This is a genomic window from Bartonella sp. MR90HLJMH, from assembly GCF_042194115.1.
GTDB classification, from domain to species: Bacteria; Pseudomonadota; Alphaproteobacteria; order Rhizobiales; family Rhizobiaceae; genus Bartonella; species Bartonella grahamii.
This window is the reverse complement of sequence record NZ_JBHIMM010000004.1, coordinates 1-115,343: the sequence shown is the minus strand read 5'-3', so window position 1 is coordinate 115,343 and position 115,343 is coordinate 1. Positions and strand designations below refer to the sequence as shown.

The window sequence follows — 115,343 nt, the reverse complement described above, 5'->3', positions numbered from 1 at the left end:
GGTCTCAAGAGCATTTTCTCCCCCTTGAGGCATGGAAAAAGGATTATGTGCAAAATCAATCTTTTTCTCATCTTCATTCCATTCAAAAAATGGAAAATCAACAATCCAAGCCAAAGAGAAACTCTCTCTATCGAGAAGATCTAATTCTTCCCCTACCCGTGTACGGGCTGCTCCAGCAAAAGATGCGAATTTTTTTGGATCTCCAGCCACAAAAAAACAAGCATCACCACTTTCAAGTCCAAGCTGTATACGGAGCGCTTCAGCTCGCTGTTGACCAATATTTTTGGCGATAGGCCCTGCTCCTTCAAAATTTCCTTTTTCTTCACGCCAAAAAATATAACCGAGCCCTGGTTGCCCCTCGCCTTGTGCCCATACATTCATACGATCACAAAAAGCACGACTTCCACCCGTTTTAGCCGGAATAGCCCACACTTGTGCATTCTCATCATTCGCTAAAATTTGAGAAAAGACTTTGAAACCAGAATTATAAAAATGTTGAGAAACATCTTCCATAATGATCGGATTACGTAGATCAGGCTTATCAGAACCATATTTTTGCATTGCTTCATCATAGGAAATGCGAGGAAAGCTCTGTGTCACAGTTTTTCCATCTGCAAATTCTTCAAAAATAGAACGCATAATAGGTTCCATAGTTGCTAAAACATCTTCTTGCTCAACAAAACTCATTTCAACATCTAATTGATAAAATTCACCAGGAAGACGGTCGGCCCTTGGATCTTCATCTCTAAAACATGGAGCAATCTGAAAATAACGATCAAAACCTGACATCATCAACAACTGTTTATATTGCTGTGGTGCTTGCGGTAGCGCATAAAATTTTCCCTGATGAACACGACTTGGAACCAAAAAATCACGTGCTCCTTCCGGCGATGAAGCTGTCAAAAGTGGCGTCGTAAATTCCGTAAAACCATTATTTTGCATAGCCCGTCTCATAGCCGCAATAATTTCAGTCCGACGCATGATATTTTTGTGCATAGTCTCCCGACGCAAATCAAGAAAACGATATTTTAATCGAATATCTTCTGGATAATCAGGCTCACCAAAAACCGGTAAAGGAAGTTCATCAGATTTTGAAAGAATTTCTACCTCTTGTGCAAAAATTTCAATCTCACCTGTTGGAAGCGTTGCATTAATAACCTCATCAGAACGTGCACATACCTCTCCATCCACACGAATAACCCATTCAGAACGCACTTTTTCAATAACTTTAAAAGCCGGCGAAGCAGGGTCAGCAACAATTTGTGTAATTCCAAAATGATCACGTAAATCCACAAAAAGAATTCCTCCATGATCACGAACACGATGAACCCATCCCGAAAGACGGACTTGTGCTCCTACATCACATCTACGAAGAGCCGCACAATGATGACTGCGATAACGGTGCATGTTTTTTGCCTTTGATTATAATATTCATATGCGCTACAAACGCTTTTTAATAACCATTTGTCAAGATATGAGAATAAAAACTCAAAAATAAAGTCAATAAAGGACAAATTTAATTTATCGAATTATAATAAAATGATGAATCTTATTACACAAACAACAGATCTTGAAATTGCACTTAACGCTCTACGTACCTCTGATTTTGTAACAGTCGATACTGAATTTATCCGCGAGACAACTTTTTGGCCTCAACTGTGTTTAATCCAGCTCGCATCACCAGATGTCACAGTTTTGATTGATCCCATAGCACCAGATATTGATTTACAACCTTTTTTTGACCTTATGATCGATAAAAAAGTTGTAAAAGTTTTTCATGCTGCGCGCCAAGATATTGAAACAATTTATCATCTTGGAGGTGTTATTCCTTCCCCTCTCTTTGATACGCAAATAGCAGGATCAATTTGTGGGTTTGGTGATTCTATCTCCTATGATCAAATTGTACAACGTTGCACGGGGCATCATCTTGATAAATCCTCCCGCTTTACAGACTGGAGTTGCCGACCTTTGTCTGAAAAACAACTGCTCTATGCACTTGCCGATGTAACCTATTTAAGAGATGTTTACCTGTTATTGAAAAAAAGGTTAGAAAAAAATCAACGTGCTCACTGGATGGATGATGAACTAACAATCCTTTTAAATCCTAAAACCTATGATATGCCAGAAGATGAAGCATGGAAAAAAGTGAAAGGACAAATTAAAAAGCCTCGTGAACTTGCTGTATTACAAAAGATAGCAGCTTGGCGTGAACGTGAAGCACGAAGATACAATATGCCACGTCGTCATATCATAAAAGATGAATGTCTTATAGAAATAGCAACCCAACAACCAAAAGATGAATCTGCATTAAAACGATTGCGCAGTCTTAATAAGAATTGGGATAAACTCTCAATTGCTCAATCATTAATCAAAGCTGTCCACGAAGGTTTAGAGGTGGATCTTTCTACTTTACCCCCCATTCCTAAACATAATTCACTCAATGATACGACGGTCGCTGTTATCGATCTGCTCAAAGTGTTATTAAAAATTGTTGCAAGCGAAAACAGCATTGCCCCTAAAATTATTGCAACATCTAATGATTTAGAAAAAATTGCCAATGGAGGAATAAAGAAAAATATTCCCGCTATGAATGGCTGGCGCTATGAAATTTTTGGTAAAAAAGCCGAACAACTGCTAAAGGGGCAGATAGGGTTTTACTTTAACGATGGAAAAATAAGCACAAAACAGCTTTAATTTACATTTTCATTTTTAAAAATCCATTACGCTACTTATTATCTACATAAATTGGTATGCCCTATGGACCAACGCAAATAGGATAACTAAAGCCTACTTCTGACAAAGTTAAAAACTTAAATAGTAAACTCTTATTAAAAATGACAGCTAAATCTTTATCAGGTCAATCAAATAGCAATCTTATTACAAAAATCTAAAAACACAGACAGCTCCTCATTTAAAAGTTTTAAAAAGAAAAAGTTCTTATAATAAAAGCGCATTCGTTACAAAAATAGCAGCCTAGCAATAGGAACAAACAAAGATATAATGCCTCACGTCACCATATCGTATTAAAAAAACTACCGAGATTACAATCTAACAATCAAAACCATTCTCTTGCACGTCATAAGCGGGGCTGGCGTGTGGGTAAAAACTGTACAAGAAAGGACTAAAATGGCTCTTATGAATCGTCTCAAGTGCCAAGGACTGTCGCAACATTGGGAGCTAGCAAATATAATGATGGTGCCGGCTTGCTTCTTCACAAACGTAAAGATAGTGGTGCTCAATGGCTTTATCGTTATACAATTCATGGACGCCGCCGTGAAATGGGCTTGGGTGCCTTGAGAGATGTCTCTTTAAAAAAGCTCGTGAATGTGCAACCGAATGGCGTTCTATTTTACGTGAAGGTCGTGACCCTATTAAAGAACGCAACAAACAAAAACGTGAGGCAATGCATAATCTCCGTTACTTCAAATACATTGCTCTAGATGCCTTTGAAAGCCGTAAAGCTAAATTCAAAAATGATGGAAAAGCTGGGGATTGGTCTTATCTTTACGCCTTCATATTCTCCCCAAATTAGGCTGTCTGCCTGTTTCAGAGAGTATACAAACAGAGATACGCAATACCCTTGCCCCAATTTGGTATACAAAAGATGGAACAGCAAAGAAAGCACTTGAACCGTCTTAATCTTTATCTCAAACATACTGCGCCTTAGATTTGAATGTTGATTTACAAATAACAGAAAAAGCACACTCTCTCTTAAGAAAACAACGCCATAAAACACAAAATTTACCAGCAATGGATTGAAGAGATGTACCATCTTTTTATAAAAAACACTTTGCCAAACAACAACCCTAACACTATTGGCTTTGCGTCTACTCATCCTTACAGGGATTCGCACTTTTCCTTTGTGTCATATTCATAAAATCAAGTGGATGGGGGTATATGGACTATCCCTGCTGAAAATATGAACGGTTTGCATGACGCTACAACAGAATTTCGCGTGCCCTTATCAACAAAGACATCAGAAATTTTAAAACAAGCGCGCTTGCTTTCTCGCAATGTTTTCTTTTTTTCTGCAACCAGTCGTAGTCCCCTTGCTCAGAATTGTATGTCAAAGTATATGAGAAAAAATAAACTTGATGTCTGCCCCTATGGGTTTCGTTCTAGTTTACGCGATTGGCTTACTGAAACAACCGCTCCCCCTTATAAAATCGCAGAAACCATCCTAGGTCATACAGTCGGAAGACAAGTAGAGCGGTGCCCTATCGTCGAACAGACTATCTAGAACAGCGCCGTGTCTATATGGATAAATGGACGGCTTATGTTACAGATCAAAGCTAAGATATGGGATACATAACCCCATTATTTGTGGATGACTTTCTCTCCCTTTTCTCTCATATCGTCTCAATAAGAAGCATAAATAATCACATCAGAAATTATATAATAAAATATTGTTTTTTATAAATTAAATACCTTTCAAAGGATTCGAAAATATGGTTAATAAATGCTTATGATTTGTTTCTATTTTTTATAGTGAAAGAATTTTATAATGACAGAAAATGATATTCTTTTAGCGGGCCGTGAAAGTGCAAAACTGTTTCATATGAGTGTTTCAACATTCCGGCGTCATATTACCAATGGATCTTTACCAAAACCTTTCAAATTTAGTTTTTTATCGCGTTTATTACAATCGAATCTTTTGAATGTCATCGAGCAAGCTAAATAGCAACGTCAAAATGACACAGCATAAAAAGAAAACCTTGTCACGTAAGGATGGACAAGGCTTTTCATTTTCACACGAAGCTTATGACATGCAAAATCCATTCTGTGATGCAAGTAACTGGATAAAAAAATTATATTTTCTTTTATGAATGCTCAGGGCATTACAAATGCCTTACGTGGGGGATGACACGGGCGTTATGGAACAAAAAGCCCCCCCGTTGTCCAGCTCATGATGATAGGTTGCCTAATTTATCCCTTGTCAATGGCACTATTATAAGACATAAAGCCCGAATAAATTAGAAAAAAATCAAAAAATTTCAAAAGCAAAAGGTTTTTTTATTATTTTTGATAACTTCTTTAATCGTCCAAGAGGACGTTCTCCTAATAACCCAGCGTAATTCTTTGGGATCTGCAAAATAATATGATCTGCTTTTTTACGCCACAATAGATGAGGTAAAATACCTGCAACAGAAGCACTAAAAAGATGAGCAATCCGCATAGTTTCGCCAAGAATACGTGCTTTTTCAATTATATTTTGAGTTGCTAATTGAAAAATGGGGAGAGATTCTTTATCAACCAGTAAACTTGTATTGCGAAAAAAAACAGCAAGCGCCGCATAAAGGCGCCCTTCATGAGAAATTCCTGGATAAGATCCTAAAGCTATTTGATTTGCTGCTTCATTGCCTCGATAATCTGGATGTATACGCCAACCAATATCCGCAAGAAGACAAGCGGCTTGACGATAACGGCATTCATTTTCAGTTTCTGAAATTCCAAAAACTTCAAAAGCATTCGTCGTAAAATCAATGAGTTCTTCTGCTTGTTTTGGTGAACGTGCCCGTAAAATAGCCATTTCTGTGCATGCTGCAATGAGAGGATCTGAAAGTCGAAGCGCCTGCGGCAATCGTGAATAAAGAAAACCTTCACGAACGCCAGCACCAGAAAAAATTATCTTTTCAAACTCCATACACTGAATGAGTTCAATAAGAACTATTGCCCCATAAGATAAAAGTTTCCGACGATTCTGAGAAACCGCTGCAATCCCTCTCATATTATCAATATTGCCACGTGCTACAAGACGTAAAAAGTTCTCCATTTCAACGGCATCAACTTCATAGCCATGCATAACAGGGAGCCGATAGTGTTTCATTGCCATATGGAGTTTTGCCAAATTACGCCATGTCCCCCCTACTGCATAAAAATAACGTGCTATACCTTTACGAGTCCGAATAACAGACGATTTATAAAGTTGCTCATGTACAATTTTTGTAGCTACAGCACTATCATTATTTGACATATACTGTAGCCTTAAACCACCCAATGGGAGAGTTATCCCTTCACCAACATCAGAATGATTAATATCAATCAGCTCAAGACTTCCACCACCAAGATCCCCAGAAATACCTTTTGGTTGATAAAAAGTAGACACAACTCCATATGCTGAATACATAGCTTCTTCACTTCCTGAAAGAAGATATATTTTACTTTGCAAAATATCTTCAGCATGCTGAATAAATGCTACGCCATTCTTTGCATCTCGTGCTGCTGCTGTTGCTAAAGTATAGACCTCATCTGCCCCAATCTGTCGACAAAGCGTACGAAACCGTTTCAGTGTTTGCAACGCCATTTTCATCGATTTTTCTTCTAAAAATCCTGTTTTTGCCACACCATGACCGAGACCACAAAGAATCTTTTCATTAAACAAAACCGTTGGTGAGCGAACAAGCCCCTCATAAATAACCAACCGAACAGAATTTGAGCCAATGTCAACAACAGCAACAGGCTTACGCCCTTTTAACCGACCTTGAGCATCTATATATGTCATTGGATTTTAATCTTTATGTATTTCGGCTTGTTGCCGACGCAACGCAATCAAGCGCGAAACAGAAGATTCAAAGGACTCTTTTCTCCCCGCAAAACTTGTATTAGCCATAAAATACTCCTGCGCATTAAACAGACTTTCACCTATCTGCGGTGTGATACGTTTTGATGTTCCATCCTTAAGTATATCAAAGCTTTGTTGATTATCAATGATATTAGCCAACATAATTTGTAAAAGAATTTTTTGACGCACTATTTTATTAAAAACTGGAACCAATATTTCAATACGATAGTCTAGATTACGAGGCATCATATCAGCAGAACCTAAGTAAACAAGTGCATTTTCATTAGGCAAATCTTGACCATTCCCAAAACAAAAAATGCGACTATGTTCAAGAAAACGCCCGACAATTGATTTTACACGAATATTATCTGAAATTCCTAGAATACGAGGACGTAAACAACATATCCCCCGCACAACCAAATCAATTTGCACCCCTGCTTGACTGGCACGATATAAAGCATCAATAATTTCAGGATCAACCAATGCATTAACTTTCATCCAAATAGCAGCAAACCTTCCCTGTTGTGCATGAGCAATTTCTCCCTCAATATGCTCTAAGATACGACCACGCAATGTTAAGGGTGAAAAAGCAATCTTCATTGTTTCATTCGGACGCTCATATTGCGCAATATAATTGAACAATAACGCAACATCATGAGCGATATCATCATCCTTGGAAAAAAAAGAAAGATCCGTATAAGTTTTAGCGTTAATGGGATGATAATTCCCTGTTCCAAGATGAACATAAGAGCAAAGACGTTTTCCCTCACGTCTCACAACCAATGACATCTTGGCATGAGTTTTTAATGCAATAAAACCAAAAATAACTTGAACCCCAGCACATTCAAGATCCCGTGCCCAACGAATATTTGCTTCCTCATCAAAACGTGCTTTAAGTTCTACCAAAGCAGTCACAGACTTTCCCTGTTCAGCTGCTTCAATCAAAGCTCCAACAATTGGACTATCGTTTGATGTACGATAAAGTGTTTGTTTGATTTCCACAACATCAGGATCGCAAGCAGCTTGACGTAAAAATTGGACAACAACATCAAATGTCTCATAAGGGTGATGAATCACAATGTCATTTTCACGAATAGCCGCAAAACAATCCCCTTTATGTTCACGAATACATTCTGGAATACGGGGAATATAAGGAATAAATTTGAGATCATTACGGGGGATAGAAACAATTTCTGATACCATATTAAGCGCTAAAAATCCATCAAGAACATTAATACAATTATCAGGAACAGCAAGACTATTCGCTATAAACTGGCGTAAACTCTCTGGCATTTTTGCGTCAAATTCAACTCGAATAACCTGCCCACGGCGCCGCCTTTTGAGAGCAGTTTCAAAAAAATGAACAAGATCCTCAGCTTCTTCTTCGACTTCAATATCACTATCTCGGATTACTCTAAATGTACCAATTCCTTTAACCTCATAATTAGGAAATACATGTTTAATAAAAAAGCAAATAACATCTTCAGCTGCAATAAAACGAAAATGATTGCCCTCTTGAGGAAGAAGAATAAAACGCCTCAAAAGCATTGAAATAGACAACAGCACTGTGTGTGAGTTATGATCAGTTTCTCCAGACAATTGAAGCGCAATAGAAAGCCCTAAATTAGGAATAAATGGAAAAGAATGGGTAGAATCAACAGGCAAAGGTTTTAAAACAGGAAAAATTGTCTCAAGAAAATACTTTTCAAGCCATGATTTTTCAATTTCTGAAAGATCATCAGAACAAATAATTTCAATATTATTCTTTTTTAATTCATCACGTAAAACATTCAATTCTCGTAGTTGGTGAGCCTGCAGCTTTGAAATCTCAGCTAATACAATATCAAGTTGTTCCTGTGGAGTGTGCCCATCTGCACTGCACGCTGTAACGCGAGCACGAATTTGAGTTGCTAGCCCAGCAACACGAACCATAAAAAACTCATCAAGATTTGCAGCTGAAATAGAAAGAAATTGTAGGCGTTCTAATAAAGGATGTTTCGAATTAGCCGCTTCCATCAAAACACGATTATTAAATTGTAGCCATGAAAACTCTCGATTAATAAACCGTACCGGATTTTTCATTGTTATATTCGATATAGAAATTTTATCTACCACCCTCTGTTCCATATATCCTAAATAATTTTCTTTTATATTTTCTAAAATCCTTGATGAAATATCTCATATAACATTTTATAATATGTTATCATCATAGTAATATATCAATGCCTAACTTTTCTCATCGTGTTTTCATTTAATATTTAAAAATACTTGAAACTATTTCTATGCGCAAAGCGCTAAAAACACGACAATTATTCTAATATAGCATAAAGGAGGAGAAATTTGTCTTAAAAAGCAGCTTGCATTATTATAAGCTTTATTACAAACTCACGCCTATAAAATAGAAGAGCCTAATTATAGCTGATGAGACAATTTATTCTGGAGTTTGTACGCCATGGCTGATCACAATATTCCCCATTTCCAAAATGACCTTGGATATAAAATAATCGAAATTGGTGTGAAAGAATTTATGTGTGTAGGCGCTACACAACCATTCGATCATCCCCATATCTTTATCGACATGGGAGAAGCAGATGAGAAAATTTGCCCTTATTGCTCAACCCTTTATCGTTATGTTCCCTCGCTATCATACGATCAAACAAACCCAACAGGATGTTTATATCATCCAGAAAAGCTATTATAATCGCGTTTTTGGGCTTTCTTAATAACCACTCTTTTAATTCTGCTTGTTTAATATGGAATCATTTGTGAACCGATCGCCCTTCATTGTTGGAGGAGGAATTGCTGGTTTAAGCACCGCTTTAGCACTCGCTCATAAAGGAATTGCAAGCACCATTATCGAAAAGTGTAAGCAACTTGAAACAATAGGCGCTGGTATTCAGCTGACACCAAATGCAACATCTATTCTTGCTCGCTGGGAACTTCTTAACAAACTCACTGAAGTCGCTACAATCCCACATTTTCTTGAGTTAAAAGATGGATTGTCTTTAAAAATACATCTACGGGCTCATCTTATCAATCTAACAGAAAAATATTGGAAAGCCCCTTATATGACGATCCACCGCGCAGCTTTACAACAAATTTTATATGATGCAGTGATTGAAAATCCTTTGATCAAATACAAAGCAGGTGAAACGATTGTATCTTCTACCCAATCTGCAACCAACATTAAAATAAAGACAATAAAAACAGATACAACAACAGAACAGCTTCATTCAACGCCCCTTCAGATCGGATGTGATGGAGTTTGGTCAACATTACGGCAACAATCTCCCTTTCATGAAAGAGCAAATTTTAGTGGCTTTATTGCTTGGCGTGCAACAACAACATTTGATAATCTTCCTCAAAAATTTCGTTCTTCATTGCAAAATATGAAGACAATTACAGCTTGGATGGGACCCAAAAATCATCTTGTTGTCTATCCCATTCAATCGTCAGAAAAAATTTTTAATTTTGTCGCCATTACGCATGGAGAAAATTCAAAAGAAGGATGGGCTCATAAAGGAGATAAAGAAAAACTCAAATCTCTTTTTAAAGGTTGGAATTCAAAAATCTTACAAATCTTTGATCATATCGATGAATGGAGCTATTGGCCACTCTTTCAAATGAAACAAAATCGTTTTATCGGCTTAGAGAGACAAGTATTTGTTGGCGATTGTGCACATGCAGCCTTACCTTTTGCAGCGCAAGGTGCCGCTATGGCAATCGAAGATGCTGCCACATTAGCAGAAGCACTTTCATTGAAAGATTTTTCATTAACGAAAGCACTTTCGCTTTACGAAACAACACGCACCCCCCGTATTGTAGCAGTAAAAAAACGCGGAGATTTCAATAGATTGGTCTATCACGCAACCGGTCCTATAGCAATTGCACGCAATCTCATGATGAAAATTCGTACACCAGAGAGCATTATGTCAGATCTCGATTGGCTTTACATGTATGATGCGATGAATTCCATAAAAAATAATGATAAAAACTTATAAAATTCTTCCAGTATTTTGAATATTACGAAAGAAAGAGATTTTTTGACACTATGACACTATGACACTATGACACTATGACACTATGACACTAAAAAACATCATAATTTACTCAAATAAAAGCAATATTTTTCGAAACCTACAATCCGATTTTAAAAGCTCAATTTTTAGCTCTCCTAAAAGCAAAAACACCACTCAAAATCAGCTCCCATCTTTAATCTTTCTGTTAACTCAATTCTACATCAACAACACCCTGAATTAATTTCATAGCATTTGCGACATGTGAATTTACCTTATATCGCTTAGGAAGCGCAATTTCGACTTCTCGCAATCCATCCTCTTGTATTAAAATAAGCCCAACCTCTCCATTCCCCCCAAGATTTAAATTTTGTTCAATTTGTGGAAGCATATCAACTGTTTTTATAAAAAGACGCATCATTTTATGCTGTTTTAATGATTCCTGTTCCAACGACTGAATTGTTTCAATTCGCAAACTAACTCCTTCAGAACGATTTTCTGCGCTCACCGTAATAATAAAAGATTTCCCGGGTTCTAGCATCTCTTCATAATCCGAGAGTGCCTCAGAAAAGAGAACAGCTTCATATTGTCCACTTGTATCAGAAAAATGAATAATTCCCATTTTTTTACCAGATTTTGTTTTGCGCACGTTTTTTGCCACAACAGTTCCAGCAAGCCGTGCAGCCGTTGCTCCTCCTTTAACGGCATTGGCAAAATTAACCCAAGTCTGAATGCGTTTTTTGTCTAGAATAGCTTGATACTCCTCCAATGGATGCGCAGAAAAGTAAAAACCTATAGCTTGAAATTCTCGATAAAGTTTCTCAGCCAGCAACCAAGGGGTTGTTTGCGATAAGATCAATGGTTCTTTTAATCCGCCTGCCATTCCAAATATATCAACCTGCCCGCTAGAATTGTCATCGAGAATACGAAGTGCACGCGCATGAAGGGTTCCAAGATTGGCTAATAAAACCTCACGTGCAATGTTAAAACAATCAAAAGCACCAGCACAAACTAAACTTTCCATCGCACGCTTGTTAACAATACGAGGATCAACACGCGCACAAAAATCTTCCAGATCCTTAAAAATCTTATCCCCTCGACAAGTAACAATATGATCCACAACAGTTTCTCCCACTCCTTTAATGGCAGCAAGAGAATAATAAATACAGTTATCACCAACCTCAAAAACACGATGAGATGTTTGTATAGAAGGTGCAATAACTTCAATACCCAGCCTTAATGCTTCACGCCGAAAATCATTAAGTTTATCTGTATTCGTCATATCATACGTCATTGAAGCTGCTAAAAACTCAACGGGATAATTTGCTTTCATATAAGCTGTTTGGTAAGAAACAATTGCATAAGCAGCAGCGTGCGATTTATTAAAACCATAATCAGCGAATTTTGCTAAAAGATCAAAGATAATATCAGCTTGATCTTTATCAACACCACCTGCAACAGCTCCATTGACAAAACGCGTACGCTGTTTTTGCATTTCAGCATGAATTTTTTTCCCCATAGCACGACGTAATAAATCGGCTTCTCCAAGCGAATAGCCAGCAAGCACCTGAGCAATCTGCATCACCTGTTCTTGATAGACAATAACACCTTGTGTTTCTTTGATCAGATGATCTATTTTAGGATGAATAGAAGCAATTTCCTCTTCCCCATGTTTGCGTGCATTATAGGTTGGAATATTCTCCATTGGACCTGGACGATAAAGTGCGACCAGCGCAATAATATCTTCAATACGGTCTGGCTTCATTCCAATCAACGCCTTGCGCATACCAGAACTTTCCACCTGAAACACGCCAACCGTTTCACCACGTGCCATCATAGCGTAGGTTGCTTCATCATTCAGAGGGATATTTGATAAATCTATTTTAATCCCCTTTCTGGCAACAAAATCGACTGCCATTTTCAAAACAGTAAGCGTTTTTAATCCAAGAAAATCAAATTTTACCAGCCCTGCCTGTTCAACATATTTCATGTTAAATTGTGTAACAGGCATATCAGAACGAGGATCACGATACATCGGGACAAGCTCCCAAAGCGGACGATCTCCGATAACAATCCCAGCAGCATGAGTCGAAGCATGACGATAAAGTCCCTCCAACTGGAGTGCGATATCTAATGCGCGTCCAACAACGGGATCTTTTTTCTTTTCCTCTTCAAATTTAGGTTCATCCTTAATAGCATCAGCCAATTCTACCTGACTTCCTGGTGTGGCAGGAATTAATTTTGTAAGATAATCCACCTGACGATAAGGAACTTCTAAAACACGCCCCACATCACGCAAAACTGCACGTGCCTGTAACTTACCAAAGGTAATAATTTGAGCAACTTGATCACGTCCATATTTTTTTTGAACATATTGAATAACTTCTTCGCGCCGCTCTTGACAAAAGTCGATATCAAAATCTGGCATCGAAACACGATCTGGATTGAGAAAACGTTCAAAGAGAAGAGAAAACCGCAATGGATCAACATCAGTAATCGTCAATGCATAAGCAACAAGTGAACCAGCACCAGAACCCCGCCCTGGTCCAACGGGAATATCATGAACCTTTGCCCATTTTATGAAATCTGAAACGATAAGAAAATATCCAGAAAATTGCATACGCGTAATAACTGAAATTTCATAATCAAGCCGCTGCTCATAATCTGCAATCGTATACCCTTCAGCTAATCCAATTGTTTCAAGCCGCATCTTCAAACCAGCTTTAGCCTGATTTAACAACTCACTATCTTCTACTTCTAAAGTATTTTCTGAATTAGCAGATTGTTCTATAAAACGAGGCAATATCGGTTTTCGAAGAGGCGTGGCAATATGACAACGCAATGCAATTTCAACACTATTTTCTAAAGCTTCTGGAAGATCAGAAAACAGTGTAACCATTTCATCTTGTGACTTCAAATAATGATCTGGCGTCACACGTTTACGATCTGGATTAGAGACTATTTGTCCTTCTGAAACAGCCATCAGCGCATCATGCGCTTCATACCCTTCTCTCTTCAGAAAAAAGGCTTCATTTGTTGCAACAAGAGGAATTTCATGCGCATAAGCCAATTCAATAAGATCAGCTTCTACTCTCCGATCATAAGAGCCATGCCGTTGTAATTCCACATAAAGACGATCAGCAAAAGATTTTTTCAAATAAATTAAGCGTTCAACAGCATGTTCTTTTTTCTCTTCTGCTAAAGAAAGATTAATAGGCCCTCCCTTGCCTCCCGTTAAAACAATTATTCCTTCACTGTGTGCCGACAACCAATGAGCTTTAATATAAGGAGGATCAGTATCACATTTATCAAGATAAGCACGGCTCACAAGACGAACCAAATGAGCATAACCGGTTTCACTAGCAGCCAACAGAACAATAGAGCAAAAATCAGAAGGATTACGCCATTTAGCCAAACGTGAATGATCATTTTCATCACAAAAATCAACAGTAAGCTGACAACCAATAATAGGTTGTACCCCATGAGAAAGACAGTGCTGTGAAAATTCCAAAGCACCAAATAAATTATTGGTATCGGTAATAGCAACCGCTGGTGCATGATCTGAAATCGTCTGTTGAATAATTTGGGGGATTTTTAAAGCCCCTTCGAGCAAGGAATAAGCTGAATGCACTCTCAAATGAATAAAGCGAGGAAGAGAATTTTTGTTCTCTTGCATTTTATTTTTATTTTTTACCACTCTCACAATTTCCCACTACAAAATAAATGCCAAACAGCACCCCTTATAAAAGAAAAAAACTTCTGTTTATCATAACTTTAAAGCTATAAATTCATCATCCTACATAGGAGCAATATCCCAATTTTATTAATATTTATAAGAGAATTATATCAAGAAAATGCTTCTATTCACAGCAAATAAACAGCTAAAATAAAAAGAAAAATAATATAGCTCATCTAAGCACTTTAATTTTAGCTCCCTTTTATTGTATTTATCTTTAAATATTAATTTTCTTCCTAAAATTCAATGTGTAAGTAAAGCGACCTCCTCTTTATAACTTTATCCCCAAAAAGCTCTTCTAAAGGTCTAGAAAAAACAAAAAGAGCAGGTTAAATTTGCTCATGCCTCCAAGTCTTCTTACCCCTCTTTTTAATTCTATTCGAACTCTTTCTGGTATTACACCTAAAGTCTATGGTTTACTGAGCAAACTCTTAAATGTTAATCCTACACAACGCGAAGCAACTCTTATTGATCTTCTTCAATTAATGCCTCATTCCGTCATAGACCGCAGAATGCGTCCCAACATTGCTTGTGTAACAGAAGGAGACACTGTTACACTCGAAATTATCATCGATCAACATCAACCACCGCCCCGTGGTCACAACAAAATCCCCTATCGTGTTATTGCCCATGATCAAACAGGAAAAATAAATTTAGTCTTTTTTCACGCTCAGCCTCTTTGGCTAAAAAAACAACTCCCTGAAGGAAAAAAAGTCACTGTATCAGGAAAAGTTGAATGGTTTAATGGACAATTTTCAATGGCGCATCCCGACTATATTGCTCCAAGCGAACAATCAAATCAGATTCCTCTCATCGAACCTGTCTATCCCTCTACTGCAGGACTAACTGCAAAGACACTAAGACGCGCCATACAAAACGCTCTTGATTTTATTCCTCTCCTCCCAGAATGGATAGATGAAAATGTGAAAAAACAGCAAAATTTTTCTTCTTTTTCTGTTGCTTTACGCCGTATCCATGCGCCCATTAATACCAACGATCTATCCTTAGAAAGTACAGCACGCAAACGTCTTGCCTATGATGAATTGCTCGCTTGTCAATTGGCGCTAGGACTCGTGCGTTTGAAAACCAAATCTCTTGTTGGCACTTCTCGACCATCAACAGGAATTTATACTAAAAAATTGCTTAATGTCCTCCCCTTTCAACTCACAACCGGACAAAAAAAAGCAGTAGAAGATATCGCGAAGGATCTTGCTTCGCCAGAACCGATGCTAAGACTGCTTCAAGGTGATGTAGGCGCAGGAAAAACTGTTGTTGCATTGATGGCAATGGCACAAATTGCTGAAAATTCAGGACAATCAGCTTTAATGGCACCAACCGAAGTGCTTGCCAGGCAACATTTTTCCACCATTGCTCCTCTTGCCGAAAAAGTCGGATTACAAACAACTCTTTTAACAGGACGAGAAAAAGGGAAATTGCGGACAAATATCTTGAATGATATTCAATTAGGTCAAGTTTCTATTATCATCGGAACCCATGCTCTCATACAAAACAGCATTACTTATAACAATCTTGCCTTAACCATTATCGATGAACAACACCGTTTTGGTGTCCATCAACGTATCGCTCTTACAGAAAAAGGCAATAAACCTGATATGCTGGTTATGACCGCCACGCCCATTCCGCGCACACTTGTCTTAACAGCTTTTGGTGATATGGATGTATCTAAAATTACAGAAAAACCAATGGGACGACAACCCATTACAACAGCAATGCTTTCTTTGAAACGTCTTCATGAGCTTATAGAGCGAATCGCAATTGCATTAGAAAAAGGAGAAAAGCTCTATTGGATTTGTCCTTTAGTGGAGGAATCGACAGCTCTTGATCTCACTTCAATTGAAAACCGCTTTGCATTTCTCCATGAACGCTTTGGTGCACACGTTGGTATGATCCATGGAAAAATGTCTACAGCAGAAAAAGAAGCCGCTATGGCATCTTTTAAATGTGGAAATACACGTATTTTAGTTGCAACCACCGTCATTGAAGTGGGAGTAGATATTCCAGATGCTTCGATCATTATCATCGAACACGCGGAACATTTTGGCCTTTCACAATTGCACCAATTACGTGGACGTGTAGGACGAGGCAATAAAAAATCTTCCTGCATTTTGCTCTATAAAGATCCTCTGACTAAAACAGCAGCAACACGCCTTAATATTATCCGCAATACAGAAGATGGTTTTGAAATCGCTGAAGAAGATTGGCGCCTGCGAGGCGAAGGAGAGCTTTTAGGTACCAAACAATCCGGAGTCCCTGAATTTCATATAGCAAACCTTGCAGTTCATAGCGATCTTTTGTCAATGGCAAGAAAAGATGCTCGTTTATTTTTACAACGCGATCCTCATCTTTCTTCTCAGCAAGGACAAGCTTTACAGTTGCTGCTTTATCTTTTCGGACACGATGATGCTACACGCCTCTTGCGAGCAGGATAACAAAGCCCCTCTAATAAAAAATTAAAATACCTCTCTGTTCAAATACGATTTTCTCTCTTAGAATAAACCATAAATGATCTATACAATCCCTTACCATCTTTATGCTTCATGAAAGAGTGACAAACCAACAACAGCATCTTTTCTTTCAATCTAAATTATTCTTGCATTAAAACAGTAGAAGAAATATTGCGCCTTTTTCTATCATTATATTCACATAGCTGATCTATTTTTTGACAGGTCAGAAAATATTTTTTATTTTATCGTAAAGAATTTAGAAAGAAAAATCCCGTCTCCGATATTCTCGTTCAACAGAGAAAAGTGAAAAAAATAAGCTATCATTATAAATCAATTTCTTACACTTGATTATTCTCCCAAAGATTCAGAAATATACTTTTATTCAACCGTGACTGATTTTGCTAAATTACGGGGTTGATCGACATCTGTTCCTAATAAAACAGCCGTATGATAAGCGATTAACTGAACAGGGAGTGCATAAATAATAGGAGAAATAAATTCTGGAACTTCTGGCAAAGTGATCGTTGATAAAGTCTTAAGACAAGCTACTTCTGCTCCTTTTTTATCGGTTATTAAAATAATACGACCATTACGTGCTACCACTTCTTGCATATTAGAAAAAGTTTTTTCAAACCACCGATCATAAGGTGCAACAACAATAACAGGTATTGTCTCATCCACCAAAGCAATTGGTCCATGCTTCAACTCACCCGCCGCATAACCTTCAGCATGAATATAAGAAAGCTCTTTCAATTTAAGGGCTCCCTCCAAAGCAATCGGATAAGAAGTCCCACGTCCCAGATAAAGAACACTTTTTGCATTCACTAAATCACGACAAATACATTCAATTTTGCTCTCTAATTTTAAGACCTCATTTAAAATACGTGGAACTTCTGCCAATTGTTGAACCAATTGCTGTTCCATTTGAACCGAGAGATAGCCACGTTGTTTAGCAGCACTAAGTGCTAGTGAAGCAAGCGTTGCCAATTGACAGGTAAAAGCTTTTGTTGACGCAACACCAATTTCCGGTCCGGCAAGTGTTGGGAGAATAAAATCAGCCTCCCTTGCCATTGTTGATTGCTCTACATTCACAATTGTTGCTGTTTTTACACCCCGCTCACGACAATAACGCAAAGAAGCCAATGTATCAGCTGTCTCACCAGATTGAGAAACAAACAGCGACAACACATCAGACGTTATAGGAGGTTCACGATAACGAAACTCCGAAGCAACATCATTATCAACACTTAAAGCGGCAAATTTCTCAAACCAATAGCGCGCAACTAAGGTTGAATAATAAGCCGTTCCACAACTCGCAAAAAGGAGACGATGAATATTTTTCCAATCAATCAAATTCTCAAATGATCGAACGGCATAATTTCCAAGATCAAGATAATGCGCCAAATTATGAGAAATCACTTCAGGTTGTTCAAACATTTCCTTGTGCATAAAATGACGATGATTACCCTTAGAAATCAATAAAGCCTCTTCAAGTAATGTTGTCACAGGACGTTTTACCGGTTGATTATATACATCATAAATTTTGACGCCTTCCCGTGTGAGAACAGCCCAATCCCCATCTTCCATATAGCTAATATGATCAACGAATGGTGCCAAAGCAATCGCATCTGACCCCACAAAAAATTCATCTTTTCCATAACCAATTGCCAGAGGTGGACCAGAACGAGCCGCAATCATAAGGTTATCTTCACCTTCGAAAATAAGAACAATAGCAAAAGCCCCCTGCAGCCTTTTCCAACTGGTACGTACAGCTTCTTGCGGAGAAAGACCTTCTTTTAATGCACGCGTTATTAAATGTGCAATAACTTCCGTATCCGTCTCTGTTTCAAAGATATAACCATCTTCTATGAGTTCCTTTTGCAATTCTACAAAATTTTCAATAATACCATTATGAACAATCGCAAGCTTTTCAGTCACATGGGGATGCGCATTGCGTTCAACAGCAATTCCATGCGTAGCCCAACGGGTATGACCAATCCCTAAACTTCCCTCAAGAGGTGTTTTTTTTAATTTTTCTTCTAAATAAACAAGCTTCCCCTCAGCACGTACACGATAAAGATGCCCATTATGGACTGTTGCCACCCCAGATGAATCATACCCTCTATATTCAAGACGTTTTAACCCCTCAACCAAAGAGGACGTAACACACCTCTTTCCAATAATTCCAATAATTCCACACATTAAAAAGCTCCAACCCACATCTTAAGATTTAAATCTTATAAAACAATCCAACAGCCTTTATTTAAAACTATAAATAATAAAATAATTCAAACATGGAGTACGGCAATCTTTAAGAATAAACATCCTATCCATCGTTAGATTCACACGAAACAAAGGAATAGACTGAAAATAATCATTTTTTCTGTTTGTTTTCTAACAAGCGCTCTCGAAATTTTGTCGCATAGCCCTCTTTTATAACCTGTCGTGCACGCCCAAAAGCCATACTGTTCATAGGAATATTTTCAGTAATAACACTTCCTGAAGCAACATAAGAGCCATCCCCTATTACTAATGGGGAAACAAGTGCCGTATTAGACCCAACAAAAGCATAATCACCAATCATGGTTTTATATTTGTTAAATCCATCATAATTGCAAGTAATCGTACCGGCTCCAATATTGGTATGTGCACCAATTTCGGCATCACCAATATAACTTAAATGATTGATTTTAGAAGATTCTCCTACCTTAGCTTGTTTGACTTCACAAAAATTTCCAATCTTTACGGACTTCGCCAACTCTGTTCCAGGACGCAAACGTGCATAGGGACCAATCTGTGCATCCTTACCAACCACAGCACCCTCGAGATAACTAAATGCATGAATAACAGCACCAGATTGTACTTTCACGCTTAATCCAAAATAAACATTTGGTTCTATCACCACCCCTGGTTCAATTTCTGTATCATAAGAAAAATAGAGTGTCTCTGGTTTTAAGAGTGTAACACCCGATAACATTAAATCGCGCGCTTTACGTTTTTGCCACAAAGAATCAGCCTCAGAAAGCTCAAGACTGTTATTAATTCCTACAATATCTTCAAAAGGAACTTCAACAACACGCACATCTAATCCTTCGCGTGTTGCAAGAGCAGCAATATCTGTTAAATAATATTCTTTTTTCACATTGTTATTACCAACCTTCTCTAAAAGAGAAAGTGCATGTTTTCCACGCATAGCGAGTATTCCACCGTTACAAAAAGAAATCTTTTTTTCTTCATCGCTAGCGTCTTTTTCTTCTACAATTGCGATCAATTGACCATTTTTCTCGAGAAGACGCCCATAACCTGTTGGATTTTGGGTATGAAAACCTGCAAAAACAACATCTGCTCCATCAGCAAGCTGTGCACGCATTTGGTGCAATGAATCTTGCTGAATGAGAGGCGTATCCCCCAAAACAATGAGAATATCATCCACTTCCTTTTGCAAAGCTAAACGAGCAGATAAAACAGCATGAGCTGTTCCTAAACGCGCTTTTTGTTCAAAAATCATCGCATCTTTTACAAATGACTGAACAACGTGCGTAACCTCCTTAGCACCAAATCCCACAACGACTGCTAATTGTGAAGAGCCTGCCAATTCTATTTGTTTTAGAACATGGCATATAAGAGGCAATCCAGCAATTTTATGAAGTACCTTAGGCAGAGACGATTTCATGCGTGTCCCTTCACCTGCAGCAAGAACAATAGAAAGACAACTTCTAACCATAAAAACACATAAGACTAACGAGAAAATCCAAAAAAATTCATAATATCGTGCCAACGAATATCTTCAATATAACTCAACGAAGGATAATGTTCTAAAAGCCAAAATGAAAGATCCTGCATAGAGCCTGTTAAAAACAAAATCCCTGTAAGAATAAGAAAAACACCAATAATTTTTTCAACTTTTCCTAAATGAATACGAAAAGCTCCTAAAAATCGCATAAAACTGCTCGAAAATAAAGCTGCCAACATAAAAGGAATAGCAAGACCTAATGCATAAACCGCTAATAGAACAGCTCCCTCTCCCACAGTTTCTTTTGTTCCAGCAAGCGTTATAATAGGGCCTAAAATGGGGCCAATACACGGTGTCCAACCAAAAGCGAAAGCTAACCCAATAATATACGCGCCTAAAGGACCAGCAGGTGTTTTTTTGGTCTGAAAACGCGCTTCACGAAATAAAAAAGCGATCTTGAAAATCCCCAAAAAATTTAAACCAAAAATAATAATGACAATTCCAGCAGCAAGGGCGAACCAATCACGATAATAACCAATGAATTTCCCAATTGTGCTAGCACTGGCACCTAAAGCAACAAAAACAGTCGTAAACCCGAGAACAAAAGCAATAACAGAAGACAATAAAGCCCACCGTATAAAGACTTTCTCATCACGATTTTCTGAACGAAAATCATCAATACCAACACCTGCCATATAGCACAAATAAGGAGGAACTAATGGCAAAACACAGGGCGACAAAAAAGAGAGTGCCCCAGCAAAAAACACACCAACTGTTGAAATTTCAATCAAAACTCATACCCCGTCTCTCATCATAGTTTACCCCCATGAACAACGATCAATCCACATCTTCATCAATTCGTTGCATATTTTGCTCATTCGCCACCACACTTATATCTTCATCATGACCAGAAACGACTGAAAAAACTTTTTGATAGATTTTATCTTTATTTTTAGCAATTGCAATATACTCTCCCTCCGCTAACACGAGTGAAACATAAGCACCAACTGTTTCATAAACGATATCACCAGAATCATTGGCAAGAGACCAACTTGTATCTGCAAGCGCTTCCCCTCCTTCTTGTCGTACCAGCTTTAAGACAATCTGAGCAGCCTGATGTTCAAGGGTAACTTCTGTCATTTTACCAGCATCCACTTGAATATCGGAACGAGCCGTCGCATTAATAGAACCATAATGGGAAGCAACATGGTAGCGTCCAGCTTTTAAACGTACAACTGATTGGGGTTTAACATTTGATAAAATCACCCCCGTATCATCATTTTCTTTTTCATCCTCATAAATGGTAAAACGTAATTCCTTTTCATTCATTACACCATTAAGCAGTGTTGCATTTAAAATGACACCACCAGCCTCAAGATTAAAGTTTTTTACAAGACTCTGTCCATTTTCTAGGCGAATATGGCGCACAGCACTCATATGACCAAATGAGACATGAACAAGATAACTTCCTGGTTCGAGATCAAAACGTGCACTTCCCCCCTTATGGATTGCCACTAATGGTAATTTATTATCAATCCCTAAAATAGGGGCATAAACCCGCCAGACAAGCCCTTTTTCAATACCCGGATGACTATTTGTTAATCGAGCATTCAAAATGAGTTGTGTTTGAGATGCTAAATTTTCTTTTCCCTGCTCTTGAGACTTTACAATAAAACTCCTTGATTGTCCCTGCTGCTGATCTTGCCCTTCTTCTTCAGAAAAAGCACAGTGACTCCAGATCAATAAAGTAAGCACCACGCACAACCATACACATCGGTGCACTATTTTTATAAGAATACCCATTTTCACATTGTTGACCAACATGATATTTTTTTCAAGAAACAATATCACAAAGCCATCATTTTAGATTGAAAAACTTACACCACAACCACATGATGAAACAGCATTGGGATTGTGGATTTGAAAAGACTGCCCCATAAGATCATCAACAAAATCAATCTCAGCTCCTTCCATGAAAGGAAGTGATAGTAAATCAATAAACACAACTGCCCCATTTTTTTTGAGAACGAGGTCATCTTTACACATGTCAGAAACCAAGTCATATTTATAAGAAAAACCAGAACACCCACCACCTTCAACAGAAATACGTAATGCTATTTTATCGGGTTCACGCAAAAGTATCTGTGCAATTTTTTGGGCAGCAACATCTGAAATTTTCACATTCATTTTATATATCCTTGCATTAAACCATCAAGAAAGAGTATCCCATACTCAAAGAGAAGTTTATTTGTCATAAACCACTCTCAATTTTAAAATGATAATGGGCAGCTTGCAATGGATATAGGCAATATCAACTTCAATTACCAATCTCGAGCAGTGTACAGTGCTCATCCGCAAACAAGCCGTGGTAGATTATTCCATGAAACGATGAGCACCACACGCTCACCTTTTCAACGAGATAGAGATCGTATTATCCATTCTAATGCATTTCGACGTCTTAAACATAAAACGCAAGTGTTTATTGCTGATGAAAGCGATCATTATCGTACTCGCCTAACCCATTCCATAGAGGTCTCTCAAATTGCAAGAACATTAGCCCGTGCCCTGTGCCTTGATGAAGACCTTGCCGAAGCCATTGCCCTTGTTCACGACTTTGGACACACGCCCTTTGGCCATGCTGGAGAAGATGCACTTAATGAAGCCATGGTACATTATGGCGGCTTTGATCATAATGCACAAGCATTACGCATTGTCACAAAACTAGAACAGCGCTATGCAAATTTTGATGGACTTAACCTTACATGGGAAACCCTCGAAGGACTTGTAAAGCATAATGGTCCCCTTTTAGGTCCTCACGCGAAGAATAAGGAGGTTCCTATCGATATTTTACAATACAATGCAGAGCAAGACCTTGCACTCGATTGTTTTGCAGGACTAGAAGCGCAATGTGCTGCTATTGCAGATGATATCGCATACAATGCGCATGATATTGATGATGGTCTACGTTCGCAATTTTTAACACTCGATCAATTTGAACATGTTTCACTAACAGCAGCAATATTAAAAGATATAACAGATGAGCATCCCCACCTCGACCAAGCGCGTCGCGGTTACACACTTGTACGAAGACAAATAACAACCATGGTTGAAGATGTTATCAAACAATCACAAGAAAATTTAGCACGCATCAAACCAACAAGCATAAACGATATTCACCAAGCAAAACAAACTATTGTTACCTTTTCACCAACAATGACCGTTTATGAAAAAGAACTAAAAAACTTTTTATTTAAAAATCTTTACTACCATGAACAAGTTCTTAGTCGTCGCAATGCAGCAAAATGCATTGTACAAAAATTATTCAATTGTTATTATGAAAATCCAAATACAATGCCTGAAAGTTGGCAGAGCAAAACAGTGCACTTAAAAAATCAAGAGTTAGCACGTTTGATTGCTGACTTTCTTTCAGGCATGACAGATCACTACGCTCTACGTGAATATCACCGTTTATTTGACCATACAGATAATTTCGTCTAATGGCTTTTGGCATCATCATGGAAGCTAAATATGAATATCTTTAAAAACTTCGAAAAAAAAATTAAGAGATCAATTGAATTATCTGATATAAAAGGAAAAAATGGAGAAGATCTAGATTTATCAAAAATCACTGTTGATCCTCCGCGTGATTCCTCCCATGGTCATTTATCAACCAATGCTGCTATGGTGCTTGCAAAATCTATTGGAATCAATCCACGTGCACTTGCAGATAAAATCATAGAACTTCTTAAAAATGATTCCTCTATCGAAAATATAGATGTTGCCGGTCCTGGTTTTATAAACATAAAGCTTACAAAATTATTTTGGCAAGATGCTATAAAATCCATGCTTGAATCAGGCACTTCTTATGGTCGTATCCCAATGGGACAAGGAAAACGCGTCAATGTTGAATATGTCTCAGCAAATCCGACAGGACCAATGCACGTAGGACACTGCCGCGGAGCGGTTGTTGGAGATGTTCTCTCCAATTTGCTGCAATTTACGGGCTATAACATTACAAAAGAATATTATATCAATGATGCTGGTCAACAAATCGAAGTCCTCGCCCACTCTGTACTATTGCGCTATCGTGAGGCTCTTGGGCAAGAAATTAATGAAATTCCAGAAGGGCTCTATCCTGGAGAATACTTGATACCATTGGGACAATCGCTTGCTCAAGAGTTTGGTGATCAACTCCTCACGATGGATAAAGATGAAGCCTTATCTCTTGTAAAAGAACGTGCAATTCATGCAATGATGACCATGATTCGCGAAGATTTGGCTGCTCTTAATATTTATCATGATATCTTTTTTTCTGAGCGAATGCTTTATGCAGATAATGCACGCGCCATTCGTAACACCATCAACGACCTCACTTTAAATGGTTATATCTACAAAGGAAAACTCCCCCCTCCCAAGGGACAAAATACAGAAGATTGGGAACCAAGTGAACAAACTTTGTTCCGTTCAACAAATGTTGGTGATGACCAAGACCGTGTTTTAGTTAAATCTGATGGTTCTTACACTTATTTTGCTGCTGATGTTGCTTATTTTCGGGATAAATTTAATCGTCATTTTGATGAAATGATTTATATTCTAGGCGCAGACCATGCTGGCTATGTAAAGCGGCTAGAGGCAATGGCAAAAGCAATTTCTGGGGATAAAGCTAAATTAAGCGTCTTCTTATGTCAATTGGTAAAACTTTTTCGCAACGGTCATCCTGTACGCATGTCAAAAAGAGCAGGATCTTTTGTCACTCTACGCGATGTTGTCGAAGAGGTTGGGCGTGATCCTGTGCGTTTTATGATGCTATACCGTAAGTGTGAAGCACCTCTTGATTTTGATTTTGCAAAAGTAACAGAACAATCAAAAGATAACCCCATCTTTTACGTACAATATGCAAGTGCACGTTGTCACTCAGTCTTTCGTCAAGCACAAGAAGCGCTTCATATTAAAAGCTTTTCAAATGATACATTAATCGCCCATCTTCATCGATTAACAGATGACCATGAAATATTGTTAATACGCAAACTTTCTGAATATCCACGTATCATTGAACAGGCCGTCGTTCATAAGGAACCGCATCGATTAGCGTTTTATCTTTATGACCTTGCTTCCAGCTTTCACACCCATTGGAATAAAGGGAGTGAAAATCTCAATTTACGCTTTATTCAACCTGATGATAAAGAGTTATCCTTTGCAAGATTGGGGTTGATACAAGCTGTTATCAATATTTTATCATCAGGACTTACCATCATAGGAGTCGAAGCACCAATAGAAATGCGTTGAAAAAGTTCTATAAATACATACAATAGGTACTCTATTGATAAACTTTTTCATGTATCCTTGCATGAGAGGGGGAAAATTTATAATTTTAATCTAACAAATCAAAATCAACCATTGATTGCACGCAGATGCAAATCACCATGTGAGAAAAGCTATGAGCGATAACGATCGCAAAAATCTACACGAAACAAAACACGATCATGAACACCATGATCCTTTGGAAAGGCTTACGCGCATTTTTAATCCGCACAAACAAAGCGGAAACCAAAATGAGCAATCTTCTTTACAGACAGATCGATCAACATCTCACCCCGAAACATCATCCCATGATGATGATTTTGATTTGTCCTTTCTAGAAGAGGAACTTGAAAATAATTTAGCACATGACTTACCGTTTGATGATCAAAAAAAACAATGGGACTTGCATGCAACCAGCAACGCAACAGCCTCAGATATTGCACAAACTGTTTCTTTCAACCATTCAAAACAAAATAATTTATCTGAAGAGAAATATTCTTCACCTAGCAGTCATGATGAAGAACAAATTTTAGATGAGCTTTCTCCATTACCAATCCCAAAGAATCAATCCCCTCAACAGAAAACAACAGCAACCAGTGCTGATCCGTTTCTTAAAAAAAATAATCTTATTTCACGATCAGAATCAGAAAATTTCTTTTTTGATAAATCTGAAAGGCGCGAAAATAAGAAAGAGATTCCAGAATCTGTTGAACAAACCAATCGGTTTTCACAAACAAATTCACAACAGCCTAAAACTACGAATATACAACAAACTTATGATGACAATCAAAACCTCTATGACACTCCTGTAAACCATCCCTATAAAATTTCAGCTGATCAAGAAAATTGGATCAAAAAAGATTATTCTGATGTCTCCTCTTCTTATCCTGATATCTCCTCTTCTACAGAGGCAAATGAGTTTTTCTCATCTTCTAACCTTATGTCAGAAAGACAAAACACTGCAAGAAATCAAACAAAAAGTACATTCTCCTCACCTTTGGATTCTCCACCAGTTGATAGACAATCTTATTTAAAGGGGGCTTCACAAGAGGATCATACAACCAATTATCCCCATTTTTTTGAAGAAAACCCTTCACAACAAGAAACTTATAGCGAAAAAGTTCCAATATATAATGAGGCTCAAGCCCAATACATCAATAACACCGAAGGTACCTCTAACCCAAATAGAGAAATTTCATATAATGAAAATAATTCAGATGAGTTTCTTTCCTCATCAGCCTCTTTGAATACAAAACAAACGGATGGCTTTTTTGCCCATAACTATACGCACAGAGATACTCCCCCTCCCAATGTTGATACTTATAAATTTTCAGAGGAAATCGTAGAAAAAACTGGCCCTATTATGGTTCCAGAAGTCCCGTATGAAGCGCCAGAATATGATGTGCCAACTAGTGGTGGTTTAGAAGAAGAATTTGCTGATGTACTTAATGTAGGAAATGTCCCAACGGATAATTTTTCTCAAAAACAACAGAAAAATGAGGTTTTTAGTGAGGTTTTTCATCAGTCTATGCAAAATTCAAAAGAAAGTGTTTATATAAACTCTAAAGAACAAAATTCCGACTATTTTTCTTCTGCCAATATGGAATATAATTTTCCCCCTTTTAGCGAGAATTCATCATACACAAGCTCAAATGAAGTTCCCACGCATCCACCAGCTCCTCCTCCCTTAAAAAGTTTTATTTTTGGTAAAACTTTCATTAAAGGTATTTTTATACTTATTTTAATAGGAATTGGATTTGCTGGTTATTCGCACTTTTTTATGCCATCACAAAAAAATGAAGAAACGATCATTATCCACGCTGATAATGCGCCTTTTAAATTCAAACCAGAAACAACTGAACCGAAAAATGATGTTGCACATAATTTAGATATCTATAAACAAACAACTGAACAAAATGAAAAACAAGAAAACACACAACAATTTCTTATTGATAACTCTGAACAACCTGAAAATTTAAAAGAATTAAATTCTGAAGAATCTTCAAACGCTTCATCTTCTTCTTTAAATGAATCTGATGTTGAAGATGCAGTCACAGAAGCCATAAACCATACTATTCCCACGCAAGAAGTACAAACTGTTATTGTAAATCAAGATGGTACAGTTACACTAGCTCCCGTACATCAAACAAAGAGCAAAACTGCTGCTCAATCTGAAGAAAACATTGATCAAACTCCTAATGAACTTCAAGATTCGTCCCTTGTTTCGTCGCATGATTCGGATATAAACAATCAAGAAATAGACCTTGATCTCAAAAATAATATTGATAAAATAATCGCAGAAAATACTTCTAGCTCAAATATTGAAGAAAAATTTATCCCTATTCCTTCTCATGCAGAAAGAAATACACAAGTTGAAACACCCGCCGCATCTCGCCCCACATCACCAAACAGAGTCGCAGCACAAAATTCAGAAAGTTATTACGTACAACTTGCATCTCAGCCAACGCATGAGCTAGCTAGAAGTTCTTTAAAAAATATGAAATCTAAATTTGGATTCCTTATCGGTGCCCGTTCTTTAAATATTCAACCCGCTTTTATACCAGGAAAAGGTACTTATTACCGTGTTCGGATTCAAACACAAGACCGTAATGAAGCCATAATCCTTTGTGAATCCATTAAAAGTTCTGGAGGAAGTTGCTTCATCACACGCTAAACCAATAATGCAACGGTTGTTAAAACCGTTGCATTATTTATTTCCATACCATTTAATTACTTATCAAAAACTTCAGAAATTAAAATCGTCTAATCTTTTTTATGTCTTTGTTCTGACTTTATTCTTTAATCTACGTCGATTTGCGTCCTATCTAAAAGATTATATTTATGAAAAAATCACTACGTACCCTTATAAGTATAAGGTACAGAAGGAAGCGAATTTAAATCTTTTTTGGGCGTTGTTACGCTTTGGCTTGTTTCTGGAGTATTATAACGCGAACTATGTTCAGGAGATTTTGCAAAAAAAGATCCTAAAAAACCAAAAACAAACCAGATAATAACGACCGCAAGAAGAATAGCAAAAATACCCTTAGCAATTGAAACACGTTGTTCACTATCTCTTCTTTCTGCTGCCATACGTTCTTCATATGTGTGATAATTTTTATCAATCATAGTAGATTCCTTTTCTCAATTCCCTTACCTTTTAATTTCTAGACAATATGCATATATGAAATTATTCAGATACCTATTTTGAGAAAACGATAATTATAGAAAAAAGTTCCAGCTTACTTTATAAAGTTGAGAAAAAGAGGTGAGAGTAGAATTAAAATATCTATAATAGCCTTTGAATTCTATAATAAACCTCTTTGTGTTTTATAATAAAACATTGACACAAAGGTTTTGTTAATAATAGAGTTGTGATCAAAATATCTCATTATTTTTATTAATAAAAATGAAACATACTCAAAAGGTTTTTTATGAAATCTCCTATATCGTCGCTTCCCTTTAAAATAGAAAAACACCCATCTCCTCTGTCAGAAGAAAAATGTGAAGAAATTTTAAAAAATCCCGGTTTTGGTCAATTTTTTACAGACCACATGTGTACTATTCAATGGACTGAAGACAAAGGCTGGCATAATGCCATCATTTCTCAATACAAAGCTTTAGAAATTAACCCTGCAAGTACCGTTTTACATTACGGACAGGAAATTTTTGAGGGTTTAAAAGCATATCGAGCAAAAGATGGGCGCATCTTGCTCTTCCGTCCTGATGCCAATGCACAACGCTTTATAGAATCAGCGAGGCGTTTAGCTATGCCAGAATTGCCAAAAGATATTTTTCTGGATGCCGTTCATCAATTAGTAAAAATTGATCAAAAATGGGTTTCTGATCATCCCAACGCTAGCCTCTATATCCGTCCATTTATGTTTGGCAATGAAAACTTTTTGGGAGTCCGCCCTTCTCAAGAATATCTTTTTTGTATCATAGCCTCTCCAGTTGAATCCTATTTCAAAGGAGAAGAAAAATCTGTCAGTGTATGGATTGAAACAGATTATAGCCGCGCTGGTCCAGGGGGCACAGGCGCTGCAAAATGTGGCGGAAACTATGCAGCAAGCTTACTGGCACAAAAGTGTGCAACGCAAAATAATTGTAGCCAAGTACTCTTTCTTGATATGATTGAACATAAATGGATTGAAGAACTTGGTGGTATGAATGTCTGCTTTATTATGGCAGATAGTACACTTGTAACCCCTGCGCTTAACGGCACTATTCTTCCAGGGATAACTCGTGATTCAATCTTAAGATTAGCTCAACAAATGGGATTAAAAATAGAAGAGCGTCCTTATTCTTTTGCAGCGCTTCAAGAAGATGCAAAGAGTGGACACCTTAAAGAAGTCTTTGCTTGTGGTACAGCTGCCGTTGTCACATCAATTGGTCGTTTTAAATATAAAGGGGGAGAATTTATTATTGGAAATGAAACAGTTGGAGAAGTTACAAAGCAGCTTCGTACACAATTGGTTGGCCTTCAAAAAGGGAACATAGAAGATAAAAATGGCTGGGTTCATTCTGTCCAGCTCTCATAATAATAAGATATTCTCATATCTATAAATGCTTCCATGAAAATAGATTCATGGAAGCGTATTTCCTAAAAAACTCCCTCTATTTTTAATGACGAAAAAAGAAAACATTAATCAAATTTTGAATGATCTCTATGCTGCGCTTTAATATTACGGACTGTACCCGTATGGGAGCGCATTACGAGAGTTTCCGTTTGAATGTAACGAGATGTAAATTTAACACCAGAAAGCATATTGCCATCTGTCACCCCTGTTGCTGCAAACAAAACATCACCCTTTGCCATTTCTTCCATTGTATAAGCTTTATTGGGATCACTAATCCCCATTTTAGCTGCACGAGCAATTTTCTCTTCTGTATCTAGCAGCAAACGACCTTGCATCTGTCCTCCAATGCAGCGCAAAGCAGCAGAAGCTAAAACACCTTCAGGTGCTCCCCCAATCCCCATATAGATATCAATACCTGTTTCTTCTGGATCAGTTGTATCAATAACAGCAGCAACATCTCCATCCCCAATCAAGCGAATCGATGCCCCTGTCGCTCGTACTTCATTAATTAATTTTTCATGACGAGGCCTATCCATAATACAAACAACAATCTGATTAACAGCCACTCCTTTAGCCTTCGCAAGAGCATGGATATTATCGGTAGGACAAGCATCTATATCTACTACTCCCTTTGGATAACCAGGACCAATAGCAATTTTTTTCATATAAACATCAGGAGCGTAAAGGAGATTACCTTTTTCAGCAATTGCAACTACTGCCAAAGAATTGGCAATATTTTTAGCACAAAGTGTTGTTCCCTCTAATGGATCAAGTGCAATATCGATCGCCAATCCACTTTGAAGACCTACTTTTTCTCCAATATAAAGCATAGGCGCTTCATCCCGCTCACCTTCACCAATCACCACTGTACCATCAATAGGCAATCGATTAAGTTCCTGCCGCATTGCATCTACAGCAGCCTGATCCGCAGCTTTTTCATCGCCACGCCCGCGCCAGCGTGCAGCAGCAACAGCAGCACGTTCAGTAACACGTACCAATTCAAGCGTCAAAATACGATCAAGTCCATTTAAAATCTTCTGAGTTGTGGGCATATGAAAAAATCCTACCGAATGAATACCAGAAAAAATATGAGTCCTTATTAAATACTAAGAATAAAGTTTTTGGCAAAGATGAAAATTTTCCACAAGAGACAAAAGAACTCAAGCTTGCCTTTTTGTCATTATCAAGAAAGTTATCAATTCTCTGCCATAGGCTCAATACGAATAAATTGAGATTTTGCAACAAGATGTCCATCTTTTTCAATTTCTGCAAGTGCCTGTCGTACATTCACCTCTGTTGTTTCATGCGTAATTAAAATAATTGTTTTTTCAATTTGATCTTCTACAAAAGATCTTTGAACAATCGACTCCAATGAGATGTGATTATCAGCCATATGCCTTGCAACCGCGGCAAAAACACCAGTACGATCATGAACATTTAAACGAATAAAATAACCCCCTGCATGATGAGAAATACGTGCTTTTTTATGAGGAGTAAGTTCTAATGCTGGACGTCTTAAAACAGGTGCATACTGAAAACCAGAACGCGCTTTTGCTATATCAGCCAAATCACCAATAACGGCTGATGCTGTTGCCATTCCTCCGGCGCCAGGACCAGAAAACAGTAATTCACCTAATAAATCACTTTGAATAGAAAGAGCATTGGTTACGCCATTTATCTGTGCAATCATTGAAGATGTTGGTACCATTGTCGGATGAACGCGTTGCTCTATTCCAGAATCCGTTTTTAATGCAACCCCTAAAAGCTTAATCCGATACCCTAATTCATCAGCTGCTCGAATATCAATTTGCGAAATATTATGAATTCCTTCAACATAAACATCATCTAACGAAACAGCTGTTCCAAATGCCAAGCTTGTCAACAAAGCTAATTTATGAGCAGTATCATTTCCCTCAATATCAAAACTTGGATCTGCTTCAGCATACCCAAGTCTCTGTGCATCTGCTAAACAATCTTTAAATGAAAGACCTTCCGTAAACATGCGTGTTAATATATAATTACAGGTTCCATTGAGAATACCATAAATTCGAGATATGTGATTACTGACAAGTGATTCTCTCATCGCTTTGATAACAGGAATTCCCCCTGCAACAGCTGCTTCAAAATGAAGAAAAATACCTTTTTTTTCTGCAATTATAGCCAGCTCTACTCCATGTCGAGCAAGAAGGGCTTTATTGGCTGTTACAACATGATGTCCCGCCTCAAGCGCTCTCTTAACAGCGGTGTACACCACATCCAATTCACCACCAATTAACTCTACAAAAACATCAATCTCATTAGAAGCAGCCAACTCCACAGCTGAATCAAACCATTTTATATCACTGAGATCAATTCCACGATTACGGTTTTTATCGCGCGCACTAACAGCAACGACTTTGATAAATCGCCCACATTGACAAGCTAAACTATTCGCTTTTTCACATAGAGCTCGAACAACTGAAGTACCAACCGTACCAAGTCCCGCAACACCAACTTTTAAAGCTTCTGCCATTATTAACCACTGATCCCTATCTTCACTGAAAAATCGTTTAAATGATGTGCCAATCAACACAAAGAGTACTTACATCCATAAGAACAAAAGAAATACTCCGCTCTATTCACTTCATGTTCTCCAATAGAATTATCCCCGCTTGTTCAATCAACATTCCTAAAAATATAATATTTATTGTCTTCAAAGATTTCAGAATCTTTATAAAATATCTAATTCAGAATAAAAATCTGTAAAACTGATAAATGCAAGTTGCCATAAAGAAAAGTTCTAAAAAATAATCAATAACAAGTTAAAGAATATTAAGGACTTAGTAAGAAAGAATAAAAACATCTCTTCTAAATTAACAAATACGGAACAAAAAACATTCTTTCATATGATAAATTAAGAGAATGGATAAAACAAAGTAGATCAGTAAATAATAACACATTTCTTCCTACCATTCCATAGTTTGAAATATAAATCTTTAATGCAAAAATCTTAATGCACTTATATATCAAAATAGAACCTTACATTAAAGTAAAAAACAAGACTTAATATGTGCACACCATAATTCTGAAATGTTATAAATATGGAGAATAAATTTGCAAAACTCAAATATTTTACCTAAACTTACTGCCACCCCTTTGAAAAACTAGCGAATTGAAATGACAAAAACCTCAATCTACCCTTTACCCATGCTAATTCATTTTCAAATAAATAACCTTCTCAACATTTGAGGGAACAAATGAAGGGGTTTTAATTTTAATTTCCTTATAAACATGTAAAAGTAAAGATAAGAAAAATATTTTTAATATATTCTGTAAAAATTGCTTTAATATTTTCATTTTCATCATACAGAATCTATTTATATTTTTAAAACTGAAACTAAGCTATGGCTTATGCCTCAAAAAACTTTTGTATGATTGGTATTATTTGTTTATTTGGTAATAAATATTGTCTTTTTACTTCACAAATTATACAGTTTTTTGCTTTATGATAAGTTCAAATGAGAAATCTTCTGTATAAAGGCTCTTTCAGGCAAGTTAAATAATATTCTCATGTGCAAGCAAAGATAACAAACGATAAAATATGCAAAAAATAAACACATTTAAAATAATATTTTGATCATTTTTGCCTACTACTCAAACTGAAAAGAAACAATCCAAACAGGAATTGCTCAAAAATTATTCAATAAAACACACTTTTTTCAAAAAAAATGACACAGAGGGCTTGCGAAGTAAAAAGATCCTCTCTATAAGCCTCATCAATGGTTTGCGCCCATCGTCTAGCGGTTAGGACATCGCCCTTTCACGGCGGAAACAGGGGTTCGATTCCCCTTGGGCGTACCATCATCTTTTTTTCTATGTGTAATACATTCATTTTATTCGTATTTTAAAAAATGAGGAATGCATAAATAAAAACCAGGGAATAAGATTTTTAAAGGGATCTCTTCGTAAAAAAGATACAAGAATCATTAGATAACTGATTTCTTTGTTGCATTTCGAGGATAGTGTTTTACTGCGCACAGTTAATAACAATAAAAATCGATAAAATATAAAAATTAGAGGGTTCTAGCTCGTGATCCGGTGAGTTTATAAGCCATATTCTTGCGTATACCGTTAATTTTTAAATTAAAACCAGCCACATCATTTATACGTTTCTTCCAACCTTCAAAACTGAAATTTACCCCAAAACGCATTTTATATGAAGCATTTCTAATTACAGTGCCTGTGCATCACATTAAACTTTTCTATAAACAAGCAGACCGTAATCTTAGAATTGAAATGCGATATAAAAATAGATTCTTATTCACCTAACACAACAAATCAAGAAACTATAATTTAGAATACGATCAACTTATTAAATGGAAACTCTGATAATAAAAATGCATAATCCCTGCCCCCAGTGATCTAACTACCTTATCTATTAAACAGATTCTTCATCAATCATAGAATAATTATAGATTTGCAAACACATCACTTCTTTTCAAAAAACTTCTATTCAAAAATTAAACCCTCCAACAAAATTTACACTCTATTGATAATATATTCTAAAAATTGATAATATATTCTAAAAGCTCATATTTGAATGCTTTTTTCCCTTGTTTTTACTTTTCATTATAAACTTGAAAGTGCTATAAAGTAGTATCGCTTAAAAAAAAAGGACTTCTAATGGCAAAGATCAAAATAGAAAACCCCGTTGTTGAACTTGATGGGGATGAGATGACCCGTATCATCTGGAAATATATCAAAGATAAATTAATCCATCCCTATCTCGACATTGATCTCAAATATTATGATCTTTCCGTCGAAAATCGTGATGCAACCAATGATCAGGTAACAATCGATTCTGCCAATGCTATCAAAAAATATGGGGTTGGTATAAAATGTGCAACCATCACACCTGATGAGGCACGCGTTAAAGAATTTAACCTAAAAAAAATGTGGAAATCACCTAATGGCACAATTCGCAATATTTTAGGAGGAGTCATTTTTCGCGAACCCATTATCTGTAAAAACGTCCCTCGCCTTGTTCCTAACTGGACAAAGCCAATTATTATCGGACGTCACGCTTTTGGTGATCAGTACAAGGCAACAGATTTTAAATTTCCAGGAAAAGGGAAATTAAGTATTAAATTTGTAGGTGATGACAATCAAGTTATTGAACATGATGTTTTTGATGCCCCAAGCGCAGGGGTTGCTATGGCTATGTATAACCTTGACGAGTCAATTCGTGATTTTGCCCGCGCATCCTTTAATTATGGACTACAACGGAATGTTCCAGTTTATCTTTCAACAAAAAATACCATTCTAAAAACTTACGATGGTCGTTTTAAAGATATCTTTCAAGAAATATTTGATACGGAATTTAAAACTGAATTTGAAAACCGTAAATTATATTACGAACACCGCCTCATTGATGATATGGTTGCTTCTGCACTTAAATGGTCAGGGGGCTATGTATGGGCATGTAAAAACTATGATGGTGATGTTCAATCTGATATTGTTGCTCAAGGCTTTGGTTCCCTTGGTCTCATGACCTCTGTTCTTATGACACCAGATGGTAAAATTGTTGAAGCAGAAGCAGCACACGGCACAGTAACACGCCATTACCGTCAGCATCAAAGAGGCGAAGAAACATCAACAAATTCTATCGCATCTATTTTCGCATGGACACGTGGACTGGCGCACCGTGCTAAACTAGATAACAACGAGAAATTAAAAAACTTCGCCAAAACATTAGAAGAAGTTTGTATTAAGACCGTTGAAGAAGGTTTTATGACCAAAGATCTCGCGCTTTTGATTGGACCTAAACAAAAATGGCTTTCTACAACAGGTTTTCTTGATAAAATTGATGAAAATCTTAAAAAAGCTGTGAACAATTAAGTTATCACTTCATTTAAATTCCAAAGCTCTGCGAAAGGAGGGCTTTGAATCTTTTCTTGGCAAATTCAGATAACTGCCTTATAAATAAAAAAGGTCAACTCTTTACTGAATAGCAAAAACAGTGAAAAAAAAAAGCTGGTCTGCACTTTTATTAGGTAAAAATGGTATTCGCTTTTTAACGTTTATAGGCGGTGTAGTGTTGCACGCTACTAACGTTTATGTGGTTATTACTATTTTACCCTCTCTTATGAGTGATCTTGGCGATGGACTGTATTATTCTTGGGTGGCAACTGTTTTTATTACAGCGTCGCTCCTTGGGACTTCGCTTGCAACAAAAATATTAGAGAAAACAGGTCCTCGCAAAGCTTATGTGATCTCTGGTTTTATTTTTACTTTTGGTACCTTCATATGTGCTACAGCTTCGGCTATGCCATTATTTTTAATAGGGCGCTTTATTCAAGGATTTGGAAGCGGCTCTTTACTATCCCTATCCTATTCTATGGTGCGTCTTGTTTTTAGTCCATCTGTATGGTCACATGCATTGAGTATCATCTCTGGAATGTGGGGAATATCAACCTTGTTAGGACCAGCTATCGGTGGCATTTCTGTACATTATGGCGTATGGAGAGCATCCTTTTGGGTTATCGGCATATTAGCGATAATCTTCTTGCTCATAGCTCTTAAAGTTTTACCAAAAGAAAATGAAAGAGAGATTCCAACATCCCCTTTTCCTCTCCTACAACTCTCCATACTCATCTTATTAATTTTTATTATTTCTGCTGGTAGTGCTATAAATACCACAATTGCGCAAATTTGCGGATTAGTTATTGGATTAACCCTTTTCTTTGTTCTAGCAAAGATCGAATCATCCACACTTCATCCCATGTTACCGCATAAATCCTTTTCCTTCTCTTCTGAGTTTTTTTCTATTTATGCATTGATACTCGTTATGACGACAGTCGTGTATAGCGTAGAGCTTTATTTTCCACTTTTTCTTCAAGAGCTTCATGGACAAGCCCCACTTATTGCTGGTTATATAGCGTCACTCATGAGCTTAGGCTGGACATGCGGTTCTCTATCAAGTGCTGGTATATCCGCAAAAAAAGTTCGCAGCATTATTGTGTATTCCCCCATATTAAGCCTTTTCGGTATAAGCAGTCTTTTATGGCTCATTCCAATAAAAGATTCTACATCTGAACATATTTTTATCATTTGCTTAGCATTGTTTTCTATCGGGATTAGCGCAGGCATAGCGTGGCCGCATTTGTTAACACGGATCTTACAATGTGCAAACAATGAAGATACTCTACGTGCTAGCGAATCCCTTACCTCTGTACAGCTATTTTCAGCCGCGTTAAGTGCAACACTTGCAGGAACAATCACCAATTTTGCTGGTCTCTTTAATCCTGGAGGAATAGTAGGAATGATTTCAGCCGCCAAGACTCTTCTTGTCGTACTCATCGGTCTTTTATTTTGTCTTGGTATTCCATTTGCTCTACGCGTTTCCTATCGCATATTAAAAAACCCAACAGGACAATCAAATAACTAAATAAATAAAAAAATATTTTTTCTCTTAATAGTTAAAAGAAATGTTAAGTATGCTTCTCCATATACCATGAGACGCAAAAAATCATTAATCCACACAAAGTCAGAACACTTCCTAAAATAGCTGTATATTCATAACTATAGCCCAATTTTAAAACTAATGCTCCAGATTCTGCACCAAGAGCGTTGGCAATATTAAAAGCAGACTGCATTAATGCTCCTGCCAAAATCTGTCCCTGTAGTGCAACATCCATAATTTTTGTTTGTATAGAAGGCATAGCAGCAAAAGAAGTCCCAACAAAAAAGCATCCTACTGCCGCTGTTAACGGAGCATAGGATAAAAAGAAAAAAAGAAAAAAAACAAATACGCTCCAAAGCATAGAAAAAAATATCATCGGCGAAATACCAATTTTAACAGCTAATTTAGGCCCCAAGAGATTTCCTACCACCATTCCCAATCCAACTAGCGGCATGATAAATGGTACCCACTCAAGTGAAACACCAGAAATATGCATTAATGTTGACTTGATATAAGTGAAAACAGAAAATAATCCTGACGCTCCCACCGAAACCATAAACAAAAGAAGCCATACCTGCTTTTGCTTTAATGCACCCATTTCGTGCAAAGGATTCGTTTTTGGAAAACTTAAATCACAAGGCAAAAAATTCCAAATAAGCAAACAACATAATAAAGCAATCATACCAACAAGGACAAAAGCAATCTGCCAACCAATAAGTTGACCAATCCAAGTAGCACTGGGTGCTCCCAAAACGGTTGCAATTGTTAAGCCAAGCATAACATATCCAACAGCTTTAGAACGTTCTTTCATTTCTACCATTGAAGAGGCAACCATAGCCGCAAGTCCAAAATAGATTCCATGGGGAAGTCCACTGAGAAAGCGTAATACTACTAATATGCTAAAATCAGAAACAAAGGCACTAGCAATATTTGCTAAAGCATAAAAAAGCATCAATCCTATCAAAACAGTTTTGCGTGATACCTGAGCTGTTGCCACAGCTAAAAGAGGTGCTCCAATCACAACTCCTAATGCATAAGCAGAAATATATTGACCAGCGGTAGGAATATCAACATATGAACTTCGTGCCATCTCTGGCAGTAGCCCCATTGCAACAAACTCTGCAGTACCAATAGCAAAACTCCCCACGGCAAGAGCTAAAATTATTAAACGCCGTATTCTCGAATCAATTCCCAATGCAAGAACTTTTTGTTTATAAGAATCCCTCATATCATCACTTCTGGATAAGAGTTTTAACTGTAGATATCTGTAATATACACAAACAAAAATTCAAAACATTGTTATACGCATGCCCAATAGTCCCCAATAAAGTTTTAGAAATATTTTGATATATAAAGCATTTTATGGAGTTTTAAGTAAGTTCTTTAACGGAAAATCTTTGAAAACCTCAAAGTTATAGATGTATTCACCTATTTTTATCGAATCTGCCAGATAATAAAATTTGTCTCCTCTTTTCAGCAGTTCCGATTTTACAGTAAAACCTTTATTTTGCAACGATATCCTATACCCTATAAATAATTCTAAAATTTGTCGAATAATGCACTTCAAACAAGTGAACCACATCTCATCATTATCTTGATACAAAAATAAAACTTCTCACAAAATTATTGTTGCATTATTTTTGTTATCTAAATGCAGATCATCCAAATTGATAAGCTATAATTTCAACTTTACGCCATTCTTATAAATTATTATAGAATCCTTTAAAAACTCTCATGATAATAGTGCTTGGTTTCTAGATTTATTAAATATCCTCTTTTAGGCAGCTTTACCCCTCCCTCCTCTAACAGAGGAATCGCATCAGATATCTAACTCATTATCTTTAAATTAAAATATTCACGTAAATATATATGCTTATTTTCAGATAAATTCTATAAACAGAGCAGAAAACAAATATAATAAGTTTTATTTTAATATATTTATCTATATTTTATAAATATGGTAATTATCGTGATTAATGTTTACATTTTTATGATATAACAAATTTTTTTATTTTATATATTAATAATATTATATAAATCTATTGTAAGTAATACTTATATTAAGATATTAAAATAATGAAAACTTAAAATATACAATTATAATATTTAAAATGTTATAATCTTAGCTTAGTTTTCTTTTAATTTTCTAAAATTTATCTATACGGTTGTATATAACCCATTCTTTACCTTTAGTAATAAAAAACACAAATTAGCTCATAAAAATACAATTTTCATACTTCTTTAAGAGTTCGCTAACGCCTCATTAACATTGTTGCTTTAAAAAGTCATCAGAAACAGAAATAAACTGTTTTTCTCCGGATCAGGTAGCGCGTACCGGAGTAACAGTTTCTGTTTTATATAGTAATTAGAAAAAGAATATATGCCCTATAAAACCGCACTGCTATATCTTAGGATAGTGGAATTTATAATTTTGGAAGGTGTTTCTAATTTCATATTTTTAGCTAAATTTGTAAGTGCAAGAATAAATTCAATAAAAAAATGAAACGTTATATTACGATTAATATTTTAGCGTCCTTGTGCCCATAGCGCACGAGTTTCAGCGCAAAAATCAGCATAACAGCCTTCTTCAATGGCATCACGAATTCCCTGCATCAGTTGTTGATAATAAAAAAGATTATTCCAAGTCAACAACATACCCCCAAGAGATTCACCAGATTTGATCAAATGATGCAAATAAGCACAACTATAATCATGTGCTGCTGGACAAAGTGACTGCGAATCAAGAGGATGTGGATCTTCTGCATAACGCGCATTACGCAAATTAATTCTACCAAAGCGGGTAAAAGCTAAACCATGACGTCCTGCACGCGTCGGCATAACACAATCAAACATATCAACACCACGAGCAACACTTTGTAAAATATCATCAGGTGTTCCTACTCCCATAAGATAGCGTGGTTTATCCTCTGGTAAAATCGGACAAGTAGTATCCAATACTGCTGTCATAACACTCTGCGGCTCACCAACAGCAAGCCCTCCAATAGCGTAACCTTTTAAATCCATTTCTTTTAATGCTTGAGCAGAACGTTCACGCAGTTTCATATTATCACCACCTTGAACAATCCCAAACAATGCTTTATCTGGCTGATCTCCAAAAGCTGTTTTACAACGCTGCGCCCACCGCAATGAAAGTTCCATAGCTTCTTCCATTTCTTTTTCAGTTGCAGGTAATGCAATACATTGATCTAACTGCATCTGGATATCCGCACCAAGAAGTTCTTGAATTTCGATAGAACGCTCTGGACTCATTTCATAGTAAGCTCCATTAATGTAAGAGCGAAAAATCACACCTTGTTCAGTAATTTTACGGATTCCCGCCAATGACATAACCTGAAAGCCACCAGAATCGGTTAAAATAGGTCCACTCCAGCGTGAAAATTCATGTAATCCTCCCAAACGCGCAACACGTTCAGCTCCTGGACGTAACATTAAATGATAAGTATTCCCTAAAATGATATCTGCACCAAGATCACGTATCTGATCCATATACATAGCCTTAACGGTTCCCGCCGTTCCAACAGGCATAAATGCGGGTGTACGAACACATCCTCGCCCCGTTATAATTTCGCCTCGACGTGCATACCCATCTTGAGCAATTTTTCTATAATGAAATGTCTTTATCATAACTCTCGTCTTTTTGATTCCATCAATGCATATCTCTATAGAAAGAAAAAAGGTATCCCCTTACGAGCATTGTCATAAGCTTTATGAATTAATTTTTGATTCGCTCAATATTGTAACCAGCATAAAAAATTAAACGAGATAAAAGAACATTTCTTGTTAAGAAATCACCATAATAAAGTGATAATCTAGCTCCAGAAAAATAGTAAAATCTTTATAATATCATACCTCAAAATACCTACGCTTAACGCACTAAATCCTTAATAGAACTGCAAAATTATTATCACAATAATCTCATCTTCACATACTTCCATAAGCAGTAACTTTGTACGCATAGAAGAAAAATCTGAACGCATTGTACAGCTTACAATATTCTTTACTTTTACAGATAAAAATTTTTCATCTACTGGGCACGGCGATCCTCACGCTTAATAAAAGCGCAAATGAGCATAATCATTTATCCCCTCACAATATTGAGATAATTCACAAAAAAAATTAACGTGTAATAAAAACACTTAAAAAAACTAAAAATGCTTTTTGTAAAGATTCTCAAATACCAAAAACTCTATCGTAACATTAGAGGCTGAAAAAGCGTATGATGGTACCCGCTCTTGCTCCTTCACAAGCTTTAAAGATGGTAGTGCATAATAGATTTATACTATTATAGCTTTAAAACTATAAACGCCATAAACGTCATTGTGGAAGTGAATGTTGATATGCACTGAGAAATGCTTCTTAAAAAACACGTAAATATGCAACATAAGTATATTCCGTTTGGAACGTTCCTCTATTAAAAAGCGAGAAAAATAAAAGCGTAAGGCTATGCATAACCTTCATTATTTAAATGATATTGCTTTAGATACTTTTTAAAAAAGTAAAGCTGAATTAAAAAGGAGATGGCAAGACTAGCCATTTGTTTCACCTCTGCGCCTTTATATTCTTCTAAGATTAAACTGTCTTCTTGTTTTAAAGATTACACCAATGATATATAATATAAAAGCTGTTTTCCTACCTTGCTAGGAAAACTGGAGCAGCTAGTAAGGCTCTTATCCGTATTAATATGTGTTTCAAACATGCTGCTACATTAGGATTGGATGTTGATTTACAAGCAGCAACAAAAGCACACGCTCTCTCAGGAAAGTAACATCATAAAACCATTAATAGACCGACAATGAATTGAAGAGAAATGCCGAATTTTTTATAAAACACTTTTCCAAACAACAACCATAACACAACAGACTTTGCGTTTTCTTATTCTGACAGGTGTTTGTACAAATCCTTTGCATTATACTCTTCAGGAAGATCCGATTGAAGGAAATATATGGACAATTCTTAGCTCGAAATTATAAAAGGTAAGCGTGATACTACAAAAAAGTTTTGTGTGCCTTTATTGATCAGAAAAGAGTATTTTTTCTTAGAAACTTACAATTGAAATCAGTATAATTTACACTATTTTGCATCCGCAGCAATAACGGCTTTGGTAATTGAATCTGGATCTGCAACAGGTTCACCACGTTTAATTTTATCAACATTTTCCATACCTTCAACAACCTGCCCCCATATGGAATATTGACGATCAAGCCACGGAGCATCTGCAAAACAAATAAAAAACTGAGAATTAGCAGAATTTGGATTCTGACTACGTGCCATAGAAACTGTACCACGCTTATGAGAAAGATTTGAAAACTCTGCTGTTAAATTTGGTTTTTCTGCCCCCCCCATACCCGCACGTGATAAATTGAATTTTTCACTATCCTTCTTTCCAAATTGCACATCCCCAGTTTGCGCCATAAAACCATCAATAACGCGATGGAAAATAACATTATCATAAGCACCTTCACGTACCAGTTCTTTAATACGTGCAACATGACAAGGCGCTAAATCAGCCAAAAGATCAATAACAACTCTACCCTTTGTTGTTTCAAGAATTAAAGTATTCTCTGGATTTTTATTCTCAGCCATATGGAAAGCTCCTTTGATTCATTTCTCAACTTGTAAAGTAGCAGCATTAATAACATCAGGATTTTTTACAGATCCATTATTGCTTGTCGTACCTTTTTTTATTTTATCAACAACATCCATCCCCTTTATAACCTCTCCAACAACCGTATACTGACCATTTAAAAAAGCAGCATCATCAAAACAAATGAAGAATTGAGAATTCGCGGAATCCGGATCTTGTGACCGTGCCATCCCAACAGTACCACGCTTAAACGGCTGCTTTGAAAACTCTGCCGGTATATTGGGATAATTTGAGCCACCCATACCAACGCGTTTCAGATCAAAATCTCTACTGCCTTTTTTTCCAAACTTTACATCACCAGTTTGTGCCATGAAATTAGGAATAACGCGATGAAATACAACATTATTATAGGCCCCCTCTTCTGTTAATCTTTTAATTTGCGCAACATGTTTTGGCGCCAAATCAGGACGCAGACGAATAATGACATCACCATCTTTGAGAGATAAAACAAGAAGGCTTGCATCACTCGCTGGACTAGAATTACCGGCGACAGCGGACAATGAAAAAAAACAAAACACACATAACAAAACAGCAAAAATTCTACGAGACACAATTATTCTCCCCTAAAAGATTGGAATTTCGAGCTCAAAGCTTGTGCAATATTGGGCGGTACAAATGGTGTTACATCACCTCCCATAGAGGCAATTTGGCGTACCAATGTAGAAGTTATTGCACGCCCAGAAACGCTTGCCGGCAAAAAAACAGTTTGCAATTCAGGAGCCATAACGCCATTCATCCCTGCCATTTGCATTTCATAATCAAGATCAGTACCATCACGCAATCCACGAATGAGAAATGAAGCACCAACTTCACGCGCCTTCTCAATTAGAAGGTTGCTAAAGGAAAGAACCTGCAATCGATTAGAATCCGCACCAAAAAAGTCTTTCCCTACCTGCGTAATGAAATCAACACGCTCTTCAAAGCTAAAGAGTGTTTTTTTGTCAGCCTGTATCCCTATAGCGACGACCACCTTATCAGCTAACACAAAACACCCTTTCAAAACATCAAGATGACCATTTGTAAGAGGATCAAAAGAACCTGCGTAAAGAGCAATTTTCATGATTTTACTCCATCCTCTTCAAAATTATTTTTCTTCGCTCATATCAACTGTATCAGAATGCTTCTCACCTTCATCATCTAATGAACTCGTATCATCTTCAGGTTCAGAAATACGTTCAACCGATACGACTCTTTCACCTTTGGCTGTATTAAAAATTGTGACTCCCTTAGTTGAGCGCCCAGCAGTACGAATTCCCTCAACAGGAACACGAATAAGCTGTCCTCCATCTGATACCAACATAATTTGATCTTGCGCCTTCACCGGAAAAGCCGCTACTAATTTACCAATTTCAGCTGTTTTAGATGGATCCGTTGCACGAATCCCTTTTCCGCCACGTCCGGAAATCCGGAACTCATAGGACGAAGAGCGTTTACCATAACCAAACTCACTCACCGTCAAAAGCATTTGTTCACGTGCATGAAGTTCTGTATAACGTTCATCTGTTAACTCTGTTTCAGCACCCCCATCTTCCTCATCAAGAGTTACAATATCTTCAACATCAGCATCTGCACCAGAAGCACGCCGTTCATTCATTACACGTTTAATATAAGCAGAACGCTCAATGGACGTCGCCTCGACATGCTCCAAAATTGTCATCGAAATGACTTTATCGCCTTTAGCTAAATTGATACCACGAACTCCCACAGAATTACGCCCAGCAAAGACACGAACATCAACAACTGGAAAACGGATACATTGTCCATTAGCTGTTGTTAGAACAACATCATCATGTTCTGTACAGGTTTCAACAGAAAGAATTTCATCTTCTTCATCAAGTTTCATTGCAATTTTACCATTACGATTAACTTGAATGAAATCTGATAATTTATTACGACGCACAGTTCCACGTGTCGTCGCAAACATAACATCCAATGCACTCCAGCTCGCTTCATCTTCAGGCAAAGGCATAATCGTTGTAATACGCTCACCTTGTTGTAAGGGAAGCATATTGATCAAAGCCCGCCCACGCGATTGGGGTGTCCCCAGCGGCAATCGCCAAACTTTTTCCTTATAAACAATCCCACGTGATGAAAAGAAAAGAACCGGAGTATGCGTATTGGCAACAAACAATCGCGTTACAAAATCCTCATCCTTCGTGGACATACCAGAACGCCCCTTACCACCACGTCGCTGTGCACGATAGGTATTAAGAGGCACACGTTTAATATAGCCACTATGACTCACCGTTACCACCATATCCTCTGGTGCGATCAGATCTTCACTCTCCATCTCAGCGCTACCAAAACCAAATACGGTACGTCGCGGCGTTGCAAATTCCTCACGAAGAGCACTCAACTCATTCTTAACAATACACATAATGCGTACGCGTGATGCCAAGATATCAAGATAGTCAGCGATATCCACGCCAATTTTATTCAATTCATCAGCGATTTCATCACGCCCAAGGGCTGTCAATCGTTGCAAACGCAATTCTAAAATAGCACGCGCCTGTTCTTCAGAGAGATTATAAGTACCATCCTCATGAATAATATGACGAGGATCATCAATAAGTTTAATCAAAGGCGCGACATCCATTGCTGGCCAGCGTCGCTCCATTAACTGTGCACGTGCTGTCTGCGGATCAGGAGCTTTGCGAATAAGTGCTATAATTTCATCAATATTGGCAACAGCAAGGGCAAGACCAACCAAAACATGTGCTCGCTCACGCGCTTTACGCAAAAGATATTTTGTTCGCCGACTGACAACTTCTTCCCGAAATGAAACAAATGCACGAAGCATATCAAGCAACGTCATCTGTTCGGGTTTTCCCCCATTCAAAGCAACCATATTACAACCAAAGGAAGTTTGTAGCGGCGTATACCGATATAATTGGTTTAAAACAACTTCCGCAACGACATCTTTCTTTAGCTCAATAACAACCCGATACCCATCACGATCAGATTCGTCACGCAAATCAGAGATTCCCTCAATGCGTTTATCGCGCACCAATTCGGCCATTTTCTCAATCATCGTTGCCTTATTAACTTGATAAGGGATCTCACTCACAATAATTGCTTGTCGACCACTGCGAATTTCTTCGATCTCAACTTTAGCACGCATAATGATTGAGCCACGCCCTGTTTCATAAGCTGCACGAACACCAGAATGGCCGAGGATAATGCCTCCTGTAGGAAAATCCGGACCAGGAATAATTTCAATTATTTTATCGAGTGTGATATCGGGATTGTCAATCAAAGCGATACAACCATCAACGATTTCACCAAGATTATGGGGAGGAATATTGGTCGCCATTCCCACAGCAATCCCCCCTGACCCATTAACCAAAAGATTGGGAAAACGCGCTGGTAAGACAACCGGTTCACGCTCACGCCCATCGTAATTATCCTGAAAATCAACAGTATCTTTATCGATATCAGCTAAAAGTTCTTCTGAAACTTTTTCTAAACGACACTCAGTATAGCGCATGGCCGCGGGTGGATCACCATCAACGGAACCAAAATTTCCTTGACCATCAATCAATGGATTTCTTAAAGAAAAGTCCTGCGCCATACGCACTAAAGCATCATAAATTGAAGCATCACCATGGGGATGGAATTTCCCCATAACCTCACCAACAACACCAGCAGATTTACGATATGACTTATTGAAAGAAAGCCCCATCTCATTCATAGCATGAAGGATACGTCGATGAACAGGCTTAAGACCATCACGAACATCAGGGAGTGCACGTGAAACAATCACGCTCATCGCATAATCGAGATAGGAGCGTTGCATTTCATCAATAATACTGATTGGTTCAATACCGGTTAGCACATCACGTTCTGGGTGTGGAGTAAGATCGGTCACAATTTTAAAACTTTCAAAAAAGAATCATTTCACTTTATTTATATCGAAAAATACACCAAAATGCTAATTTCTCCCCCATGACAAAAAAGAAATTTAACAATATTTTTCAATATGTTATTAATTTATGTTAAAATTACCAATAATAATCAACAATTTTCACTTCGCTAAACTTCAAAAATCTGAAACAAACAAATCATAAAGTAATCATAATACGACAAATAAAGACTCTTAAAAAGGTACGTCATCATCTAATTTGTGTGAAAAATTTTCTCCCAATTGATTATTATTTTGACCAAACGTATTTCTCTGATTTGAGTTACTATCGGCAAAGCCACCACTATAACTCCCCCCTTGACTTGCTCCTTGCTCCCCGCCCGCGGCTCCCCGCCCATCAAGCATTTGTAATTCGCCACGGTACTTTTGCAAAACAACCTCTGTTGTATAACGGTCATTTCCATTTTGATCTTGCCATTTTCGTGTCTGTAACTGCCCCTCAATGTAAATTTTGCTGCCTTTTTTTAAATATTGCTCTGCAACTTTGACAAGGTTTTCATTAAAAATAACAATATTATGCCACTCAGTGCGTTCTTTTCGCTCATTTGTATTCCGATCACGCCAACTTTCTGAAGTAGCAATACGCAAATTTGCCACTTGGTCACCAGAATTCAAACGGCGGATTTCAGGATCCGCACCAAGATTACCAATCAAAATAACTTTATTAAGGCTACCAGCCATCGCATAAACTCCAAAATTTTAATTCGTAAAATACTCTGTTTTATAACAGTTATAACCATCTCGACCTTCAATTTACATGTCTGCAATTGACCTTCAATATGGATATTGCTATCCTTTCCCAATATTGTATCCGTGTAATTATAACAAAAGATGATAAAGACGCATAGTTTATTCCACCACGAGAGAATAAAAAGCTGCTTATTTGTATTTTTCTTTTCACAAAACTTATACCTTCCTTTAACATTAAAGCAGTTAAACACATTGTAATTCTAAAAAACAGTTTTATTCCATTTTAGGCGCTCAGTTTTTGTCACATATGCCAAGGATAAAATATGACTTATCAAAAATATATCTCCATTCGCGGTGCACGTGAGCATAACCTTAAAAATATTGATCTCGATCTGCCTCGTGACAAACTTATTGTTATAACAGGACTTTCCGGATCAGGAAAATCATCCTTAGCTTTTGATACAATTTACGCTGAAGGACAACGCCGCTATGTCGAAAGCCTTTCAGCCTATGCACGCCAATTTTTGGAAGTCATGCAAAAACCCGATGTAGACCGCATAGACGGTCTCTCTCCAGCTATCTCCATTGAACAAAAAACAACCAGTCGCAATCCTCGTTCAACGGTAGGTACCGTTACTGAAATCCACGACTACATGCGTCTTCTCTTTGCACGTATTGGTATTCCTCATTCTCCAGCGACAGGACTTCCTATTGAAAGCCAGACCGTAAGCCAAATGGTGGATCAAATTATGTCCTTACCAGAAGGAACACGAATTTTTATTATGGCACCCTTGGTGCGAGGACGAAAGGGAGAATATAAAAAAGAGCTAATAGAACTTTTAAAAAGAGGATTTCAACGAGCTAAAGTTGATGGCGAATTTTATGAAATCCCTGACATTCCACCTCTTGATAAAAAGTATAAACATGACATAGATGTCGTGGTAGACCGCATTGTTGTACAAAAGGATATCACCTCTCGCTTGGCTGATAGTATAGAAACCTGTTTACAACTAGCAAATGGACTTGCCATAGCTGAAATGGCAGACCAACCTTTGACACAAAAAGAAACGACAAAAGAATCTGCTCATAAATCAAAAAATGATACACACAAACGGCTCATTTTCTCAGAAAAGTTTTCCTGCCCTATATCTGGTTTTTCTATTCCTGAAATTGAACCTCGCCTTTTTTCGTTCAATAATCCTTTTGGGGCCTGTCCTCTCTGCGATGGATTGGGTATCAAAAAGGCAGTGGATCCACTAAAAATTGTGCCAAATAAAAATCTTACCCTAAAGAATGGAGCTATTGCTCCTTGGGCTAAATCGGATTCACTTTATTATAGACAAACCTTAGAAGCATTAGGAAAAGCTTACGGTTTCAAACTCACAGATCAATGGTGTGAACTCTCTAATGAAGCACAACAGGCTATTCTCTACGGTACAAAAAAAGATGAAATTTCTTTTATCTATAAAAATAATTCTGGTTCGCATAAAACGACCCAACCTTTTGAAGGAATCATCCCCAATATGGAGAGACGCTGGAAAGAAACCGATTCTGCTTGGTCTCGAGAAGAAATCGAACGTTATATGTCTTCTTCGCCTTGCCCAGCTTGTCATGGTTATCGTTTAAAACCAGAGGCACTTGCTGTAAAAATCCACGGAATGCATATTGGGCAAATATCAGATCTTTCTATTCTAAAGGCAGATGATTGGTTTGCCAATATTCATCAATATCTCACAGAAAAACAACGTAATATCGCCATACGTATTTTAAAAGAAATTCGCGAACGCTTAGCTTTTTTAAATCATGTAGGATTGGAATATCTTACCTTGTCTCGAAATTCAGGAACGCTTTCAGGTGGAGAAAGCCAACGCATTCGGTTAGCATCCCAAATTGGTTCTGGTCTTACAGGCGTTCTTTATATTTTAGATGAACCATCTATCGGTTTACACCAACGCGATAATGAACGCCTTTTGGAAATGCTGCGTCATTTACGCAATCTTGGCAATACAGTTATTGTTGTTGAACATGATGAAGATGCTATTCTCACAGCAGATTATGTTGTCGATATGGGCCCTGCCGCGGGCGTTCATGGTGGAGAAATCATAGCGCAAGGGACACCACAGGAAATTATAGAAAATTCAGCCTCTCTCACAGGGCAATACCTTTCAGGAAAAATGGCTGTTAAAATACCCGCTGAGCGACGCAAAATATCAAAAATGAAAACACTTAAAATCATCGGCGCCAAGGGAAATAACCTCAAAAATATCAATGCGAACATCCCTCTTGGAACCTTCACATGCGTAACCGGTGTTTCTGGAGGAGGAAAATCAACATTTCTTATTGAAACGCTTTTCAAAGCAGCTTCACATCATATCATGGGCTCTCATCACAGCCCTGCCAGCTATGACAAAATTGAAGGATTAGAATTTCTTGATAAAGTCATTGATATCAACCAGTCCCCCATTGGACGCACCCCACGCTCTAATCCCGCAACCTATACAGGCGCTTTTACACCGATTCGTGAGTGGTTTGCCGATCTTCCAGAATCAAAAGCCCGTGGTTATAAAGCTGGGCGTTTTTCATTTAATGTTAAAGGAGGACGTTGCGAAGCATGTCAAGGTGATGGAGTCATAAAAATTGAAATGCACTTTTTACCCGATGTCTATGTTACTTGCGATGTCTGTAAAGGAAAACGCTATAATCGAGAAACACTAGAAATAAAATTCAAAGGACAGTCTATAGCCGATATTTTGGATATGACAATTGAAAAGGCAGAGGAATTTTTCCAAGCTATTCCCGCTATTCATAATAAAATGGAAACTCTCATTAAAGTAGGATTAGGTTACATAAAAGTAGGACAGCAAGCAACCACACTTTCTGGTGGGGAAGCACAACGTGTGAAACTTGCGAAAGAACTTTCACGTAAAACAACAGGACGTACACTCTATATTTTGGATGAACCAACAACAGGTTTACATTTTCACGATATTTCCAAACTTCTTGAAGTGCTGCATGAACTAGTCGAGCAAGGCAACACAGTTATAGTCATTGAACATAACCTTGATGTTATAAAGACAGCCGACTGGATTATTGATTTAGGACCAGAAGGTGGAGATCGTGGTGGCGAAATTGTTGCAATTGGACGCCCTGAAGACATCATTAAGGTTCCCGCTTCCTATACTGGAAAATTTCTAAAAGATGTTTTACTGCGCCCCTCTCTCTATAATTCCAATTCTTAAAAACGCTTTCCATTGTAAATACAGCATACGAACAAAGCCTGTGCTTTTATTGTTACCTGTAAACACCAACACCTAAATTCCAGTGGTGCAACATGTTTAAAGCAAAGACTGAAACAAGTTAGCGCTTTATAAGCTGTTTCAGTTTTCGTATTGCCCATAGGAACGCGCGCATAATTGCGTATTTATTCTCTGTTTTTTTATATCTGAAACGGCCAAACAGCCCAATTTGGAAAGAATACGAAGTTTTAAGGGGATAAATTAAGTTCCTATCTTTACATCTCCTTTTAATTTATCTTTACGATTTTCAAAGGCATCCGCAGCAGTATCTTATAATAAAGAGTGCCCATTGCTTCACGCTTTTGTTTATCGCGTTCCTTAATGGAATCACATTCCTCACGAAGAGACAAAACGCCCCAAACAAAATATATTTGCGTTGCCAATTCACACATCTGTTTTAAAGAAATATTTCTCAACGCTCTCAAGCCCATTTCACGACGGCACCTAATGCTATAATGAGAAATCCATTATTGTACACCACCATCTTTTCCAATATTTGTCTTCCCCTACTCCCTAATATTGTAAAACCTTTAGTTATCGAAAGCTTTCATAAAAAGCATTTTATTTTTTTCAAATATTTTTATCCACACACTCGTACTATTCATGATATACAAAGGCATCGTTTTGATTGATTGACGATAAAAAGATCTAAAATGAGAAAATCTTACGCTATTAGAGTTTCTCATTCAGTGTAGAAAACGTCGAATTATCATTATAAGTCAACGTATTATCTAACAAAAAAGAAACAAAACTTTTTTATTATATTATTTTAATTCTTGTACAAGAATTGTAAGATTTTTTCCAAAAAAACAGTATTTGACTTTATTCTACAAAAGAAACTCTCCTAAAAGAGTATAGAGTGTCATTATTTTCGACTTTTTGTGCACAAAGTATCTGTTGGACATCTTACAGTTGTCAATATAATGTGATGCAGTCTAAAAAGACAAAATAACGTTGGAGATAATTTCAGCATGAAAAAAATTGAAGCCATTATAAAACCTTTCAAACTTGATGAAGTGAAAGAAGCGCTTCAAAAAATTGGGTTACATGGTATTACAGTAACAGAAGCGAAAGGTTTTGGTCGTCAAAGGGAACATACAGAACTTTATCGTGGCACGAAATATGTTGTTGACTTTCTACCTAAAGTAAAGATTGAAATTGTTGTGTCCGATGAAAAACTAGAACAAACTGTTGATGCAATACGTAAAGCAGCTCAAACAAAACATATAGGAGATGGAAAGATATTTGTCTTTTCCATTGATGATGCCATTCGTATAGGCACGGACGAAACCGGTATCGATGCCCTTTAATAAATAACGAGAAAATTCACTTTTTTATCTATCTCAACGCCATATTAAGGAAATTGAATATGACAACCGCATCAGATATTATCAAACAGATTACAGACAACGAAATCCGTTTTGTTGATTTACGTTTTACTGATCCACGAGGAAAATTGCATCACATTACAATGGATATCGCAGAGATCAGCGAAGATACTTTTAGTGATGGTGTCATGTTTGATGGTTCTTCAATTGCTGGTTGGAAAACAATTAATGAATCTGACATGGTTTTAATGCCAGATCCAGAAACAGCACATATTGATCCTTTTTTTGCTCAATCTACTTTGGTCATATTTTGTAATGTACTTGATCCTGTCTCTGGTGAATTTTATCGTAGAGATCCTCGTTCTATTGCCAAAAGGGCTGAGGTTTATATGAAATCTTTAGGCATTGGAGATACAATCAATGTAGGTCCAGAAGCAGAGTTTTTTATCTTTGATGATGTGCGCTATAAAACGGATCCTTACAATACAGGGTTTAAACTCGATTCAAGTGAACTTCCCTCCAATGATGATACGGAATATGAAACAGGCAATCTAGGACATCGCCCACGAATAAAGGGGGGCTACCTTCCTGTTCCGCCGATTGATTCCTGCCAAGATATGCGTTCTGAAATGCTCACAGCACTCAAAGATATGGGCGTACAGGTCGAAAAACACCATCACGAAGTAGCAGCAGGCCAACATGAATTGGGTATTCGTTTTGATACACTCGTTCGCGAGGCTGACAAGATGCAAATTTTTAAATATGTTGTACATCAAATAGCAAACAGTTATGGGAAAACAGCAACCTTCATGCCAAAACCAGTTTTTGGTGATAACGGCTCTGGAATGCATGTTCACATCTCCATTTGGAAAGATGGCAAACCCATTTTTGCAGGAAATGAATATGCCGGACTATCAGAAACCTGTTTATTTTTTATCGGTGGTGTTATTAAGCACGCAAAAGCAATCAATGCTTTTACCAACCCATCCACAAACTCCTATAAACGTTTGGTTCCTGGTTATGAAGCCCCTGTTCTTCTTGCCTATTCAGCACGTAATCGTTCTGCATCTTGCCGTATCCCAATGAGCTCCTCACCAAATTCAAAACGCGTAGAAGTTCGTTTTCCAGACCCAACAGCAAATCCCTATTTGGCATTTGCAGCACTTTTAATGGCTGGTCTTGATGGCATCAAAAACAAAATTCATCCCGGACATGCTATGGATAAAGATCTTTATGATCTTCCCTTAAAAGAACTCAAAGAAATCCCTACTGTTTCAGGAAGTCTGCGTGAAGCGCTTGAAGCACTTGACAAAGATCGTGGCTTTCTTAAAGCTGGCGACGTTTTTGATGATGATCAGATTAATTCCTTCATTCAAGTAAAGATGCAAGAAGTCTTGCGCTACGAAACAACACCCCATCCTGTTGAATTTGACATGTACTATTCTGTTTAAACAATCAATACGCATTCTTTTGATTTTTAAAATGGAGGCAAAAGCCTCCATTTTTGTGGATATTCTTCTCATGCAAAAGCGCAAGAGGCTTTTTGCTCATCTGCTTTTCCTTTATAATGTGTTGAATCTCTTCAAATGAATTAACAAGGTTTCTAATGCCGCGAATTTGTTTTCTCGTTCCCCTTCTTTTATGCATTGTCTTTATCACATCAACAACTCAAGCATATACAATAACCAATCAAAAACTCACTGCCCTTGAAAAAGCGACATCCGCTTATAGTAAAGCACTTAAAAATGCCGATGCAAATGCCATCTTAAATGCTATTCCTCCCCAAATCATCAACCGTTTAACCGCCAAAAAAAATCTTAGTCAATCACAATTTCGACAAATCATGAAAAGCCAAATAGAACGGTTGGCAGAAAGTTACAAGATTGAAACGATCAACATTGACCAAAAACAAAAACGTGAAGGTACACTTGATAATGGCACCCCTTATTTTGTTATACCCGTGGAACTTGTAACCACAACAAATGCTGGAAAAAAGTGCTCTATTCACACTGAAATTATTGCCCTACTTCACGATAACCAATGGTATTTTATCCGCGGTAATGACGAAACGCTCTTAAACATAACCAATGAACTATTTCCTGGACTTGAAAAAGTAAAAATCAATCCTCAAAAAGTCACAAAAATACTCTGAGCGAAAAGAATGCACGTAAATAAAAGATTTACCCCTATAAGCAAGTTGTAACAATTGTAGCCGCAGCCTTAAATTCAACTTTTTTATGAGCACGACGCACCATTGTTTCTTTATCTATTCCCCATTGTTCCATCATCCAATCTTCATCTAAATGAGCAATAGACCAAGCATGATCAGCATCAATATTTCCCGCAGCAACAGCAAGAGCAATGAGAGCAGATCCCGTTAAGGTTGTCATCATATGAAGTGCAGCAAGCATATAAGGAGACTCAACGCTACGTAAATAATAACTCACAGCTTGAAGTGCTTCTGGTGATTGTTCCACATGCATCAGCCCTTCTGTCAAATAAAACCTTGAACCCAGTTTTTTTTCTGCCCAATCTAATAAAGGATCCCATTGTTCAGATTGTTTTTGCACCAGCTCTTTAGGTGTCTGTGCACGATAAAAGATCATATCACACGCAACGAAACGCAATAAATCTTCAAAAACAACCTGCATATCATCAGCAATACCATCAATAACAGTATTAACCAAACGCGTCATCGGCATTTTTACAGGATCAACAACGTGCTTTTGGCTCTCAAATTCTTGAGCAACGTATTCAGCAAACACTTCTGTTGGCACATGAAAACGACGCCTTGCAGGCGTTTTAACGGGACGTTCATCTAATAAGATAGTAAAACTCCCTTCCTCACAAGCAATCTTCACTTGTCTATAAAATCGTTTTGGGTGCGGCTGACATGAAAGATTTTGAATCTTTTGAACAGAACTCTTTTTATTCTTATTCAATGGCATATCAAAATGATCCAAAATCTCACGCATATTTGTTTACCTCTGATCTTTTCAAGAAAACGAATGTTTTATATACTTTAATAAAATTTAATCCGACCTTCCCATGCCTCAAAGAAGGAAAAAGACCTTGCCAATCCCAATCTGATTTAAGAGTTATATTTCATGTTTCTTTTACAAACAAGACAATGATAATATCTTTTCATATATTCAATACAGTCATGACTATAGAATAATTTTTAAAATATTATCTTAATTAAAAAGCTGAATATACTGAATTTGATGGTGAAGGTAATCATGATTTACCATTTTGCTTATTATCCACCTACAATAATGTTATCGATACGGACAGCTTCAAAAACAATTTTTGCAAAATATTAAAACAAAAAAGTTCATCATCAAAAAAATGATAGAGCAGTACGGTTTACGTGTCATTCACCTTCGCTTAACCATTCCAATAATTCTCTAACATATCCAATAAATACCCTGCATAGAATTTTTCCTGCTCAATTACTATCCTAAACGACGATGTTTTATGGCATAATAGGATAATGATAAGGCTAAATTATATCACAATTTTCTTTCATATATACATATATTTTGTAAATCACTAAATTATTTAACTTATTTTTATTGATATACTTCACATATTGCACTATATTAAATATATTCTTATACTTAAAAAGTATATAAGTCATACAATCTGAAAATAATACTTTTATCTATACACTTGTCCTTGCAGATACTAACTGCACAGCTGCAGCACAATAGTGGCTTGACAATCACAATCAAAATATTTCTTCCGCTGATTTAGAATCACGTATTATCTTATACGCAACTCTTAAAAGAGCCTTTAATGAACTTGCTCAGAAAAAGGATGGATATCTCTTAAGCTGTGCTGCTTACCCTGATTTGCATACACTCATATTTACCCGTTTAAGTAATATGCAATTATTTGACAGCTTTATCATGCCTACTCACTCTATGGTTTTAGCTAAACGCAATAACATTGATGAAATTAAAACCGTAGCGACTCATCCTGCCCCGCAATCTCTGGTAGCTCATCAATATGACAAAGTATTTGCCAACAGCAATGCTGATGCAGCCGTTCTTTGTAAGGCTGAAAAAGCCGATTCTTGTATCACAACATCGGTTGCGGCAAATCGCTATAGGCTGAGTATTGTCGAAAATTTTGGACAAGTGCCAATGGCCTTTTTGCTCCACTCACTAAAGTCAACTAATCATGAAAAAATCTGAAGCGCTTCTTTCCATTGTTAACTTGGTTGACAAATTCCGTATGCGCCAAGAACGAGATGGGAGCATTAAGGAACCAACTTCGGTAGATAGTAATATGATCAATGAATTGATTACTCTGCTGAACCACCATGCCAATATTCTTGACGGATTATCTCCAAAACTTTTAGCGACCATTTCTGATGATCTTCATCAGTGGATGATCAGCGGTTTAACGACCCCTCCTAAATTTGATAACACTTTGGCTGCTTTCAAAGCCCCATTACCAGATGCTCCCTTGTTTTTCTTGGCTCCAATGCGTGCAACAAATGGACCTGATCCAGAAGGATTCCGGCTGGAATTAGTTACAGGATATCGTCATGAAACGGACTATCTTGCTGACGCCTCAAAATATACAAATAATTATGTATCACCATTTCAATGTATAAAAATGGGAATAGCGTCAAGAGGTTTTTTAGAAGGCAATTGCATTGTTCTATTCCCAGAATCTGTAGCGACTGCTAAGAAAATTGATAAGCAAGCATTTGCTTTGTTTTTTTTCAGTAAATTCTTTGATATTTACAACAAGCAAACAATTGTGGAAGCTGAACGTTTACTCGGTCGAGATAGTAAATTTCTGTTCGGTCAATTGCATAGTCGTAACTTATCTAAAGAAGACATTTACGATGCTCGCTGTTTGTGGGGCTATTACCATGACTATGCACATCATACTGGACCGCGGCCATTAGATAAAAATCTGTATATAAAATTAAATTGGTTCACAGGTCTTCTAGAAGAAACTAAAGTTGATTTAATTACAGTGCGTATTATGCTACAAAATCATCCAAAATTTTGGAAAGAAATAACTGAATTTATCCTATTAGAACGCATATTCCGTTATCCAAAAGATTCTGATCAGCATATGACATTCGATGCTGGTACAGGGATCTTGCTTTTTGAAATGTTAACGCGGAACAAAGCATTGATTGAAACAAATCAAGGTTATCTTCAATTTGATTTGGAGCGTCTTGAAAAAGTAATAATATTGATGATAGCAGATATAGAAGCACTTGAAACATTAGATGATGACGCTTATTTGGCAGGAGCTAAGGATTATATCCAAAATAATCTTGGTAAGCCGCAAACTTCACAGTCACGATTTAATTTTTCAACATCATATTATGCACAGCGAGTGATTAGGGGATTAAATCATTGAGTTTTATAAAAGGACGGTTACTATTATTTACTTTTGCCATTCTAGCATTGTTTTCCATAAGTTGGTTATTATCTAAGAATTTGGTTAGCAATATACCCGTCATGCATGCGGTTGGACTTAGGTTGTTTGCCACCGCTGCCACCTTATGGCTGATTGCAGTATTTCGTGAGAAAGCTGTTTTCAGATCCCTACCATTGCTTTCCATGATACCTTCTTTTTTAATTCTATCAGTGTTAGGATTCTCGTTATATTTTGTATGCAGCTTTGGTGCATTAAAATCGCTCAAAGCCAGTGATTTAACTATGGCTCTCGCTACTATTCCAGGTATTACCTACATATTGGGTGCACTGACGAATAGCCTTACGTTCTCATGGTTAAAACTTATCGGTATGATAATTGTCAGTGTAGCAGCTATAGCATTTAATATAAACAGTGCAGAGGGTGGATATTACAGCCTAATAGGAATAGCTCTTGCCTTAACAGCAGCACTTTCTTACTCTGCTTATGGCTTATTGTCTAAACGTTATCTTGAAAATCTACCTTTGCTCACCTCACTGGCTTGGATCACGACAATTTCTGCAGCATCATTTATGCCATTATTTATTTTTGATCCTGCCCCACTCTTATATCTTAAGTTAGAAGACATACTTAGGATATTGATTTTAGGAGCTTTTTTATCATCACTAGGTTACGTATTGTACCAAAAAGTTTTAGCCGAAAGAGACGTATTATACACCAATACTATCGGCGTATTAGCTCCTTTTGCAGTCGTAGCATGTGAACGGATAATCGGTTCGAGCACTTCTCTAAGTGCTCTCAAAATAATTGCTATGATTGTAGTTGTTATAGGGATAATACTCTTAATTTATAGACGCGTCAAAAGTATCTGGATAGCAACTAAAACACCGTTCCAAAAATTCTAAATTATAAGGAAAAAATAAAATGAAAAAACTGGCGTTAGTATGTCAGCGTAATACAAAAATACCCTTTATATTTGAAGCTGCAAAAGCAGCTAACATCGAATTAATAATGATTTATGATATTGCTGAAAGTGCACCTATTCAGCTACCAGCGGCAGTAACCTCAACTTGGCAACTTCCTGTTTTTGATAATCCAGAGTTAGCCCTAGACGCTTTTGCAGCCGGAGTGAAAGAACGCAATATTGGTGGAGTTATGACCCTTTTCGAAAAAGCCATCCTATGGACAGCTTTAGCTGCAAAAAAAATCAATACTCCCAGTATTGAGCCAGAAGTAGCGGCATTAACCCGAAACAAATATCTAATGCGTCAAGCTTTTGCTAAAGCAGGGCTGAGAACACCAAGATTTTTTTATATAGATAATCCAGAAGATCTATCACAAGCTCATACTTTAGGCTGGCCGCTAGTCATTAAACCCGTTTCTGGAGCCGGTAGTATAGGCGTAATGTTAGCTAAAAATTCTGAAGAATTTCCTGATCTCATCAAAGCGGTATGGAATGTTCAGCATAAAGATATGGCACGTTTCAACGATAACAATAAATCTTTAGGTTTAGTAGTAGAACAGTATTTACCAGGAAAAGAGTTTGTTGTGGAATGCTTTGTCGATGCAGCAGGTGTGCATGTTCTAGCTATTGGAGACAAGGGACAGCCTGAAGGACCGTGGTTCGAAGAAACAATTTATCGTCAACGCCGTGATATAGATGATCCTTTAATTATTGCTTTATGTGAGGCTGCATGCTCTGGAGTTAAAGCTCTTGGTATAAACATGGGAGCTGCCCATGTAGAGCTACGCTTAGATGCTAATAACTTACCTTATGTAATTGAGATCGGCGCTCGTATAGGTGGGTCAGGTGTTTCCCATTTTATTGTGGAGCAAGGTACAGGGATTTCATTTGCAAAACTATGTATGAATGCCGCTTTAGCTGAACAAAACTTAGACCTTCCCGATATACTCCCAGCTGAAAAAGTGGCGGCAAATTACATTATTCCTCTTCGTGGTCATGGAAGGTTTTCCGGATTTTCAGGTCTAGATAAGGTTGCACAGCATCCACTAACTGCTAGAACTATCATTTTCTTTGAAACCGATCATATTTCACCACCTCCACCAGCATTCGGTGGATATCCTGGTTTTATTTTCTCTGTTCATGACTCAAACGAAGAAGCACGCAATTACCACAAATGGCTCGATGACACCTTAAGCATCATATGGAAACACCATGTTTATCAATAGTCCGATAAAGATATTTCTACTGACGCTCAACTTTGATATAAATCTTATCGATACAAATGAAGTCACAATGCGAATGCGATTGCCTAAAACTTTGCAAACATTTTCCCATTAAAGATGCATATTTCAAAAACCAAGAATTGAGGAAGATATGACCTACTTTTACACCCCATTTTAATAAAAGCTCTTCAATATTTCTATATTTGAAACAATAATGAAAACTTATAAACGACTTTTTTGATACGACCAATTTCTTCTCCCCATATCTCAAAGAAGAAAAGAAAGATCTTACCGCCTCCACTCTAATTTAAAAGTTATATTTCATATCTATTTCACAAATAAGACATGATCTTGTTCATATATTCAATACAGTCATTAGAACATTTTTTTTAAGGATTTATCCTTATAAGAACTAAAGATGTTGCATTTGATTTTAAAAGTATTCACGCTTTACCACTTTTCTCATTATCCACCTACAATAATGCGATTGATACAAACAGCTTCAAAAACGCTTTTTACAAAATTTTAAAGCATAAAAACACGAAACGATAGAGCTCTATATTTTTCAAATCCCCTCCTTTCCTTAACAGCAAAAGCTCTTAATCAGCAGGCCAATACTCCCTGCCTTTCATGATTGATATCAGCGACCTCAAATGACAGTACTTTACAGCATGATAGGATAATAATGCTACTATTTTAAAAAGCTGATGACGAATACATCCCCAATATTTATAGCCCAAATAACACAAATAGATTTACAGTCTCATTGTCAATTTTTTTTGAAGCATTTAAGCACCTTTATCAATCGGATAAAAAACACATCAACGTGATCCTTTGATACTTATTAAAACACATGATACCATTATTAAAAGAAGGGACTAAAATTCTGCACCATCAATGGTTTTAATCTCGACAATAAAACAAAACTTTAAAAATCACATTTATTATTTTTAAAACGATTTATTAAAAATGATAGCGCAAACCACCAGAAAAATGAACTCCAGAAAAACCAGCCTTGGTTAACCTATGCTGATAGCTAAGATCACTGTGAAGTGTAACTTTAGAAGAAAACTGCGCATTAATACCCAAACCTGTTTCTAAAGAAGAACCAAAAGAACCCAACTGGAAAACATCTTTAAAATGAACAAATTGTTTTTTACCAAAACGATTAGAAAGATGAATATTACCATAAAAACAAATGGTACGATCCTTTTCAGATGCTGAAAATGTTTTATTTAAACGCCCCCCAATACGCACCAACCATTGACCTATTTTTTTCATCTCAACATCAAATCCATCAATATCACGAAACTTATCAAATTGAAGATGTTGATAAATAAGCTGGAGTTGCGGATCAAAAATAAGATCTTCATATCCTGTCATAAACACTTTACCAGCAGAAAACGAAACGTTCAAAGGATTTGCTTTTAATGTCGCCGTTTTACCCCAAGCATGGGTAAGCACATCCCCTTTAAACAAACCATAAGATAAAAGACCATCTACATAAAAACCAGTGTTGTGTTTCACACTACCGTATGTCGTAAATGACCATTTATTAAACGTACTCTTTTGGCTTTGTTCCACGTTACGAGGTTGTAAGGAAAGCTTTCCATAGGTTCCCATAATCCCAAAAGATGTCATACTATATGCGCTCTCTATTGTTTTGAGCAAAATGTCTGTTTTTATAGCGTTATAATCAACATTACCATCGTACCCATATTTAAGTGTAGAAAGATCTGAGACATAACGATAACTCCCACCATAACCGTGGACAGATAAAGCAAAATTCCCTTCAACTTTTAATAATTTGCGAGGAATAGACTGCGTAACTTGCAATTCCTTTTGTTGATTACTGATATCCATGAGTCCAATATGAAACAAAGCATTTGGTAACAAAAGATAGGTTGGAACTTGTGGAACAACCTCTCTGACCTTTAACTCAGAATGAGGGATAACAGACACTCCCAAAGAAGGCTGAATATACTTACTTTCAAGGCGAAAATCCCAAAAATCTCCATTTCCTTCAACCAATCTTTGAGAAATTTGTGCATTTCCAAGCGTAGAATTTGGACCATAAGCATGAAGATAATATTGATAAGGCAACCCCTCTAATGCAATATAAGCACGATTTAACTGAAAAGAATCTTCTGCCGCTTTTCCAGAAACCTGAATAAGTGAAATACTATGAGCATTTTCACCGGTTGCTATCTCCCCCTGATTTCCTGCAACAAATTGCACATAAACTGTCGTTTTTCCAGAAACATCGCCATGTATCAAAAGCCGATCAGTCTTTTTATTATCGAGCAAACCCTCACTACTGAAATGTGTATTGAGATAAATATCTGCCCTATCTTGCGCACTATAAACTTCTTTTTCTCCCTTCCCAATATGAAGTGTCTGATACTCCTGAAACATTGGAGTCTCAAAAGCAATAAAACTATCAGAAATTTTTACAAATGAAATAAATGAATTTGTGCGGTTTGCAACTTGCGAATCTATCTCTCTTCTTTTTGTCAAAAACCATTTTGATCCCCCTGTCAAATAAAGCTCAGCAATAGAATTATCGGCAACACGAGTCCCTCCTATCAATGAAGAAGAATCAGCCAAAATCGCTACAGCCCCCCCCTTTTCAACTGTTAATAATAAGTCACCAAAAATTTTTGTACCTTCTGTTACTCCAATATAACTACGACTGTTATTACTATGAACAGCTGTCCCATCTGGAACCTCAAAAATCGTCCTTTTCAAAAAGACAAACCCCTGTTCATACGCATTATTTTCCCCATCCCTCTCAAAATACATACCATGTTTGTTACCTATTGCTTTAATTGTTGAATCTTCAATATTAACCCGCGAAATTAAAATATTTCCTTCCCTGCCATTATTGGACAGTGTATTAGAATCTTGTCCAACTGTTAAAACATGAACATCCGTAGAAATAATATTAGTATTTTTTAAATAAACAGAGCCCTGATGTTTTACATTGAAAACTGTATGTGCAATCTTTTTATTTGTATTTTCATTGTCTTCTGTTTTTTGATATTTTGAAGTAATGGTAACACCATCTAAAGTCGCACTCCCCCCTCTCCCCACATAAAGCGCAGCAGCATCATTCACATCAATAAATCCGCTTTTCATCTGAATACCCGCATCAGCCCTAACGAAAAGAGCACTCTCTTGACCGATACCCAAACCTTCCACTTTAATTTTTGTATTCGTTAACGTAACAGATGCTCCTCGCTTCTCTGCATAAGCTGCAATCTGAGAAGCCTCAATTGTTCCACGATTAACCTCAATCATTCCACTATCAGCTTTAAGACCTATTGACACATTTTTAAAAGCTGAATCACTCAAAACAATTCTTCCCCCTTGTGATACAGAAACACCATAAATATCTTCTATACCCGCAGTAGCTTCAACCTCTACACGCATTGCCTGAATAACTGTATTTGGCTCCTGCACTACTATAGCAGCAGGCAACATGAGAGAACTACCCTCCCCATTCTTTTCTTTAACAGGTACCGTGAACTTATATACTTTATCACTAATTGTATGCTTTACACCATCACTGCATTTATAAGGCAATTTGTTTTCGTCACATAACAGTGATACAAATGCATGAGAATGCGCCTCAATATTTATATTTAATAAAAAAGAAAAAATAGCTGCTGTAAAAACACACAAATACAAGTGATTGTTAGATACCTTGGTTATCATTGTTTTTCAAAACTTTCTTTTTTTCAACAAAACAAAAAATGCTGGCAAAAAATAAAACCACGAATTAAGCACAATAAGAATAAAACAAACAAAATTATTTTATTTTTTCTGATAAATTATAGCGTTTCATAATATGTTTTGTATTTTATGTAAAGAAAGAACAAAAAGTTTAAAAATACCATTTAGGATGACAATCTTTTTAAAGAGTACATCCCAAGAACCACTGAGAACTGCAATACGAAATGCAAAAAAACTAATCTCAAAAAAACGCGAAAAAATGCAAATTTTTAAGAGATATAATATTCAATTTATCTCACCACCGAAAAATAAAAATATAACAAAATGAGAATAATTTTTAAGATCTAAACAATCAAAACGTTTTAATAAAAACACGACATAATGAGATATAGTATATGAAAGCTATAACAGCATCATTTCTTCAACTACAACAAAAAAATAAAAAATCGCACACTAATGTATAAGCTAATGTACACAGTTTCTGTATTAAAAATGCTAGATATCTAATAAAAAATTTGAATAAATAAATGTAATACTTTATAAATATATTATCTCAAAAAAATATCATAAAATGAAAAGATCTTTATATCAAAATTACTTGTATAATACTTTAGATCTTTTGATAAAATCTAAAATACAGTAAAACACTCACCATCTTGAAATTAAAAAACACCAAAATAAAATTTCATCAAAATCAGTTTTATGAAAGCTATCTGTTTATTATCGTTAAAGAAGATATTTTAGAAAAGCTATTATTTACCATTCTTTATATTGAATAAATTTCTCTAAACAACAACTCACTATCCTCCGCTATCATCATCTGACAACAACACTATTGCTAATCTCGTAGCTGCTGAATATAATTATATTGGAGACAAAAGAGCCGTATTTCTCTCTTCTTCCGTTTAATATTTTCATTCAATTATTGCTTTAAAATGAATATTCTACTGTTGATAATCACTTGTGCAAAGCTTTTTTTATTTACTAGCGTTTTTTATTATTCATCAAGACGTAACATCTTTTTCGTCTAATTGGTTACACCAAAAATATCATTATCTATAGCCTGCTGATACCTTACTACCATTAAATTGGCTAAAAATGAATCACTTTGTGATACTGATAAAAAATAAATTCTCTTTGAATGTTACGATTTGTATCGATAACCTTCTTTAGTCATGCATTCATAAATTGCTGCAAACTCACTTGCACACAAATCCATATTTTCAGGAAAAGCGTAGATCGGCTGCCTGCCACATTTGAACAGTGCTTGTGAGATCGTAGATTTATTGACATTGGACTTTTCTCATAATGCCAAGATCGATTGGGGGAGATTTGCTAACACATCCAGCAGCGCTTAATAAAATTATAACACTCAATAATTTCAATATTTTTCATTTCCCCTCCTTCAATATTTACGATAGAAAGGCTGAAAAGCTTGCTAGTATTTTTTCGCATGCAATATGGCTAGTACATTAAAAAAGCAACCTCGCCCCCCCATGCGAGAAAAAGAACACGAGAATTATTGATTACAGAAACATCAACACCTAAGGTTGACATTCAGGTTGTTCTTTATGCTCTTTACAATGAGGACTATTCAAACGCCTCTCTACACTTCGCTGAGGAATAACTGCATCAGGCTGACAAATTGGAAGATGTTCATATTTCTCACACCACTTCACCCTTCCCAATTTATCTCGGAAACCTGCTTGGATCATACATGCATTCTCTGCCTCCTCAGCATTGAATTTCTCATCCATACTTGTTTCTGTATCAAGACGACCATCAAAATGCTGCACTCCGCATTCCAACAGAGCTTTTTTGATCTCAAGCTGATCTGCGCCGGGCTTTTCCCATGCATCTACGGCTGTTCGAGAAGGCTGCTCTTCGTAACATCCAGCCATAACAAATAAAGTTATCCCGCTTAATAATTTTAAAATATGCTTCATTTTCCTATCCTTGAGTAATTTTGATATTACGAAACAATCTATAAATTATTTTACATGCTGTTTTTTTATTTCCAAAACAATGATGGATATTATCAACCTTTATTATTTTTACCTTTCCGAAGATTATACCATTATTGTTATATCAAAAATACGGTAAAATTATTACTAAAATCATATTCTATCAACAGCATACCTATAATTATTATCAATATTTTGATTACAACAAAAATAGATATTTTTATATTATTGCGCCTACAGTTGTAGTACCCATAAATAAATAGCATTGAAATGGTGAATTAAGTCCCCCCCCCGCACAGGCATGAGAAACATGAAGGTAGTGATTGTTGATCATCACCAGCAAAAATTAAGGCTGGCATTCAGGTGCGGTTTTATATTTTTTACAAAACGAGCTGTTCAAACGCTTCTTGACACTTCGTTGCGGGATAACAGCACTAGGACGACAAATGGGGAGGTTTTCATCTTTATTAAGTATAACACCAATATAGTCCTCCCCATTTGTAGTGGAATTTTGCTTGGATCATGCAAGAATCAATGGAAGCCTCTGCATTGAGGCTTAACTTTTTATTTTCTGGAAAGACATCATACGAGGTTGGCATGCCACATTCTAACAGTGCTTTTCCTACCTCAGTAAAGTCTGCTCCAAGCTTCTCCCAAGCACTCAAAACTCCTAGTGGGGCTTGTAGATGTTATATCCAGCGACCTTTAACAGAATGAGACCACTTAATAATTTTAAGTTTTGTTTCATTTTTTTCTCCATAAATAACCTAAACCTAAATTATCTAAAATCGAATAAATTGGCATAATATGAAGCGTTCCATACTACCTTGCACACGTATAAGGCGCATGACTATAACAATTCTAGGATCATAGCCCGCCTAGCGCTCTCCCCTCCTTTCGCATGGGAATTGCTGGTGGAAATAATACATAAGGGAACTCCGAGGGTACCTTATAAAAAGTAGGTGGATTGTGACCAAATCCTATACCAATGGGGTTAAGTAAATGATTTTGTAGGTAGACATGATCTTTTTCGCCATCATTTACGACATATAATGGATTCGCTATCGGTAGAGCCTTATCAGCTGTTCCAAAAAGATAGATATCTGTTTTCTTTGCTATATTGTGAATGCCACGCTTTTTAAAGTCACGCAATCCTTTACCTACTGTTATGGCACCTGGAGCTATGTGCACGAACAATCGCTGCTCTATTGCCATTTAGTCCGCCAATCAAACCATTGCCGATTTTGTGTTTCACATCCCCATGAGCAAAACGTTTTGCTACATCTCTTGTATCTTTTATGGTACCAAGAATGCCCACATTGACAGATCCTGTCACACCAGCAAAGGACTTTTCAGGCATCTCTTGTGTCTTAGAGATATCATAGTTTTCCGAAAGCGTGATATTATTGCCAGCATCGACGTTGACATCACACTCTGCCGAAACATTTGTCGGCTTTCATGTTTACATCATGATCAGCAGTAATCCGCACATCTCCGCGCACTTTGAAATAGGATTGAACGGAGGTATTTTCCTATTGATCGCCATTGTCTTTCACACTCGTAACCCCAAACACCAATAGAAGCACCGTTGCTCTTTTCAAACTGAAAGCCAAAGCCTGTGCGCTCTTCCTGTGTACTCGAACTATGATTATTGTGACCCACAAACACATTGACATCATGCGCTGCCGAAAGGTTAATACCCTTCCCTGCAAGATCAGAGTCTACTACGCTCACATCTTTTTTCTTGAGCGTAATGTTGATATTACAGTTAACATTGAGAGAAGAGCCTTGATGTTCAAAACTCTCTTTATTTTTTGTCTTTGTTTCGCTCCCGTATATCGAAACAAAATTTTTGCCTGAACCCACATCAAAACCTGTTGCATGCGTCTGTAAATGGCTGCTATGATGGTCTATCATGCCAACAATCGTCACACTTTCTCCCATTACATTGATATCTTGACCGGAAATCAGATGAGAAACAATAATCATAGCATCTCCGTGTAAATCCGTATCAATTTTGCCCGTTGCCTCAAGGATAGAGGAAATCGTTGTGATATGCGTTTCAGAGCTATTGGAAGATTTCTCGTGTAAAAAGCCACTTTCCGATGATTTTTTTGCTGATCGTAGTGTTCTTGAGCACCTTTTATAATAATATTGAATAATTTTGCACCACAATACAGTTGCGGAGTGCATTTTGTCCTTCTCCACTTGTGATAAAAATTACTCCCGTATCAATTTTATAAAAAATAAGTTTGATCCTTGCTCTTTTGCTCGCAATAACAACAAGAATCGTAAAACTATCACACGTTCATTGTTCTCTTTAATTTACTCTTCTTAATTTACTCTTCTATGAAATTTTATTGTGATACCTTGCTGCTCTTTATTGAAGTTTTTGCAAACACAATGATACAATGCCTCCAATGACTTTATTATCCACTATTTTCTACCAACGCCAATCCTCTTTGAGAAAAAAATAATAGAAATAAAAAACTTCTCCCCTTTACCCCATAACAACCAAAATATCCTTTTAAAGGACACAGAAGACTCCAACCCTTTTTTTCAAGAGAATACATCAAGAACTTTATCTTCGCTTCTAAAAGCAATAGTAGTTCCTTAAACAACAAAATTTAAACAACCAATTTTTTAAAGAGCTTATAAAACAATAAAAATAATTCTTACAATAACTTATCTTGTAAAACAGAAATCCATTAATGCGTTTGAAAAAAGATATCTGCCTATAATCTTGTCTCTAGTAAAATCCATTTGCGTTGTTAGGCATTTTAACATGAAAGACTTATATTGATTGCAGAGCTCACCATCAAAAAACGCCTAATATTTATATGATTTGGTCATTACCATAAGCAATGGCTCACAAAAACTCCCAAAGTAAAATAATAACGAGCAGATTTTCTTCAATCTAGATTATACTAATCTTTAGAGAATAACAATCAAACAACTCTTCTCCTGATAACATCAGCTATTTGTTTTGAGTTTAATCTCTATTCACATTTTATTGCAGTTTCTTTTGCTTAAAATTATAAAGTTTAAGTGCATAAAAACAAATAACAAGCCAAGCAATCCAACTAAAACCTATAATTAAAACTGGTCGTGTCTCATCAAAATACCATAAGAGAATAAAAATAAAAACCATAAATAAAATAGAAAAAATCGATCCTATTGGCCAAAATGGAATTGGAAATTTTAAACTATTCTGTGCTTCTTTAGGCATCTTAATTCGCATAAAAACTTGTGAAAGTAGAATCATCATCCACACAAAAACTGTCGCGAATGTTGCCATTGCAGCAATAAGAAAAAAAAGCTTTTCATGGTAAAAATAATTAAGGACAGCACCAAGAAGAAAAATACCGAAGATCATCAAAATAACAAAAATTGGTATACCATTTTTTGATAAATATTGAAACTTCTTTAAAGCATAACCTTCCTGCGATAAACCATGTATCATGCGACAAGCACCATACATTCCACTATTCATTGCAGAAATAGCCGCTGTAACAACAACAATATTTAAGATATTTGCCGCATATGAAATCCCAAGATTTTCAAAAATGGATACAAAAGGGCTGTCCATAAGACCAATCTCATTCCAAGGATAAAGTGACATTAAAATAGCTAACGTCATGATATAAAAAAGCAAAATACGAACTGGAGTAGAATTAATTGCCTTTGAAATTGTTTGATGAGGGTTTTGAACTTCCATGACTGCCATCCCAATGATTTCTATACCACCAAAAGCAAAGACAACAACACTAAAGCAAGCTAAAAAACCAAACCAACCATTAGGAAAAATACCACCATTCTTCCATAAATTATGAACAGTAACAGTAGAAGAAACTGCACTTTCACCCCAACCACAAAAAATAATTACTATTCCTAAAATAATCATTGCAATGATAGCAATAACTTTAATAGAAGACAGCCAAAACTCTAGTTCACCATATACTTCTACGGCAGCTAAATTAATACCCGTGATAATTAACGTAATACTAAATGCCCATACCCAAGGAGCAACATCAGGATACCAAAAACCCATATAAGTCGCAAAAGCTGTAATATCAGCCAAACCAACAAGAATCATTTCAAATACATATGTCCATCCCGTTAAAAAACCTGCTAATGGCGATATGTAATTTGCTGCATAACGTGCAAAAGAACCAGGCAATGGATTATGAATAATCATCTCTCCTAAAGCCCGCATAACCATAAAAATAGCTAAACCAGCAATACAATAGGCAATCAAAACACTTGGACCCGCAAGCTTAATTGCCTGTGCAGACCCATAAAAAAGACCTGTTCCAATAGCAGAGCCAAGAGCTAAAAAAATAACTTGGCGCTTACTCATACCTCGTTTCAGTTCATTTCGTGCCATTACTTTCCTTCTTTATTGAAATGTTGACGAAAATCCACACCACAATAACAGCTTTATGATAAATAAAGCCTCATGTTTCTCTTTCGAAGATATACTTTAAAAGCATTCAACAATAGCCTTCCAGGTGCTTTATCCTAGGCAATGAAAAATACTTTTATTGCGAATGATTCAGCTTTTTATAGCCTAAGTTTTGTATCATTTTATTGAAATTACGTGATAATAAAATTTTTTATAATTGTCATTTAACTCATTTTTATATTTTCTATTTTTCTGCAGAAAATGTGGGATTGAATGCAAGATAATGTAAACATTTTTATTCATAAGGATAATTTATTGTTTTATATATTGAATTGGCTCCTCAATATCATAAGATTTTCTCTTTTCCAAACCTGTTCATATTGAAGCAATCAAAACTTTTCGTTTACACATTCTAAGCGAGATTGACGTGTGAATAAAAAACACATAAAGAAAGAAATAAAAATGCCTTTTAATAAACTGTCTCAAGTACAAAAAGCTGTCGAAACTCGGAAAATAGATTATCTGATAGTATCAACTCGTATCTTCGTAACATAAAAAATAATGATGCACTATTAATCTTATACTTTTCACGAGAGTTTTTAGATTATACCAGTCACGGATGCAACCCTGACATGTAAGCTTAAGTATTGAGGAAATATTTTCTTAAAACAAACCCGTGTACGCAAAAAACAACACTGTTTTACATGAGAGGCATAAGCTTCCATTCATCATATGTGTTTTTCAAGGCTATAAATAAAAACCTTAAATTGATATCATCGTATTCAAGAGAAACATGCGTTAAACTTTCTATTAATACCGTATAAACCTTCTATACTTTTTAGTTTGTCACATCATCATAAATTGCATTCAACACCACGTGCACTCATTTTTAAAACCAATTGATATAGCTTAATCAATGATAAAGTGAATCTCGCCATTCCTCAAAGGCGTGAGAAATTTTAGCCCCAGCCCATCTTTTAAAAACTCCAGCCGCTTTAAATACAAGCTTTCCAAGCAAAAGAGCAACTGCGGCAAATATCATCTTTTCAACCTTTGGTCCAACAAGAGAGCGACTATTATTTCCACTTCTTTGATCTGAAACATTCATGATAGCTCCTCTTGTTACCTGAACAAAAATATCTTTCTCCTGTACCCATATAGCAATAAAACCACCCTGTTGAGATCTTCCTCTCCAAAAATTCGCGTGAGCCTCCACAATTTGCGAAAAACAAACAATGATTGCCATTAAAATACATAATAGACGATTTTTAGACATTTATTTTCCCTTTCTCGTGATTTAAAAGTACAAAAATTATAAACTATCTTTTAAAAAGAGAAATACTCAATAGAAATATTAATTTTAGTAAGTAATAATAAATATAATACACTCATTCATAAACTTATCTAAATTAGTTTATATCAAAAGATAAGCGTATTAAAGAGATAATTGTGAATAAACACAATACATAACAGCCAATAAATGGAAAAATATTTATTAATTATTATAAAGATATATTCATCATCTCTCCAATTTTTGTATAAAGAAATCTCATAATTAGGTCTCTCCTTCTCTTTTGAACTCAAAAATAAATATTATTTGGGTTCTAGTGAAGGAAAAATTGTTTCTGGTAAAATAGATAATAAGTGCCCTTCACGCACAAGTATATGTGCTTGATGAAGATCTGGAGCCAGATAGCGATCTTCCTTAAGAGAAGCAACATTTCTGCGTAAACATTCCATAACAGATTGCAAAAAAGCACTTGTTTTTAAAGGTGCACGATATTCAATTCCCTGTGCTGCAACAAGCGTTTCAATGCCAATAAGTGTAAAAAGATTTTCGCTCATTACCAATAACCGACGAGCTCCATGGCAAGCCATTGAAACATGATCTTCTTGATTAGCTGAAGTTGGTGTTGAATCAACGGAAGCAGGATGAGCCATTTGCTTATTTTCAGACATTAAAGCTGCTGCTGTTACTTCAGCAATCATAAAACCTGAATTAAGACCTGCATTATACGCTAAAAAAGCTGGAAGTCCATAAGAAACTGCTGGATCAACCATCAAAGCAATACGCCGTTGAGAAATAGATCCTATTTCACATAAAGCAAGAGCAATCTGATCAGCAGCAAACGCTACAGGCTCAGCATGAAAATTCCCACCTGATACAACTTCACCATTCCTTAAAATCAATGGATTATCTGTAACAGCATTTGCTTCAATAATCAGTGTTTTTGCTGCTGCTAGCAAAATATCAAAACATGCCCCCATGACCTGTGGCTGGCAACGTATACAATAAGGATCTTGTACACGCTCATCACCACGTAAATGTGCTGCACGAATTTCTGAATCCTCTACAAGCTTTTCTAATGTTTTCGATACAGCAATCTGCCCATGATGTCCTCGTAAAATATGGATATCAGGATGAAATGGCGCCGTTGATCCCATAATGGCATCTGTCGTCAAAGCTCCTGCCAGCAATCCACCACACAATGCCCGATAAGCTCGAAAAAGACCGGCAAGTGCAAGAGCTGTTGATGTTTGCGTCCCATTAATAAGAGCTAGACCTTCCTTTGCCTCTAAAATAATAGGGGACAATCCCGCTTTCTCTAATGCAACCGCTCCACTCATACGAATATTTTGAAAAAATGCTTCTCCTTCTCCCATCATAACAGCCGCCATGTGAGCAAGTGGAGCTAGATCACCTGAAGCACCAACAGACCCTTTTTCAGGAATGATAGGAATGACACCCTTTGCAAGCATATTTTCCAGCAAATTTACCAATTCTAGACGAACTCCTGAAGCCCCTCTTCCTAAAGAGATAAGCTTTAAGCTCATTATCAAACGCACAATATTTTCAGCTAAAGGCTCTCCTACCCCACAACAATGGGACAAAATAAGATTTCTCTGTAAAACAGCGACATCGTCCGCATCAATTTTAATAGAAGCCAACTTCCCAAAACCAGTATTAATACCGTACACAGGCTCACTTCCAGCAGCAATTTCAGCAATGCGCTGAGCCCCTTTCTCGATAGCTAAATGCGTGTCATTATGAAGTTTACTCACTTCACCATTAAAATAAATAGCTTCAAGTTCACTAAGCGTCACCTCGCTCGGTTTTAGTATAATAGTCATAATTTACTTTCTTTTTTAATCAAAGTATAATGTTTAGCATTATTGATCCTCCTATAAAACAAAAAAACTATAACGACTCTTTAAAACAAGAATGCTTTCTTAAAGGCATTCCTTACAATGGAGCCATTATCCAAAAGTAGAATAGTTGACGATAAATGAAAATGAAATATTGACAAGCACAACCAAGGTCATGGATTTCAAAAATAGATAACGCATTAATTTATAATCATAATCTAGCATTATTCATATTGAATGAGAAAGCCGAACATCTTAAGATTCTCCCATTCTAAATCCGTGTACGTTGAATCAGTCAAAACCATTCGCTTGCACGTCATAAGCGAGATTGGCGTATGGATAAGACTGTACAAAAAAGAACTAAAAACTCCTCTTATGAACCGTCTCAAAGGCTGTCGCAACATTGGGAGATGATAAAGTGTGTGATGGTGCAGGCTTATTCTTGTGTATGAAGCGTAAAGGGAGGACTCAATGAATTTATCATATGGATATATCATTAAGCTATTCCTACTAAACTTATAAAAATCTTAGATAGATAGCTGCCACAATCTATCATGATTGCAAAAATTAAACTCTATAGAAAATTAAAAAACTTATTTACACATCACAACATAGAAGAAATTAAGCTTATTTACCACTTCTTTGCCACTTCTAAAATTGTATTTAAAGCGCCATATTGAAACCTGAAAAGCACATCTTCAATAAAACCACACAAGGCTCGAGCTAACCCGTTATTTAAAATAAAAATAAGATGTAAGATGTAATAAGATGTCAATTTGAATGCTGAAGAAGAAAAAACTCTCCCTCCTCAAAATCTGCCTTAATAATGCGTTAATCTCCTGAATACCGCCTACTCTGATGTGCTAAAAGAGCAAAAGTAATCATCGATATCGGATTATCCTGCATACATATAGAGCTCACTTCGATACAAAAGCTCCAAATTACCTTGCACTTCATATTTCTTTATCAATGCAACCAATTGCCGCAAATATTCTTCCCCATAGCAAGCAATAGCGCGTTGCGCTTGCGTTGAAGAGCGGCTCATTCCAATAAAAGCTTCAGATGGGATCATCATCATCCAATTGTGCGTATGGAAAAAAATCTTTTCTGGATCTACCCCAAAGCCATCACTCATTTCCTGTAAAAAATCAAAATTACGATAATACCGAGAATAGTTCGGACTCATTTTCTCTAACAATGTCTCATAAGCCTCTAGAAATTCACTATGCTTGAAATCACGATTATTTTGAATAACAGCCATGACACCATTGACTCGAAGTTGATCTGAAACAGAACAAAGCAACTTAGGACGATCCGTCCACTGAAACGCTTGCGCTGCAATGACAAAATCGACCTCACCAATTTGAGGCAATAGGTCTTCGGCACGGCCCTGATACCACTGCACCGTAGGAAATTTTCTTCGCCCCTTCTTAATCATATCTGCCGATACATCGATAGCATGATATTGGTGCTCATTTCCTAAAAATTTAACAATTCCCTCTAATGCGATACCTGTCCCAGCCCCCACATCCACAATGGACAAATGCTTTTTGTTCTTAAAAGGATGGAGCATGGTTTTAAATAAAGTGAGAGGATAGCGAGGACGATAACGATCATAATCATTAGCCAATCCATCAAACTTTTCACTTTGCCGTTGAACACTTTCTATCACAGGATTTTCCCCTCTTTCACAATTACTACCATACATAATTAAAAACCCTTTTTTATCCGATGTATTAAGCATAACTTCTAAAGGAGGGAAAATAAGAACTGCCCTACCTTCTATCTTTCCATAAGATTGATGCTTAAATTTTTCCCTTTTTCAATTGTTATCTGCACGTTGTGAAACACAAAAAATACTACAAAAATATATAATTTTCTGTAATAATAATTGATATGAATATCATTGATCTTTTATAAGATGATCTCTATATTACCATTATTATTTTAATATCAACAAATCACTTAAGCGTGCCTAAAATGCATAGAGATGTCGGTTTATTGATAAATATACCTGTTTATAAAATTTAAAATACTTTCCACCAAAAAGATAAACCCTATATATTACATAAAATATCTGTGGAGGCATCTTTATGTTAAACGTACAAACTTCTTCAATGTTTAAAATATTAAAACAATTTTCAATCGTGATTTTTTTGGCATGGTTAGTCCCATTTTTAAGTGGGTGCGGATTTAATACGATACCAACAAATGAAGAAAAAGCACACGCAGCATGGAGTGAAGTGCTCAATCAATATCAACGTCGTACAGATCTCATCCCCAATCTTGTAGAAACAGTTAAAGCTTACGCAGCTCATGAACAAAGCGTTTTCACAAATGTAATTGAAGCACGTGCAAAAGCAACGCAAGTCAACATTAATGCAGATATGTTGAATAATCCAGAAGTTATGCAGCAATATCTCAAAAATCAAGCAAATTTATCAAGTGCACTTTCGCGGCTTATGGCTGTTGTCGAAAACTATCCGGATCTTAAAGCAAACCAGAACTTTCTTGCTCTTCAATCACAATTAGAAGGAACAGAAAACCGAATTTCCGTTGCACGCCGCGATTATATTGAAACAGTACGTGCCTACAATACTGCACTCAAAACAATGCCGACGATGATTTGGGCAAAGCTATGGTTTCGTGATGCTAAACCTATGCCTACTTTTACCATCGATACTGATAGCCAACAAACACCAAAGGTTAATTTTAATTAATGAAAATATTTCAACACTCTATACAACGTCGTACTTTTCTACGTTTATGGGTTCCTTTGAGTATTCTATATTTGATCATTGCATTGGGGAATGTCACTTACGCACACACTAAGTTTCCTCCCTTAACCGGCCATATCAACGATATGGCTCATTTACTTGATCATGCAACACAAAGAAATTTAACGGAAAAGCTAGCTACACTCGAAGAGAAAACAGGAGATCAAATCGTTCTTGTGACGCTCCCTACTCTTTCGGGCAATGATATAGAAACATACAGCAATTCTCTTTTTCGTACATGGAGATTAGGTCAAAAACAAATCAATAACGGCATATTAATCGTCATTGCACCAAATGAACGCAAAGCACGTATTGAGGTAGGCTACGGTCTGGAAGGAGAACTAACAGATGCCATTTCCTCTGTCATTATTAATAGCTTCATGATTCCTAATTTTAGTGAAGGAAATTATCAAAAAGGAATTGTCGAATCCGTTCACGCAATTATCAAAGTGATCACACAAAGTGATGCTGATTTTTCTTTTCGAATCAATCAAAAAGCTAAAGCTGTTGAAGAACAACGCAAACAAGCTGAAAAAGAAGAAATGATTATAAATACAATCACGTTTCTCATTCTCTTTATAGTCGTTGGTTTGCCCATTCTTGCTATGATTTTTGGTAAAAAAATAGGTCCACGAAAGTATCTTTGGCTGGGTATTGTCTTCACACCTTGGTTTTTAAACTTAAATGCGAGCGGTAGAGGTTCTGGTAGAATCTTTGGCGGACCTTCAGGGGGAGGAGGATTCAGAGGTGGTGGTGGATCATCAGGTGGTGGCGGTGCAACAGGAAGATGGTAAAACGAGCATAATGATTTTTTTAATAAAATTCATTGCACTTCTTATAAACTATCTCTTAATCCTGTTCTTTTTTTATTTTTCTGATTACAATACAAACTCAAACATCAAGATAAATATTACCAATGACATTTGAATTAAAACATACGGATCGTAATCACTTATCACATCATTTTAATGCAATTCTAGGAAATCCACCCGTTGAATGGAAGATAAGTAATCATCTAGTTGAGTATCCTGAAGCTCTGCGTTATATGCAAGAACGTGTAGAAAAAATTCTTGCAAAAACCGCGCATGAACAAGTTTGGCTTCTTGAACACCCTTCCCTTTATACAGCAGGGACGAGTGCAAATAAAAAAGATCTTTTGGCGCCTAATTTATTTCCTGTTTATGAAGCAGGACGTGGAGGTGAATTTACATATCACGGTCCAGGACAGCGTATTGCTTATATCATGCTTGATCTTAAACGCCGAAAACAAGACATTCGTGCTTTCATTAGTGCATTAGAAGAATGGATCATACAGATGCTTGCAAACTTTAATATTAAAGGCGAACGCAGAGAAGATCGCGTTGGTGTCTGGGTTAAACAGTCTCATTGCCCATCAAAACAAAATGATCTTTCTTCCGAAGATAAAATTGCAGCTATTGGCATTCGAGTGCGCAAATGGATAAGTTTTCATGGAGTTTCTATCAATGTTAATCCTAATTTAGCCCATTATTCAGGAATTGTTCCTTGTGGAATTACAAACCACGGTGTAACAAGCTTTCTTGATCTAGGTTACCCTGTAACAATGCATGATATTGATATTGCTCTCAAACACGCCTTTGAACAAATTTTCGGTCCAACAATTGATGTTTCCTAAGTGCATTGATTTTTAAATAAAAAACAGGCATAAAATTACTTTAATAAATATTTTATTTTATGAGGTAGATAGTTAAACGCTATGAGCGATAACAAAAAGGATCTTTTTAGTGTTTTAAATAAAGCCCAATCTCGGGTAAATACAAAAGAAAACACTCTGCAGTCTCCAATGAAATCAAAAGCGATGATTTCAAAAAAAAGTGCAAAAGATACGCAAGAAGATGACTATAATGCCCTCTCTATTCGAGTGCTTGAGGGTTTAGAGCCCGTACGTTTACGCCCTGGAATGTATATTGGTGGAACAGACAGTAAAGCGCTTCATCATTTATTTGCCGAAATTATTGATAACGCAATGGATGAAGCTGTTGCGGGTTATGCAGATTTTATTGAGGTCTCATTAGATAGGAACGGTTATATAACCGTTACAGATAATGGACGTGGTATTCCTGTCGAAAATCATCCTCAAATGCCTGAGAAATCTACTCTTGAAGTTATTATGACACAACTCCACTCAGGGGGAAAATTTGATGGAAAGGCTTATCAAACTGCGGGTGGGCTTCATGGAGTAGGAATTTCTGTTGTCAATGCTCTTTCTGATGATATGGAAGTTGAAGTTGCACGAGAACGAAAACTTTACCGCCAACGTTTCTCACGCGGTATTCCTCAATCTGGATTGGAAGATCTAGGAGATGTTTATAATCGTCGTGGTACGCGCGTTCGTTTTCATCCTGATCGTGAAATTTTTGGTGAAAAAGCAGCTTTTGATCCAGAAAAAATCTATAAGATGGCATGCTCCAAAGCTTATCTTTTTGGTGGCGTAAAAATTCGCTGGACTTGTGATCCCGTCATACTTGAAAGCGCAAAAAATATTCCTGAAAAAGCTGTTTTTCATTTTCCCAATGGGCTTAAAGACTATTTACTCTCGTCACTAAAAGATGAATATCGAGTAACATCAGAAGTTTTTTCTGGCAAAACACAACAAAATAATGGCCATGGCTCCGTTGAATGGGCTATTGCTTGGCATGGTGGTGATTCTTGTGTGCAATCTTACTGCAATACGATTCCTACAGGAGAAGGCGGAACACACGAAATAGGATTACGTCAAGCTCTTTTGCGTGGATTGAAATCCTACGCTGAGTTAATAGGAAACAAGCGCGCAACAATTATTACGTCTGACGATATTATGATTTCAACAGCCGCAATACTTTCAGTCTTTATCAGTAACCCTGAATTTGTTGGACAAACAAAAGATCGATTAGCAACCATTGAAGCACAGCGTATCGTTGAGAATGCAATCCGCGATCCTTTTGATCATTGGTTAGCAAATTCCCCGCAAGAAGCAACAAAACTTCTCGATTGGGTTATTGAACGTGCTGAAGAACGTGTTAAACGACGCCAAGATAGAGAAATAAGTCGAAAAACTGCTGTCCGTAAATTACGTCTGCCCGGTAAACTTGCAGATTGTAGCCAGAACCATGCTGTGGGTGCTGAACTATTCATTGTTGAAGGGGATTCTGCAGGAGGATCTGCTAAACAAGCAAGAAATAGAGCAAACCAAGCAATTTTACCTCTTCGTGGTAAAATCTTAAATGTCGCCAGTGCTGCACATGAAAAAATGAACTCAAGCCAAACAATTAGCGATCTTATCCTTGCTCTTGGATGTGGAACACGCTCCAAGTATCGTGAAAAAGATCTCAGATATGAACGTATTATCATCATGACAGATGCTGATGTTGATGGTGCTCATATTGCGTCACTGCTCATTACCTTCTTCTTTCAAGAAATGCCTGACCTTATTCATCAGGGACATTTATATCTCGCCGTCCCTCCCCTTTATAGAATATCGCAAGGAGGAAAAGTTGCTTATGCTCGTGACGACATTCACAAGGATGAATTACTCAAAACTGAATTTACTGGAAAAGCTAAAGTCGAAATCGGGCGTTTTAAAGGGCTGGGTGAAATGCGCGCGGAACAACTTAAAGAAACGACTATGCATCCTCAAAAACGTACATTGCTTCGTGTTTCTATTGATGCCGTGGAAATGCAAGAAACGAAAAAGACTGTAGAAAGTCTCATGGGAACAAAACCAGAAGCACGATTTCGTTTCATACAAGAAAATTCTACTTTTGCTTCTAATCTAGACATCTAATGTAAAAAATATCCCTTTCAAACCACTGCGGCTGCGTCAATCACACGCAGTTGCGGATTGGTCGTTCCATTCCAATAATTCAAACTAAGATGACCAGCTAAATGAATCATCTCACCAATATTTTCAAAAAGAAAATCACCAAGCGATGTCCCTACAGCACGAAAAGCTATTCCTTGCAGTTTTTTTCCTTCAACATTAGATACAATGAGGCGAAGATGTCCTTTACCAACTTCAGATAGATTCACCAATCGATGAGAGGGAAGAACAAAAACAGGTGTTGCATTCCCTGTCCCAAATGGCCCTGCTTTTTCAAGCAACTCAAACAGCGCTTCATTAACACCAGAAGCAGAAAGAGAACCATCTATACTAAGAGACTTTTTAGCATGCAACTCAGAAACCCTTAAAGAAACTTTTTCTTCTAGCCATTTTCGAAAGATTTCAATTTTTGTTGATTGAATTGTAATTCCTGCTGCCATACTATGTCCCCCTCCTTTTTCTAATAAATTTAATGTAACAGCTTCACGAACGAGTGCTCCTAAATCTATACCATTAATTGAACGTCCCGACCCTACGCCATTTCCATCTTCTTTTAAAGCAATAGCAAAAACAGGACAAAAAAAACGCTCTTTGAGACGGGAAGCAAGAATACCAATAATTCCCGGATGCCATTCTTTATGAGAAATTACAAGTGACAAGGGTATTTCTTGATCTTGATAAAGAGAAGCAATATAAGATTCCGCTTGTGTTAATTGAATGTTCTCCATTTCTTGGCGTTCTTGATTAAGCTGATCTAATTGTTCTGCTATTCTGTCCGCTTCATCTTTATTCTCACAGCTAAGCAAACGTGCTCCCAAAGCTTGATCACCAATGCGCCCTCCTGCATTAATTCTAGGACCTAACAAAAAACCAAAATGAAAACTATTAAGCGGCTCCCCTATTCGTGCAACCTTTGTTAAAGCTGTTATTCCTGGATTATGCATAGAACGAGCAACTTGAAGCCCTTTTATCACAAAAGCACGGTTAACCCCCTGTAATGGAACGACATCACATATGGTTGCCAATGCAACAAGATCAAGCATACTTAAAAGATCAGGCAGCTGCCCTTGGAATTGTTTTTTCCGCAGCAAATGATGAACCCAAGCTAACGTAACAAAAACAACGCCCGCTGCACATAAATGCCCCTGTTTAGAAAAATCATCAGGACGATTAGGATTGACAAGAGCAACGGCTTCTTGATGAATCTCTGACATTTGATGATGATCTAAAATCACAACATCAGCACCAGCAAGCCTCGCTGCTTTTACCGCATCTGGGCTGTTTGCGCCACAATCAACAGTGATAATTAACCGAGCACCTTCTTGCACAAGCATCCTCATTGCTTGTTCATTCGGACCATAGCCTTCAACAATACGATCAGGAATATAAATTTTGACTTCAATACCAAAATAACGAAAAAAACGCGCTATGAGTGCTGAAGAACAAGCACCATCAACATCATAATCACCAAAAACAGCAACCTGTTCTTGATTGAGAAGAGCCTTAACAATACGCTCTGCAGCGCATTGCATATCCCTAAAACTTTCTGGATCAGGCATAAGCGTACGTAATGTTGGATTAATAAAAGCAACAGCCTCAGCTTCATCCACATCTCTTGCTGAAAGTACTCGAGCTAACTGATCTGGAAAACCAAATTTTTGGGAAATAGCGCGCGCATTATTTATCCCTTGAACATCAAGGGCATCTAACCAAGCTTGACCACAAGCAGAAGATTCAACATTGAGAAAATAACGAGACCACTGCATTATTGCTTATTTTATAATGAAGAAAGATAAAATACAATCATGCGGTAAAGATAAAATAGTCTTTTGCAACATTCATTTTAAGTTTAAATGGTACACAAACTTCTTTTAATGAGGTATTATAATACCATTATTATAACATATTGTTTTATAAAGTTTTTATTTTCTCTTGACGTCAATCAAAAGACATTATATCAGAGCAAGTAGTATGCGTTAAATATTTCGCTATGGTAACAATTTTCAACGCAAAACAGTAAAAATTCCCTTATATTAAAAGGGTTCTAATAAAGGATACTTCTATGGCAACTTTTTCACAAAAGCCAACTGAAGTGGTGAAAAAATGGGTTATTATTGACGCAGAAAACCTTGTTTTAGGTCGTCTTGCCACATTTGTTGCTAACCGCTTACGTGGCAAACATAAAGCTACATTTACTCCACATGTTGATGATGGTGACAACGTTATTGTCATTAATGCAAATAAAATAGCTCTCACTGGCAAAAAATATACGGATAAAAAATATTATTGGCATACCGGCTATATTGGTGGAATCAAACAACGTACAGCACGTCAACTTCTTGAGGGGCGTTTTCCCGAACGCGTTATTGAAAAAGCGGTAGAGCGCATGATTCCTCGTGGTCCCCTTGGTCGCCGTCAATTGAAGAATCTACGTGTTTACGCTGGAAGCCAACATCCACATGAAGCACAACAGCCTGAATCTCTTGACGTTGGTGCTTTAAACCGCAAAAACAAAAGGATTGCTTGATTATGGCTGAAATTAATTCTCTTTCTGAGCTTAGCATAGTAACAAGTATTACAGAAACACATGAAAATGTTGTTCCTGTCCACGTGCAAAAGCTTGATTCACAAGGACGTGCTTATGCAACAGGAAAGCGTAAAGACGCTGTTGCACGCGTATGGATTAAACCAGGTTCTGGAAAAATCACGATCAACAATAAGGAATTTGACAAATATTTTGCTCGTCCTGTTCTTAGAATGATTCTTCGTCAACCAATTGTTGCAACAAACAGGGATACCCAGTTTGATATTATTGCAACCGTTGCAGGTGGTGGTCTTTCCGGACAAGCTGGTGCAGTGCGCCATGGCATTTCCAAAGCTTTAACCTATTACGAACCAGAACTTCGCTCAATCTTGAAAAAAGGTGGTTTTCTCACCCGTGATAGCCGTGTTGTTGAACGTAAAAAATACGGTAAAGCAAAAGCACGTCGTTCTTTCCAATTCTCAAAGCGTTAATTTCATTTTTTGTACAATGCATAAAGCCTCGGACAAAAACGGGGCTTTTTTAACTGCTAAAACAGATTTTTAGTAGAGAAAAATTTACACCGGTTAGAAGAAAATAAGAATGCAAAACAACCGATTCTCCTTAGACAAGAGCTAAAAAATAGATCAAAAAATTCAAAAGCTCAGTTTCAATTTTTAAAAACTTGTATTTTTTTAATAGACATATCCACGTGCTAGAATACAAAATATCTGTAATATAACTTTAGTTATCTCATAAGCTTTTCAATGTCTTTTTCTATCATTACTTAACAAGCTTCAATCCAAGAAATGCTTTACCATTGTGATAAAATGCGGGACAGAAATAGGTTTTGACATATATTCTTCACATCCACTTGCACGAATTCGTTCTTCATCCCCTTTCATAGCAAAGGCTGTTACAGCAACAACGGGAATCGATCTTAGTTCTTCATCTTCTTTTAATTGTTTAATAACATCTATTCCAGAGACCTCTGGCAACTGGATATCCACAAGGATAAGGGATGGCATTGATGAACGCGCCAAATCTAATGCCATAAGACCATTCCGCGTTTCAATGGTTTCATAGCCACTCGCTTCTACGAGATCACGGAATAGCTTCATATTAAGCTCATTATCTTCCACGATCATGACTTTTTTTGACATTAGTATAACTTCCACCCTTCTTAAACAAAATAGGAATGAATCTACATTCTCTTTGCTTAAGATAAAATGATAAAAAAAATTGTAAACCACAAAGAGACTAAAAGCTTCCAATAAAAGCTTTTTACGCAAACATTTGTAATACTCATCACTATGCTTTTTCATTTCATAAAAATGAAACCCACAAATAGTTGTAAGATTGTATTACCGTATATTTTTTGAGTTAATATGCAAAGTTTATGGATATCTCAATTAATGCATTCGCGTTTTCATCATAAAAAAATATCAGCCACAAACTTAGCTCAAATGCGTATTTTAAAGAGGAAAAAATTTAAGTAGTCTTTAAAATAGCTGATTAGTTAAATTTAATGTGCCATATACTGCCATCCCCCAAACAATATCTTAAGGATAAACTTATCAATATCATTAAGAGTAAAATATAAATAAACCGTGATTAAATATCACGGTTTATTTATATAAAATATTCAACAACAGAATAATTCAAAGTTCATCAAGTAAAATATCTTTTAATTCAAAGCCCATGCACTATAAGCAAAAGCATCGAATGTTCTTCCACCTGTCGTTCTTCCGGGACTCGGTGGCTTTCTAGTAAAGAAATATACAAGATATGCGATTAAACCAAAAATCGCTGCCTCCATCCCCATTAAACCTGCGACTTTTTGGACATTTTTCTCAGCCCCTTGTCCTCCAAATTGGCTAATAATCATATCAACAGCTTTAATAACTCTATTTTCCTGTGTCATTACAGAAATGAAACCAGCATTTTGAAATCTACCATTTAAAGAATCGGCATTGGCTCCTAAAACCTGTGAAAAGAAAATAGCGACTGCAACCACACATACTATACAATGCTTAAATATTTTCATCATAACCACCTATTACAATGTTTAATAAAATAAATTTTCTTTACCACCCCCTCTAAATAGAAAACATTACATCATCTATCGATAACGTATATTTATCTTCTTATAATAAAAAATATAATACAAAACTTTAATTAATAATTTTATTTTAATTGCTATTTTTATATTATATTACATTTACAATATACCCGTTACATATTTATCTTAAGTTTGTCAATTATTTTATTTGTGTTTTTATATTATACAATTTAATGCTAAAATGTATTAAATTAGAATTATTTTATTGTTTTTATTATAATTTTAGTTTTATTATCATAAATATTATTATGGTATTACAGTACAAAAAATACCAACGTGTTGTTTTTTAGTTACACGTACTGTTTTTTATTTTTTATATAATATAGTAAGATAAATATTTTTAAAATTTACAGAAAACAAAAAAATACTTTATTGAAAGATTCTGATAAAATTATTTGCATTATTATAAATTAGGAAGAAATAGCTGTCCTAGTAAAAAAATTAGCGTAAACTCCAGCTTAGCTCTTTGATTGAAAAAGCTAAATCAGATACAATAAGAGATAACTTTTGGTGAACGCGCCAAATCTAATGCCATAAGGACATTACACATTTTGACGATTTCACAGCCTCTCGTTTCTACAAGAACGCGGAATAATTTTAATAAAGTTCTTTAATAAAGTTCATTGTCTTCCACGATTATAACTTTCTGACTTTTATATCATCCCCCTAATCCATTAAATTTACGAATTGTTTTTTTTAAACTTATGAAAGTCATAGCAATAAAAAGAAAAGTACTCAACAGAAGATATCCAATATTCCATTCGCCTTTACCAAATAACAGTGAAACGGGCAAAGAAGCAGAAAAAGCCATAGGAAGCATAAACAAAAACCATTTTACGATGCTTAAAGGATAAATGCCTATTGGTACAAATGACAGCTCGTAAATCATTTCATGAAAATATTCGACAGGCATCTTACGGCTAATAATAAATGTTATAAAATTAAACATCATGAAAAAACAAATATTGACGATAAAAACACAAAATATTGCAACAATAAAAGAGATCCATCTGAGCTTAAGATCGGATATATTCGGTAATGATACAAATAAATAGGCGCTAACATAAAGAACAAAGAGCTTGATCAGATTAAGTGGTTTACACCAACCAAACAACATCAACAACCAGATTGAAACAGGCTTTATCAAGTATGGCTCAATTTTACCATCCGCTACTTTTTCAAAAAATGTTTCAATAGAATTAGTAAAAATATTCAAAAATATTCCAAGTAAAACAAAGACAACAAAGATAAAATGAATTTCATCTGTGCTATAGTTACCGATCTTTCCTGAAAAAGAAGATATTCTATCAATAAATATGAATTGAATAAAATAATAGCATAGAGAAAGAATAAACTCCCCAGCCAAATTCTTACCATAAACAATCTGTCGGCGGATATTCAGGCTGATAAAATGAAGGATTATTTTCATCTCAACCACCCGCTCCATTATATGCTTTCATTCCTTTATTCCAAGCAATATAAATTAAGAATAAAAGACACAAAATATAAGTAAAACTTCCGAAAATAAACTGCTGAAACAACGCTAAATTTTGCGTCGCGAAAAACTCGGCAGGAGCTGATATCATGAAACGATAAGGATTAAATTGCATAAGCGGAATAAGCCACACCGGCCAAAAAGATGGTGGTAAAAGAACACCCCCAAGAAGCGCTGAACTGAGAATACTGAAAGAGAGTAATATATTGTACTCAATCACCAAAAAGCTTAATAAGGCAATTCCAAAAGAGATTAAAAAACAAAGCAATTGTGATAGAATAACAATGAGAAAAAAGAATAGAAAAGCGATGACCAATCCCAGAATATTTTCATAGGATGAAACAAGCTTAACAACAAAAAGAGCCAATAACGGGATGCTATATAATACACTCTCCCCTAAAAAAGTAAAAAGCATTTGTGTCATATAACTGAAGGGCTTTGTAAGATATACTTCTAATTGACCTTCTTTAACATGATGAGAGAAAAACTTAATCACATTATAACCATTATTTAAGCGTCCTAGGACTAAAGCAAAAGCATAATAATACATCATATCATGAAAGCTAAAGCCATTTATGGTGTTGCCCATATCAGAGAAAAGTGCATTCCATAATAGAAGTTGAATAACAAATGGCGAAAGTGTCCCAATGATAATATCGGTAAAAAACATTACTCTATCACTTAGAACAGTGAGTAATCCATTCTTGGCAAAAAGAAACATACCAAAGCAGTGGTTAGATAAATTCTTTAAATTTAACACGGAGCATCTCTTCAAGCGAGGGAGTGGATACAGAGAACGTACAGTTCAGTTCGGTTGTAATTTCGCGTACAAAACGCGCAAAATCCTCACGGGGCAGCGAAACCTCCAGCGAGCATTCTTCAGCGTTAAAGTGCTTATCCTTTAAAGAAGTAGATGATTTCAACGCAATCTCATCAATTTTTTCTACAACAGTTGAAGATGTAGCTACGTGTTCACAAAAAAGCGTCATTCTCACCAAAGAAGGAATGACATTTTTAAGCGCTTGAAGATTGCCATGAAACTGTTTCTTTCCCTTATGCAAGAGAATAATATCATCAACGTATCCATCAATATCTCCCATATCATGACTCGTGATGATATACCCTGTGCCGCGCTCCCTTTTCAGTTTTTTAAGAAGCTCCCTGATTTCATGCTTAGATGTAATATCAAGACCAATACTTGGCTCATCGAGAAACAACAGTTTAGGTCTAAAGGAGAGATTAAATGCCAATTCACTTTTCACTCTCTCACCCAGACTAAGCATCCGCACTGGCTTATCCATAATATGCTCAAGACCCAGCAACTCTGTAATCTCTCTAAGATCACGGGTAAAAGAGGCGCGTTCAAGACCATATAATGGTCGAACCATATCCAGACTGTAGCGTAAGGGTAAATCCCACCACAAACAATTCTTGTGACCAAAGACCACACCCAAAGACTTGAACAGATCTTTTTTTGCTTTATAAGGATCAACACCAAGGACTTTAATACATCCCTCATCAGCATATTGTATACCAGAAAGTATTTTAATCCAGTGTCGATTTACCCGCTCCGTTAGGGCCAAGAATTGCTAATGATTGCCCTGAAAAGAGGGTAAAACTCATATCTTTTAACACATGATGATTTGTATAAACCGGCTTGAAGAGAGAAACCACCTTGTTTTTAAAACCAATTCCTCTGTCAATGTTGCGATATATTTTTGAGACGTTATTAACGTCAATCAATAATGATCCCATCAGTCACTCCTAATTTCAACTTATCCCCCCCTTTGAATGTTCCCATAATAAATATCTGTTTTTGTTCACTAGACAAAACAAAAGTGTTCAAGCCCTCCTTAGAGCAATAAAACGCACCTGACGTTTTATCTCCAATTTTTTGTCTAGATATTTTTTCAATGTGATGAGTTCACTTCAATGAAGCATTAAGATACTAAAAACTTATTTCTTCTTTTATGAAAGATAATCTTTTGGATAAACTAAGTAAGTAGAAAAATAATTGCTCATTGAAAGAAGAACTTTGCTAATAAACCTTCATATAAACAAAGATACAAAGCATAAATCTATACTATAAGCATATCAAACAACATTGATAACAAACCAAACTTCCTTGACAAAAGGAATTCCTTGAGAAGATACTTTTCCTCAGCATTACTATAAAATGCCTCAATTATCTCCCATGAAAAAATTAAAATCGCCTTCACTATTTTAGTAAATATCTTTCAGATTTTATCTAACTCATCTCCCTCAACAGACACGCCTCCCCAATATATGACCTCTGTAGATAATTCAAAGGAGCAGCTTCATCAACTCAGATTATTAAACAATACATCGTATCCCAAAATAACAATACAATCAATATGGATAAAGAGCTGTAGAAAGAAAACTTACAATATTCGAAAATTTCATCACTCAAAAACACAATTTTCTTATAGCGATTTACTTATCAAAAACTTTCTCCAAATGATGCACTATTCATCTTATCAAATTTATAGACAAAATTTGTATCAATCAAAAAGAACAAATGAAGTTTCTTTACTCTGTTTCAGCATCACTCTCATTAAAAGACAAAAGATTAAAACTTTGGACCATATGAGGCGGTAAAGGTGCAACAATATCCAATATTCCTCCTGAAGGATGAGGAATACGAATACGACGTGCATGAAGATGAAGACGGTTTTGAATTCCTCCTGGTAATGTCCAATTACTATCAGAAAAAAAATACTTTGTATCGCCAATGATCGGATGATCCATATAGGCAGCATGCACACGAAGCTGATGTGTTCTCCCTGTATAGGGTTCCATTTCAAGCCACGAAAGAGCCCGCCCTCGCGTATCTAAAACGCGATAGTAGGAAACCGCATGATGTGAATCTGGCTCCCCATGTTCACAAACACGCATTTTATCACCTTGTGCAGTCATTTCCTTAACCATCCACGTTGAAATTTTGTCCTGCTTTTTTTTAGGCACGCCCCGAACCAACGCCCAATAAGTCTTTTTTGTTTCTCGCGCTCTAAAAGCAGCTGTTAAGGACTGAGCCGCTCCCCTTGATCGCGCAACAATAAAGACACCCGACGTCTCACGATCAAGACGATGAACCAAACGCGGCTTTTCACCTTTTTTATTGCGCCATACCTCAAGCATACTATCCATATGACGTGTTAAACCAGAACCTCCTTGTACAGCCAACCCAGCTGGCTTGTTAAAAACAAATACCTTTGGATCTTCATAAAGCAGCATTTTTTTCAAAACGGTTTCATCATCCTGCCCACGAAGTGTTTTATCCGTTATTGAAAGATTTTCCTTGTCACTAATAGGGAGAGGTGGAATACGAACAGCTTGCCCCATACAAAGACGCGTATCGGCTTTAACACGTCCACCATCAAGCCGTATCTGACCAGAACGCAACAATTTCTGCAAAGCTCCAAAACCAAGTCCTGGATAATGCACTTTAAACCAGCGATCTAAGCGCATTCCATTTTCATCTACCTCAACTTTTTTTATTTCTACGCCTGCCATGAAAATTCCCTTACCTGTTAATTTTCTCTGCCCAAAATTTTTTACCTGATAATTTTATTGATCTGTTTTGCGCCTTTATAAACACAAAAATTCATATTTTAGTTGGCTTTATCACACCATATTACAGTTAGTATCCAAAATTGCCTTTTCTTAACGGTCAAATTCTATTAGCTAAAAACTAAGCGTTATAAAAATCAACAGCCTTTACGCTTAATAGCGAATGGAGATAATTAACCGTGTCCTTATTCAAAACCTATGCACGTGTTCTCACTTACCTAAATAGAGAAAAAAATGCATCTCTTTTAATCTGTACCGCTAATGTTATATTAGCTATTATCACCATTGCAGAACCTATTTTATTCGGACGTGTTATTGATTCTATTTCAGAAAAATCAGCTATCATTCCTACTCTTACCCTTTGGGTTTGTTTTGGACTTTCACATATTATTGCTTATGTCCTTGTTGCTCGCGGTGCTGACCGCTTAGCCCATAGACGCCGCTTAACGGTTTTAACGGAATCTTTCGAACGTATCATTGCCATGCCTTTAATTTGGCATCAACAACGTGGGACTTCCAACGCACTCCATACACTTTTGCGCGCAATAGATTCCATGTCAACCATATGGCTTGATTTTATGCGCCAACACCTCTCAACACTTGTCGCCTTATTGGTTCTCATCCCCATAGCGTTTAATATGAATTGGCGTCTTTCAATAGTCTTGGTTGTGCTTGCCATCATCTACGTATTAATTGCACGTTTAGTGATGCGAAAAACAAAAGACGGACAAGCCGCTGTAGAATGCTACCACCACAACCTTTTTAAACATGTCAGTGATTCAATCTCTAATGTTTCCATTGTACAAAGTTATAACCGAATAGAAGAAGAAACTTCTATACTGCATCAACATACAAATGCTCTGCTTAAAGCACAAAATCCTGTTCTCAATTGGTGGGCGCTGGCCAGTGGCTTAAATCGAATGGCTTCAACAATTTCAATCGTTTGTGTTCTTCTCCTTGGAGCTTTTTTTGTTGCAAAAGGTCAATTACGAGTAGGTGAAGTTGTTGCTTTTGTTGGATTTGCACAACTCATGATTAGCCGTCTAGACCAAATGAGTAATTTTATTAATTGTGCAATATCCTCACAAGCAAAACTGCAAGAATTTTTTGAAATGGAAGACTCAACCTTTCATATCAACGAACCGCAAAATCTTCCTTCCCTTCAAAATGTTAAAGGCGCCATACAATTCCATCACGTGACCTATAAATTCCCAAATTCTTCTCAAGGTGTTTTTGATGTTTCCTTTGAGGTTAAAGCAGGACAAACTGTTGCGATTGTAGGACCAACAGGGGCTGGGAAGACAACATTGATCAATCTGTTGCAGCGCGTATACGACCCTGCCTTTGGGCATATCTCCATTGATGGAATAAATATATGCTCGATCAATCGCGAATCTTTACGCAAATCTCTAGCAACAGTATTTCAAGACTCGGGTCTTTTCAACCGTACTATTCATGACAATATTTCAATAGGAAAAACGAGCGCAACGAATGAAGAACTTTATGAAGCAGCAAAATTAGCAGAAGCTCACGATTTTATTCTAAAAAAAGCTGATTGTTATAACACAATAGTGGGCGAACGAGGATCTCAATTATCAGGTGGAGAAAAACAGCGACTAGCAATTGCACGCGCTGTTTTAAAAAATGCCCCTATTCTCATTCTAGATGAAGCAACAAGTGCTCTTGATGTTGAAACAGAAGCACGTGTCAAAGATGCTCTCGATTCCATACGCCATAACCGCACTACTTTTATTATAGCACATCGCCTCTCAACAGTACGCAATGCTGATATGATACTCTTTCTGGAACATGGTTACTTAATGGAAAAAGGAAACTTTCAAGAATTGATCGATAAAGGAGGGCGTTTCTCTAAATTTTTAAAGGCAAGTGGTTTAACAATCAAACCACCAGAAAGAGAAGGAGAAAATGTTATCCCCTTACACGAAGCCATAGCATCATAAAAATGATACTCTTCATAAATCTTATGCAAAAAAATCCTCCTCAATACAACAAGAGCGCTTGTATAATGCAAGTAAAAAGATTTCTAAAAATGCCACAATCCATTTCAGGTATTTAAGACAGATATTAAAACAATTTAGTATTTTCTCTGCTATTGCAATTTTACTAGATTGGGACAAAAATATTGCCCTATATCTGTGCGTATTAACGAGTATACACTCTCATTTAGGGAAAATATAAAGATGTAAAGGTAAAAATAACTTCCAGTTTTACCGTCTTCTTTTAACTCAGCTTTACGAATTTCAAAACGAACTGAAGCAATAGCTTTTTTAATAATGAATATTATGTATTGCTTTTTGTTTATCACGTTCTTTATAATCCTCTCATAAAGAACAGAATGTCATTGTTTTGCACATTCATATGGCTTTTTTAGAAACATTTCTCAATGCTCCTAAGCCCATTTCACAACGACATCCATGAGTGATTTTGATTAATTTAACATACACAGAATTTGAAACGATAAATTATCATTATAAATCAATATATTAAGATAATCTCATCATAATAAATTAGATATTAATCTAAATCTTTAGATTTGTGTAACATTCCTTTGATTTATATTGATAATTCATTATTTTATAACTTGAAATAAAGATTTATAAAGATAGGAGAATATTCTTTTCAAGACCTTTTAATGATAAATAAAAAAACTGTTTGCTTGTACATAACAAGAAAAATGAAAACAATACAATATCTCTAAGATACAACAACTCTTTTATAAGCCTTTTCAAGGAAAGGGATTTTAGTTATTTGAAAGCTAATAAAATAATGACAGCTTATAACTTTATAAGGATAATCGTATGCAATAAATCTTGTATTATCCCTTTCATAAAAAGAGATATTTCTTCAAAAAAATCTATAGGAGCAACACAATAACTAGTCTTCTTAGTAAAAGAATACACAGCAAAGCATGAAGTGCTGCATAATCTATTTTGTCTTTACAATTGGATTTTCCCCCAATTACGCTGTATCTGATTTCAGCAACACACTAGATAGATATTCGTGATACTTAGACGCCAACCCAATATAAAAATGTAAGAAACACCTATGCAGAATGATTTCATTCTTTAATTTTTTCCAGAAAATCTTTTAGTGCCGCAAATGCCTCATCAGCTTTGTTCCCCTCAGGACCACCAGCCTGCGCCATATCAGGACGGCCACCTCCACCTTTACCACCAAGCATACCTGAAAGAATACGAACGAGATCAACAGCATTTAACTTATCCGTTAAATCATCCGTAACGCCAACAACAGCACTCCCTTTTCCATCCTCTGAGACACTAATAAAAGCAACCACTCCAGATCCGATTTGTTTTTTCTCAGAATCGACGAGCGCCTTAAGATCCCGTGGTAAAATATTTTTAACAACGCGTCCGGTAAAAGAAAGCCCTTTAATGATGGTAATATCACCTTGGCTCCTTTCTGTTATTCCACCACTCAACATCATTTTCTTGCGTACATCATTCAATTCTTTTTCAAGTTTACGACGATCATCAAGCAAAATTCGCACCCGTTCTTCCACGCCAGCAGAAGAAGTTTTTAAAAGATCAGCAATTTCATGAATACGTTCATCTTGGCGGCTAAGATAAAGACGTGCTTCTTTGCCTGTTAAAGCTTCAATACGCCGCACTCCAGCTGAAACAGAACTTTCAGAAAAAATATGAATCAAACCAATATCACCTGTTCGCTCCACATGTGTGCCTCCACAAAGCTCTATTGACCAATGCTTTTTTAATCTTCGCTGTTCAAGTGGCTCCCCCATAGAAACAACGCGAACTTCATCACCATATCTCTCACCAAATAATGCCATTGCACCTTCAGAAATTGCATCATCTACAGCCATGAGGCGCGTTACCACTCTACTATTTTGCAAAATAATCTCATTTGCTAAATCTTCTATTTTTTTCAGTTCTTCTGGTGAAACGGATTTTGGATGAGAAAAATCAAAACGCAACCGATCTGGCAATACAAGAGAGCCTTTTTGTGTAACATGAGATCCCAAAACTTGTCGTAAAGCTTCGTGTAACAAATGGGTAGCAGAATGATTTCCACGAATTTTTTTACGACGAACAACATCAACGTTTAATTCTACACAATCAGACCTTGATGCCTGACCAGATTTCACCACCCCAATATGGATAAAAACACCATCACCCTTTCTTTGGGTATCATGCACCTCAAAAATAAAATTTTCACCAGAAATGATCCCACTATCACCAACTTGTCCACCAGATTCACCATAAAAAGGTGTTTGATTAACAACAAGCATAGCTTTCTGACCTAAAGAAATATGATCAACCAGTTTACCATCACACACGAGAGCTGTAAGAATGCCTTTAGCCGTTTCTGTTTCATAACCCAAAAATTCTGTAGCCCCCACTTTATCACGAACAGAAAACCAGATCTTTTCTGTTACAGCTTCCCCAGAACCAGACCAATTGGCACGCGCTTCCTCTTTTTGACGTTCCATCGCTTTATCAAAAGTATCAACATCAACAGATATTCCACGACGCCGCAAAACATCCTGCGTTAAATCAAGCGGAAAACCATAGGTATCATAAAGCTTGAAAGCAACTTCACCATTTAAATGATCTCCTTCTTTAAGATCGGTACTTGCTTCATTTAACAAACCAAGTCCTCGTTCAAGCGTTTTACGAAAACGTATTTCTTCTAACCTTAAAGTTTCTGAAATCAAAGATTCAGCACGCACCAATTCAGGATAGGCCTGTCCCATTTCGCGGTTTAAAGCAGGCAAAAGTCGCCACAATAAGGGCTCTTTAGCACCAAGAAGATGCGCATGACGCATAGCACGACGCATAATACGACGTAAAACATATCCTCTTCCTTCATTAGAAGGAAGCACACCATCAGCAATCAAAAATGCAGATGAACGAAGATGATCAGCAATGACACGATGACTGGCAATAAAATCACCCTTTGCCTCAATCTCTGTAATTTCTTCTGATGCAGCAATTAATGCACGAAAAAGATCAATGTCATAATTATCATGAACGCCCTGTAAAACAGCAGCAATACGCTCTAATCCCATACCGGTATCAATAGAAGGATGAGGCAAATCAACACGTTTTTCCTGAGAAATCTGCTCATATTGCATAAAAACAAGATTCCAAATCTCAATAAAGCGATCGCCATCTTCTTCCATACTTCCAGGAGGACCACCCCAGATTTCATCGCCATGATCATAAAAAATCTCCGAACAAGGACCACAAGGTCCTGTTTCTCCCATCGACCAAAAATTATCAGCCGTCGCAATACGGACAATTTTTTCATCTGGAAGACCTGAAATTCTACGCCACAGTTCAGCAGCAACATCATCACTATGGTAAACTGTCACCAACAATTTATCTTTTGGTAGGCAAAATTCCTTCGTTAAAAGATTCCATGATAAAAGAATGGCTTCTTCTTTGAAATAATCACCGAAAGAAAAATTACCCAGCATTTCAAAAAATGTATGATGGCGTGCCGTATAACCAACATTATCAAGATCATTATGCTTTCCACCCGCACGAACACATTTTTGTGCCGTTGTTGCCTGCTTATAAGGAGGTTGTTCAAGTCCAGTAAAAACATTTTTAAACTGCACCATCCCTGCATTTGTAAACATAAGTGTAGGATCATTTCTCGGAACAAGCGGACTAGAAGAAAGAACTTTATGCCCATTACGATGAAAATAATCCAAAAATATTGACCGAATATTATTAACACTATTCATACTGACACCTGCTCAATACAGCACAAAACCATAAAAGAAAAATCCCCCTCATTAAATATCCTCTTCGCCAAGCATGGAGTCAATTTAATCAAAGAATGGAATATTTGTTTTAAAAAATTGAGAAAAAAATGACTGTGTATTTAAAAACTCAAACAAAAAAACAGAAAAAAATTATAGACGAAAAAAACGCTCCATCAAATGGTTTCATCACTTTCTATATTTTCTGACCCTGCATTTTCTAACAATTCAATCGCAATCAAACCAGCATTTTGGCGCAAAGCTGCTTCAATCTCTGTAGCTATTTCCGCATGTTCACGTAAAAACTGCTTTGCATTCTCACGCCCCTGTCCTAAACGCTGAGAATTATAAGAGAACCATGCACCAGATTTTTCCACAATACCAACCTTGACACCCAAATCAATCAATTCACCTACTTTGGAAATACCTTCACCATAAATAATATCAAACTCAACCTGCTTGAATGGAGGTGCCAGTTTATTCTTCACCACTTTAACACGCGTCTGATTACCAACGATTGCATCCCTATCTTTAATGGATCCAATGCGACGAATATCTAAACGAACAGAAGCATAAAACTTTAAAGCGTTTCCACCCGTTGTCGTTTCGGGAGAACCAAACATCACACCAATTTTCATGCGAATTTGATTAATAAAGACAACCATACAGTTAGAGCGAAAAATTGCTGCTGTTAATTTTCGCAACGCTTTACTCATTAACCGAGCTTGCAATCCGGGCAAAGCATCACCCATTTCACCGTCAATTTCTGCTCGCGGTGTTAAAGCTGCGACAGAATCCACAACAAGCACATCAACTGCACCAGAACGAACCAACGTTTCTGTAATTTCCAATGCCTGTTCACCGGTATCTGGCTGAGAAATGAACAAGTTTTCTAAATCAACACCAAGCTTACGCGCATAAATAGGATCAAGCGCATGCTCTGCATCAATAAAAGCACAAATTCCACCCCCTTTCTGTGCTTCAGCAATAGCATGTAGAGCCAATGTTGTTTTCCCAGAACTTTCTGGTCCATAAATCTCAACAATACGCCCCTTCGGTAATCCACCAATCCCTAAAGCAATATCCAAGGATAACGACCCTGTTGGAACTGTTTCAATTTCAACAACCTGCTCTTTTTGCCCAAGACGCATAATCGAGCCTTTACCAAAAGAACGTTCAATTTGTGAGAGAGCAGCATCGAGAGCTTTTGTTTTATCCACGATTATATCCTTGACCGATTCATAATAACCTAAAACCTAAGTGTACACTGTACTTTTAATTTAACTAAAGGCTTGAGTTTAGATTTTCACAGACTATTTCCATTCCTATCTCCACATTATGTCCATAACATTCATGACCATCACAATAAAGAATTGGCATCGCTTATCTTATGACACAAAATAAACTCCAATAAAATAATATCCCTATGAGAGCATAGTTAACATATTTATATCTCTCTAGAAAAGGAACAATTTAAATTTAAACACAATGTTCTACAGCCCTTCTTCTTATCCCTTTGATTAAGTACTTAAGTGACTAAGAATTCTCCTGCTATTGATCACACAAAAACGCATTATCAATCAACCTCATCCCCTATCGCATCGAAGAACAAAACGCCATTGTGTTGCATATTCATGCACTTGATTTAAGAAACATCTCTCAACACCCCCAAGCTCACTTCGTGACAACACCCATGAATGCGGTATACTGTAAAGCCCTTTGGGAGCCACCATCTTTACACTAAAGAATGAGAAAGTCGGCACCATCACACTATTTATCATCCCCCAATGTTGCGACAACTCTCGGCACTTGAGACGCTTCATAAGAAGAATTTTTAGTTCTTTCTTGTACAGTTTTTATCACACGCTAATCCTGCTTATAACATGCAAGCGAATGATTTGATTGCTTCAACAAATACCAAGCTTGGAATGAGTAAAATTCACGGTATTTAGGACTTTCATTCAACTTACAAAACAGTGAGTTATCGTTATAAATCAATTATATTATTTAATAAACACCACAAAAATAAAGCAGCTTAAAAGTTGAATAACACATTTAAATTTGATAAAAAATATGCACTTTTGAAGATATCAAAAAAAATCTCTACGAGCAATGCAATAAATATTTAAAATATAAGCTAAACTGCTCATACAATAACATAAGAGATAAAAAATAAATCCAAGATCAATAAAACATGTATTTCCACTCAAATTTTATTTTTGATCTTTACGTTTTTTGCGCAATTGTTTCCACCACTCAAGACGTTTCACAATTTCACGCTCAAAACCACGCTCAACTGGCTTATAATAACTCTGACGCCCAAGTTTTTCGGGAAAATATTCTTGTCCTGAAAAAGCGTCTGGTTCATCATGGTCATAACAATAACCATTTCCAAACCCTTCCTCCTTCATAAATTTCGTAGGAGCATTAAGAATATGCTTAGGAGGTGATAAAGAGCCATTTTTGCGCGCACAACGCAGTGCTGCTTTATACGCGAGATATGTTGCATTTGACTTTGGCGCAGTTGCAACATAAAGACATGCTTGCGCCAAAGCCAATTCTCCTTCTGGTGATCCTAAATAATCATAGGCATCTTTTGCTGCATTACAAATGACAAGAGCTTGAGGATCCGCCAAACCAACATCTTCAACGGCCATACGAACCAATCTTCGCCCAATATAGAGAGGATCTTCACCAGCATCCAACATACGTGCCAAATAATAAAGCGCAGCATCAGGATCAGATCCACGAACGGATTTATGCAACGCTGAAATGAGATTATAATGCCCATCTCGTCCTTTATCATAAATGGGCACACGACGCTGAATAACTTTTTGCAAAGCAACAACATCAAGAATCTCTCCCAATGGTGCAATAGACCAAACTTCCTCTGCCAATGTTAACGCTACCCGCGCATCACCATCAGACATCTCTATCAAAACGTCTCTGGAATCATTATCCAAAGGAAGAGTTTTTCCCTCCACTTCTTCAGCACGCCTTAAAAGCATGTCCAAACTTTCATGATCATGTGAAAGAAATGTTAAAACACGTGCACGCGAAAGAAGAGCAGCATTAAGTTCAAAAGAAGGATTTTCGGTTGTTGCACCTATAAGTACCACAGTACCTTCTTCCATCACAGGAAGAAAACTATCCTGCTGTGCACGATTAAACCGATGAATTTCATCAACAAAGAGAAGTGTTTTATCCCCAGATATAAAACGCCTCTGCGCAACTTCAAAAATCTTTTTAAGCTCAGAAACTCCTGTAAAAATAGCAGAAACCTGCTCAAACGCGAAATTTGTTTCAAGTGCTAACAAACGTGCAACGGTTGTTTTTCCCGTCCCTGGAGGTCCCCAAAAAATCATCGATCCAATTGAGCCAGTTGCCACCATACGTGAAAGCAAACCATCCTCTCCAATCAAATGCTTTTGTCCCACAACATCATTGAGAGAACAAGGGCGCATTCTTTCTGCAAGTGGCTGATTTTTATTAACTTGAAAATCAAAAGACGAAGTAAAAAAATCTTTCTTCAAAAAAAACCTCAACGAATAAATTGGCGAATATACATACCATCACGTTCATATTCCAATTGCCAAGTACGCGAACGAGCTTGCATAAGAACCTTTTTCAACTGATGAACTGTTTGAATTTTATGGCCATTTACAACACGTAGAATATCTCCTGACTGAAAAATTCCAGCTGCATTGCTCATGTCATCAAGGTTGGTAATCACAACCCCTTTTGCAGATATAGGAAGATGAAAACGTCGACTATTTTGCGGTGTTAAATCTAACACTTCAGCACCGGCAAGAGGACTGTCACCCGTGATTTTTTCAGATTTTAAAAATGCAGTTTCTGATATCGATGAAACTATTATTTGTGTTTTTAAAGTTTTTCCATTTCGTAAATATTCCAAAGCAAGACTATGCTCAACGTCAGCTGTCATCAAACGATACCCAAGACTATCTGGACTATCAACGCGTACCCCTTGCACACTCAAAATAACATCACCTACTTTCAATCCAGCTTTTTCAGCAGGACTATCTTTGATAACTTCAATAATCAGAGCACCATAGGGACGTTCTAAACCTAAACCACCAGCAATATCAGGTGTAACATTTTGAAAAGAAGCCCCAATATAAGGCGGCACAAAATATTTTCCACCGCGTTTAACAGTATCAAGCATCACTTTTACAAGATTAACTGGAATAGCAAAACCAATCCCTACAGAACCACCGGAACGCGAATAAATAGCTGTATTAATTCCGATTAATTGACCTTTCATATCAATTAAAGCGCCACCAGAATTCCCTGGATTAATGGCAGCGTCTGTTTGAATAAAAAAGTCAAAATCAGAAATCCCAACACGTGTACGCGCTTGCGCTGAAACAATACCACTTGTAACTGTTTGACCAACACCAAAAGGATTACCAATAGCAAGAACAAGATCACCAACTTCAACAGCATCAGAATTTCCCAAAGAAAGAACAGGGAATTGAGCATCTTTTTCCTCAACTTCAAGAATTGCAATATCAGTTGCTTCATCTTTGAGCACGATCTTACTCTCAAACTCCCGCCCATCAGAAAAAGCCACTTTAATTTCGCTTGCATCTTTAATGACATGGTAATTTGTAACAATCAAACCACGTGCATCAACAATCACCCCTGATCCTAATGACGATTGCTTGCGAACAGGAAAATTATTTTGAAAACGACCAAAAAACTGCTCAAAAAATGGATCCCCTTCAAAAGGTGAGCGTGCTCTAATTTGTCGAGCTGCATAAATATTTACAACAGATGGAACTGTCTTTTTAACTAAAGGAGCAAATGAAAGAGTGATTTCTGTTTGTGTTTGAGGTACATGAGCATATACATGATCAAATGATATCTGCATCATAATTGCAAAAAAAATCCGCACCCAAAAAGAATATCTCATAATCCACTCCTTATAAAATCAGCACATTCTGTTGAAGATTAATAGAATAAAAAAACTCATCCCCGCAAATTAAGGATCTCTATTAATATTTCATAATAGAGAATAAAAACAACCTATTTGAACAATAAATATTATAAAAATAAGATAATTCTTCAATGTCCTATAATTTTCTCTCTGCACCTATTTCTCAACTAAAACAAACTTAAAAATGCTCACAAAAAAACCGCCTAAGACAAGGCGGCCTTTAAAAATCCAACAGAGTAAAAAACTTTACGAAGATGTCCTCTTTTCATTCTCAGAAGCCTCCATGCGAGCACGATCCCCAGCACCCTTCGCTTCAACATCACGATCAACAAATTCTATAACAGCCATGGGCGCATTATCACCGGTACGAAACCCCGCTTTCATAATACGCAAATATCCACCGTTGCGTGATGCATAACGTGGCGCAAGCGTATCAAATAATTTTGCAACCTTTCCTGCATCACGAAGTGCTGCAATTGCTTGCCGACGCGCATGCAAACCACCACGCTTACCAAGAGTAACGAGTTTTTCAACAATAGGACGAATTTCCTTAGCCTTTGGAAGCGTTGTCACAATCTGCTCATGCTCGATCAACGAAGTTGCCATATTTGCAAACATCGCTTTACGGTGACTGGCAGTACGATTCAACTTGCGTCCTGACTTACTGTGGCGCATAAGCCCTCTCCTTAAATTCTAATTTTAATATTGATCTTCATAACGTTTTGCAAGATCATCAATGTTTTCAGGTGGCCACGCAGGAATTTCCATCCCAAGATGTAACCCCATACATGCCAAAACTTCTTTAATCTCATTCAACGATTTGCGACCAAAATTCGGTGTCCGAAGCATTTCAGATTCTGTTTTTTGAATAAGATCACCAATATAGACAATATTATCATTCTTAAGACAATTTGCCGAACGAACTGAAAGTTCTAATTCATCCACTTTTTTGAGAAGAGCAGGATTAAAAGAAAGCTCAGAATCAGCCTCTTCAACAGGCTCCTTCTGTGGCTCTTCAAAGTTAATAAATAACGATAATTGATCCTGAAGAATGCGTGCTGCAAAAGCAACAGCATCCTCTCCATTAACCGCACCATTCGTTTCAATCGTTAAGGTCAATTTATCATAATCCAAAACTTGACCTTCACGCGTATTTTCCACTTTATAAGACACTTTACGAATTGGTGAATAAAGACTATCAATTGGAATAAGTCCTATACGTGCATCATCAACACAATTACGATCAGATGGAACATACCCCTTCCCTGTGTTGACAATAAATTCCATACGAATTTCAGCATCTTCATCAAGAGTACAAATAACATGATCTGGATTTAGAATTTCCATATCCCCAACGGTACTGATATCTCCCGCTTTCACGACACCAGGCCCCTCTTTATAAACAACGACACGTTTAGGACCTTCTTCTTCCATACGAAGCGCAATTTCTTTTATATTCAGAATAATATCCGTAACATCCTCACGCACACCTGGAATCGATGAAAATTCATGTAAGACACCGTCAATCTGCACAGCAGTAATAGCAGCACCACGAAGAGAAGATAACAACACGCGACGAAGTGCATTTCCTAACGTTAAGCCAAAACCCCGCTCAAGAGGTTCAGCGATCACACTTATAACATTTGGATTATCATGCGCACATGATTCAACCTTATTGGGTTTAATAAGTTCCTGCCAGTTTTTCTGGATCATATTTTTATTCCCGTTCTTTAGTTCCGTTACCATTCAATCGTAACGACCAATGTGAACATCAGAGAAATCTCCGACAACAAAAAACAACACCCAATTAAACACGCCGCCTTTTCCGCGGACGACATCCATTATGAGGAATTGGTGTTACATCACGAATAGAAGTAATGACAAAACCAACAGATTGCAATGCACGTAGAGCAGATTCACGCCCTGATCCAGGTCCACAAACTTCAACTTCCAAAGAACGCATACCATGCTCTTGCGCTTTTCTTGCACAATCCTCCGCAGCAACTTGAGCAGCAAAAGGTGTCGATTTACGCGCACCTTTAAACCCCTGAGCCCCCGCAGATGACCAAGCAATTGCATTACCCTGAGCATCAGTAATAGTAATCATTGTGTTATTAAATGTTGAATTAATATGCACAACACCCGATGAAATATTTTTACGTTCGCGACGACGAACACGTGTGGCTTCCTTGGCCATAATTTCCCTTTCAACGATCTCATCACTGCCGTAACATCAGCAGCTCCACCTTCTTTTCCTTGTCAAAACAATCAAACAAGAAACAGAATATATAAAAACCTTCCAAAAAGGCTCTTATTTCTTTTTACCGGCAATTGCCTTAGCTGGTCCTTTACGCGTACGAGCATTTGTATGTGTACGCTGCCCTCGGACAGGCAAAGACCGGCGATGACGCAATCCTCGATAACAACCAAGGTCCATCAAACGTTTAACATTCATAGCAACCTCACGACGAAGATCACCTTCAACTTGATAGCCTTGATCTATCGCCTCACGAATCTGCAGCACCTCAGCATCTGAAAGCTCATGCACACGACGCCCCAAGGGAATGCCAACTCTTTCAATAATTTCTTGAGCAAATTTTGGTCCAATCCCGTGGATATATTGAAGCGCAATAATTACACGCTTATTTGTCGGGATATTGACGCCAGCAATACGAGCCACGCCTACTCTCCTTAGTTATTTTGACAAATTGTTATAAAATACCTGATATACCTTACAGAAAAAAATAGACTCAGAAAAAAATTCTTCCGAATCCTATTATTTCACTAAAATAAATTAAATTTATTTGTTATAGATTTCATCTCAAAAGTCAACTCTTTTCATTTATTCCTAAAAAAAAATCTCATGAAAGAAAACCTCTAATCATGCGTGTCACTTCAGTAATACCAATCATTCCATCAATGACCCTCAACATTCCCCTCTCTGAATAAAATTTTGATAAGGGAGCGGTTTTTTCACGATATTCTACTAATCTTTTTGTAAAAGCAACAGGATTGTCATCTAAACGAACCTGTCCACCAGCCGCTATTGTTTCCTCAACGCGCTTCTTCATACGTTCAATCAACACGTCTTCATCAACACACAACTCAATAACAGCATCAAGCCGCATATTTTTTGACTGCAAAATCCGTTGTAACGCTTCTGCCTGCCCCACAGTTCGAGGATATCCATCCAAAACAAAACCGTTTACACAATCAGTTTCATCAATCCGATCTGATACGATTTGGTTAACAATATTATCATGAACCAAAGCACCAGAACTTATAATAGCTTTAGCTTTTTTACCAATCTCCGTTTCTTTGGCAATCACCTCACGCAACATATCCCCTGTTGATAAATGAGGAATGTTATATTCCTCAGTCAACATTTTTGCTTGCGTACCTTTTCCCGCTCCAGGAGGACCTAAAAGAATAACTCTCATCGATTCCTTCTACCTCCACGAAGTTTTGATTTTTTTATCAACCCTTCATATTGGTGGGCAACAAGATACCCCTGAATTTGAGCAACCGTATCAAGCGTAACAGTAACAACAATCAACAAGGATGTTCCCCCAAGATAAAAAGGAACCTGCAATGCAGATATCATAAATTCAGGTAACAAACAAACCAAGATAATATAAACAGCGCCCACAACAGTAATACGCGTCAAAACGTAATCAATATACTCGGCTGTACGCTCACCTGGACGAATCCCTGGAATAAAACCAGAATGCTTTTTCAACTGATCTGCAGTATCACTTGGATTAAACACAATAGCTGTATAAAAAAAGCAAAAAAACGCCATTAAAAATGCATAAACAATCATATAAAGTGGCTGTCCATGACCAAGAGCATAAGAAATCGACTGAACCCATTGTGGCATTTTATCAGAAAAATTATTAATAGTGGCAGGTAATAATAATAAAGAGGAAGCAAAAATAGGTGGAATAACACCAGCAGTATTCAACTTTAAAGGAAGATGCGACATATCTCCTTGAAACATTTGATTCCCGACCTGACGTTTTGGATACTGGATAAGAATTCGCCGTTGCGCACGCTCTATAAAAACAATAAGCCCAATAACCAAAACAGCAATAAGAACGATTCCTATTAAAAGAAAAGTTGATAAATCAGCCTGACTATGAGCTGTCAAAAGCTGAGCAAAAGTAGAAGGGAAATTGGCTACAATCCCTGTAAAAATGATAAGAGAAACCCCATTACCAACACCACGTGACGTAATTTGCTCGCCAAGCCACATGAGAAACATCGTTCCGCCAACAAGGGTAATAACAGAAGAAATACGAAACATAAGACCTGGTTCTAAAACAATTTGAAGCCCCGTCCCTATACCGCTTTCAAGCGCAACCGCAATACCAAAAGCTTGTAGAATCGCCAATACTACTGTTACATAACGCGTATATTGATTGATAATCTTACGACCTAATTCCCCTTCTTTTTTAAGAGTTTCCAAAGAAGGAATAATAGATGTTAACAATTGCACAATAATAGATGCCGATATATAAGGCATGATACCTAGCGCAAAAATAGCCATACGCCCAACGGCACCCCCAGCAAACATATTAAAGAGTCCTAATACACCCGACGCGTGATGTTCGAATGTTTGCCGTAAAGCATCGATATTAATACCTGGAAGAGAGATGTAAGTGCCAAAGCGATATACAAGAAGCGCTGCCAGAGTAAACCAGATGCGTTTCTTTAATTCAGTTGCACGAGAAAAGGTACCGAAGTTTATATTGGAAGCAAATTGCTCTGCTGCTGATGCCATAAAACGTCTCCACTTCACTACTCCAGTTCTTTAAATCACAGAAGTATAACCCTAAAATTCATATATGCATACACAAATAAATGCAGAACTTAAAAAACTCTCCACAAAAAATCCCACAGAACAGATGTAACTCTTCTTTAGGTCTCTACTCATATTAAAAAATTATTGAGCAATATCAGGAAAAATAACCTGACCACCCACTTTTTCAATCTTAACACGAGCAGCTTGTGAAGCACCAGAAACATGAAAGGTAATCTTAGCCTTCAAATCACCATCAGAAAGAAGACGAACCCCATCTTTTTCACGACGAATAATACCAGCTTCTTTCAAAGCAATCATATCAACAGGCTTTTCAATATTCAACTTACCTGCATCAACTGCCAACTGAATACGTCCTAGTGAAACTTCATTGTAGGTTTTGGCAAAGAAATTTCTAAATCCACGTTTTGGCAAACGACGATAGATAGGCATTTGCCCACCTTCAAAACCATTAAGGGAAACACCAGAGCGCGACTTTTGCCCTTTTACACCACGACCACCAGTCTTACCCGTACCGGAACCAATACCACGCCCAACACGCTTACGATTTTTTGTTGCGCCTTCACAATCACGCAGTTCATTGAGTTTCATATCTAATACTCCCGCAACCCTTAACCTTCATCTATAACGCGAACAAGATGCCGAACCTGAGCAATCATACCCCGCACACAAAGTGTATCATCTAAAACGCGCCGACGACGCATTTTATTTAGTCCAAGCCCCTTTAAGGTTGCACGCTGAATCTGTGAGTTTCGAATAGGGCTTCCAATTTGCTCCACCGTGATAGTTTTACCACTCCGAGATTTTTTCTGAACCATTTCCTAATTCCTTTTCTGATAATCTCAGAAACTATCCTTCTAGGTCAACTAAATGGCGACGACGCGCCTGCAAAGTCGAATATTTTATACCACGTTGAGCAGCAATATCTCTAGGATGCATTTGATGTTTCAATGCATCAAATGTTGCACGAACCATGTTATAAGGATTAGACGATCCCAATGATTTTGCAACGACATCCTGCATACCAAGAGCTTCAAAAATAGCACGCATCGGTCCCCCAGCAATAATACCAGTACCAGCAGAAGCCGAACGTAGTAAAACACGCCCAGCTCCGTGACGCCCTTCAAGATCATGGTGCAATGTACGTCCAGACCGAAGCGGAACATAAATCATCCCACGTTTTGCAGATTCCGTTGCTTTACGAACGGCTTCTGGAACTTCACGGGCTTTACCATGTCCAAAACCTACACGCCCTTTTTGATCTCCAACAACAACAAGAGCAGCAAAACCAAAACGCCGACCACCCTTTACAACTTTAGCAACACGATTGATATGAACTAGCCTATCGACAAACTCATTATCGCGTTCTTCTCTCTCACCACGTTCTTTTTGTGCCATTCCTCATTCCTTTTTCTTTTCCGGAAGCACGATAACAAAGTCCCTCATCAAACTGGAAGAACTTAAACGAAATACTCTAAACTCTCCTTACTCACTCACAAATAAGAAATTTTAGAAATTCAAACCACCTTCACGAGCAGCTTCAGCTAAAGCCTTGACTCGACCATGATACACATACGCTCCACGATCAAAAACCACTTCATTAACACCCGCTTGCTTCGCACGCTCAGCAATTAACTTACCAACAGCAAAAGCTGCTTTTTTATCAGCACCACTCTTTAACGACTTTTTTAAATCACTTTCAAGAGTAGAGGCTGAAACAAGTGTACATCCCCGCAAATCATCGATAACTTGAGCATAAATGTTCTGATTTGAACGATAAACACTAAGCCGAGGACGATCATGAGAAACCACTTTAATTCTACGACGAACACGCCTTGCACGACGTTGGATAATGTCCTTAGATGAAACCATAATACAAAATCCTTATTTCTTTTTACCTTCTTTACGGAAGATACGTTCATCTGCATGCTTAACACCTTTACCTTTATAAGGCTCAGGTCTACGATACTCACGAATCTCCGCTGCAACTTGTCCAACTTGCTGTTTATCAATTCCAGAAACAACAATTTCTGTCGGCTTAGGAACAGTTACAGTAACACCCGATGGAACTTTATAAACCACATCATGGGAAAAGCCTAGAGATAGTTGGACATCCTTACCCTGCAAAGCAGCACGATAACCAACCCCATTAATCTCCAACCTCTTTTCAAAACCATCCTTCACACCACAAAAAATGTTCTCAATCATTGAGCGCGACATACCCCATTTAGAACGCGCATCTTTTGACTGATCCCGCGGCATAACTGATATGATATTTTCCTCAAACTTGACTAAGACTTCATCATTGACGACGTAGCTCAGCTCACCTTTTGGACCTTTTGCCTTAACCAGCTGACCTTCAACAGTAGCAGTAACTCCAGAAGGAATTGAAATGGGTTTCTTTCCAATACGAGACATTGTTCTAACCTACTTTTTCTTCCGTTTTCTTGACATAACTTAGAAAACACGACAAAGGAGTTCTCCACCAACATTCTGTTCACGCGCCTCATGATCTGCCATGACGCCTTTAGGAGTCGATAAAATCGAAATACCAAGACCATTTGCCACCTGTGGAAGTGACTTAGCAGAAACATACACACGACGACCTGGCTTTGATACACGTGAAATCTCACGAATAGCAGCCAGCCCTTCAAAATACTTCAATTCGATTTCAATTTCAGCTTTCCCATCACCTAAATCAATTTGATTATATCCACGAATATAACCTTCCGACTGAAGAACATCAAGAACGTGCGCACGAAGCTTCGAAGCTGGAGTAACTACTTTACCTTTTTTACGACCAAGTGCATTACGAATACGTGTTAACATATCACCAAGAGGATCTGACATAGACATTAAATAATCTCCTCTTACCAACTAGACTTTACAATACCAGGAATATGGCCAATAGAGCCAAGCTCACGCAACGCAATTCGCGACATTTTTAATTTACGATAATAAGCCCGCGGACGACCTGAAACCTCACAGCGATTACGAATACGAACTTTCGAAGAATTACGCGGCAACTCTGCCAACTGAACAGAAGCTTTAAAACGTTCTTCAAGAGAAACCTTCTGATCCATAACTATTGCTTTCAAACGTGCACGACGGGCAGCATAACGCTTTACCATCACCTCACGACGCTTATTTTTTTCAACGGCACTTACTTTGGCCATACTTTCACCTCACTATGTCTGCCGTTACGAACGAAAAGGAAAATTAAAAGCACGCAATAACTCACGAGCCTCATCATCCGTTTTTGCTGTCGTACAAACAATAATATCCATGCCCCAAATTTGATCAACTTTATCATAGTTGATTTCTGGAAACACAATGTGTTCTTTAATACCCATAGCAAAATTGCCACGACCATCAAAACTCTTTGGATTCAAACCACGAAAGTCACGAACCCTCGGAAGAGCAATCGTAACAAGACGATCTAAAAACTCAAACATACGATCTTTACGCAATGTAACTTTAGCCCCAAGAGGCATTCCTTCACGAACCTTAAAGGTCGCAATAGAATTACGCGCACGTGTAACAACAGCCTTCTGACCTGTTATGAGCCCTAAATCCTCAGCAGCAAGGGAAGGCTTCTTCGAATCAGCAGTTGCTTCACCTATCCCCATATTTATTACAATTTTATCAATCCGCGGAATTTGCATCGCATTTCTGTAATTAAACTTCTCTTGAAGCGCTTTACGAATCACTTCAAAATAATGCGCTTTCATACGCGGTATTTGTCTTTCCTCAGCCATTAATCAACTCTCCCGAACGCTTGGCAAAACGCACTTTATTACCATCTGCATTCATACGAAAGCCTACACGTGTAGGCTTACCATCTTTAGGATCAGCAATCGCCAAATTAGACAGATGAATCGGAGCTTCTTTAGAAATAATTCCAGCTTCTTGCTTCTGCGTTTGACGTTGATGACGTTTAATCATATTAATCCCACGAACAAAAGCCTTATTCTCTTTTGGACTAACCTTAATTACCTCACCACTACATCCTTTATCCTTACCGGATAAAACAACAACTTTATCACCTTTTCGAATCTTCTGCATAACATTTACTCCTTACAGAACTTCAGGAGCGAGCGAGATGATCTTCATATGATTCCTACCACGCAATTCGCGGGGAACAGGTCCAAAGATACGAGTACCGATCGGCTCTTTTTTATTATCCACTAAAACCGCAGCATTACTATCAAAACGAATGACACTACCATCTGCGCGACGAATATCCTTAGCAGTACGAACCACAACAGCTTTCATAACATCACCTTTTTTAACACGGCCACGAGGAATAGCATCCTTAACCGAAACAACAATAATGTCACCGACCGAAGCATATTTCCGCTTTGAACCGCCTAACACCTTGATGCACATGACACGACGAGCACCAGAATTATCAGCAACGTCGAGGTTTGTTTGCATCTGAATCATGACTGGCCACCTTCTCTTAACACATATATCCGATTGTACCTTTTATACACTCGGATTTGCCTGCCAAATAACGATAAAGTCATCGCCTTTAAATTTATCAATGATAAAAACACTGTTAAATTCTAAAACAATAAACTTAACTCATTACGCTACATTGTCTTTTACAACAATCCAACATTTATCTTTCGAAATTGGTCTAGATTCTTGAATAGAAACTTGATCCCCAATCTTGAATTGGTTGTTTTCGTCATGCGCTTTATAATTTTTGGACTGCCGAACAGTCTTCTTAAGAAGCGGATGAGAATAACGGCGCTCAACTTTGACAACAACAGTCTTATCACTTTTGTCGCTAATAACAACACCCTGCAAAACGCGTTTAGGCATCTCTCATTTCCTTAAACCTTACTTTCACTTACCTTTTGACGAAGAAAAGTTTTAATACGCGCAATATCACGACGAACTTGTCTAACACGCGCAGTCTTTTCTAATTGACCTGTTGCTTTTTGAAAACGCAAATTAAATTGCTCTTTCTTTAACTTAGCCAATTCATCTTTCATTTGATCGAGCGTTTGCGCCCGTAATTCTGTGGCTTTCATCGCTTAACCTCATTATTCAGCAATACGCTGGATGAAACGCGTTTTTATAGGCAACTTTGCAGCACCCAATCTTAGTGCTTCACGTGCAACATCCTCAGGAACTCCATCAAGCTCAAACATGATGCGTCCAGGAGAAACACGTGCAGCCCAATAATCGACACTTCCCTTACCTTTACCCATACGAACTTCAGTCGGTTTAGACGTAACCGGAAGATCTGGAAAAATGCGAATCCACACACGACCAGAACGCTTCATATAACGCGTAATCGCACGGCGCGCCGCTTCAATTTGACGAGCAGTAATCCGCTCCGGCTCAACAGCCTTCAAACCGTAGGCACCGAAATTCAAATCCGTACCACCCTTCGCAACACCGTGAATACGGCCCTTGAACTGTTTACGGAACTTTGTGCGCTTTGGCTGCAACATTGTTCTCTACTCCAAATTTTAGTTCAATCTCAAAAACTAAGCATTTTCACGGCGACGATTCGATGAAGAACCAGATTGATCAACTTCCGTAGCACGACGTTCTGAAGCCATCGGATCATGCTCAAGAATCTCACCCTTAAAGACCCAAACTTTAATACCACAAATACCATAAGCGGTCTTAGCTTCTGCTGTACCGTAATCAACATCAGAACGCAAGGTATGAAGTGGAACACGACCTTCACGATACCATTCCATACGAGCAATTTCAGCACCACCAAGACGGCCAGAACAATTGATACGAATACCTTCCGCACCAAGACGCATAGCAGACTGAACAGCACGCTTCATTGCACGACGAAAAGCAACACGACGCTCTAACTGTTGAGCAATTGATTGCGCAATAATCGTGGCATCAATCTCCGGTTTACGAATCTCCACAATATTTAATGAAGTTTCAGCATCCGTCATTTCTGAGAGCTTACGACGAAGCTTTTCGATATCAGCACCCTTTTTACCAATAATCAAACCAGGACGTGCAGAATGAATCGTAATACGACACTTCTTATGAGGACGCTCAATAACAACCTTCGAAATAGCCGCCTGTTTAAGCTCCTCCAGCACATATGAACGAATTTTCAAATCTTCATGAAGAAGGCGCCCATATTCACCACTATCAGCATACCAACGAGAATCCCAAGTCCGATTAACACCAAGACGAAGTCCTATTGGATTGATCTTCTGACCCATTACGCGGCCTCCACTTTTTCGGTAACTTCACGAACAATAACAGTAAGATGCGAAAATGGACGTTCAATTCTACTAGCACGCCCTCGACCACGAACATGAAAGCGCTTCATCACTATCGACTTACCAACATAAGCTTCCGCCACAATAAGCGAATCAATATCAAGATCGTGGTTATTCTCTGCATTTGCAATTGCTGATTCAAGCGTTTTTTTCACAGTAGCAGCAATACGCTTGCGTGAAAACATCAAATCAGCGAGTGCTACATTAACTCTTTTACCACGAATCATTGCAGCAACTAAATTAAGCTTCTGCGGACTAACACGAATTGTCCGCGTGACAGCTCTTGCTTCATTATCTCTAAGCTGGCGCGAAACTTTAGCTTTTCCCATTCCTATTTCCTCTTCGCTTTTTTATCGGCACCATGACCATAATAAGTCCGGGTAGGAGCGAACTCACCAAACTTATGTCCAACCATCTCTTCAGAAACAGAAACAGGAATATGCTTATTACCGTTGTAAACACCAAAAGTTAAACCAACAAATTGCGGTAAAATAGTAGAGCGACGACTCCATATTTTTATAACTTCATTGCGCCCACTTGCACGTACCTTCTCTGCTTTACCAAGAAGATAGCCGTCGACAAACGGACCTTTCCACACTGAACGAACCACTTCAGACTACCTCTCTCATTTCTTGCGTTGATGACGCGTACGCATAATAAATTTATCAGTGGCTTTATTGGAGCGCGTACGCTTACCTTTCGTAGGCTTACCCCAAGGAGATACTGGATGGCGCCCCCCCGATGTACGACCTTCACCACCACCGTGCGGATGATCAACGGGGTTCATAGCAACACCACGAACATGTGGACGTTTACCACGCCAACGTGACCGACCTGCCTTACCATCATTAATATTCCCATGATCAGGATTTGAAACAGCACCAACAGTTGCAAAACAGCTACTAGGAACCAAACGCTGTTCACCAGAATTTAAACGAAGAATAGCCATACCATGATCTCGTCCAACCAACTGCGCATAAGTACCCGCTGAACGTGCAATCTGCCCCCCTTTTCCTGGCTTCATCTCAACATTATGAATAATTGTACCTACAGGCATATTAGCAAGAGGCATAGCATTACCTGGTTTAACATCCACATTTAAACCAGCCATAACAGAATCACCAACCGCAAGACGCTGTGGCGCAAGAATATAACTCAATTGCCCGTCCTCATAGCGAATTAAAGCAATAAAAGCAGTACGGTTAGGATCATATTCTAAACGCTCAACCTTTGCCGAAACATCACGTTTAAGACGCTTAAAGTCGACAAACCGATAACTACGTTTATGTCCACCACCCTGAAAACGAGCAGTAACACGACCGCGATTATTGCGTCCACCCTTTGAAGACAAACCTTCAGTCAACATCTTTATAGGTTTTCCCTTATAAAGACAAGAACGTTCCACAATAACAAGCTGACGCTGCCCAGGTGTCGTTGGATTAAATTGCTTAAGTGCCATTATTCCTATCTCCGAGCCTCTTTAAAGACCTGTCGAAACGTCGATAGTCTGACCATTGGCCAGAGTTACGATCGCTTTTTTGACATCACTTTGCCGACCAACTATACCTTTGAAACGCTTCACTTTACCCTTACGGACTATCGTGTTAACTGCTTTAACTTTTACGCTAAAAAGCGCTTCAATAGCAGCCTTAATCTCAGGCTTCGTCGCTTTCGGCGCGACATTAAAAGCAACTTGATTACATTCAGAAATCATAGTCGACTTTTCAGTAATAACTGGACTAATAATTATATCATAATGGCGAAGATCTGTCATTTAAAACGCTCCTCAAGAGCCTCAACAGCTGCCTTTGATAAAACAAGTTTGCTGCGACGCAAAATATCATAAACATTAATTCCCTGAATAGGCAAAATATCAATATTAGGGATATTAGAGACTGCACGAAAAAAGTTAATATCAATCTCTTTACCACCAATCAAGAGAGCGTTATTAAATCCAAGCTTAGAAAAATGAGAAACAAGCATTTTCGTTTTCGCATCCTTAACAGTCAACTCATCCACAATAATTAAGTCTTTTGCTTTTAATTTTGCAGATAAAGCAAGACGTAACCCAAGAGCACGAATCTTTTTAGGAAGATCATGCGCATGACTACGAACCACTGGTCCATGTGCCTTACCCCCACCTCTAAACTGCGGTGCACGGGCAGATGAATGTCGAGCACGCCCAGTTCCTTTTTGCTTAAACATTTTTGCCCCTGTTCGCGACACATCAGAACGACCTTGGGATTGATGACTCCCCTGCTGACGACGTGCAAGCTGCCAACGAACAACACGTTGCAAAATATCCTCACGTGGAACAAGATCAAAAATAGCTTCAGAAACCTTTAATTTGCCAGCTTCATTACCATCAAGAGTTTTAATTACAAGATCCATTATTAGGCTCCCTCAACTTCAGAGGTTTCCGTCACCGGAGTAACCATTTCCGTTTTCTCCTTCACAAGACGGCGAATACCAGCAGGCTTTGGAGCATTATCAGGAAGAGGCTTCTTCACAGCATCCCGTACCAAAATCCAAGAACCTTTAGAACCAGAAACAGCACCACGCACTAAAATTAAACCACGTTCACTATCCGTGGAAATAACTTCAATATTCTGTGTTGTTACACGCACTTGCCCCATATGGCCAGCCATTTTTTTACCTTTAAAAACTTTACCAGGATCTTGACACTGCCCTGTAGAACCATGAGCACGATGTGTAATCGAATTACCATGGGAAGCACGATGCCCACCAAAGTTATGTCGTTTCATAACACCAGCAAACCCCTTACCAATACTGGTACCAGTCACATCAACTCTTTGTCCTGGAACAAAATGTTCCACCGTAATCTCAGTACCAACATCAAGAAGATTGTCGGGACTTACACGAAACTCTGCTATTTTAGCTTTAGGCTCAACAGAAGCCTTAGCAAAATGTCCACGAAGAGCTTGTGAAGTATTCTTAACCTTAGCAAAGCCTACACCTAATTGAACAGCAGTATAACCATTCTTTTCAACTGTACGCTGAGCAACGACTTGACAATTCTCCAAACGAAGTACGGTCACCGGCACATGCTCACCAGCATCATTATAAATACGGGTCATGCCCAGCTTCTGTGCTATTACACCTGAACGCATCGGGTCTGTTCCTTCTGTCCTCAAACCTCAGAGCTTAATTTCTACATCCACACCAGCAGAAAGATCGAGCTTCATAAGCGCATCCACTGTTTGCGGCGTTGGATCAACAATATCAAGAAGACGCTTATGTGTTCGCATCTCAAACTGCTCACGACTCTTCTTATCGATATGCGGTCCACGATTGACCGTAAACTTCTCAATCCGCGTCGGAAGCGGAATGGGACCACGGACATTTGCACCGGTACGTTTAGCAGTCGATACAATCTCACGCGTCGACGTATCAAGAATTCTATGATCAAACGCTTTTAAGCGAATGCGAATATTTTGACTGTTCATGCTCTTTATTTCCCTGTTATACAAAGTGCCTTCAATAATGAAAGCACTCAACAAGCATTATTTATTCAATGATCTTAGAGACGATACCGGCACCAACAGTACGACCACCTTCACGAATAGCAAAAC

General features: G+C 37.3%; 91 protein-coding genes, 1 tRNA gene and 5 pseudogenes (1 of these 97 running past the window's edge). 28 read left to right on the top strand and 69 right to left on the bottom strand.

Translation table 11 applies throughout. The annotated features are described in order from the left end of the window. On the bottom strand, positions 1-1,407 hold the 5' portion of the coding sequence (gene aspS, locus ACFIJ9_RS04145) for an aspartate--tRNA ligase (RefSeq protein ID WP_375635895.1). Its footprint begins 387 nt before the window's first position; 1,407 of the gene's 1,794 nt are visible here — the first part of the coding sequence; the start codon lies at positions 1,405-1,407; the stop codon falls past the left edge of the window. 132 nt (positions 1,408-1,539) lie between these two features. On the opposite strand from aspS, the gene rnd reads away from it, so the two are divergent. From rnd to ACFIJ9_RS04130, 3 genes and pseudogenes are all read left to right on the top strand, one after another. Then, positions 1,540-2,694 carry a ribonuclease D gene (rnd, locus tag ACFIJ9_RS04140; protein ID WP_375635894.1) on the top strand — a complete coding sequence of 385 codons (1,155 nt, stop codon included), beginning with the start codon at positions 1,540-1,542 and terminating at the stop codon, positions 2,692-2,694. A gap of 432 nt (positions 2,695-3,126) precedes the next feature. Next, a pseudogene (locus tag ACFIJ9_RS04135) lies at positions 3,127-4,296 on the top strand (tyrosine-type recombinase/integrase). A gap of 208 nt (positions 4,297-4,504) precedes the next feature. Continuing rightward, positions 4,505-4,681 (top strand): helix-turn-helix transcriptional regulator, encoded by a 177-nt coding sequence (locus tag ACFIJ9_RS04130; RefSeq protein ID WP_375635893.1) that lies wholly within the window; start codon positions 4,505-4,507, stop codon positions 4,679-4,681. 303 nt (positions 4,682-4,984) lie between these two features. On the opposite strand, the gene ppx is transcribed toward ACFIJ9_RS04130, so the two are convergent. Both ppx and ACFIJ9_RS04120 read right to left on the bottom strand, forming a co-directional pair. Continuing rightward, positions 4,985-6,502: an exopolyphosphatase gene (ppx, locus tag ACFIJ9_RS04125; protein ID WP_375635892.1), complete on the bottom strand. Its 1,518-nt coding sequence runs from the start codon at positions 6,500-6,502 to the stop codon at positions 4,985-4,987. Between the two features lie 6 nt (positions 6,503-6,508). Next, positions 6,509-8,689, bottom strand: coding sequence for an RNA degradosome polyphosphate kinase (locus ACFIJ9_RS04120; protein ID WP_375635891.1), 2,181 nt, complete (start codon positions 8,687-8,689; stop codon positions 6,509-6,511). A 325-nt stretch (positions 8,690-9,014) separates the two neighbouring features. Between ACFIJ9_RS04120 and ACFIJ9_RS04115 the strand changes: the two genes are divergently transcribed. Together ACFIJ9_RS04115 and ACFIJ9_RS04110 are read left to right on the top strand one after the other, a co-directional pair. Continuing rightward, positions 9,015-9,263 carry a zinc-finger domain-containing protein gene (locus tag ACFIJ9_RS04115; protein ID WP_375635890.1) on the top strand — a complete coding sequence of 83 codons (249 nt, stop codon included), beginning with the start codon at positions 9,015-9,017 and terminating at the stop codon, positions 9,261-9,263. A 52-nt stretch (positions 9,264-9,315) separates the two neighbouring features. After that, a complete protein-coding gene (locus ACFIJ9_RS04110; protein WP_375635889.1) occupies positions 9,316-10,563 on the top strand; it encodes an FAD-binding protein in 1,248 nt (415 codons plus the stop codon). 223 nt (positions 10,564-10,786) lie between these two features. Here the strand turns inward: ACFIJ9_RS04110 and dnaE are convergent, their stop codons facing one another. Next, on the bottom strand, positions 10,787-14,254 hold the full coding sequence (gene dnaE / locus ACFIJ9_RS04105; RefSeq protein ID WP_375635929.1) for a DNA polymerase III subunit alpha: 3,468 nt from the start codon (positions 14,252-14,254) through the stop codon (positions 10,787-10,789). A 401-nt stretch (positions 14,255-14,655) separates the two neighbouring features. On the opposite strand from dnaE, the gene recG reads away from it, so the two are divergent. After that, a complete protein-coding gene (recG, locus tag ACFIJ9_RS04100) occupies positions 14,656-16,764 on the top strand; it encodes an ATP-dependent DNA helicase RecG (protein WP_375635888.1) in 2,109 nt (702 codons plus the stop codon). Positions 16,765-17,157: 393 nt separating this feature from the next. On the opposite strand, the gene glmS is transcribed toward recG, so the two are convergent. From glmS to ACFIJ9_RS04075, 5 genes are all read right to left on the bottom strand, one after another. Further along, entirely contained in the window at positions 17,158-18,981 is a 1,824-nt protein-coding gene (gene glmS / locus ACFIJ9_RS04095) for a glutamine--fructose-6-phosphate transaminase (isomerizing) (RefSeq protein WP_375635887.1), read from the bottom strand. Between the two features lie 172 nt (positions 18,982-19,153). After that, complete coding sequence (gene glmU / locus ACFIJ9_RS04090) at positions 19,154-20,503, bottom strand: bifunctional UDP-N-acetylglucosamine diphosphorylase/glucosamine-1-phosphate N-acetyltransferase GlmU (RefSeq protein ID WP_375635886.1); 1,350 nt, start codon at positions 20,501-20,503, stop codon at positions 19,154-19,156. A gap of 14 nt (positions 20,504-20,517) precedes the next feature. Further along, the gene (locus tag ACFIJ9_RS04085; protein ID WP_273788202.1) at positions 20,518-21,303 is read right to left on the bottom strand and encodes a cytochrome c biogenesis CcdA family protein; all 786 of its coding nucleotides are present in this window, start codon (positions 21,301-21,303) and stop codon (positions 20,518-20,520) included. A gap of 46 nt (positions 21,304-21,349) precedes the next feature. Further along, a complete protein-coding gene (locus ACFIJ9_RS04080; RefSeq protein ID WP_375635928.1) occupies positions 21,350-22,336 on the bottom strand; it encodes a carboxypeptidase regulatory-like domain-containing protein in 987 nt (328 codons plus the stop codon). Between the two features lie 39 nt (positions 22,337-22,375). Further along, on the bottom strand, positions 22,376-22,699 hold the full coding sequence (locus ACFIJ9_RS04075) for a HesB/IscA family protein (RefSeq protein ID WP_375635885.1): 324 nt from the start codon (positions 22,697-22,699) through the stop codon (positions 22,376-22,378). A gap of 108 nt (positions 22,700-22,807) precedes the next feature. Between ACFIJ9_RS04075 and ACFIJ9_RS04070 the strand changes: the two genes are divergently transcribed. The 3 genes from ACFIJ9_RS04070 to ACFIJ9_RS04060 all read left to right on the top strand — a co-directional run bounded on the left by ACFIJ9_RS04070 (position 22,808) and on the right by ACFIJ9_RS04060 (position 28,487). Next, positions 22,808-24,010 (top strand): deoxyguanosinetriphosphate triphosphohydrolase, encoded by a 1,203-nt coding sequence (locus ACFIJ9_RS04070; RefSeq protein WP_273788204.1) that lies wholly within the window; start codon positions 22,808-22,810, stop codon positions 24,008-24,010. 30 nt (positions 24,011-24,040) lie between these two features. Next, positions 24,041-25,798, top strand: coding sequence for an arginine--tRNA ligase (argS, locus tag ACFIJ9_RS04065; protein ID WP_375635884.1), 1,758 nt, complete (start codon positions 24,041-24,043; stop codon positions 25,796-25,798). A 151-nt stretch (positions 25,799-25,949) separates the two neighbouring features. Beyond that, positions 25,950-28,487, top strand: coding sequence for an SPOR domain-containing protein (locus tag ACFIJ9_RS04060; protein WP_375635883.1), 2,538 nt, complete (start codon positions 25,950-25,952; stop codon positions 28,485-28,487). Positions 28,488-28,666: 179 nt separating this feature from the next. Here the strand turns inward: ACFIJ9_RS04060 and ACFIJ9_RS04055 are convergent, their stop codons facing one another. Further along, complete coding sequence (locus tag ACFIJ9_RS04055; protein ID WP_015856514.1) at positions 28,667-28,939, bottom strand: membrane protein; 273 nt, start codon at positions 28,937-28,939, stop codon at positions 28,667-28,669. Between the two features lie 305 nt (positions 28,940-29,244). Between ACFIJ9_RS04055 and ACFIJ9_RS04050 the strand changes: the two genes are divergently transcribed. After that, entirely contained in the window at positions 29,245-30,351 is a 1,107-nt protein-coding gene (locus tag ACFIJ9_RS04050; protein ID WP_015856515.1) for a branched-chain amino acid aminotransferase, read from the top strand. 104 nt (positions 30,352-30,455) lie between these two features. On the opposite strand, the gene glpX is transcribed toward ACFIJ9_RS04050, so the two are convergent. Further along, complete coding sequence (gene glpX / locus ACFIJ9_RS04045; protein WP_015856516.1) at positions 30,456-31,442, bottom strand: class II fructose-bisphosphatase; 987 nt, start codon at positions 31,440-31,442, stop codon at positions 30,456-30,458. A 143-nt stretch (positions 31,443-31,585) separates the two neighbouring features. Then, positions 31,586-32,902: a homoserine dehydrogenase gene (locus tag ACFIJ9_RS04040; protein ID WP_375635882.1), complete on the bottom strand. Its 1,317-nt coding sequence runs from the start codon at positions 32,900-32,902 to the stop codon at positions 31,586-31,588. 1,253 nt (positions 32,903-34,155) lie between these two features. Here ACFIJ9_RS04040 and ACFIJ9_RS04035 point away from each other — a divergent pair. The 3 genes from ACFIJ9_RS04035 to ACFIJ9_RS04025 all read left to right on the top strand — a co-directional run bounded on the left by ACFIJ9_RS04035 (position 34,156) and on the right by ACFIJ9_RS04025 (position 37,816). Continuing rightward, positions 34,156-34,230 (top strand) — tRNA-Glu (locus ACFIJ9_RS04035). A gap of 822 nt (positions 34,231-35,052) precedes the next feature. Then, positions 35,053-36,267 (top strand): NADP-dependent isocitrate dehydrogenase, encoded by a 1,215-nt coding sequence (locus ACFIJ9_RS04030; protein WP_375635881.1) that lies wholly within the window; start codon positions 35,053-35,055, stop codon positions 36,265-36,267. A gap of 121 nt (positions 36,268-36,388) precedes the next feature. Continuing rightward, positions 36,389-37,816 carry an MFS transporter gene (locus ACFIJ9_RS04025; RefSeq protein ID WP_375635880.1) on the top strand — a complete coding sequence of 476 codons (1,428 nt, stop codon included), beginning with the start codon at positions 36,389-36,391 and terminating at the stop codon, positions 37,814-37,816. A 43-nt stretch (positions 37,817-37,859) separates the two neighbouring features. Here ACFIJ9_RS04025 and ACFIJ9_RS04020 read toward each other — a convergent pair whose 3' ends face one another. The 7 genes and pseudogenes from ACFIJ9_RS04020 to ssb form a co-directional block, all read right to left on the bottom strand. Further along, positions 37,860-39,059 (bottom strand): MFS transporter, encoded by a 1,200-nt coding sequence (locus tag ACFIJ9_RS04020; RefSeq protein ID WP_375635879.1) that lies wholly within the window; start codon positions 39,057-39,059, stop codon positions 37,860-37,862. Between the two features lie 1,298 nt (positions 39,060-40,357). Beyond that, positions 40,358-41,476 (bottom strand): tRNA guanosine(34) transglycosylase Tgt, encoded by a 1,119-nt coding sequence (gene tgt, locus ACFIJ9_RS04015; protein ID WP_375635878.1) that lies wholly within the window; start codon positions 41,474-41,476, stop codon positions 40,358-40,360. A gap of 1,446 nt (positions 41,477-42,922) precedes the next feature. Next, positions 42,923-43,435 carry a peptidylprolyl isomerase gene (locus ACFIJ9_RS04010; RefSeq protein WP_375635877.1) on the bottom strand — a complete coding sequence of 171 codons (513 nt, stop codon included), beginning with the start codon at positions 43,433-43,435 and terminating at the stop codon, positions 42,923-42,925. An 18-nt stretch (positions 43,436-43,453) separates the two neighbouring features. Then, a complete protein-coding gene (locus ACFIJ9_RS04005; protein WP_375635876.1) occupies positions 43,454-44,047 on the bottom strand; it encodes a peptidylprolyl isomerase in 594 nt (197 codons plus the stop codon). Next, a pseudogene (coaD, locus tag ACFIJ9_RS04000) lies at positions 44,037-44,556 on the bottom strand (pantetheine-phosphate adenylyltransferase). Before coaD ends, ACFIJ9_RS04005 begins: the two are co-directional and overlap by 11 nt. Before the next feature lie 24 nt (positions 44,557-44,580). Further along, positions 44,581-47,364, bottom strand: a complete 2,784-nt coding sequence (gyrA, locus tag ACFIJ9_RS03995) for a DNA gyrase subunit A (protein ID WP_375635875.1) — start codon at positions 47,362-47,364, stop codon at positions 44,581-44,583. A gap of 228 nt (positions 47,365-47,592) precedes the next feature. Then, positions 47,593-48,099: a single-stranded DNA-binding protein gene (gene ssb / locus ACFIJ9_RS03990; RefSeq protein WP_375633841.1), complete on the bottom strand. Its 507-nt coding sequence runs from the start codon at positions 48,097-48,099 to the stop codon at positions 47,593-47,595. Positions 48,100-48,431: 332 nt separating this feature from the next. Here ssb and uvrA point away from each other — a divergent pair, with 332 nt between their 5' ends. The 4 genes from uvrA (at position 48,432) to ACFIJ9_RS03970 (ending at position 54,884) form a co-directional block, all read left to right on the top strand. Further along, entirely contained in the window at positions 48,432-51,347 is a 2,916-nt protein-coding gene (gene uvrA / locus ACFIJ9_RS03985) for an excinuclease ABC subunit UvrA (protein WP_375635874.1), read from the top strand. A 1,028-nt stretch (positions 51,348-52,375) separates the two neighbouring features. Continuing rightward, positions 52,376-52,714, top strand: a complete 339-nt coding sequence (locus ACFIJ9_RS03980; RefSeq protein WP_015856528.1) for a P-II family nitrogen regulator — start codon at positions 52,376-52,378, stop codon at positions 52,712-52,714. Positions 52,715-52,773: 59 nt separating this feature from the next. Beyond that, a complete protein-coding gene (gene glnA, locus ACFIJ9_RS03975) occupies positions 52,774-54,183 on the top strand; it encodes a type I glutamate--ammonia ligase (RefSeq protein ID WP_015856529.1) in 1,410 nt (469 codons plus the stop codon). Between the two features lie 155 nt (positions 54,184-54,338). Continuing rightward, complete coding sequence (locus tag ACFIJ9_RS03970; RefSeq protein ID WP_375635873.1) at positions 54,339-54,884, top strand: hypothetical protein; 546 nt, start codon at positions 54,339-54,341, stop codon at positions 54,882-54,884. A 34-nt stretch (positions 54,885-54,918) separates the two neighbouring features. Here the strand turns inward: ACFIJ9_RS03970 and ACFIJ9_RS03965 are convergent, their stop codons facing one another. After that, positions 54,919-55,707, bottom strand: coding sequence for an ATP12 family chaperone protein (locus tag ACFIJ9_RS03965; RefSeq protein ID WP_375635872.1), 789 nt, complete (start codon positions 55,705-55,707; stop codon positions 54,919-54,921). A 912-nt stretch (positions 55,708-56,619) separates the two neighbouring features. Between ACFIJ9_RS03965 and ACFIJ9_RS03960 the strand changes: the two genes are divergently transcribed. From ACFIJ9_RS03960 to ACFIJ9_RS03945, 4 genes are read left to right on the top strand one after another with little or no spacing between them, the layout of a single operon-like run. Then, positions 56,620-56,931 (top strand): prephenate dehydratase domain-containing protein, encoded by a 312-nt coding sequence (locus ACFIJ9_RS03960; RefSeq protein ID WP_375635871.1) that lies wholly within the window; start codon positions 56,620-56,622, stop codon positions 56,929-56,931. Next, positions 56,918-58,123, top strand: a complete 1,206-nt coding sequence (locus ACFIJ9_RS03955) for a DUF6421 family protein (protein ID WP_375635870.1) — start codon at positions 56,918-56,920, stop codon at positions 58,121-58,123. Before ACFIJ9_RS03960 ends, ACFIJ9_RS03955 begins: the two co-directional genes overlap by 14 nt. Continuing rightward, positions 58,120-59,046: a DMT family transporter gene (locus tag ACFIJ9_RS03950; RefSeq protein WP_375635869.1), complete on the top strand. Its 927-nt coding sequence runs from the start codon at positions 58,120-58,122 to the stop codon at positions 59,044-59,046. The genes ACFIJ9_RS03955 and ACFIJ9_RS03950 overlap by 4 nt, the downstream gene beginning before the upstream one ends. 19 nt (positions 59,047-59,065) lie before the next feature. Then, on the top strand, positions 59,066-60,331 hold the full coding sequence (locus ACFIJ9_RS03945; RefSeq protein WP_375635868.1) for an acetyl-CoA carboxylase biotin carboxylase subunit family protein: 1,266 nt from the start codon (positions 59,066-59,068) through the stop codon (positions 60,329-60,331). A gap of 960 nt (positions 60,332-61,291) precedes the next feature. Here the strand turns inward: ACFIJ9_RS03945 and ACFIJ9_RS03940 are convergent. From ACFIJ9_RS03940 to ACFIJ9_RS03900, 9 genes and pseudogenes are all read right to left on the bottom strand, one after another. Further along, a complete protein-coding gene (locus ACFIJ9_RS03940; RefSeq protein ID WP_375635867.1) occupies positions 61,292-64,045 on the bottom strand; it encodes an autotransporter outer membrane beta-barrel domain-containing protein in 2,754 nt (917 codons plus the stop codon). Between the two features lie 1,562 nt (positions 64,046-65,607). Beyond that, entirely contained in the window at positions 65,608-66,009 is a 402-nt protein-coding gene (locus ACFIJ9_RS03935) for a hypothetical protein (RefSeq protein ID WP_015856534.1), read from the bottom strand. 364 nt (positions 66,010-66,373) lie between these two features. After that, positions 66,374-66,775: pseudogene (locus ACFIJ9_RS03930) on the bottom strand (hypothetical protein). 119 nt (positions 66,776-66,894) lie between these two features. Beyond that, entirely contained in the window at positions 66,895-67,218 is a 324-nt protein-coding gene (locus ACFIJ9_RS03925) for a hypothetical protein (protein ID WP_375635866.1), read from the bottom strand. Positions 67,219-67,237: 19 nt separating this feature from the next. Then, positions 67,238-68,183, bottom strand: a pseudogene (locus ACFIJ9_RS03920) (hemagglutinin repeat-containing protein); the annotation flags it as partial. 854 nt (positions 68,184-69,037) lie between these two features. Continuing rightward, on the bottom strand, positions 69,038-70,414 hold the full coding sequence (locus ACFIJ9_RS03915; RefSeq protein ID WP_375635865.1) for an amino acid permease: 1,377 nt from the start codon (positions 70,412-70,414) through the stop codon (positions 69,038-69,040). Positions 70,415-71,345: 931 nt separating this feature from the next. Beyond that, the gene (locus ACFIJ9_RS03910) at positions 71,346-71,708 is read right to left on the bottom strand and encodes a hypothetical protein (RefSeq protein WP_375635864.1); all 363 of its coding nucleotides are present in this window, start codon (positions 71,706-71,708) and stop codon (positions 71,346-71,348) included. Positions 71,709-72,025: 317 nt separating this feature from the next. Further along, a complete protein-coding gene (gene hutH, locus ACFIJ9_RS03905) occupies positions 72,026-73,564 on the bottom strand; it encodes a histidine ammonia-lyase (RefSeq protein WP_375635863.1) in 1,539 nt (512 codons plus the stop codon). Positions 73,565-74,474: 910 nt separating this feature from the next. Further along, the gene (locus ACFIJ9_RS03900; protein WP_375635862.1) at positions 74,475-75,287 is read right to left on the bottom strand and encodes a class I SAM-dependent methyltransferase; all 813 of its coding nucleotides are present in this window, start codon (positions 75,285-75,287) and stop codon (positions 74,475-74,477) included. A 385-nt stretch (positions 75,288-75,672) separates the two neighbouring features. On the opposite strand from ACFIJ9_RS03900, the gene ACFIJ9_RS03895 reads away from it, so the two are divergent. From ACFIJ9_RS03895 to parE, 4 genes are all read left to right on the top strand, one after another. Further along, positions 75,673-76,299 carry a LemA family protein gene (locus tag ACFIJ9_RS03895; RefSeq protein WP_015856539.1) on the top strand — a complete coding sequence of 209 codons (627 nt, stop codon included), beginning with the start codon at positions 75,673-75,675 and terminating at the stop codon, positions 76,297-76,299. After that, positions 76,299-77,150: a TPM domain-containing protein gene (locus ACFIJ9_RS03890; RefSeq protein ID WP_375635861.1), complete on the top strand. Its 852-nt coding sequence runs from the start codon at positions 76,299-76,301 to the stop codon at positions 77,148-77,150. Before ACFIJ9_RS03895 ends, ACFIJ9_RS03890 begins: the two co-directional genes overlap by 1 nt. A gap of 122 nt (positions 77,151-77,272) precedes the next feature. Next, the gene (gene lipB / locus ACFIJ9_RS03885) at positions 77,273-78,010 is read left to right on the top strand and encodes a lipoyl(octanoyl) transferase LipB (RefSeq protein WP_375635860.1); all 738 of its coding nucleotides are present in this window, start codon (positions 77,273-77,275) and stop codon (positions 78,008-78,010) included. Positions 78,011-78,091: 81 nt separating this feature from the next. Then, the gene (gene parE / locus ACFIJ9_RS03880; protein WP_375635859.1) at positions 78,092-80,158 is read left to right on the top strand and encodes a DNA topoisomerase IV subunit B; all 2,067 of its coding nucleotides are present in this window, start codon (positions 78,092-78,094) and stop codon (positions 80,156-80,158) included. Positions 80,159-80,175: 17 nt separating this feature from the next. Here parE and recJ read toward each other — a convergent pair whose 3' ends face one another. After that, positions 80,176-81,960 (bottom strand): single-stranded-DNA-specific exonuclease RecJ, encoded by a 1,785-nt coding sequence (gene recJ, locus ACFIJ9_RS03875; protein WP_375635858.1) that lies wholly within the window; start codon positions 81,958-81,960, stop codon positions 80,176-80,178. Positions 81,961-82,256: 296 nt separating this feature from the next. Here recJ and rplM point away from each other — a divergent pair, with 296 nt between their 5' ends. Both rplM and rpsI read left to right on the top strand, forming a co-directional pair. Beyond that, positions 82,257-82,721, top strand: a complete 465-nt coding sequence (rplM, locus tag ACFIJ9_RS03870) for a 50S ribosomal protein L13 (protein ID WP_375635857.1) — start codon at positions 82,257-82,259, stop codon at positions 82,719-82,721. 2 nt (positions 82,722-82,723) lie between these two features. After that, a complete protein-coding gene (gene rpsI, locus ACFIJ9_RS03865; RefSeq protein WP_015856545.1) occupies positions 82,724-83,209 on the top strand; it encodes a 30S ribosomal protein S9 in 486 nt (161 codons plus the stop codon). A gap of 303 nt (positions 83,210-83,512) precedes the next feature. Here rpsI and ACFIJ9_RS03860 read toward each other — a convergent pair whose 3' ends face one another. The 7 genes from ACFIJ9_RS03860 to ACFIJ9_RS03830 form a co-directional block, all read right to left on the bottom strand. After that, a complete protein-coding gene (locus ACFIJ9_RS03860) occupies positions 83,513-83,878 on the bottom strand; it encodes a response regulator (protein ID WP_015856546.1) in 366 nt (121 codons plus the stop codon). 524 nt (positions 83,879-84,402) lie between these two features. Further along, positions 84,403-84,762 (bottom strand): hypothetical protein, encoded by a 360-nt coding sequence (locus tag ACFIJ9_RS03855; RefSeq protein WP_375635927.1) that lies wholly within the window; start codon positions 84,760-84,762, stop codon positions 84,403-84,405. A 733-nt stretch (positions 84,763-85,495) separates the two neighbouring features. After that, positions 85,496-86,284: an ABC-2 family transporter protein gene (locus ACFIJ9_RS03850; RefSeq protein ID WP_375635856.1), complete on the bottom strand. Its 789-nt coding sequence runs from the start codon at positions 86,282-86,284 to the stop codon at positions 85,496-85,498. Next, positions 86,268-87,092: an ABC-2 family transporter protein gene (locus ACFIJ9_RS03845; RefSeq protein WP_375635855.1), complete on the bottom strand. Its 825-nt coding sequence runs from the start codon at positions 87,090-87,092 to the stop codon at positions 86,268-86,270. Before ACFIJ9_RS03845 ends, ACFIJ9_RS03850 begins: the two co-directional genes overlap by 17 nt. Then, entirely contained in the window at positions 87,067-87,915 is an 849-nt protein-coding gene (locus tag ACFIJ9_RS03840; RefSeq protein ID WP_375635854.1) for an ATP-binding cassette domain-containing protein, read from the bottom strand. Before ACFIJ9_RS03840 ends, ACFIJ9_RS03845 begins: the two co-directional genes overlap by 26 nt. Next, positions 87,878-88,087, bottom strand: a complete 210-nt coding sequence (locus tag ACFIJ9_RS03835) for an ATP-binding cassette domain-containing protein (RefSeq protein WP_375635853.1) — start codon at positions 88,085-88,087, stop codon at positions 87,878-87,880. Before ACFIJ9_RS03835 ends, ACFIJ9_RS03840 begins: the two co-directional genes overlap by 38 nt. Before the next feature lie 795 nt (positions 88,088-88,882). Beyond that, positions 88,883-89,866 (bottom strand): RluA family pseudouridine synthase, encoded by a 984-nt coding sequence (locus ACFIJ9_RS03830; protein ID WP_375635852.1) that lies wholly within the window; start codon positions 89,864-89,866, stop codon positions 88,883-88,885. Positions 89,867-90,102: 236 nt separating this feature from the next. On the opposite strand from ACFIJ9_RS03830, the gene ACFIJ9_RS03825 reads away from it, so the two are divergent. Then, positions 90,103-91,884, top strand: a complete 1,782-nt coding sequence (locus ACFIJ9_RS03825; RefSeq protein ID WP_375635851.1) for a glucan ABC transporter ATP-binding protein/ permease — start codon at positions 90,103-90,105, stop codon at positions 91,882-91,884. Positions 91,885-93,002: 1,118 nt separating this feature from the next. Here ACFIJ9_RS03825 and alaS read toward each other — a convergent pair. The 32 genes and pseudogenes from alaS to ACFIJ9_RS03665 all read right to left on the bottom strand — a co-directional run. Then, on the bottom strand, positions 93,003-95,675 hold the full coding sequence (alaS, locus tag ACFIJ9_RS03820) for an alanine--tRNA ligase (RefSeq protein ID WP_375635850.1): 2,673 nt from the start codon (positions 95,673-95,675) through the stop codon (positions 93,003-93,005). Between the two features lie 194 nt (positions 95,676-95,869). After that, a complete protein-coding gene (gene recA, locus ACFIJ9_RS03815; RefSeq protein WP_375635849.1) occupies positions 95,870-96,913 on the bottom strand; it encodes a recombinase RecA in 1,044 nt (347 codons plus the stop codon). Positions 96,914-97,906: 993 nt separating this feature from the next. Continuing rightward, positions 97,907-99,226, bottom strand: a complete 1,320-nt coding sequence (locus ACFIJ9_RS03810; RefSeq protein WP_375635848.1) for a replication-associated recombination protein A — start codon at positions 99,224-99,226, stop codon at positions 97,907-97,909. An 8-nt stretch (positions 99,227-99,234) separates the two neighbouring features. Then, complete coding sequence (locus ACFIJ9_RS03805) at positions 99,235-100,629, bottom strand: DegQ family serine endoprotease (RefSeq protein WP_375635847.1); 1,395 nt, start codon at positions 100,627-100,629, stop codon at positions 99,235-99,237. 270 nt (positions 100,630-100,899) lie between these two features. Next, complete coding sequence (rplQ, locus tag ACFIJ9_RS03800; protein ID WP_273788262.1) at positions 100,900-101,328, bottom strand: 50S ribosomal protein L17; 429 nt, start codon at positions 101,326-101,328, stop codon at positions 100,900-100,902. 24 nt (positions 101,329-101,352) lie between these two features. Continuing rightward, positions 101,353-102,366 (bottom strand): DNA-directed RNA polymerase subunit alpha, encoded by a 1,014-nt coding sequence (locus tag ACFIJ9_RS03795; RefSeq protein WP_015856568.1) that lies wholly within the window; start codon positions 102,364-102,366, stop codon positions 101,353-101,355. Positions 102,367-102,460: 94 nt separating this feature from the next. Next, positions 102,461-102,850 carry a 30S ribosomal protein S11 gene (gene rpsK / locus ACFIJ9_RS03790; RefSeq protein WP_007347762.1) on the bottom strand — a complete coding sequence of 130 codons (390 nt, stop codon included), beginning with the start codon at positions 102,848-102,850 and terminating at the stop codon, positions 102,461-102,463. Positions 102,851-102,964: 114 nt separating this feature from the next. Next, positions 102,965-103,333, bottom strand: coding sequence for a 30S ribosomal protein S13 (gene rpsM / locus ACFIJ9_RS03785; protein ID WP_026500557.1), 369 nt, complete (start codon positions 103,331-103,333; stop codon positions 102,965-102,967). Between the two features lie 181 nt (positions 103,334-103,514). Then, on the bottom strand, positions 103,515-104,093 hold the full coding sequence (locus ACFIJ9_RS03780) for an adenylate kinase (protein ID WP_375635846.1): 579 nt from the start codon (positions 104,091-104,093) through the stop codon (positions 103,515-103,517). Continuing rightward, a complete protein-coding gene (secY, locus tag ACFIJ9_RS03775; protein WP_375635926.1) occupies positions 104,090-105,436 on the bottom strand; it encodes a preprotein translocase subunit SecY in 1,347 nt (448 codons plus the stop codon). Before secY ends, ACFIJ9_RS03780 begins: the two co-directional genes overlap by 4 nt. A gap of 162 nt (positions 105,437-105,598) precedes the next feature. Beyond that, positions 105,599-106,066 (bottom strand): 50S ribosomal protein L15, encoded by a 468-nt coding sequence (rplO, locus tag ACFIJ9_RS03770; protein WP_015856572.1) that lies wholly within the window; start codon positions 106,064-106,066, stop codon positions 105,599-105,601. A gap of 20 nt (positions 106,067-106,086) precedes the next feature. Further along, a complete protein-coding gene (gene rpmD, locus ACFIJ9_RS03765) occupies positions 106,087-106,293 on the bottom strand; it encodes a 50S ribosomal protein L30 (protein ID WP_375635845.1) in 207 nt (68 codons plus the stop codon). Positions 106,294-106,324: 31 nt separating this feature from the next. Next, a complete protein-coding gene (gene rpsE, locus ACFIJ9_RS03760; RefSeq protein ID WP_015856574.1) occupies positions 106,325-106,873 on the bottom strand; it encodes a 30S ribosomal protein S5 in 549 nt (182 codons plus the stop codon). Positions 106,874-106,984: 111 nt separating this feature from the next. Beyond that, on the bottom strand, positions 106,985-107,347 hold the full coding sequence (rplR, locus tag ACFIJ9_RS03755; protein WP_375635844.1) for a 50S ribosomal protein L18: 363 nt from the start codon (positions 107,345-107,347) through the stop codon (positions 106,985-106,987). Between the two features lie 12 nt (positions 107,348-107,359). Beyond that, complete coding sequence (rplF, locus tag ACFIJ9_RS03750) at positions 107,360-107,893, bottom strand: 50S ribosomal protein L6 (RefSeq protein WP_015856576.1); 534 nt, start codon at positions 107,891-107,893, stop codon at positions 107,360-107,362. 39 nt (positions 107,894-107,932) lie between these two features. Beyond that, positions 107,933-108,331: a 30S ribosomal protein S8 gene (rpsH, locus tag ACFIJ9_RS03745; protein WP_015856577.1), complete on the bottom strand. Its 399-nt coding sequence runs from the start codon at positions 108,329-108,331 to the stop codon at positions 107,933-107,935. A 14-nt stretch (positions 108,332-108,345) separates the two neighbouring features. Continuing rightward, complete coding sequence (rpsN, locus tag ACFIJ9_RS03740; protein ID WP_005773283.1) at positions 108,346-108,651, bottom strand: 30S ribosomal protein S14; 306 nt, start codon at positions 108,649-108,651, stop codon at positions 108,346-108,348. A gap of 24 nt (positions 108,652-108,675) precedes the next feature. Next, a complete protein-coding gene (gene rplE / locus ACFIJ9_RS03735) occupies positions 108,676-109,233 on the bottom strand; it encodes a 50S ribosomal protein L5 (protein ID WP_015856578.1) in 558 nt (185 codons plus the stop codon). Further along, the gene (gene rplX / locus ACFIJ9_RS03730; protein WP_015856579.1) at positions 109,226-109,540 is read right to left on the bottom strand and encodes a 50S ribosomal protein L24; all 315 of its coding nucleotides are present in this window, start codon (positions 109,538-109,540) and stop codon (positions 109,226-109,228) included. The genes rplE and rplX overlap by 8 nt, the downstream gene beginning before the upstream one ends. Before the next feature lie 12 nt (positions 109,541-109,552). Beyond that, the gene (gene rplN, locus ACFIJ9_RS03725) at positions 109,553-109,921 is read right to left on the bottom strand and encodes a 50S ribosomal protein L14 (RefSeq protein WP_004855715.1); all 369 of its coding nucleotides are present in this window, start codon (positions 109,919-109,921) and stop codon (positions 109,553-109,555) included. 144 nt (positions 109,922-110,065) lie between these two features. Then, positions 110,066-110,305 carry a 30S ribosomal protein S17 gene (gene rpsQ / locus ACFIJ9_RS03720; RefSeq protein WP_012231991.1) on the bottom strand — a complete coding sequence of 80 codons (240 nt, stop codon included), beginning with the start codon at positions 110,303-110,305 and terminating at the stop codon, positions 110,066-110,068. 11 nt (positions 110,306-110,316) lie between these two features. Further along, on the bottom strand, positions 110,317-110,517 hold the full coding sequence (gene rpmC / locus ACFIJ9_RS03715; RefSeq protein ID WP_273788260.1) for a 50S ribosomal protein L29: 201 nt from the start codon (positions 110,515-110,517) through the stop codon (positions 110,317-110,319). Positions 110,518-110,529: 12 nt separating this feature from the next. Further along, on the bottom strand, positions 110,530-110,943 hold the full coding sequence (gene rplP / locus ACFIJ9_RS03710) for a 50S ribosomal protein L16 (RefSeq protein WP_375635843.1): 414 nt from the start codon (positions 110,941-110,943) through the stop codon (positions 110,530-110,532). A gap of 36 nt (positions 110,944-110,979) precedes the next feature. Next, positions 110,980-111,690 carry a 30S ribosomal protein S3 gene (rpsC, locus tag ACFIJ9_RS03705; RefSeq protein WP_015856582.1) on the bottom strand — a complete coding sequence of 237 codons (711 nt, stop codon included), beginning with the start codon at positions 111,688-111,690 and terminating at the stop codon, positions 110,980-110,982. Beyond that, entirely contained in the window at positions 111,690-112,079 is a 390-nt protein-coding gene (gene rplV / locus ACFIJ9_RS03700; RefSeq protein WP_208439680.1) for a 50S ribosomal protein L22, read from the bottom strand. Before rplV ends, rpsC begins: the two co-directional genes overlap by 1 nt. Positions 112,080-112,081: 2 nt before the next feature. After that, positions 112,082-112,360, bottom strand: a complete 279-nt coding sequence (gene rpsS, locus ACFIJ9_RS03695) for a 30S ribosomal protein S19 (protein ID WP_004855734.1) — start codon at positions 112,358-112,360, stop codon at positions 112,082-112,084. 15 nt (positions 112,361-112,375) lie between these two features. Continuing rightward, positions 112,376-113,209 carry a 50S ribosomal protein L2 gene (gene rplB / locus ACFIJ9_RS03690; RefSeq protein WP_273788259.1) on the bottom strand — a complete coding sequence of 278 codons (834 nt, stop codon included), beginning with the start codon at positions 113,207-113,209 and terminating at the stop codon, positions 112,376-112,378. Between the two features lie 21 nt (positions 113,210-113,230). Beyond that, on the bottom strand, positions 113,231-113,524 hold the full coding sequence (locus ACFIJ9_RS03685) for a 50S ribosomal protein L23 (protein ID WP_375635842.1): 294 nt from the start codon (positions 113,522-113,524) through the stop codon (positions 113,231-113,233). Then, on the bottom strand, positions 113,521-114,141 hold the full coding sequence (gene rplD, locus ACFIJ9_RS03680) for a 50S ribosomal protein L4 (RefSeq protein ID WP_015856586.1): 621 nt from the start codon (positions 114,139-114,141) through the stop codon (positions 113,521-113,523). Before rplD ends, ACFIJ9_RS03685 begins: the two co-directional genes overlap by 4 nt. A gap of 2 nt (positions 114,142-114,143) precedes the next feature. Continuing rightward, complete coding sequence (gene rplC / locus ACFIJ9_RS03675) at positions 114,144-114,881, bottom strand: 50S ribosomal protein L3 (protein ID WP_375635841.1); 738 nt, start codon at positions 114,879-114,881, stop codon at positions 114,144-114,146. 27 nt (positions 114,882-114,908) lie between these two features. Further along, complete coding sequence (gene rpsJ, locus ACFIJ9_RS03670; RefSeq protein WP_005773267.1) at positions 114,909-115,217, bottom strand: 30S ribosomal protein S10; 309 nt, start codon at positions 115,215-115,217, stop codon at positions 114,909-114,911. Positions 115,218-115,278: 61 nt separating this feature from the next. After that, positions 115,279-115,343 (bottom strand): annotated as a pseudogene (locus tag ACFIJ9_RS03665) (elongation factor Tu); the annotation flags it as partial.

Excerpts from the sequence above, each read along its gene's own strand:
- rnd (WP_375635894.1), top strand. The coding sequence starts at position 1,540 with ATGATGAATCTTATTACACAAACAACAGATCTTGAAATTGCACTTAAC.
- ACFIJ9_RS04130 (WP_375635893.1), top strand. The coding sequence starts at position 4,505 with ATGACAGAAAATGATATTCTTTTAGCGGGCCGTGAAAGTGCAAAACTG.
- ppx (WP_375635892.1), bottom strand. The coding sequence starts at position 6,502 with ATGACATATATAGATGCTCAAGGTCGGTTAAAAGGGCGTAAGCCTGTT.
- ACFIJ9_RS04120 (WP_375635891.1), bottom strand. The coding sequence starts at position 8,689 with ATGGAACAGAGGGTGGTAGATAAAATTTCTATATCGAATATAACAATG.
- ACFIJ9_RS04115 (WP_375635890.1), top strand. The coding sequence starts at position 9,015 with ATGGCTGATCACAATATTCCCCATTTCCAAAATGACCTTGGATATAAA.
- ACFIJ9_RS04110 (WP_375635889.1), top strand. The coding sequence starts at position 9,316 with ATGGAATCATTTGTGAACCGATCGCCCTTCATTGTTGGAGGAGGAATT.
- dnaE (WP_375635929.1), bottom strand. The coding sequence starts at position 14,254 with ATGCAAGAGAACAAAAATTCTCTTCCTCGCTTTATTCATTTGAGAGTG.
- recG (WP_375635888.1), top strand. The coding sequence starts at position 14,656 with ATGCCTCCAAGTCTTCTTACCCCTCTTTTTAATTCTATTCGAACTCTT.
- glmS (WP_375635887.1), bottom strand. The coding sequence starts at position 18,981 with ATGTGTGGAATTATTGGAATTATTGGAAAGAGGTGTGTTACGTCCTCT.
- glmU (WP_375635886.1), bottom strand. The coding sequence starts at position 20,503 with ATGGTTAGAAGTTGTCTTTCTATTGTTCTTGCTGCAGGTGAAGGGACA.
- ACFIJ9_RS04080 (WP_375635928.1), bottom strand. The coding sequence starts at position 22,336 with ATGTTGGTCAACAATGTGAAAATGGGTATTCTTATAAAAATAGTGCAC.
- ACFIJ9_RS04075 (WP_375635885.1), bottom strand. The coding sequence starts at position 22,699 with ATGAATGTGAAAATTTCAGATGTTGCTGCCCAAAAAATTGCACAGATA.
- ACFIJ9_RS04070 (WP_273788204.1), top strand. The coding sequence starts at position 22,808 with ATGGATATAGGCAATATCAACTTCAATTACCAATCTCGAGCAGTGTAC.
- argS (WP_375635884.1), top strand. The coding sequence starts at position 24,041 with ATGAATATCTTTAAAAACTTCGAAAAAAAAATTAAGAGATCAATTGAA.
- ACFIJ9_RS04060 (WP_375635883.1), top strand. The coding sequence starts at position 25,950 with ATGAGCGATAACGATCGCAAAAATCTACACGAAACAAAACACGATCAT.
- ACFIJ9_RS04055 (WP_015856514.1), bottom strand. The coding sequence starts at position 28,939 with ATGATTGATAAAAATTATCACACATATGAAGAACGTATGGCAGCAGAA.
- ACFIJ9_RS04050 (WP_015856515.1), top strand. The coding sequence starts at position 29,245 with ATGAAATCTCCTATATCGTCGCTTCCCTTTAAAATAGAAAAACACCCA.
- glpX (WP_015856516.1), bottom strand. The coding sequence starts at position 31,442 with ATGCCCACAACTCAGAAGATTTTAAATGGACTTGATCGTATTTTGACG.
- ACFIJ9_RS04040 (WP_375635882.1), bottom strand. The coding sequence starts at position 32,902 with ATGGCAGAAGCTTTAAAAGTTGGTGTTGCGGGACTTGGTACGGTTGGT.
- ACFIJ9_RS04030 (WP_375635881.1), top strand. The coding sequence starts at position 35,053 with ATGGCAAAGATCAAAATAGAAAACCCCGTTGTTGAACTTGATGGGGAT.
- ACFIJ9_RS04020 (WP_375635879.1), bottom strand. The coding sequence starts at position 39,059 with ATGAGGGATTCTTATAAACAAAAAGTTCTTGCATTGGGAATTGATTCG.
- tgt (WP_375635878.1), bottom strand. The coding sequence starts at position 41,476 with ATGATAAAGACATTTCATTATAGAAAAATTGCTCAAGATGGGTATGCA.
- ACFIJ9_RS04010 (WP_375635877.1), bottom strand. The coding sequence starts at position 43,435 with ATGGCTGAGAATAAAAATCCAGAGAATACTTTAATTCTTGAAACAACA.
- ssb (WP_375633841.1), bottom strand. The coding sequence starts at position 48,099 with ATGGCTGGTAGCCTTAATAAAGTTATTTTGATTGGTAATCTTGGTGCG.
- uvrA (WP_375635874.1), top strand. The coding sequence starts at position 48,432 with ATGACTTATCAAAAATATATCTCCATTCGCGGTGCACGTGAGCATAAC.
- ACFIJ9_RS03980 (WP_015856528.1), top strand. The coding sequence starts at position 52,376 with ATGAAAAAAATTGAAGCCATTATAAAACCTTTCAAACTTGATGAAGTG.
- glnA (WP_015856529.1), top strand. The coding sequence starts at position 52,774 with ATGACAACCGCATCAGATATTATCAAACAGATTACAGACAACGAAATC.
- ACFIJ9_RS03970 (WP_375635873.1), top strand. The coding sequence starts at position 54,339 with ATGCCGCGAATTTGTTTTCTCGTTCCCCTTCTTTTATGCATTGTCTTT.
- ACFIJ9_RS03965 (WP_375635872.1), bottom strand. The coding sequence starts at position 55,707 with ATGCGTGAGATTTTGGATCATTTTGATATGCCATTGAATAAGAATAAA.
- ACFIJ9_RS03960 (WP_375635871.1), top strand. The coding sequence starts at position 56,620 with ATGCAATTATTTGACAGCTTTATCATGCCTACTCACTCTATGGTTTTA.
- ACFIJ9_RS03955 (WP_375635870.1), top strand. The coding sequence starts at position 56,918 with ATGAAAAAATCTGAAGCGCTTCTTTCCATTGTTAACTTGGTTGACAAA.
- ACFIJ9_RS03945 (WP_375635868.1), top strand. The coding sequence starts at position 59,066 with ATGAAAAAACTGGCGTTAGTATGTCAGCGTAATACAAAAATACCCTTT.
- ACFIJ9_RS03940 (WP_375635867.1), bottom strand. The coding sequence starts at position 64,045 with ATGATAACCAAGGTATCTAACAATCACTTGTATTTGTGTGTTTTTACA.
- ACFIJ9_RS03935 (WP_015856534.1), bottom strand. The coding sequence starts at position 66,009 with ATGAAGCATATTTTAAAATTATTAAGCGGGATAACTTTATTTGTTATG.
- ACFIJ9_RS03915 (WP_375635865.1), bottom strand. The coding sequence starts at position 70,414 with ATGGCACGAAATGAACTGAAACGAGGTATGAGTAAGCGCCAAGTTATT.
- ACFIJ9_RS03910 (WP_375635864.1), bottom strand. The coding sequence starts at position 71,708 with ATGTCTAAAAATCGTCTATTATGTATTTTAATGGCAATCATTGTTTGT.
- hutH (WP_375635863.1), bottom strand. The coding sequence starts at position 73,564 with ATGACTATTATACTAAAACCGAGCGAGGTGACGCTTAGTGAACTTGAA.
- ACFIJ9_RS03900 (WP_375635862.1), bottom strand. The coding sequence starts at position 75,287 with ATGTATGGTAGTAATTGTGAAAGAGGGGAAAATCCTGTGATAGAAAGT.
- ACFIJ9_RS03895 (WP_015856539.1), top strand. The coding sequence starts at position 75,673 with ATGTTAAACGTACAAACTTCTTCAATGTTTAAAATATTAAAACAATTT.
- ACFIJ9_RS03890 (WP_375635861.1), top strand. The coding sequence starts at position 76,299 with ATGAAAATATTTCAACACTCTATACAACGTCGTACTTTTCTACGTTTA.
- lipB (WP_375635860.1), top strand. The coding sequence starts at position 77,273 with ATGACATTTGAATTAAAACATACGGATCGTAATCACTTATCACATCAT.
- parE (WP_375635859.1), top strand. The coding sequence starts at position 78,092 with ATGAGCGATAACAAAAAGGATCTTTTTAGTGTTTTAAATAAAGCCCAA.
- recJ (WP_375635858.1), bottom strand. The coding sequence starts at position 81,960 with ATGCAGTGGTCTCGTTATTTTCTCAATGTTGAATCTTCTGCTTGTGGT.
- rplM (WP_375635857.1), top strand. The coding sequence starts at position 82,257 with ATGGCAACTTTTTCACAAAAGCCAACTGAAGTGGTGAAAAAATGGGTT.
- rpsI (WP_015856545.1), top strand. The coding sequence starts at position 82,724 with ATGGCTGAAATTAATTCTCTTTCTGAGCTTAGCATAGTAACAAGTATT.
- ACFIJ9_RS03860 (WP_015856546.1), bottom strand. The coding sequence starts at position 83,878 with ATGTCAAAAAAAGTCATGATCGTGGAAGATAATGAGCTTAATATGAAG.
- ACFIJ9_RS03855 (WP_375635927.1), bottom strand. The coding sequence starts at position 84,762 with ATGAAAATATTTAAGCATTGTATAGTATGTGTGGTTGCAGTCGCTATT.
- ACFIJ9_RS03850 (WP_375635856.1), bottom strand. The coding sequence starts at position 86,284 with ATGGAGCGGGTGGTTGAGATGAAAATAATCCTTCATTTTATCAGCCTG.
- ACFIJ9_RS03835 (WP_375635853.1), bottom strand. The coding sequence starts at position 88,087 with ATGGGATCATTATTGATTGACGTTAATAACGTCTCAAAAATATATCGC.
- ACFIJ9_RS03830 (WP_375635852.1), bottom strand. The coding sequence starts at position 89,866 with ATGGCAGGCGTAGAAATAAAAAAAGTTGAGGTAGATGAAAATGGAATG.
- alaS (WP_375635850.1), bottom strand. The coding sequence starts at position 95,675 with ATGAATAGTGTTAATAATATTCGGTCAATATTTTTGGATTATTTTCAT.
- ACFIJ9_RS03805 (WP_375635847.1), bottom strand. The coding sequence starts at position 100,629 with ATGAGATATTCTTTTTGGGTGCGGATTTTTTTTGCAATTATGATGCAG.
- rplQ (WP_273788262.1), bottom strand. The coding sequence starts at position 101,328 with ATGCGCCACAGTAAGTCAGGACGCAAGTTGAATCGTACTGCCAGTCAC.
- ACFIJ9_RS03795 (WP_015856568.1), bottom strand. The coding sequence starts at position 102,366 with ATGATCCAGAAAAACTGGCAGGAACTTATTAAACCCAATAAGGTTGAA.
- rpsK (WP_007347762.1), bottom strand. The coding sequence starts at position 102,850 with ATGGCCAAGGAAGCCACACGTGTTCGTCGTCGCGAACGTAAAAATATT.
- ACFIJ9_RS03780 (WP_375635846.1), bottom strand. The coding sequence starts at position 104,093 with ATGAGAGTTATTCTTTTAGGTCCTCCTGGAGCGGGAAAAGGTACGCAA.
- secY (WP_375635926.1), bottom strand. The coding sequence starts at position 105,436 with ATGGCATCAGCAGCAGAGCAATTTGCTTCCAATATAAACTTCGGTACC.
- rplO (WP_015856572.1), bottom strand. The coding sequence starts at position 106,066 with ATGAAACTCAATGAACTGCGTGATTGTGAAGGCGCAACAAAAAATCGT.
- rpmD (WP_375635845.1), bottom strand. The coding sequence starts at position 106,293 with ATGGTTCAGAAAAAATCTCGGAGTGGTAAAACTATCACGGTGGAGCAA.
- rpsE (WP_015856574.1), bottom strand. The coding sequence starts at position 106,873 with ATGGCACAAAAAGAACGTGGTGAGAGAGAAGAACGCGATAATGAGTTT.
- rplR (WP_375635844.1), bottom strand. The coding sequence starts at position 107,347 with ATGGTTTCATCTAAGGACATTATCCAACGTCGTGCAAGGCGTGTTCGT.
- rplF (WP_015856576.1), bottom strand. The coding sequence starts at position 107,893 with ATGTCTCGTATTGGAAAGAAACCCATTTCAATTCCTTCTGGAGTTACT.
- rpsH (WP_015856577.1), bottom strand. The coding sequence starts at position 108,331 with ATGTCTATGTCAGATCCTCTTGGTGATATGTTAACACGTATTCGTAAT.
- rpsN (WP_005773283.1), bottom strand. The coding sequence starts at position 108,651 with ATGGCCAAAGTAAGTGCCGTTGAAAAAAATAAGCGTCGTGAGGTGATG.
- rplE (WP_015856578.1), bottom strand. The coding sequence starts at position 109,233 with ATGGCTGAGGAAAGACAAATACCGCGTATGAAAGCGCATTATTTTGAA.
- rplX (WP_015856579.1), bottom strand. The coding sequence starts at position 109,540 with ATGCAGAAGATTCGAAAAGGTGATAAAGTTGTTGTTTTATCCGGTAAG.
- rplN (WP_004855715.1), bottom strand. The coding sequence starts at position 109,921 with ATGATTCAGATGCAAACAAACCTCGACGTTGCTGATAATTCTGGTGCT.
- rpsQ (WP_012231991.1), bottom strand. The coding sequence starts at position 110,305 with ATGCCTAAACGCGTTTTGCAGGGTGTTGTTATTAGCGACAAAAGTGAT.
- rpmC (WP_273788260.1), bottom strand. The coding sequence starts at position 110,517 with ATGAAAGCCACAGAATTACGGGCGCAAACGCTCGATCAAATGAAAGAT.
- rplP (WP_375635843.1), bottom strand. The coding sequence starts at position 110,943 with ATGTTGCAGCCAAAGCGCACAAAGTTCCGTAAACAGTTCAAGGGCCGT.
- rpsC (WP_015856582.1), bottom strand. The coding sequence starts at position 111,690 with ATGGGTCAGAAGATCAATCCAATAGGACTTCGTCTTGGTGTTAATCGG.
- rplV (WP_208439680.1), bottom strand. The coding sequence starts at position 112,079 with ATGGGAAAAGCTAAAGTTTCGCGCCAGCTTAGAGATAATGAAGCAAGA.
- rplB (WP_273788259.1), bottom strand. The coding sequence starts at position 113,209 with ATGGCACTTAAGCAATTTAATCCAACGACACCTGGGCAGCGTCAGCTT.
- ACFIJ9_RS03685 (WP_375635842.1), bottom strand. The coding sequence starts at position 113,524 with ATGACAGATCTTCGCCATTATGATATAATTATTAGTCCAGTTATTACT.
- rplD (WP_015856586.1), bottom strand. The coding sequence starts at position 114,141 with ATGGATCTTGTAATTAAAACTCTTGATGGTAATGAAGCTGGCAAATTA.
- rplC (WP_375635841.1), bottom strand. The coding sequence starts at position 114,881 with ATGCGTTCAGGTGTAATAGCACAGAAGCTGGGCATGACCCGTATTTAT.
- rpsJ (WP_005773267.1), bottom strand. The coding sequence starts at position 115,217 with ATGAACAGTCAAAATATTCGCATTCGCTTAAAAGCGTTTGATCATAGA.